The sequence below is a fragment of the Stenotrophomonas sp. HMSC10F06 genome, from assembly GCF_001807865.1.
In the GTDB taxonomy this organism is placed as follows: domain Bacteria; phylum Pseudomonadota; class Gammaproteobacteria; order Xanthomonadales; family Xanthomonadaceae; genus Stenotrophomonas; species Stenotrophomonas bentonitica_A.
In genome coordinates this window covers 140,050-249,851 of the sequence record NZ_KV791291.1, presented here as the reverse complement: position 1 = coordinate 249,851, position 109,802 = coordinate 140,050, and the positions used below count along the sequence as shown (strand labels likewise).

Here is a 109,802-nt window from a genome sequence, read left to right as displayed (position 1 = left end):
CAAGAGATAAGAGCCACGCCATGCGTGGCTGCTCTACGTCCGCAGCGACCCTGTGTCGGGCAGGGGCCGGTGAGGGCAGGGCGGGACCGTCACCCGCATGGATGCGGGTGTCGAGCCTCCACGGACGGATTCACGGCGCGTCCCGACCTGCCCTCACCGGTCCCAGGCCACGAGGAACATACACCCCCGTCGGTTGTACTCAGCGGCGCTGCGCACTACGATCCCTTGCGTTCCGCGCAGCCGCCCAGGTGGCGCGCGACCTCCCTTTTCATCGCGCCGGTCCGCCCTGCGCCAGTCCCCTCGAGGTTTACATGGTCATCAAACCGCGTGTGCGCGGCTTCATCTGCGTCACCACCCATCCCGTCGGCTGCGATGCGGCCGTCAAGCAGCAGATCGAGTACATCCAGTCCAAGCCGAAGATCACCAACGGCCCGAAGAAGGTGCTGGTGCTCGGTGCCTCCACCGGCTACGGCCTGGCTGCGCGCATCACGGCAGCGTTCGGCAGTGATGCTGCCACGCTGGGTGTGTTCTTCGAGCGCCCGGGCACCGAGACCAAGCCCGGCACCGCCGGCTGGTACAACACCGCCGCGTTCCACAAGTACGCCGAGCAGGCCGGTCTGTACGCCAAGAGCGTCAACGGCGATGCCTTCTCCGACGAGGTCAAGGCCAAGGTCATCGAGCTGATCAAGCAGGATCTCGGCCAGGTCGACCAGGTGGTGTACAGCCTGGCCGCGCCGCGCCGCAAGCATCCCAGGACCGGTGAAGTGATCAGCTCCACGCTCAAGCCGATCGGCGCACCGATCACGCTGCGCGGCCTGGATACCGACAAGGAAGTGATCACCGAAACCACGATCGAGCCGGCCACGCCGGAAGAGATCGCCGGTACCGTCGCCGTCATGGGCGGCGAAGACTGGCAGATGTGGATCGATGCGCTGCTCGAGGCCGGTGTGCTGGCCGAAGGCGCGACCACCACGGCCTTCACCTACGTCGGTGAGGAAATCACCCAGGCGATCTACTGGAACGGTTCCATCGGCGCGGCCAAGAAGGATCTGGACGAGAAGGTCGTCGGCCTGCGTCAGAAGCTGGCACCGATCGGTGGCGATGCGCGCGTATCGGTGCTCAAGGCCGTGGTCACCCAGGCCAGCTCGGCGATCCCGACCATGCCGCTGTACCTGTCGCTGCTGTTCAAGGTGATGAAGGCCAAGGGCACCCACGAGGGCTGCATCGAACAGCTCGATACCCTGTACGACATCCTCTATGGCGGCAAGGACGCGGGCACCGCGACCGAGCGCCTGCGCCACGACCTGGTCACCGATGGCGGCCGCAAGGTCGAGTTGATCGATGACGCCGGCCGTCTGCGCGCGGACTACAAGGAAATGGCGCCGGAGGTGCAGGGCGAAGTGGTCGCGCTGTGGCCGCAGGTGACCAACGAGAACCTCTACGAGATCAGCGATCTGGCCGGCTACAAGGCCGATTTCCTGCGTCTGTTCGGGTTCGGTGTGGAAGGCGTGGATTACGACGCCGACGTCGCGACCGATGTGAAGATCCCGAACCTGGTCGAGATGGCCTGACCGGAAGGAATGATGCCGACCAACGGTCGGCATCTACCCGCGCGGCCACAGATGCACGCGCGGTGACCCCATCGATGCACGTGCGGTGGGCCCAATGATGCCCGCGCGCTGCGCCCATTGATGCGCGGAAGAGGGTAGGTCACGACCGTTGGTCGTGACGCTCCCAATCAGCTGAAATCGAAATCCATCACCGGGCCGGCCGGGCCGACGAAGTCGCCCTGCACGTAGTCCACCCCGGCACTGAAAAGCAGGCTCATCGAGTTGGCATCGGCGACGAACTCGGCGATGGTGCGGATGTTGGCGGCCTGCGCCCGCGCGGTGATCTCGCTGATCTTCCCGCTGTGTTCGCGGGTGCTGGCGAGGTCGCAGGTGAAGTCGCGGTCCAGCTTGAGGAACTGCGGCTGGAAATGGGCCAGCAGCTGGAACGAGTCCAGCCCCGAGCCGAACTGCTCCAGGCCGATCCGGCAGCCGAGCGGCGCGATCGCCGCCAGGAACTGCTGCGCATTGCGCAGGTGGGTGAATACCTTTGCCTCCGGGGCATGCAGCCACAGCTGTTCGCCCGGCACGCCCTGGGCCTGCAGCTCGCGGCGCAGGGTGACGATCATCTGCGGGTCGTTGAACGACTCCGGGGTGATCTTGACCATCAGGTGGGTGACGTGGCCCTCGCGCCTGCGTGCGGCGAGCATGCCGATCGCGTGGGTGACCACCCAGCGGTTGATGTCGGCCAGCAGGCCGTGTTCCTCGGCGATGCCCAGGAACGCGGTCGGGCTGAGCAGCTCGCCGTTGTGCTCCAGGCGCAGGTAGGCCTCGTACAACTCCAGCGCTTCGCCCTGCAGGTTGAGCACCGGCTGGTAATGCAGCTGGAAGCCATCGCCGTCCAGCGCCTGGCGGATGCGTGCGACCCAGTGCTGGATGCGCTCTTCTTCCACGCGGTCCACTGCCGCCGGGTCGAACACCCGGGTGGTGTTGCCCAGTTCCAGGGCTGCCTGCGTGCACTCGGTGGCGCGGGCCAGCACCTGGCCGATGCTGGCGATCTTTTCGCCGACCTGCACGCCGCCGACGCTGACGGTGACCGTGGCCGAGCGCTCGCCGATGCTGAACACCTGCGCGGCGAAGGCGGCCCGGATCTGGTCGGCCAAGGCGACGGTCTGCGCGTAGGGTGCTTCGGTCAGCACGGCGAAGCTGTGTTCACCGAAGCGGGCCACCTGGGCAGCGTCGCCAACGGATTGGGCCAGCACGCGGGCGAGGGCGCCGATCAGCGCGTCGGCCGAGTCCAGCCCGATCTCCGGCAGCAGGCGCGCATAGTGGTCGGGCTCGACCAGCAGCAGGCCGAACCGGCCCTCGCTGCGGCCGGCCTGGGCCACGGCATTTTCGACATGCAGCATGAAGGTCGGTCGGTTGAGCAGGCCGGTGACCTGGTCGCGCTGGCGCAGGTCCTCGACCTCGCGCGCCAGCTCCGGGTCGAACTCCATGCGGCGGCGGAACACCACCTGCAGGCAGGATTCGCCTTCGTAGCTGGCCTGGGTGAACTCCATCGTGGCCGGGAACACCGCCCCGTCCTGGTTGCGTGCGTCCACCTGGTACTGCGGCGGCGGTGCATCGCCCTTGCTCATCGACTTGAGCAGCTGCTTGAAGCCGTCCACGTGCTGCGGGGCGACCATGTCCAGCAGCGAGATGCCCTCCACATCCTCGAAGGTCTCGTAGCCGAACATCTCCAGGTAGGCCTCGTTGGCGCGGATGTGCATGCCTTCATGGACATAGGCGATCGGGTCGCGCGAGGAGGAGATCAGCGCGTCGCAGCGGCGCTCGGTCTCGCGCATCTGGGCCTCGATCCGGCGCAGCCCGCGGCGCGCGTGCAGATCGGTCCATTCATTGCGCACCACCGCCAGCAGGTGCTCGGGGCGGTGGCGCAGGGCGATGGCGCGGATGCCGTTGGCACCGGCCTCGACCCACTCGTTTTCATTGATCGACTCGGCCAGCAGGATCATGGGGATGTCCTTGCCACTGGCCGCGATCTGCTGGGTGACCTGCAGCAGCGGGATGCTCTGGGCGGCAGCGACCAGTACCAGGTCGATCGGCTGGGTGCCCAGGACGTGGGCCAGTTCCTCGCTGTGCTGCGGGCGCGTCGGGCGCACCGCGATGCCGCTGTTGCGCAGCGTGCTGACGATGGTCTCGGCGTTCTCGCCGCTGTCGTCCACGATCAGCAGGCGGACCGTCATGTCATTCGCGTTCTGCATTCAGTACTCCCCGGACTGCAAACTTGATACACGATGCGTGTGACTACGTCCATGCGGCAAACCGTAGCCGATCACGGAACGCGGGTCCCGGCTCAGGCCACGCTGCCCGCGGCATGGCCACAGGCCCAGGCCCACTGGAAGTTGTAGCCCCCCAGCCAGCCGGTCACGTCCAGCACCTCCCCGATGAAGTGCAGGCTGGGAACCAGTTGCGATTCAAAGGTACTGGAGGACACCTTGCGGGTGTCGACCCCGCCCAGCGTCACCTCGGCGGTACGGTAGCCCTCGGTGCCACTGGCCACCAGCGGGAAATTCTGCAGCAGATCGGCCGCCTCGCGCAGCTGCGGCTCATCGATCTGGCGCACCAGCCGGTCCGGCAGCCAGTGCTCGCACAGGCGCAGCGCGAGCCGCCGCGGCAGCACCTCGGACAGCACCGTGCGCAGCTCGGCGGCGCCGCGCTCGGCCTTCATCCGGCGCAGCCAGCCCAGCGCGTCCTGGCCCGGCAGCAGGTCCAGCCGCAGCTCATCGCCGGGCTGCCAGTACGAAGAGATCTGCAGGATCGCCGGGCCGCTGATGCCGCGGTGGGTGATCAGCATGGAATTGCGGAACTCGACCCCGTTGCAGCGTGCCTCGATCGGCAGGGCGACGCCGCTGAGCTCGTTGAAGCGCTCCTGGTGCTTGCCGCTCAAGGTCAGCGGCACCAGCCCGGCCCGGGTCGGCAGAACCTCGTGGCCAAACTGGCGGGCCAGCTCATAGCCGAAGCCGGTGGCGCCCATGCTCGGGATCGACAAGCCACCGGTGGCGACCACCAGCGAGGCGGCGTGGAAGTGACCCTGCGCGGTGTGTACGTGGAAACCGTCCGCGCCGCGCTCGACCTTCTGCACCCCGCAGTCGGTGCGGATCTGCACCCCGGCGGCCTGGCATTCGTCCACCAGCATCTTCACGATCTGCTTGGAGGAGATGTCGCAGAACAGCTGGCCCAGTTCTTTTTCGTGATATGCGATGCCGTGCCGCTCCACCATCTCGATGAAGTGCCAGGGGGTATAACGGGCCAGCGCGGATTTGCAGAAGTGCGGATTGGCCGACAGGAAGTTGGCGGCCGTGGTGCCGGTGTTGGTGAAGTTGCAGCGCCCGCCGCCGGACATCAGGATCTTCTTGCCGACCTTGTTGGCATGGTCGATCACCTGCACCATGCGCCCGCGTCTGCCAGCGGTCATCGCACACATCAGCCCGGCCGCGCCGGCGCCGATCACCAGTACATCGCATCGGATCACGGACATCTCAGCGCGCTCAGGCCTGCGGCTTCTGCTTGCGCCAGGTGGGGATGACGCTGAGCTGGGCCTTGTCGGAGGTCAACTGCACTTCGCCGTCCTGGATCTGCACGTCCCACTGCATCGTGCGTTCGATCTGCGCGCCCCATTCGGTGACGAACTCGCCCGGGAGGTCCATCACCTCCAGCGTGGCGAGCTTCTTCAGCGCGGAAGCGTTGCGGTCCCACCAGATGTCGGCGGCGCGGCCTCCGTAGGTGACCAGCTGCACCGCGCGCGCGCGGCCGGCGGCCTTGCGCAGGCGCGACTCGTCCGGCTGGCCCAGTTCGATCCACAGTTCGATGTCGCCGGTGTAATCGCGGCGCCACAGGTCCGGTTCGTCATCCACGCTCAGGCCGCGGCCGAATTCCAGCCGGTCGTCGGCGTTCAGCGCGAAGGTGAGCAGGCGCACCATCAGGCGGTCGTCGGTTTCGGACGGATGCTGGGCCAGCGTCAGCGTATGGCTGGCGTAGTAGCCGCGGTCCATGTCGCTGATCTGCAGTTCGGCCTTGCGGATGGTGGCGGTGAGGGCCATGGGGATACCTGAAACAAAGAGCGCCATGATAATGGTTCGCCATGAGTCCGTCCGATCCGATCCTTGCCACCCCCGCGCCCAGTCGCCTGCAGTTGCCCCCCGGCGACTGGCCGAGCCTGCTGGACGGGCTGTGTGCGCGCTTCCCGCGCATCGACCGCGCGCAGTGGGTGGGCCGCTTCGCCCGTGGGCGCGTGCAGGATGCGCAGGGCAGGGCGCTCGCTCCGGATCATCCCTGGCAGGTCGGGCTGGAGATCGTCTACTTCCGTGAAGTTGCGGATGAGCCGGTGATTCCCTTCGCCGAGGCCATCGTCCATCAGGACGCGGAGCTGCTGGTGGCCGACAAGCCGCACTTCCTGCCGGTCACCCCGGCGGGCGGCTACGTGCGCGAGACCCTGCTGGCGCGGCTGGTGGCGCGCACCGGCAACCCGGACCTGGTGCCGCTGCACCGCCTGGACCGCTTGACCGCCGGGCTGGTGCTGTTCTCGACCCGGCCAGCGAGCCGCGACGCCTACCAGCGCCTGTTCCGCGAACGCCGTATCGAGAAGGCTTACGAAGCCTTGGCGCCCGCACTGCCCAGCCTGGCGTTCCCGCTGGAGCGCCATACCCGTCTGCTCCCGGGCGAGCCGTTCTTCCGCATGGCCGAGGTGCCCGGTGAGCCCAATGCCCGGACCCGCATCGAGGTGATCGAGCGCACCGGGCCGGTCTGGCGCTACCGGCTGCACCCGGTGAGTGGCCGCAAGCACCAGTTGCGCGTGCACATGGCGGGGCTGGGCGCGCCGATCCTCGGGGACGATCTGTACCCGGAGCTGCTCGCGGATGCGCCGGCGGGGGTGCCGCTGCAGTTGCTGGCCAAGGAATTGGCGTTCGATGACCCGTTCACCGGAGAGCGGCGCACGTTCTCCAGCGGGCTGTCGCTCCACCTGTAGGGCCGGCCGCTGGCCGGCTGCCAGGGTCCATGGGTAGATCCTGTCGTCAGCAGGTGTTGAGGAGGAGCCGGCCAGCGGCCGGCACTACCGCTACCGGCCCTGGGCCACGTCGGACCTTCATCCAGTTGGCGGTTCATCACACTGAACGCTTGGCCAGCCAACGATCCAGCTGCGCGGCGAAGGCCTGTTTGTCGCGCGCGTGCAGGGGCGCCGGCCCGCCGGTCTGGATGCCCGAGCCGCGCAGTTCCTCCATGAAATTGCGCATCGACAGCCGCTCGGCCATGTTGTCGGGCGTGTACAGCTCGCCACGCGGGTTGAGCGCGACGGCCTTTTTATCCAAGACAAGGGCGGCCAAGGGGATGTCCTGCGTGACGACCAGGTCGCCCGGCTGGACCCGCTCGACGATCACGCTGTCAGCCACATCCAGGCCTGGCGGCACCTGTACCGATCGGATGAAACGGGACGGGGGAGTGCGCAGCCAGTGGTTCGCGACCAGGGTCATTTCGATCCTGGCCCGCTCGGCGGCGCGGAACAGGATCTCCTTGATGACGGCCGGGCAGGCATCGGCGTCCACCCAGATATGAACTTTAGGGGTCGGGGCATCGGTCATTTGGCTGATCTTAAGGTAGGAAAAATCTGAATAGGGGCTCCGGTTTCGTGTAGGATCGCCCGACCCCTTGTCCTGTCAGGCGGGAGGGGGAGGATGGCTGAATAAACCAGCTATCGCTTTTTCGGTAAAACACGAGTATCGTCACCCACACTGTGTTTGCTAGGGTCACCGTGAATCGTGGCCTGGTGCAGTTGATCTCACGATCTGCTCATCGATCCGCTTTACCAACGCCTGCAACTCAGTCTCGGCTCCGATACGCGGCGGCCGCGATTATTTCAACTATTGTTTCAGGAGTTAGTACATGTCTGATCGTCAGCAGGGCACCGTGAAGTGGTTCAACGACGCCAAGGGCTTCGGCTTCATCACCCCGGAAAGCGGCCCGGACCTCTTCGTGCATTTCCGCGCGATCCAGGGCACCGGCTTCAAGTCGCTGCAGGAAGGCCAGAAGGTGACCTTCGTCGCCGTGCAGGGCCAGAAGGGTATGCAGGCTGACCAGGTGCAGGCGGTCTAATCGACCCCCCGCAACCGTAAGGTCGCCTTGAACGCCGGAAGCGAAAGCTTCCGGCGTTTTTTATTGGGCGATGCCTGGCCCTGGTCGACGCGGCGCAGGTTGAAGACGTCACCGTGTCAGCCACCCGGTTACGATGCCGCTTTGCCCCTGCGGAACCGTCGATGATCAAGGTGCACCATCTGGACCACTCGCGCTCGCTGCGCGTGCTGTGGATGCTTGAAGAGCTGGGCCTGCCGTATCAGGTGGTCAACTACCAGCGCGATCCCAAGACCTGGCTGGCACCGCAGGCGCTGCGTGACGTGCACCCGCTGGGCAAGTCCCCGGTGCTGCAGGACGATGCACTGGTATTGGCTGAATCCGGCGCGATCCTGGAATACCTGGCCGACCGCTATGACAGCGGCCGCCAGCTCTCGCCCGAGCCGATGCCGGCCCAGGCGCCCGAACGCGTGCGTTATCGCTACTGGCTGCACTACGCCGAAGGCTCGGCGATGCCGCCGCTGGTGATGACGCTGGTGTTTTCGCGGCTGCGCAATGCGCCGATGCCGTTCTTCGCCAAGCCGATCGCACGCTCCATCGCCGACAAGGCGCTGAAGGGGTTCGTGGGGCCGCAGGTGAAGCTGCACATGGACTGGATGGAGCGCGAGCTGGGCCAGTCGCCGTGGTTTGCCGGTGAGCGCTTCACCGCAGCGGACATCCAGATGAGTTTCCCGATCCAGGCCGCCGCCGCGAGAGGGGGCGATATGGCCGCCTATCCGCGGCTGCAGTCCTACCTGACCCGGATCGAACAGCGCCCGGCCTACCAGCGTGCAGTGGAGCGAGGCGGTCCGTTGAACCTCGGCGGCGGTTCACGCTGAGCTTGCGGGGCAGCCCGGCTGCCCCCATTTCATGCGGATGAGCACCCAGCCCCTGCGTTTCGATAACCGCTTCATCCGTGACCTGCCCGGCGATCCGGAAACCGGCCCGCGCGTGCGCGAGGTGCGCCAGGCCGCGTGGTCCTCGGTGATGCCGACCCCGGTCGCCGCCCCACAGCTGCTGGCGTACTCGCCGGACGTGGCCGCGCTGCTGGGCATGGGCGAGGACCTGATCCAGAGCGAGGACTTCGCACGGGTGTTCGGCGGCAATGCGCTATATGCCGGGATGGCACCGTGGGCGGCCAACTACGGTGGGCATCAGTTCGGCCACTGGGCGGGGCAGCTCGGCGATGGCCGTGCGATCTCGCTGGGCGAACTGCTCACCCCGGAAGGGGCGCACTGGGAACTGCAGTTGAAGGGCGCCGGGCGCACGCCTTACTCGCGCGGTGCCGATGGGCGTGCGGTGCTGCGCTCGTCGATCCGCGAGTTCCTGTGCAGCGAGGCGATGCATCACCTCGGCGTGCCGACCACGCGCGCGTTAAGCCTGGTCGGCACCGGCGATGCGGTCGTGCGTGACATGTTCTATGACGGTCATCCGCAGGCCGAACCCGGCGCGATCGTCTGCCGCGTCGCGCCGTCCTTCATCCGTTTCGGCACGTTCGAACTGCCGGCCTCGCGCGGCGACACCCCGTTGTTGCGGCAACTGGCCGATGTCTGCATCGCGCGTGATTTCCCTGCGCTGGCCGACGCCGGCCAGGCGCGCCATGCACGCTGGTTCGCCGAGATCTGCGAACGCACCGCCGTCCTGGTCGCGCACTGGATGCGCGTAGGGTTCGTGCACGGCGTGATGAACACCGACAACCTGTCGATTCTGGGTCTCACCATCGATTACGGCCCGTATGGCTGGGTAGAGGACTACGATCCGGAGTGGACCCCCAACACCACCGATGCGCAGGGCCGGCGGTATCGCTTCGGCACGCAGCCGCAGGTGGCGTACTGGAATCTCACCCGGCTCGCGCAGGCATTGGCACCGCTGTTCGAGGATGTCACCCCGCTGCATGACGGGCTGGCGCGTTTCCAGCAGGTGCACGCCGAATGCGAGCGCGCCGACATCGCCGCCAAGCTGGGCCTGGACACCTGCCGCGATGACGATGTGGCGCTGATGGGCGCGTGGCTGGAGATCCTGCACGAGGGGGAGATGGACATGACCATCGCCTTCCGTGGCCTGATGGATCTCGATCCCGCCGCGCCGTCGGTGGCGGTGCTGGAAGACGCGTTCTACAGCCCGGCACGCCGGGAAGCGGTGCTGCCGTCATTGCAGGCGTGGCTGCAGCAGTACGCGGCGCGGCTGCGCGCCGATGGGCTGAGCGCGCAGGCGCGGGAGCAGCAGATGGGCCGCGCCAACCCGGTGTACGTGCTGCGCAACTGGCTGGCCCAGGAAGCGATCGAGCAGGCCGAGCAGGGCGATCCGAGCGGTGTGCACACGCTGCTGGAGGTGTTGCGACGCCCGTATGAGGTACAGCCCGGGCGGGAGCACTTCGCGGGCAAGCGGCCCGAGTGGGCCCGTGAGAAGGCCGGCTGCTCGATGCTGTCCTGCAGCTCATAGCGCAGTGCGGGCGATGCCCTGGTTGCTGCCCGCCATCGGACGTTTCCACCCGTGAATTCTGCCTTGATGCCGCCTGGCTGATGCTGGGCCGTGCGCGTCGCCGAGCCTGCGTCTACGACAATGGTCGTACGGGCGATGTTCGATAATCGCACACATAGTCGATAAACGCACTTGAATGGTGCAGTGCGATAAACCTACTTTCAATCCCGTTCCAAGCGATCCACCTCTGGCGGGCGAGGGCAGTACCGAACCGGTACTGAAGCCAGGTGCAGGGGAAGACCGCCGGAGTTCCTTTCCCTGTGCGGAGTATGCGCATGCGTTGCCGTCTGTCTGCTGTTTCCCTGTCCCTGCTTGCCGTGCTGCCGTCGCTGGCACAGGCCTTCCAGGCCGAGCCTGCGCGCACGGCGCTTGAGGTGCTGAAGGTGGAGCGCTATGCCGATGATGCCAACCCGGGCTCGTTGCGCTGGGCGATCAGCACCGCCAACCAGGCGCCGGGGCGCTACCGGATCGAGATTGCCGCGGTGGGCAATGCGCCGTACGTGATCCGTCCGGCCACGCCGCTGCCGGAGATCGTCGGGCCGGTGCAGATCGTCGGCACGCCGTGGGCACGCGATGGGCAGTACGTCGCCATCGACGGCTCGTCCTATGTCACCGGCAGCGGCACCGATGCCTGCCCGGGGACCGAACCGGGCCAGTCCGGCACCAACGTGCGTACCACCACGCTGCCGGGACTGGTGCTTCGTGATACCCGCGGCGTCGAACTGACCGGGCTGGAGATCCGCAATTTCTGCATCGGGGTGCTGATCAACCGCAGCAGCCACAGCGAGATCCACGACAACCGCATCGTCGCCAACAAGGGCGGCGCCGGCATCATGCTCACCGGCGACGACGGCAAGGGCCAGTCCACCGCCACCACCACGGTGCACAACCGGATCGTGCGCAACCAGTTCGTGGACAACGGCGATGGGCTGGAGCTGACCCGCGGTGCAGCCTGGAACCTGGTGGCCGACAACCTGTTCCAGTCCACCGCCGCCAATCCCGAACCGTCGCAGGGCATCGAGATCCTGTGGGGCAATGACAACACGGTGGTGCGCAACCGCTTCGTCGATTATTCCGACGGCCTGCAGATCAACTGGGGCAACCGCAACTACATCGCGGCCAATACCTTCACCGGCAATTCGATCGGCCTGAGCATCACCGGCAGCGGGAACGTGGTGGACGGCAACACCATCACCGGCAATGGCATCGGCATCGCGGTGCGGCCGCAACCGGTCAGCGCACCGAATCGCTTCAGCGCCAACCGTATCTTCGATAACGGGCTGAAGATCGAGCGTTGTGAAGCCGGTGGTGCGTGCGTCAAGGACCAGCCGCGCGGCGCCATCGTGTTCGGGGTGCCGGGGCTGGAGCACGCCAGCTTCATCGGTTCGCGCGGGCGCGGGGTGGACAACGATCCGGCCAAGCGTGCGCGTATCTGCACCGCGCCGGGGCAGGCCGAGTGCCAACCGGCCCCCAATCTCGGCCAGGCCGCCCCGACGCTGCAGGCCGTGCACGGCAAGGGTGCCGCGCGCACGGTGCAGGGGGTCTTCCAGGGCATGCCAGCGCAGCGCTATCAGCTGGAGCTCTTCGGCAACCGCGCCGCGCACGGTCGCGAAGCCGAACGCCTGCTCGGCAACGTCGAGGCGATCACCGATGCACAGGGGCAGGGCCGCTTCACGCTGGCGCTGCCGACCACCGGCGAGACGGCCGAGATCGCCACCGTGACCGCCACCGCGACTTCCGCGCTGGGCGCGACCTCGCCCCTCAGCGCGCCGCTGTCGCTGCGCTGACTCCCTCTTCGAGACACACCCATGGCTGCTCTGATCCGAACCTCTCTATCCACGCTGGTCGCCACGGCGCTGCTGTGCCCGGCGTTGGCCGCCGCACAGTCCGCCAACCGCTACGACGGCGCCACCCTCACCGGCGATTGGGGTGGCACCCGCACCGCGCTGGACGAACGTGGCATCCGCTTCCGCGGCGACTATGTCGGCGAGGCGATGGGCGTGGTCGACGGCGGTTATGGCCGAACCGGCGCGCGCTATGCCCAGCAGGTGCGCGTGGGCGTGGATCTGGACATGGGCACACTGGCCGGCTGGAGCGGCGGCGCGTTCCACGTCACCCTCAACGACCGTCGCGGCAACAGCACCTCGGCCGATCTGGTCGGCAACCGCTTCCCGATCCAGGAGGCCTACGGTGGCCAGTACACCCGCCTCACCGAAGCCAGCTACGACCAGACCTTCAACGCCGGCCAGTCGTATTTCAAGCTGGGCTACTACGCGATGGGCAACCAGTTCGGCCTGCACAGCCTGCTGACCCACTTCGTCAATGCGGCGTTCTGTGCGCATCCGCTGGCGATGTCCGGCAACAGCGGCTGGTACAACTACCCCACGGCGCGCTGGGGGGGTGAAGTGGCCCAGCAGGTCAGCCCGGCGCTGAACGTGCGCACCGGGTGGTTCCAGGTCAACCCCAATCTGGGCGGCAACATCGAACGCAATGCCTTCCGTCCGTTCGTCTCGGGTACCACCGGCTCGCTGTTCCCGGTGGAGGTGACCTGGACGCCGGACAAGGGCGGCGCCCATCCGGGCGTGTACAAGTTCGGTGGCTACTACGACACCTCACGGGTCAACCAGCGTGGCCTGGATACCTCGCCGACCACGGGGCGCCACGGTGCCTACGTGCTGGCCGAGCAGCGCCTGACCCGCGAAGCAGGGGATCCGCAGCGCGGGCTGACCGCGTTCGCGCAGTACATGGTGTCCGACACCGATACCGCGCAGATCAGGCGCTGGTATGCGCTGGGCGGTGTCTACCAAGGCATCGGCTCGCGCGCGCAGGACAGCATCGCGCTGGGCTATGTCGGTGCGGACATCAACCGCCGCCTGGTCGATGCGCGCCGCGCCGATCTCGTCGGCATGGGCGTGCCGGGCGATTCGCCGCTGTACCAGCTCAGCCAGGCAGAAGAACTGTTCGAGCTGTCCTACAGCATCCAGGTCACGCCCTGGCTGATGATCCGCCCGGACGTGCAGTACATCGTCAATCCCGGCACGTTCGCCTATACCCGCACCGACAACGCCTGGGCGTTGGGTGTACAGACCAAGGTCACCTTCTGATGCGCGTGCTCACTCCCTATCTGTTGGCCGCCGTGCTGGGCGGCGTGGCATCCGTTGCGCAGGCCGCCCCACCGGCGGTGACGCCGTTGCAGGTCGGTGCGCTGCGCATCGGTGAAGGCGCGCCGCGCACCATCGTGCCGATCACCGGCGCCACCGCCGAACTGGCGCTGCAGCAGGCGGCGGCGATCGCGGCCAGCCCGGCCACCGACCTGGCCGAATGGCGCATCGATTACCTGGACATCGCCACCGACGGCAAGGCGCTGGTCGCGCTCGGCAAGCGCATCGCGCGCACGCTGGACGGCAAGCCGATGATCGTCACCTTCCGCACCCAGGCCGAAGGCGGAAGCAAGCCGATCAGCGATGCAGACTATGCCGCGCTGTACACCACGCTGCTGCGTGGCCAGTTCGCCCAGTTGATCGACGTGGAGATGTTCCGCGACCCGGCCCGGGTCGCGGCCCTGGTCGAGCAGGCACACAAGGCCGGGGTGAAGGTGGTGATGTCCAGCCACGACTTCCACGCCACGCCCGCCCGCGAGGAAATCATCGCGCGGCTGCTGCGGCAGGATGCGATGGGTGCGGACGTGCTCAAGATCGCGGTGATGCCGCACGACGCGGGTGATGTGCTCACCCTGCTGGATGCCACCTGGCAGGTCCGCCAGCGCAGCAGCAAGCCGCTGCTGACCATGTCCATGGGCGGGACCGGCGTGGTCTCCCGGCTGGCCGGTGAGACCTTCGGCCAGGCACTGACCTTCGGCATGATCGGCACGCCTTCGGCCCCGGGCCAGGTCGAGGTCGACCAGCTGCAGTCGGTGCTCCAGGTCATCCATGCCTCCAGCCAGGCCGGTCGTTGAGACCTCCCCGCCGGACACCCTCCGCATTACGTTGTCGCAGGATCCTTGTATGAGCCATGCCGCCGCCTCCGCTTCCCCGCTCGTGCTCGAGCGGATGAGCCCCTTCCAGTGGACCGCCATCGCGATCTGCGTGCTGTTGAACATGCTCGATGGCTTCGATGTGATGGTGATGGCCTTCACCGCGCCGCACGTATCGGCCGACTGGGGGCTGTCGGGCAAGGTGCTGGGCATCATGCTCAGTGCGGGCCTGGTCGGGATGGCACTGGGCTCGTTCCTGCTCGCGCCGCTGGCCGACCGCTGGGGCCGCCGGCCGATGATCATGCTCTGCCTGGTCATCCTGACGGTGGGCATGGCCGCATCGGCGCTGGCCGCCAATGCCTGGCAGCTTGCGGCACTGCGTGTGTTCACCGGCATCGGCATCGGCGGCATGCTGGCCGGGGTAGGGGTGATCACGGCCGAGTATGCCAACGCTAAATGGCGCAGCACGGCGGTGGCGATGCAGGCCACCGGGTATCCCATCGGGGCCACCCTCGGCGGCCTGCTGGCGGCGTGGATGCTGGAGCATTTCAGCTGGCACAGCGTGTTCCTGATCGGCGCCGGTGCGTCGCTGCTGTGCATTCCGCTGGTGCTGGCCTGCCTGCCCGAATCGCTGGACTTCCTGGTCGCGCGGCGGCCGAAAGATGCCTTGCCGCGGCTCAATGCGTTGCTGGTGCGCATGCGCATGCCGGCGCTGCAGGCACTGCCGCCGGCACCGGTGCGTGCCGATGGACGCAAAGGCTATGCCGCACTGTTCGTGGGCGACCTGCGCCGGGTGGCGGTACTGATCGCGCTGGCCTTCTTCCTGCACATGTTCGCGTTCTACTTCGTCCTGAGCTGGACCCCGAAACTGCTGGTCTCGGCCGGCGTCTCGGCGCAGCAGGGCATCACCGGCGGCGTGCTGCTCAATCTCGGGGGCATCGTGGGTGGCAGCCTGTTCGGCTGGCTCGCCTCGCGCTGGGCACTGTCGCGGCTGACCGCAGCCAGCCTGGTACTGGCCATGCTGGCGATGCTGCTGTTCGCCGCCTTCAACACCCGCCTGGAGATCGCCTTCCCGATCGCGTTCGTCATCGGCGCAGCGCTGTTCGGTGCGATGGCCGGGCTGTACGCGGCCGCGCCGGTGGTGTTCGCGGCGGACGTGCGCACCACCGGCCTTGGCTGGGCGATCGGCATCGGGCGTGTCGGCGCGATTCTCTCGCCGCTGAGTGTTGGCCTGCTCGTCGATGCGGGGTGGTCGCCGGCAGCGCTGTACGTGCTGTGCGCGCTGCCGCTGGCACTGGCTGCGTGGGCCTGCCTGGGCCTGCGCGTCGGCGTTGGCCAGACGCGTACCTGAGCGCCGCGGCGCATGACGATGATGTGCGATTATCGAATCAAGTGGCCGAATATCGGATTGACCGTGCGGAGTGCGCTGCGCACCATGGTCACCTCCAGAGTCTTCCCGCAGGTGGCCGCGCATCGCAGCGCGTGGCAAGGAGCAATGCAGTGATCGACAAGACCGTGGCCAGCGCTGACGCAGCGGTGGCCGATATCCACGACGGCGCAACGGTGATGATCGGCGGCTTCGGTACCGCCGGCATGCCCGACGCGCTGATCGATGCCCTGATCGCGCAGGGCGCGCGCGGGCTGACCATCATCAACAACAACGCCGGCAACGGCGACAGCGGGCTGGCCGCACTGATCCAGCACAAGCGCGTGCGTCGCATCATCTGTTCGTTCCCACGCCAGTCCGATTCGCAGCATTTCGATGCGGCCTACCGCGCCGGCGAGATCGAGCTGGAGCTGGTGCCGCAGGGCAACCTGGCCGCGCGCATCCATGCGGCCGGCTCGGGGCTGGGCGCGATCTTCACCCCCACCGGTTACGGCACCGAGCTTGCACAAGGCAAGGAAACCCGCGAAATCGACGGCCGCCATTACGTGCTCGAGTATCCGCTGCATGCCGACTTCGCGTTGATCAAAGCGCACCATGGCGACCGCTGGGGCAACCTGGTCTACCGCAAGACCGCGCGCAATTTCGGCCCGCTGATGGCGATGGCCGCGCGCTGTGCGATCGTCCAGGTTGAATCGGTGGTGCCGCTGGGTGAACTCGATCCCGAGGCGGTGGTGACCCCGGGGATCTTCGTGCAGCGGGTGGTCGAACTTCCCGCGTCCACCGGTGCAGGAGCGCGCGCATGAACCGCCTCAGCCGCGAACAGATGGCCGCCCGCGTTGCGCGGGACATCCCCGAAGGTGCCTACGTGAATCTGGGCATCGGTCTGCCGACCACGGTGGCCAACTTCCTGCCGGCCGACAAGGAGATCTTCCTGCAGTCGGAGAACGGGCTGCTGGGCATGGGCCCGGCACCGGCCGCCGGTGATGAGGACCCGGACCTGATCAACGCCGGCAAGCAGCCGGTCACCCTGCTCACCGGTGGCTGCTATTTCCACCATGCCGATTCGTTCGCGATGATGCGCGGCGGCCACCTGGATATCTGCGTGCTCGGTGCGTTCCAGGTCTCGGCGCAGGGCGACCTGGCCAACTGGAGCACCGGTGCGGCCGATGCGATTCCGGCGGTAGGTGGTGCGATGGATCTGGCGATTGGCGCCAAGCAGGTCTTCGTGATGATGGACCTGCTCACCAAGCAGGGGCAGAGCAAGCTGGTGGCCGAATGCAGCTACCCGCTGACCGGGCTGCGCTGCGTCTCGCGGGTCTATACCGATGTCGCCGTGTTCGACCTGGGCAAGGACGGCGCGACGGTGCTGGAGATGGTCGACGGGGTGACGCTGGCGCAGCTGTGCGAGCTGACCGGCCTGCCGCTGCAGATGCGTGAAGGAGCCTGACATGAGCCTGCACGAAACCTATATCGTCGATGGTATCCGCACCCCGATCGGCCGTTATGCCGGTGCGCTGTCCGGCATCCGTGCCGACGACCTGGGCGCGCTTCCGATCAAGGCGCTGCTGGCACGTCACCCGCAGCTGGACCCGGCGCTGATCGAAGAGGTGTACCTGGGCTGTGCCAACCAGGCCGGCGAGGACAACCGCAACGTGGCACGGATGAGCCTGTTGTTGGCCGGTCTGCCGGTCAGCGTGCCGGGCAGCACCGTCAACCGGTTGTGCGGCTCGGGCCTGGATGCGATCGGCACGGTGGCCCGCGGCATCGCCGCTGGCGAACTCGGGTTGGCCATCGCCGGGGGGGGCGAATCGATGTCGCGTGCGCCGCTGGTGATGGGCAAGCCGGGTGCCGCGTTCGCGCGTGACCAGACCCTGGAAGACACCACCATGGGCTGGCGCTTCATCAACCCGCGCCTGCGCGAGCTGCACGGCGTGGAAACCATGGGCCAGACCGCGGAAAATGTCGCCGAGCGCTACGCGATCTCGCGCGAGGACCAGGATGCCTTTGCGCTGCGCAGCCAGCAGCGCACCGCTGCGGCCCAGCAGCGCGGATTCTTCGAGGGCGAGATCGTCGCGGTTGATGCGCCGGGCCGCAAGCGCGGCGAAAGCGTGCGCGTGGCGCACGACGAACACCCGCGTGCCGATACCACGATCGAGGCGCTGGCCAGGCTCAAGCCGCTGTTCCGCCAGCCGGGCACCGTCACGGCCGGCAATGCCTCGGGCATCAACGATGGTGCGGCCGCATTGCTGCTGGCCTCCGGTGCGCAGGTACAGGCGCTGGGGCTGACGCCGCGCGCGCGCATCCTCGGGTTTGCCAGCGCCGGCGTGGAGCCGGCGATCATGGGCATGGGTCCGGTGCCGGCCACCCGGCGCCTGCTGGCCCGGTTGGGCCTGGGCATCGGCGATTTCGATGCGATCGAGCTCAATGAGGCCTTCGCCTCGCAGGGGCTGGCCTGCCTGCGCGAGCTTGGGCTCGCCGACGATGCCGCGCACGTCAATGCCAACGGCGGCGCCATCGCGCTCGGTCATCCGCTGGGCATGAGCGGCGCGCGGCTGGCACTCACACTGCTGCGCCAGCTGGAGGCCAGCGGTGGCCGACGCGGCCTGGCCACCATGTGCATCGGTGTCGGCCAGGGCGTGGCGCTGGCGATCGAGCGCGTCTGAATCCGTTTTCCACTTTTCCGCTTCACGGCCGCTGTCGCCTCGGCGTGGCAGCGTGCCGTAGCACCACAGCCGCGGTCTTCCGGCCGCCCGCCAACTGGAGTACGCCATGAGCGATCCCACTGACCTGCGCGGTTACCGCAGGCCGTATCCCGGCACCCAGCCGGACCGCATCCATCTGCCGTATGCCTCCACGCGCCTGCGCGGCCCGGGGCGCGATCCGATCCGGATTCCGGCCACGTTGTCCGAAGTGACCGGGCCCGCCCTGGACCGCATCACCCTGGGCAAGCACGCGGCCGACCTGACCGCCGGCTTCAAGGGCCAGCCGCTGGGCGAGCGCATCGTGGTCAGTGGCCGGGTGCTGGATGAGAACGGGCGCCCGGTCCGCAACCGCGTGGTCGAGGTGTGGCAGTGCAACGCCGCCGGCCGCTACCTGCACAAGGGCGACCAGCACGACGCACCGCTGGACCCCAACTTCACCGGTACCGGCCAGGTGCTCACCGATGATCACGGTCGCTACCGCTTCACCACCATCAAGCCGGGCGCGTATCCGTGGCGCAACCACTTCAACGCGTGGCGGCCGGCGCACATCCATTTCTCGCTGCATGGCGAGGGCATCGGGCAGCGTCTGGTCACCCAGATGTACTTCCCCGGCGATCCGCTGCTGGCGTTCGATCCGATCTACAACTGCGTGGACGATGACAAGGCCCGCGCGCGCATGGTGTCTTCGTTCGATTGGGAAAACACCGAGAACGAATTCGCGCTGGGCTATCGTTTCGATATCGTCCTGCGCGGCCGCAAAATGACCGTGTGGGAGTAAGCAGATGAGTTTCCAATCCACTCCGTGGCAAACCGTGGGCCCGTACTACCGCCTGGGCCTGGAACCGCTGTACCGCACCGATATCGCACCGGCACAGGCGCAGGGTGAGCGCGTGCAGGTGCAGGGGCAGGTGTTCGATGGCCTGGGCGTTCCCGTGTCCGATGCCGTGCTGGAAATCTGGCAGGCCGATGCGCAGGGCATCTATGCGCACCCGGAAGACCCGCGGCATGCCGATCACGATCCAGCGTTCGACGGCTGGGGCCGAGTGCCGACCGATGAGCAGGGGCGCTTTGCCTTCACCACGGTGCGCCCGGGCAGCGTCGCAGGGCCAAAGGGCCAGGCGCAGGCGCCGCACCTGATGGTGCTGGTGTTCATGCGCGGCCTGCTGCGGGCGGCCAGTGCGCGCCTGTATTTCAGCGACGCCCCCGGCACTGCCGAGGATCCGATCCTGGCCCTGGTGCCGGCCGAGCGCCGCGCCACCCTCATCGCACAGGCCCAGGGCAATGGCCTGTACCACTGGGACGTGCGCATGCAGGGTGAGCTGGAAACGGTCTTCTTTGATTACTGAGCCCGCCCTGCACGTCGCGCCGACCGCGCGCGGGTAAGCTGGTTCCTACTGTGAATGGATGGCGCGTGATGAGCGATTCCTACTCCCTGCTCGGTGGCCTGTTCGGTGCGCCGGAGGTCGATGCGGTGTTCACCGACACCGCGCGGTTGCAGGCGATGCTCGATGTTGAAGCCGCGCTCGCACGGGCGCAGGTGCGCTGTGCGGTGATCCCCGCCGCGGCGTTGGGGCCGATCGAAGCGGCGTGCCAGGCCGCGCTGTATGACGTGTCAGCGCTGGGCCGTGCAACGGCGCTGGCCGGCAATCCCGCCATTCCGCTGGTCAAGGCGTTGACCGCGCAGGTGGCACGCGACAGCGCCGAGGCAGCGCGGTGGGTGCATTGGGGCGCGACCAGCCAGGACATCATCGACACCGGCGCGGTGCTGCAGTTGCGCGCCGCACTGGGCTGGGTGCAGGACCGCCTGCAGCTGCTCTGCGATGCCGTGGCGGGATTGGCCGATGCCGAACGCGGTACCGGTTTGCCCGGCCGCACGCTGCTGCAGCAGGCGGTGCCGGTGACCTTCGGCCTGAAGGCCGCCGGCTGGCTCGATGCACTGCAGCGCAGCCGGCGTCGCCTGCAGGCCCTGCATGCCGATACGCTGGTGCTGCAGTTCGGCGGTGCCGCGGGCACGTTGGCATCGCTGCAGACGCGCGGCCTGGACGTGGCCCAGGCGCTGGGCGAGGAGCTTGGGTTGCCGGTGCCTTCCTTGCCCTGGCACACCGCACGCGATCGCGTGGCCGAGTTCGGCAGCGCGTTCGCCTTATTGACCGGCACGCTGGGCAAGATCGCCACCGATATCGTGCTGCTGATGCAGTCCGAAGTGGCCGAGGCGTTCGAGCCGGCCGGCGAGGGCAAGGGCGGTTCTTCGGCCATGCCGCACAAGCGCAACCCGGTCGGCTGCGTGGCGGCGATCGCGGCGGCCAGCCGGGTGCCGGGTCTGCTGTCCACGCTGTTCGTGGCGATGCCGCAGCCGCACGAGCGCGCCGCTGGGCAGTGGCATGCCGAGTGGGAAACCGTGCCCGAGATCGTGCGCCTGTGCGCTGGCAGCCTGGCCCAGGTAACGGTAGTGCTGCAGGGCCTGCAGCTTGACCGCGCACGCATGCAGCAGCACCTGGACAGCCACGGCGGCCTGCTCTATGCCGAGGCGGTGGCGGTGACGCTGTCCGAAGTAATGGGAAAGTCTGCTGCACACGCGCTGGTGGAACACGCCGCGCGCCAGGCTCTTGCGCAGCACCAGCACCTGCGTGACGTGCTCGCGCAGATCCCCGAGGTCACCGCGCAGTTGTCGCCCACGCAACTGGACGCTTTGTTCGCACCCGACAGCTGGCGCGGCATGGCCGATACCTGGATCGACCGCGTACTGGCGCAGCGTTGATCCAATCATTTTCTGGAGTGTTGCATGCCGTTTCTTGAGCTGGAATCGCACCGCCTGCATTACCGCATCGATGGGGCGGTCGATGCGCCGTGGTTGACGTTCTGCAACTCGCTGGGCACCGACCTGCACATGTGGGACCGGCAGGTCGATGCGCTGTCGGCACGGTTCCGTATCCTGCGCTATGACCGCCGCGGGCATGGCCAGTCCAGCGCCGCCCCGGGCCTGTACAGCGTCGCCGGGCTGGGCGCGGACGTGGTTGCGCTGTGGGACCACCTGGGTGTGGAGCGCAGCCATTTCTGCGGGCTTTCCATCGGCGGCCTGACCGGGCAATGGCTGGGCGTGCATGCCGGCGAGCGCCTGCACACGCTGACCGTAGCCGCCACGGCCGCGAAGATCGGCACGCCGGAAAGCTGGAACACACGCATTGCCCAGGTGCAACGCGACGGCCTGCTGCCGCTGCGCGAGGGAACGGCCGAGCGCTGGTTCACCCCGGCCTTCGCGCAGGCGGAGCCGGCCGTGGTGGAGGACATCCTGCAGCGCTTCGTTGCCACGGACGTGGGCGGTTACATCGGCTGCTGCCATGCCGTGGCCACGGCCGACTTCCGCGATCAGCTGGGGCGCATCCAGGTGCCGACACTGGCGATCGCCGGCGACGATGATCCGGTGTGCCCGCCGGCGGATCTGGACGCCATCGCGCAGGGTGTGGCCGATGGCCACGCCATCACTGTGCCCGGGCGCCACATCTGCAACATCGAATCCGCCGTGGCGTTCACAGCAGCGCTCGCCGCCCATCTTCGCTGACCGGCCACCGATGGTCGGCACGCCCCCACCTCACAACGAGCAGCCCACAATGGACGAACAGGAACGATACGAAGCCGGCCTCGCCGTACGCCGCGCCGTGCTCGGTGACGCGCACGTAGAGCGCTCGCTGCAGGCACGCACCGATTTCACCGAGGAGTTCCAGGCCTTCATCACGCGCACGGCGTGGGGCACGGTCTGGACGCGCGAGGGCCTGCCGCGGCATACCCGCTCGCTGTTGACCATCGTGATGATGGTGGCGCTGGGTCACGACGAAGAGTTCAAGCTGCACATCCGCGCCGCCCGCAACAACGGCGTCACCCCGGACGAGATCAAGGAAGCCTTGCTGCAGGCTGCGATCTACTGTGGCGTACCTGCCGCCAATCACGCCTTCGCGCTGGCCAGGCCGATCCTCGAAGAGCAGGCGGGCGAACAGACCGGGTGACGGCATCGCCGGCCACCGACGCCATCGTCGGCTACCGACGCACCGGTAGTGCCGGCCGCTGGCCGGCAACCCCACAACGCCAGACAACCCCGCCTCAGTGCAGCAGGTTGCCCAGCCGCTGGGCCGCTTCGCGCAGCCGCGGCAGCAGCTGCGATTGCATGACGCCCAAGCTGATGCGCCCGGCCTGGGTGCCGATGTTGAGGGCGCCCACCACGGTGCCATTGCGTGCATGCACCGGTACGGCGATCGAGCGCAGGCCGATCTCCAGTTCCTGGTCCACCAGGGAAACACCATCGCGGCGCACGCGATCGAGCATCTCCAGGAAGTCCTCCATGCGCGTGACGGTGCGCTCGGTGCGGGGCCGCAACGGATTGCGCTCCAGGTAGCTTTCCAGCGTGTCGCGCGGCAATGCCGCGAGCAGCACGCGGCCCATCGAGGTGCAGTACGCCGGCAGGCGGCTGCCGGCGCGCAGGCCGATCGACATGATCCGAACTGTTTCAGCGCGGGCCACGTAAAGCACATCATCACCGTCGAGCACGCCCAGCGAGCACGACTCATGCAGGTCGTCGCGAAGCGCATCCAGCACGGGCTGGGCAGCAGCGGTCATCGACGAAGAGGCCACGTAGGCGCCGCCAATGCCGAGCACGCGCGGCAGCAGCACGAAGCCACGGCCCTGCTCACCCACGTAGCCCAGCTTCTCCAGTGTGTACAGCACGCGCCGCACGGCCGCGCGCGAAATACCGGTTTCGGTGCTGATCTGCGACATCGTCACTTCGCGCGGGTGCTGCGAAAACACACTCAGCACGACCAGGCCACGGCCAAGGGACGTCATGAAATCCGGATCGCCCTGGTTGTCCTGGATCTGCTGCATCAGCTCGTGGCTGAGCCCGCGATCCTGCGGTGGGGCAGGGGCGCGCTTGGGACGACGGCTGGGAGGTGCGGCAGACATGGCGGTGATTCGTGCTCGGTGATCGTGCATGGTAAGGGCTGCACGCGGCGAAGCGAAGCCGCCGCGCCACGGTCGGTGGACCGTGGCGCGCGCGAATCAGCGCGTGGCCGGCAACGCGTAGGCGATCACGTAGTCACCACGATCCGGCGACTGGCGTGCGCCACCGGCCGAGATCACCACGTACTGGCGGCCGGTCTTCGGCGATACATACGTGATCGGCGTGCCTTGGCTGCCTACCGGCATGCGGGCTTTCCACACTTCTTCGCCGGTGCGGCTGTCGTAGGCGCGCAGGTAGTAATCCTGGGTGCCCGCGAAGAACAGCAGACCCGATTGCGTGGCCAGCGAGCCGCCCAGGGTCGGCATGCCGATCGGAATCGGCAGGCGCATCTTGATGCCCATCGGCCCGGTGTCCTTGACCGTGCCGACCGGCACCTGCCAGACCAGCTCGTGCGTGGCCAGGTTGATCGCCGACATCGTGCCGAACGGCGGTTGCTGGCACGGGATGCCCAGCTTGGACAGGAAGCGATCGCGCAGCGAGCCATACGGCGTGCCGGTCTGCGAGGCGGCGCCCATTTCCACGCCGCCGGCGCCTTCGGTCATCTGCGCGCGCGGAATGAGCTTGGTCCACAGGCCCAGGCGCATGTCGTTGACGAACAGGTAGCCGGTGGTCGGATCCACCGATGCGCTGCCCCAGTTCATGCCGCCCAGCGAACCGGGCCACTGCAGCGCGAGGTCTTCGCCCGGCGGGGTGAACATGCCCTCGTAGCGGAAGCCCTTGAACTGGATGCGGCACAGCATCTGATCGATCGGCGTGGCGCCCCACATGTCCGATTCGGCCAGGGTCTGCGCACCGATCTGCGGCAGGCCGACCGACAGCCGCTGGGTCGGGGAATAACGCTCACCATCGGCCTTGCCCTGCGGCGCCTTGATGTCGCGCACCTCGGTGATCGGCTGGCCGGTGGCGCGGTTGAGCATGAACACCTGCCCGGCCTTGGTAACCTGCAGCAGGGCGGGCAGGGTGCCGCCCTTGCCATCGGGCACGTCGGTCAGGGTCGGCTGTGCGGGCAGATCGTAATCCCACAGATCGTGATGCACGGTCTGGTACACCCAGCGCTCTTTACCGGTGGCTACATCCAGCGCCACCACCGCCGAGCTGTACTTGTCATCCTGCGGGGTGCGCTCGCCGGCCCACTGGTCCGGCGTGGTGTTGCCGGTGGGCAGATAGACCAGGCCCAGCTGCGGGTCATAGGCCATCGAGGTCCACACATTCGGGGTGGCCCGGGTGTAATGGATCGAGGGATCCAGCGGCACTTCCGGGGTTTCCCTGGAAAGGTCCCAGACCCATGCCAGCGCACCGGTACGCACGTTGTAGGCGCGCACCACGCCGGACGGCTCGCCGACCTCGATGTTGTCGGCCACGCGGCCGCCCACGATCACCAGCTCACCGGCCACCAGCGGTGCGGCGGTGAGGGTGTAGAAGCCGGGCTTGATCTCGCCCATGCCCTGCTTGTGGTCGACCACGCCGTTGTCGCCGAAATCGGTGCACGGCGCGCCGGTGGCCGCATCCAGCGCGAACAGGCGCGCATCGATGGAGGTCATCAGGATCCGCTTTTCGCAGATCGCCGGCGCGCTACCGGCGACGGCGGCCGCCGGTGATTGCGGGGCTTCGGGCGCAGGCGCCGCCGGGGCAGCAGCCGCCACGGTGGGTACGCCACTCAAGGGCAGGCTGGCATCGAAGTAGCCCAGTCCGCGGCAGCGCTGCCAGTTCGGTGCGGTGGCCTTGGGATCGAACGCCCAGCGTTGCTGGCCGCTGTCCACATCCATCGCGATCACCCGGTTGTGCGGCGTGCACAGGTACAGGGTCTGCCCGATCTGCAGCGGCGTGAGCTGGTCTTCGGCGCCGAAGCCATCGCTCTGCGGCACATCGCCGGTGTGTGCGGTCCAGGCGACCTGCAGCTGGGCCACGTTGGCCGGTGTGATCTGGTCCAGCGCGGCGAAGCGGGTGCCGGCGGTGGTGTTGCCCCAGTGCATCCAGTCGCGCTGTTCGCTGCCCTTGGCGACCGGCACGACGGCCGGGCGCGCGCCCTGCGCGGTAACGACCGGACGCGGCTGGAAGGCGGAGACCGCTGTGCCCAGCAGGCCGACCAGCAGCAGGGCAGCGACGGCATAGGCCCCGCGCCCGGCGGGCTGCCCGCGGCTGCGCTTGAGCGCCGGCCAGGCCAGCGCCACCAGCATCGCCAGTACGGCAGGCATCACCAGCCGCGAGACCAGCGGCCAGAACGCCAGCCCGGCATCGGCCAGGGCCCACACCACGGTGGCGATGAAGGCCACCGCATACAGTGCCGCGCCGAGCGGACGTCGCAGGACCAGCAGCAGGCCGGCCAGCAGCGAACCGCCGCCCATCAGCAGGAAGTACCAGCTGCCGCCGAGCTGGACCAGGCGGATGCCGCCTACCAGCAGGGCAAGCCCGAACAGCATCACCACGATGCCAAGAATGACCACCAGAGTGCGGCCCAGGGCCGACGGTTTCGTGTTCTCGTCCACGTTGCATGAACCTCTACAGGAAATCCGGTGCCGACCGGCACCGGTCAGGCCCGCGCGCGCCGTGCGTGGCGGGGACCATGGGTCGCTTCGCTGCTTATCGCGGAAGCGAGGTGAACAACCAGTTAGGGCGATTATCGCACGTGTGTGCGAATTCGAGGTGAGCGGACGATGTCATTGCTGGAACGCAGCAATGCCCAGGCGCCGGCGACCGGCAGCCCCGCGCCGAAGCGTTTACCCTATGCCACCCTGTTCGTTTCCAACCCCATGACCGAGTCTTCCGCCACGCCCGCCTGGGCCGGCCGCCTGCGCGACATCGCCGATTTCCCCAAGCCGGGCATCCTGTTCAAGGACGTCATGCCGCTGCTCGCCGACGGCCCGGATTTCGCTGCCGCCATCGATGCGATGGTCGCGCCCTGGCGCGATGCCAACCTGCAGGCGGTGATGGGGATCGAGTCGCGCGGCTTCATCCTCGGCGCGGCCATGGCGCGGGTGCTGGGCGTGGGCTTCGTCCCGGTGCGCAAGCCGGGCAAGCTGCCGGGCAAGGTGCTGCGCCAGGATTACACCCTGGAATACCGCACCGACAGCATCGAAGTGCACGCCGATGCCTTGCCGGCCGGTGCACGCGTGCTGGTGATCGATGATGTGCTCGCCACGGGCGGCACCCTGCTGGCGGCGTTGTCGCTGGCCCGCCAGCTGCAGGTGGAGGTGGTCGGCGCGGCCGTGCTGGTGGAACTGGCCGGGCTTGGCGGCCGCGAGCGCTGGACGAGTGACGTGCCGCTGCTGGCGAACCTGGTGTACTGATTCCAGACGGCGCGCCGGCACTGGTAGTGCCGGCCGCTGGCCGGCACCTCAAACGCCCCAACGCAAGTGCAGCCGACCAACGGTCGGCTCTACCCAATGCGTGAAGCGATCAGCCGACCAACGGTCGGCTCTACCGCTCAGACATCCATCTTGCGTACGCGGAACCGGCGGCCCTTGATCTTGCCGGCCTCCAGCTGGGCGATCGCCCGGCCGGCCTGCTCGCGCGCAATGGCGACATACGAGCGCGTGGCGTAGATATCGATCTTGCCGATGTACTTGGCGGCCAGCCCGGCATCGCCGGTCAGCGCCCCCAGGATGTCGCCCGGGCGCAGTTTGTCGGTCTTGCCACCATCGATGCGCAGCGTGGTCATTGCCGCCTGCGGCAGCACCGGCGGGCGGGCCGTGGCCAGCGGCGTCTTCTGCCAGTCCAGCGGCTTGCGCTGTGCGGTTTCGAGCGCATCGGCGCGGTTGCGCTCGCGATGCGTCACCAGGCTGATCGCCAAGCCGGTCGCACCGGCGCGACCGGTACGGCCCACGCGATGCTCATAGGTTTCGATGTCGGTCGGCAGCTCGTAATTGATCACCGCCGCCAGGTCCTGCACATCCAGCCCGCGCGCGGCCACGTCGCTGGCGACCAGCACGTTGCAGCTGCGGTTGGCGAAGCGCACCAGCACTTCGTCGCGGTCGCGCTGTTCCATCTCGCCGTGCAGCGGCAGCGCGGAGAAGCCGAACTGCTGCAGCGAAATGGCGACATCGTCGACATCGCGGCGGGTGTTGCAGAACACCACGGCCGATTCGGGCGTGTACTTGAGCAGCAGGCCGGCCAGCGCCTTCTGCTTCAGTGCCAGCTCGGTCTCGCAGAACAGGTGGCGGATGGCCGGCGCATGGTCGGCGCCTTCCACGGTCACTTCCACCGGGTCGCGCAGCAGCACGCGGGCGATCTCGCGGATCTCATCCGGGAACGTCGCCGAGAACAACAGCGTCTGGCGGTCCTTGCTGGTGCGCCCGGCGATCTCGCGGATCGGCTCCTCAAAGCCCATGTCGAGCATGCGGTCGGCTTCATCCAGCACCAGGGTGGTGACGCCGCCCAGGTGCAGCACGCGCTTGCGGCCCAGTTCCTGGATGCGCCCGGGGGTGCCGACCACGACCTGCGGATCGTGCGCTTCCAGCGAGGCCAGCTGCGGGCCCAGCGGCATGCCGCCGGTCAGCACCAGCAGTTTGAGGTTCGGAATGCCGGTCGCCAGCTTGCGGATCTGCTTGCCGACCTGATCGGCCAGTTCGCGGGTCGGGCACAGCACCAGCGCCTGGGCGCGGGTCACCGACGGGTCCAGCGCCTGCAGCAGGCCCAGCCCGAAAGCCGCGGTCTTGCCGCTGCCGGTCGGGGCCTGTGCGATGACATCGCGGCGCTCAAGGATGGCCGGCAGGCTCTGGGCCTGCACGGGGGTGAGCGAGGTATAGCCCATGGCATCGATGCCGGGCAGCAGCGCTGGTTTCAGCGGCAGGGAGGAGAATTCAGACATGCGATAGTGTCGCAGAAGTCCGCCCGGCGTGCCTCAGCCCAGCAGTGCGCGCATGCCCAGGTTGATCCCCAGCCCGCCCGCCAGCAGCCAACCAAACAGCAGCAGCGCCAGCAGCAGCGGCTTCATACCGGCCTTGCGCAGGGCCGACACATGCGTGGTCAGGCCAAGCGCGGCCATGGCCATGGCCAGCAGCACGGTGTCCAGATCGATCGCCGCGCTGACGATGGCGGCCGGCAGCATCTGCAGCGAGTTGAGCCCGGCCACCGCGACGAAGCCGAACGCGAACCACGGCACCACGATCTTCGCGCGCTGGCCGCACGCACCCGGCACGCCACCGCGTGCGAGCAGCATCGACAGCCCGATCAGGAACGGGGCCAGCATCATCACCCGCACCATCTTGGCGATCACGGCCGTGTCGGCAGCCCCCTCGCTGACCGCGCGGCCGGCGGCGACCACCTGGGCGACTTCGTGCACGGTCGAGCCCGTGAACACGCCGTAGGCCTGGGTGTCCATCGGGATCCACCCGTGGGCAAGGTTGAGCTGGTACAGCGCCGGGTACAGGAACATCGCCAGCGTGCCGAACACCACCACGGTGGAGACCGCCACGGTCACCTGGTCCGCGCGCCCGCGCACCACCGGCTCGGCCGCCATCACCGCGGCCGCACCGCAGATCGAGCTGCCGGCACCGATCAGCAGGGCGCTCTCCCTGTCGAGGCCGAACCAGCGCGTGCCGGCCCACCACGCCAGCGCGAAGGTACTGGTCAGCACCAGCGCATCGGTCAGCACCCCGCCGACACCGACCTGGCCGATATCCTGGAAGGTCAGGCGCAGGCCGTACAGCACGATGCCCGCACGCAGCAGCCAGTGCTTGGAGAAGCCAACGCCGGCACCGGCCGAAGCCGCCAGCCGTGGGTAAAGCGTGTTGCCCAGCGCGATGCCGAGCACGATGGCCAGGGTCAGCGCGCTGATGCCGTGCCTCTGCAGCCACGGCAGCGGCGCCAGTCCCATGGCCGCTGCAGCCACGGCGCCGGTCAGCAGAAGCCCGGGAAGGCGGCCGCGCCAGCGCTGGGCGGTAGTGGGTGAGGGCAGGGCGGCTGCAGGGGTGTTCACGGGTAGCTCCAGTCAGATCACAGCGATAGCCTGCGCCCCGCGCATAAACCTGTAAAACGCATTGTTTCTGTTATTTCGACCTGTTTGGTGCGTTAATGGCCGTCATGCACCTCACCCTCCGCCAATGGCAGGTGTTCGTGGCGATCGCCGACGCCGGCACCACGGCTGCGGCAGGGGCGCAGCTGGCCTTGTCGCAATCGGCCACGAGCGCAGCGCTCAATGAACTGGAAAGCCAGCTGGCCAGCCCGCTGTTCGACCGCATCGGGCGCCGGCTGATCCTCAACCCGCAGGGTCGGGCGCTGCTGGATCCCGCCCGCGCGCTGCTGGTGGCCGCGGCCGATCTGGAGCGGCTGGCCGGGGTCGGGCAGGTCGCGTCCGGTGCGCAGCGCCTGCTGCTGCGCCTCGGGGCAAGCACCACGATCGGCAACTACCTGCTGCCGCCCCGCGTCGCCACGCTGCTGGCCGACAACCCCCAGGCCCAGGTGGACCTGCGGATCGGCAACAGCGCCGACGTCGTCGCGGCGGTCCAGCGCCTGGAGGTGGATCTGGGCCTGATTGAAGGGCCCTGCCACGAAAGTGGCCTGCAGGTGCTGCCGTGGCAACGCGACGACCTGGTCATCGTGGCCGCGACAGGGCCGGGGACCGCCCGCATGGATGTCGCGGCGCTGGCACAGGCCCGCTGGCTGCTGCGCGAGCCGGGCTCGGGCACCCGCGAGGCGGTCGAACAGGCGCTGTTGCCGCACCTGCACCACTTCGCCCGCGCCATGCAGCTGGGCAGCACCGAGGCGATCAAACAGGCGGCGGCAGCCGGGCTAGGTCTGGCGTGCCTGTCGCGGCATGCGGTCGCCGATCTGCTCGCGCTGGGGACGCTGACCGTGGTGAAAACGCCGCTGCCGCCCATGTCGCGCCAGCTGTGGCTGGTACGCCATCCCGGCAAGCGGGTGCCGCCGGTGCTGGGGGCGTTGCTGGGGCTGGCTGCGGACGCGTTCGGTCAGCAGTAAGCGACGCCGCGCATCGCCAGACCGTACAATGGTCGGATGCCTCTGATTACTCTGCAAAACGTCGACTTCAGCGTCGGCGGCCCCCTGTTGCTGGAAAAAGCCGAACTGTCGATCGAGCCGGGCGAGCGTATCGCCCTGATCGGCCGCAACGGCGCCGGCAAATCGACCCTGCTCAAACTGCTGTCCGGCGATCACAAGCCCGATGACGGCGAAGTCCGCGTGCAGCAGGGGGTGCGCATCACCCGCCTGGAACAGGAGGTCCCGCACGGTGCCGCCGGCAGCGTGTTCGATGTGGTTGCCGATGGCCTGGGCGAGCTGGGCCAGTGGCTGGCCGAGTTCCATCACCTGAGCATGGCCGAGGATTTCGACGGTGATGCGCTCTCGGCCGTGCAGGCCAAGATCGATGCCGCCAACGGCTGGGGCCTGGACCAGCGCGTCAGCGAAACCCTGACCAAGCTCGACCTGGACGGCGATGCCGAATTCGCGCGCCTGTCCGGCGGCATGAAGCGCCGCGTGCTGCTGGGCCGCGCGCTGGTGTCCTCGCCGGACCTGCTGCTGCTCGACGAGCCGACCAACCACCTGGACATCGAAGCCATCGACTGGCTCGAAATGTTCCTCAAGAACTGGAACGGCAGCGTGGTGTTCGTCACCCATGACCGTCGCTTCCTGCGTGCACTGGCCACCCGCATCGTCGAGATCGACCGCGGCCAGGTCACCAGCTGGCCGGGCGACTGGGCCAACTACGAGCGCCGCCGCGAAGAGCGCATGAACGCGCAGGCGCAGGAAAACGCGCGCTTCGACAAGCTGCTGGCCCAGGAAGAAATCTGGATCCGCCAGGGCATCAAGGCCCGGCGCACCCGCGACGAAGGCCGTGTGCGCCGCCTCAAGGCGATGCGCAACGATCGCTCGCAGCGCCGCGAACTGGGCGGCAACGTGCGCATGGAAGCGGCGCAGGCGGAGAACTCCGGCAAGAAGGTCATCGACGTCAAGGACATCTCGTTCGCCTTCGGCGAGCGTGTGATGGTCAAGGACTTCAGCACCGTGATCCTGCGCGGCGACCGTATCGGCCTGATCGGGCCGAACGGCAGCGGCAAGACCACGCTGCTCAAGCTGCTGCTGGGGGATCTGCAGCCGCAGAGCGGCGAAGTGCGTGCCGGCACCAACCTGCAGATCGCGTATTTCGACCAGTACCGTGCCGTGCTGCGCGAAGACTGGACCGCGATCGAGAACGTGGCCGAAGGCCGCGATTTCATCGAGTTCAACGGCAAGCGCAAGCATGTGCACGCCTACCTGCAGGACTTCCTGTTCTCGCCCGAGCGCGCCCGCGCACCGATCACCCGCCTGTCCGGTGGCGAGCGCAACCGCCTGCTGCTGGCCAAGCTGTTCGCGCAGCCGTCCAACCTGCTGGTGATGGATGAACCGACCAACGACCTGGACGTGGAAACGCTTGAGCTGCTGGAAGAGCTGCTGAGCGATTACACCGGCACGTTGCTGCTGGTCAGCCATGACCGTGACTTCCTGGACAACGTGGTCACTTCCACGATGGTGATGGAAGGGGACGGCGTGGTCGGCGAGTACGTGGGCGGCTATACCGATTGGCAGCGCCACGCTGCACGCGTGGCCGCCGCGGCCGCCGCTGCGCCCGTGGTGGCGGCCAAGCCGGTTGCTGCGGCGGCTGCCGCTGCCGCGCCGGCCGAGGCCAAGCGCAAGCTGAGCTACAAGGACGCGCGCGAGCTGGAACAGCTGCCGCTGAAGATCGAAACGCTGGAGAAGGACGTCGAAGGCCTCACCGCCGCGATGAACGACCCGGCGTTCTATCAGCGCAGCGCCGCGGACATGGCCGCGCACAACGCGAAGCTTGCCAAGGTCCAGGCTGAGCTGGACGCCGCGTACGCGCGCTGGGAAGAACTGGACGCCTGACCCGGTGATCGACGTAGAGCCGACCGTTGGTCGGCTTGACGGTACGGGACGTATGGCACCGACCGCTGGTCCGCCGCACGCGTAACGCCGACCGTTGGTCGCCTCACCTGTAGAGCCGACCGTTGGTCGGCTGGCGTCAGAGGTTCATGGCGCCCGAACGAAGCGCAGCCGACCAACGGTCGGCTCTGCCTGTCAGGGCTTCGTGGGGCCGGATGGAAGGCCGCCGACCAACGGTCGGCGCTACCGTCGTCATTTCAGGCCGTGCAGATCCCGCAACTGGGTTGGGCGTGAGCCGAAATACGCGGCCAGGTCGGCGATGTCCTGGTCGCTCAGGTCGGTCGCCTGCGGGGTCATCAGCGCGTGCTGGCGATCCCCCGCGCGGTAGGCCTGCAGGCTGTGCGCCAGGTAATCCCCGTACTGCCCACCCAGCTTCGGGTAGGTCGGGTCGATCGGCTTGTTGCCGTCGGCGCCGTGGCAATCGATGCAGCTCTGGCCGGTGGCTTTGCCCTTGACCTGGGCACGCGCCTCACCGGCGGCGATGCGGCCGGCCGGCAGGCCGGCGGAGGAGCCGGACCCGTGTTCACCACTGGCGTGGCCCGGATCGGCGGCGGAATCTGCGCTGTTCTCCACCTGAGACTGCGAACACGCAGTCATCAGCAGGGCAACGGACAGGGCGATGGCGTAACGCTGGAGTGGCGTGGCTTTCGACATGAGCGCGCTTATTTGACGGTGGACAGGTAAACAGCGAGATCGGCGATCTCCTGTTCGCTGAAACTCATCGACTGCGCCTGCATCGTCGGATGCTTGCGCTTGCCGTGGCGGTACTCGGTCAGCGCCTGGCTGAGGTACTCACGGGTCTGCCCGCCGATCTTGGGCACTTTGTAGCTGGGATAGGCGTTCTTGTACCCGGTGATGCCGTGGCACCCCTGGCACGTATAGGCCAGGACCCGGCCATTGTCGAACCGGCCGGTGACGGCGGCAGGCGCCGGCGCGGTGGCGGCCGGAGCGGGGGTGGCAGGGACTGCAGGAGCGGGTGTTGCGGCCTGTGCGGCGGCCCCGAGGGGCAGGAGGACGGCCAGAACGAGACAAGCGGCGAGCGGCTGCGGGCGCATGATGTCCTTTTCCGATAAACGGGTCTGGTCGTTCCGGCGTGGGGTACGGAACTGGGCCGAGTATAGCCTGCCATTTCATCTAGCTGAAACCGGGCCGGGGGAGGCCATCGCCGCAGGTCACCATGACCTTTGGGATATGGTGTGGTCGTGACGTGGTGAATTACTTTGCTACCACACCTGCCCACGCATCCTTAGGGACACGACGATGTCGCGACAATCATTCCTGCTCGGCCGCACCGGACGCTGTGCCGCTGCACTGCTGATCACCTCCACCCTGCTGCTCAGCGGCTGCGGTGGCGCCGGCCCGGCCGAAGCCAACGCGGCCGAGAAGGACGGCAAGGCCGAGAAGAAGGTCGATGCGGTCCCCGTCGAAGCCGTCGCGGCCAGCCGTCGCGCCGTCGCTGCCAGCTACACCGGTACGGCCGCACTGGAGCCGCGTGGCGAATCGCAGGTGGTCGCCAAGACCTCCGGCGTCGCGCTGGCGGTGCTGGTCGAAGAGGGGCAGCAGGTGCGTGCCGGGCAGCCGCTGGTGCGGCTGGATCCGGACCGTGCGCGCCTGGCCGTGGCGCAGAGCGAAGCGCAGATGCGCAAGCTGGAGAACAACTACCAGCGCGCCCAGAAACTGGTGGGCCAGCAGATGGTCAGCGCCGCCGATGTCGACCAGATCAAGTACGACCTGGAGAACGTCCGCGCGCAGTACCGGCTGGCCACGCTGGAACTGTCCTACACCACGGTGATCGCGCCGATCTCGGGCGTGATCGCCTCGCGCTCGATCAAGACCGGCAACTTCGTGCAGATCAACACGCCGATCTTCCGCATCGTCGACAACTCGCGCCTGGAAGCTACGCTCAACGTGCCCGAGCGCGAGCTGGCCACGCTGCGTCCGGGCCAGCCGGTGACGCTGCTCGCCGATGCGCTGCCGGGCAAGACCTTCCCGGGCACGGTGGACCGCATCTCGCCGGTGGTCGATGCCGGCAGCGGCACGTTCCGCGTGGTCAGCGGCTTTGGCGAAGATGCTGAAGGCCTGCAGCCGGGCATGTTCGGCCGCATCCGGATCGACTATGACCAGCGCGCCGATGCCTTGGTGGTGCCGCGCCTGGCGCTGCTCGACGATGGTGAGCCGGCGGTGTTCCGCGTTCGCGATGGCAAGGCCGCGCGCGTGCCGGTCAAGCTCGGCTATGCCGAAGGCCCGTGGGTGGAGATCCGCGAGGGTCTGGCCGCAGGCGATCAGGTGGTCACTGCAGGCAAGGTTGCCCTGCGCGACGGCACCGCGGTGCAGGTGATCGGCGCCAAGCCGGCCGCCACCGCTGCTGCCAAGCCGGCACCGGCCAAGGCGGAGAGCCGTCAATGACAGCGGCCGGCAACGACCACGGCAACGATCCGCACCAGGGCGAACGCCCCGGTGCCCACGGCGGCGGCCTGGTGGAATTCGCCACCCGCCGCCGCGTCACCATCGCGATGTTCACCGTCACCCTGATGCTGTTCGGCTTCATCGCGCTGGGCAATCTCAAGGTCAACCTGCTGCCCGACCTGAGCTACCCGACCCTGACCGTGCGCACCGAGTACACCGGTGCGGCCCCGGCGGAAATCGAAACGCTGATCACCGAGCCGGTCGAAGAGGCCGTGGGTGTGGTCAAGAACCTGCGCAAGCTCAAATCGATTTCGCGTACCGGGCAGAGCGATGTCGTGCTCGAATTCGCCTGGGGCACCAACATGGACCAGGCCAGCCTGGAGGTGCGCGACAAGATGGAAGCGCTGAACCTGCCGCTGGAGGCGAAGTCTCCGGTGCTGCTGCGCTTCAATCCGTCTACCGAGCCGATCATGCGCCTGGTCATCTCGGCCAAAACCGATCCTTCCAGCGATGCCGAGGCCGTGCGCCAGCTCACCGAGCTGCGCCGCTATGCCGATGAAGACCTGAAGAAGAAGCTGGAGCCGGTGACCGGCGTGGCTGCGGTGAAGGTGGGCGGCGGTCTGGAGGATGAAATCCAGGTCGACATCGACCAGCAGAAGCTGGCCCAGCTCAATCTGCCGATCGACAACGTCATCAAGCGGCTCAAGGAAGAGAACATCAACATCTCCGGCGGCCGCCTGGAGGAAGGCTCGCAGCGCTACCTGGTGCGCACGGTCAACCAGTTCGCCGATCTGGAGGACATCCGCAACCTGCTGGTGACCACGCAGAGCAGCAACGGCAGCGCTGCCGATGCAGCGATGCAGCAGATGTTCGCGATCGCCGCCTCGACCGGCTCGGATGCCGCCGTTGCCGCTGCCTCTGCCGCGCAGAGCGCATCCAGCAGCAGTTCCACCAACATCGCCAACGGCGTGCCGGTGCGGCTGAAGGATGTCGCCACCGTGCGCCAGGGCTACAAGGAACGCGAAGCGATCATCCGCCTGGGCGGCAAGGAAGCGGTCGAGCTGGCGATCTACAAAGAGGGCGATGCCAACACGGTCTCGACCGCCGAAGCGCTGCGCGCGCGCCTGGAGCAGATCAAGGGCCAGGTGCCCGGCGATGCCGAACTGACCACGATTGAAGACCAGTCACGCTTCATCGAACACGCCATCAGCGACGTCAAGAAGGACGCGGTGATCGGCGGCATCCTCGCCATCCTGATCATCTTCCTGTTCCTGCGCGACGGCTGGAGCACGTTCGTGATCAGCCTGTCGCTGCCGGTCTCGATCATCACCACGTTCTTCTTCATGGGCCAGCTCGGCCTGAGCTTGAACGTGATGTCGCTGGGCGGTCTGGCCCTGGCCACCGGCCTGGTGGTGGATGACTCCATCGTGGTGCTGGAGAGCATCGCCAAGGCGCGCGAACGTGGCCTGAGCATCCTGCAGGCGGCCATCGCCGGCACCCGTGAAGTGAGCATGGCCGTGGTCGCCTCGACCCTGACCACCATCGCGGTGTTCCTGCCGCTGGTGTTCGTCGATGGCATCGCCGGCCAGCTGTTCCGCGACCAGGCGCTGACCGTGGCGATCGCGATTGCGATCTCGCTGCTGGTGTCGATGACCCTGATCCCGATGCTGAGCTCGCTCAAGGGCCGCCCGCCGCTGGCCTTCCCCGAAGAACCGGCGCACCAGCCCTGGCAGCCGGACAGCCGCTGGCTGAAGCCGGTCGCCGGCAGCCGCCGGGGCGTGGGCACGCTGGTGCGCTGGATCTGTTTCGGTATCGCGTGGTCGGTGATCCGCGTCTGGCGCGGCCTGGTGGCCGTGGTCGGGCCGGTGATGCGCAAGGCCAGCGATGTGGCGATGAAGCCCTACGCCGGTGCCGAGCGCGGTTACCTCAAGCTGCTGCCGGGCGCGCTGCACCACCCGGGCAAGGTGCTGGGCCTGGCCGCGCTGGCCTTCGTCGGCACGATGGCGCTGGTGCCGATGCTGGGTGCGGATCTCATCCCGCAGTTAGCCCAGGACCGCTTCGAAATGACCGCCAAGCTGCCCGCCGGCACGCCGCTGAAACAGACCGATGCGCTGGTCCGTGAGATGCAGCTGGCCCACGCCAAGGACGCCAGCATCGCCTCGTTGTACGGCGTCAGTGGCAGCGGCACCCGTCTGGATGCCAGCCCGACCGAAAGCGGCGAGAACATCGGCAAGTTGACCGTCGTGATGGCCGGGGGCGGCAACGCGCGCACCGAAGCGGCGATCACCGAGCGGCTGCGCGAATCGATGCAGCAGCACCCTGGCGTGCAGGTCGATTTCGCCCGCCCGGCGCTGTTCAGCTTCTCCACACCGCTGGAAGTGGAACTGCGTGGTCAGGACATGGCCACGCTGGAAACGGCCGGCAAGGCACTGGCCGCGATGCTGCGTAACAACCCGCACTACGCCGACGTCAAATCCACGGTGGAAGAGGGCTTCCCGGAGATCCAGATCCGCTTCGACCAGGAGCGCGCCGGTGCCCTGGGCCTGACCACGCGGCAGATCGCCGATGTGGTGGTCAAGAAGGTGCGCGGTGACGTGGCTACGCGCTACAGCTTCCGCGACCGCAAGATCGACGTCCTGGTGCGGGCCCAGGAAGGTGACCGGGCCAGCGTGGACAGTATCCGCCGCCTGATCGTCAATCCGGGCAGCAACCGGCCGGTGACGCTGGATTCGGTGGCCGAGGTGATCGCCACCAACGGCCCGAGCGAGATCCATCGCGCCGACCAGACCCGCGTGGCGGTGGTGTCGGCCAACCTGCGCGACATCGACCTGGGCGGCGCCGTGCGCGAAGTGCAGGACATGGTGGCCAAGCAGCCGTTGGGGGCCGGTGTCGGCATGCACATCGGCGGGCAGGGTGAGGAGCTGGCCGACTCGGCGCGCTCGCTGATCTTCGCCTTCGGCCTGGCCATCTTCCTGGTGTACCTGGTGATGGCCTCGCAGTTCGAATCGCTGCTGCATCCGTTCGTCATCCTGTTCACCATTCCGCTGGCGCTGGTCGGCGCGATCCTGGCCCTGATGCTGACCGGCAAGCCGATCTCGGTGGTGGTGTTCATCGGCTTGATCCTGCTGGTGGGCCTGGTGACCAAGAACGCGATCATCCTGATCGACAAGGTCAACCAGCTGCGCGAGGCGGGCGTGCCCAAGCGTGAGGCACTGGTGGAAGGGGCGCGTTCGCGCCTGCGGCCGATCATCATGACCACGCTGTGCACGCTGTTCGGCTTCCTGCCGCTGGCGGTGGCGATGGGCGAGGGCGCCGAAGTGCGCGCGCCGATGGCGATCACCGTGATCGGCGGGTTGCTGGTCTCCACCCTGCTGACGCTGGTGGTGATCCCGGTGGTGTACGACCTGCTCGACCGTCGCGGCGATGCCTACTACCGCGAGCGCGGCCGCCACCTCAAGCCGCCGCTTGCCGATACCGGCCATGGCACTGCACAGGAGCCGGCATGAGCATTGCCGAGTTCTCCATCCGCCGGCCCATCACCACGATCATGTGTTTCGTGTCGTTGGCGGTGGTGGGCCTGATCGCCTCGTTCCGGCTGCCGCTGGAAGCGCTGCCGGACATCTCCGCACCGTTCCTGTTCGTGCAGGTGCCGTACACCGGTTCCACGCCAGAGGAGGTCGAGCGCAACATCATCCGGCCGACCGAAGAAGCACTGGCTACGATGACCGGGATCAAGCGCATGCGCTCCTCGGCCACCTCCGAAGGCGCCAGCATCTTCATCGAGTTCACCGACTGGGACCGCGACATCGCCATCGCGGCCTCTGATGCCCGTGAGCGCATCGATGCGATCCGCAGCGACCTGCCTGACGACCTGCAGCGCTACAACGTGTTCAAGTGGTCCAGCAGTGACGACCCGGTGCTGAAGGTGCGCCTGGCCAGTGCCATCGACCTGACCGGCGCGTACGACATGCTCGACCGCGAGTTCAAGCGGCGGATCGAACGCATCCCCGGCGTGGCGCGGGTCAACATCTCCGGCGCCCCGCCGAATGAGGTCGAGATCGCGATCAGCCCGGACCGGCTGACCGCGCATAACCTGAGCATCAACGAACTCAGCGACCGCCTGCGTACGCTGAACTTCTCGATCTCGGCCGGACAGATCGACGACAACGGCCAGCGCGTGCGCATCCAGCCGGTGGGTGAAATCACCGACCTGCAGGAACTGCGCGACCTGGTCATCGACAACAAGGGCCTGCGCCTGGGCGACATCGCCGAGATCCGGCTCAAGCCCACCCGCATGAACTATGGCCGTCGCCTGGATGGCAACCCGGCCGTGGGCCTGGACATCTTCAAGGAGCGCAGCGCCAACCTGGTGGAGGTTTCGCGCGCGGCCCTGGCCGAGGTCGAGGCGATCCGCAAGCAGCCCTCCATGCGCGATGTGCAGATCAAGGTCATCGACAACCAGGGCAAGATGGTGACGTCCTCGCTGCTGGAGCTGGCCGAGGCCGGCGCGGTGGGGCTGCTGCTGTCGATCACGGTGCTGTTCTTCTTCCTGCGCCACTGGCCCTCCACGCTGATGGTGACCCTGGCGATCCCGATCTGTTTCGTGATCACCCTGGGCTTCATGTACTTCGCCGGCGTGACCCTCAACATCCTGACCATGATGGGCCTGCTGCTGGCGGTCGGCATGCTGGTGGACAACGCCGTGGTGGTGGTGGAGAGCATCTACCAGGAACGCGAACGGATGCCGGACCAGCCGCGTCTGGCCTCGATCATCGGTACCCGCAACGTGGCCATCGCGCTGAGCGCCGGCACCCTGTGCCACTGCATCGTGTTCGTGCCGAACCTGTTCGGCGAGACCAACAACATCAGCATCTTCATGTCGCAGATCGCGATCACGATCTCGGTCTCGCTGCTGGCCTCCTGGCTGGTCGCGGTGAGCCTGATCCCGATGCTGTCCGCGCGCATGCAGACCCCCAAACTGGTGCATTCGGACAGTGGCGTGATCGCCCGCCTGCAGCGCCGCTACGCCACCTTGCTGCAGTGGACGCTGGAACACCGTGGCTGGAGTGTGTTCGGCATCGTGATGGTGATCCTGATCAGCCTGGTGCCGATGAAGCTGACCAAGATCGACATGTTCGGTGGCGAGGGTGGCCACGAGGTGTTCATCGGCTACAACTGGAAGGGCGCCTATACCTTCGGCCAGATGTCCGAGGAAGTCGCCCGCGTGGAGCGCTACCTGGACGATCACCGCGAGGAGCTGCACATCACCCAGGTGTACTCCTGGTACAGCGAGCAGGAAGGCAGCAGCACGATCGTGACCTTCGATACCGAGCACGCCAAGAACATGCCCGCCGTGCAGGAAGCCCTGCGCAAGGGCCTGCCGCGTTCGGCGCGTGCCGATTACGTGGTCGGCAACTCCGGCGACGGCGGTGGCGGCGGCAACAACCAGGTGCAGGTGCAGCTGGTGGGTGACTCGACCAAGATGCTGCAGGAGATCGGCGAGGAAGTGGTGCCGCTGCTGGCCCAGCGCAAGGAGCTGCGTGACGTGCGCATCGACAACGGCGAGAAGGGCAGCGAGTTGTCCATCCACGTTGACCGCGAGCGCGCGGCCGCGTTCGGCTTCAATGCCGAGCAGGTGGCCAGCTTCGTCGGCCTGGCCCTGCGGGGCGCGCCGCTGCGCGAGTTCCGCCGCGGTGACAGTGAAGTGCCGGTCTGGGTGCGCTTTGCCGGTGCCGAGCAGAGCAGCCCGGAAGACCTGGCCAGCTATACGGTGCGTACCGGCGACGGTCGCTCCGTGCCGCTGCTGAGCCTGGTGGATGTGGCGATCAAGCCGTCGGCCACGCAGATCGGCCGCACCAACCGGCAGACCACGTTGACCATCAAGGCCAACCTGGCTGAGAAGGTCACCGTGCCGGATGGGCGCAAGGCGATGGAGGAAACGCTCAAGCCGATGAGCTTCCCGGCCGGCTACACCTTCAGCTTCGACGGCGGCGACTACGGCGATGACAACGAAGCGATGGCGCAGATGATGTTCAATCTGGTGATCGCGCTGGTGATGATCTACGTGGTGATGGCGGCGGTGTTCGAGTCGCTGCTGTTCCCGGCGGCGATCATGAGCGGCGTGCTGTTCTCGATCTTCGGGGTGTTCTGGCTGTTCTGGATCACCGGCACCGCGTTCGGGATCATGTCCTTCATCGGCATCCTGGTGTTGATGGGCGTGGTGGTGAACAACGGGATCGTGATGATCGAGCACATCAACAACCTGCGCCGCCGCGGGATGGGCCGGACCCAGGCGCTGGTGGAAGGCTCGCGCGAACGCCTGCGCCCGATCATGATGACGATGGGGACCGCGATCCTGGCGATGATTCCGATCTCCATGACCGACACCCAGCTGCTCGGCAACGGCCCGCCGTACTACCCGATGGCCCGCGCCATCGCCGGCGGCCTGGCGTTCTCCACGGTGGTCAGCCTGCTGTTCCTGCCGACCATCTACGCGATGCTTGATGACATGAGCACGGCGGTGTCGCGGATCATCCGGCGTGCGCGTGGCCGCGGCGTCGAGGCCCCGGTGGTCGAGCCCGGCGCAGAATCGGTTTGAGGGTGCATGGAGGCCCGTTGGGCGGGCCTCCTTTTTTTTCGGAACGCACCCACGTATGGCGTCCATATACGAATGGAAACGGCGGCCATCACCCTGGTACGTAGCCCGGCACTACCTGCGGTTCCCCATTCGTGCACAAAAAAGGCCACGCATTGCGTGGCCTTTCGATTCACAGCCGGCGCGGGAATCACCCCGCGACTTTGCCCCACACCTGGAACCCGGTCAGCCACAACCCGAGCATGCTGCCCAGGTTGGTCAGCATGAAGGTCAGCACCACGCGGGTCACCCGGTTGCGGTACCAGCCCTTGACGCTCTGCGCGTCGTCGCGCAGCTTCAGGAAATCCTCGTAGGCCGGCTTGCGCAGGCGCGCTTCCACCAGGGCCGAGAACGCGCCGGTCGGGATGCTCAAGCGGAACGGCTTGAACGGTGCCACCACGATCGCGGTCAGGATGCTCAACGGGTGGCTGCCGGCCAACAGGCAGCCCAGTCCGGCCAGGCCGCCGGTATACATCGCCCAGACCGCCAGCAGTTCACTGCCGACCCCCAGGCCACCACGGTAGAAGCCCACGCCGATGCCGGTCAGCACGATGGCCAGGATTGCCAGCGTGATCCACGGAATGTTGCGCTTCTTCGGCACGTCTTCCAGCGACTCGCGCAGCGGGCCCGGCGCATCGGTGTCGGTTTCCAGGTATCTGGCCAGACCGGCCAGATGACCGGCGCCGACCACCGCCAGCACTTCGCGCTGGGCCGGGTCATGCACTTCACGCAGGCGCGTAGCCATGTAGCGGTCGCGCTCGCCGATGATGGTTTCGTACAGGGCCGGGCTCTCGCTGGCGAACTCGCCGAAGCTGGCTTCGAGCATGTCGCCCTGCTTGAGCTTCTCGATCTCGTCCTCGCCGACTTCCTCGGAGGCGAACAGCCCTGCGCCCAGGCCCATCACCAGCTTGATCTTGCCGAAGAAGCCCAGCCGCTGCGAGGCGCGCTTGAAGGTCAGGCCGACCTCGCGGTCGATCAGGTGCACCGGCAGGTTGCGTTCGTTGGCCATCACCACCGCGCGCTTGAGTTCGGCACCGGGCTCGATCTCCAGCTGCTCGGCCAGGCGGCGCTGGTAGGCGGCCAGGGCGAGGTTGGCCGCGAACAGGGCGACGCGCCCCTTGCGGATCACCTCCACCAGGTCCAGCTTGGCCAGGGCGTCCGGGTTGGTCAGTGCCTGCAGGCGCTGCGCGTCCAGTTCGACCGCGACCGCATCGAAGCGGCCACTTTCAATTGCACGTTCCACCGCTTCCACGCTGGCCTGCGAGACGTGCGCGGTGCCCAGCAGGGTGTAGCGCACGCCATCGCGCTCGACCACGCGCACGGGTTGACCGGCGAACAGGGTGTCGCCGGCCTCGATCAGGGTATCTGTCATTGCATCATTCATTCGAAGGGGCGCTGTCGGCACCATCGCCGAGCGCGCGCTGCATCTGGACGGTATCCAGCCAGCGGCCATGCTTGCGGCCGAGGCCGCGGAAAACGCCGACGGTATGGAAACCGAAACGCTCGTGCAGTTTGATGGAGGCGGTGTTGGTCGGCTCGCCGATGACGGCCACCATCTGCCGGTAACCGCGTGCGACGCAGGCATCGATCAGGCCCTGCATCAGCGCGGTGCCGACGCCGCGGCCCTGGAAGGCGGCATCCACGTAGACCGAGTTCTCCACGGTCCACTGGTAGGCGATCCGGCCGCGGTAGGTATTGGCGTAGGCATAACCGGCCACCTGGCCATCGACCTCGGCCACGATGTACGGAAAACCGCGGCCGACGATGTCCTGCATGCGGCGAAGCATCTCCGCCGCCTCCGGGATGTCGTACTCGTAGGTGTTGACGAAGTCGGTCACTTCCACCGCATAGATCGCGGTGATGGCCGCGATATCGGCATCGGTGGCGTCGCGCAGCTGCACGGTCACGGTGGGGTGTCCTGGTCGGTCAGTCGATGTAGCGCTTGAGCAGATCGCCGTAGGCATCGATGCGGCGATCACGCAGGAACGGCCAGATGCGGCGGACGTGTTCGCTGCGCTGCAGGTCCACATCGCAGACCAGGACGGTCGGCTCGCCACCGGCTTCGGCGATGAACTCACCCTGCGGGCCGAGCACATGGCTGTTGCCCCAGAACTGGATGCCCGACGCGCCCAGCGGCGACGCTTCATGGCCGACGCGGTTGCAGCTCAGCACCGGCACGCCATTGGCCACGGCATGGCCGCGGTGACTGAGCACCCACGCATCTCGCTGGCGGCCCTGTTCGTCGCGCTGGTCATCCGGGTCCCAACCGATCGCGGTGGGGTAGAGCAGCAGCTCGGCACCGGCCAGCGCCATCAGGCGGGCCGCTTCCGGATACCACTGGTCCCAGCACACGAGCACGCCCAGGCGACCCACCGACGTGTCGATCGGGGTGAAGCCCAGATCGCCCGGGGTGAAGTAGAACTTCTCGTAGAAGCCCGGATCATCCGGGATGTGCATCTTGCGGTACTTGCCCAGCAGCGTGCCGTCTTTTTCAAAGACCACGGCGGTGTTGTGATACAGCCCGGCCGCGCGCCGCTCGAACAGCGAGCCGACGATCACCACGCTGTGCTTCCTGGCCAATGCGCCCAGGCGCTCGGTGCTCGGGCCGGGGATCGGCTCGGCCAGATCGAACTCCTCGACCGACTCGTGCTGGCAGAAGTACGCACCGTTGTGCAGTTCCTGCAGCAGGATCAGCTTGGCACCCTGCGCGGCCGCTTCAGCCACGCGCGCTTCGATGACGGCCAGATTGGCCTCGGCATCGCCGTGGTTGCGCTCCTGGATCAGGGCGACGGAAAGGGTGTGGCGTGAGCTCATCCGGAGACGGTCCTGCAAGGGGAAAAACGCAGTTTATCGCGGATGGGTGCACGCAGCGTGCTGGCTGCTAAATGGCTGACACCCACGCGTCGGGTAGTGCCGGCCGCTGGCCGGCTCCGCAGCAGCATCGGGACAAGCCCAAGCGCGTGGCTGCGGCGGCTGGGCTGGCGGGTGCGGAGGTGCGGGACGCGCCGTAAACCCTTCCCTGGGAGCTCGTGGGCGCCATCCATGGCGCCCGGACGGTCCCGCACCTCCACACCCGCCATCCCTTCGACAGTGCGTCGGTGGTCTGGCAAACAGCGGTAGCCCACGACCGTTGGTCGTGGCGCTTAAGCCAGCAACCCCGCCGACAGCTGCATCGTGATGCAGTGCAGGCTGCCGTTCTGCCAGATCAGCGAGCGGCACGGCACCGGCACGATCTCGCGGTCCGGATAGGCCTGGGCCAGTACCGCACGCGCGGCCTCGTCGGCAACATCCCCGTAGGCCGGCACCAGCACCGCACCGTTGAGGATCAGGTAATTCGCGTAGGACGCCGCCAGGCGGCGACCTTCGTCGATCACCGGCTGCGCCCACGGCAGCGGGAACAGGCGGTACGGCTGGCCGTCGGCGGTACGCAGCGCCGCCAGTTCGGCGCCCATCGCCTGCAGTTCGGCGTAATGCGAATCGCTGGCGTCATCGCAGGCCTGGTAGACGATGCTGTCGGTCGAAGCGAAGCGCGCCAGGGTATCGATGTGGGCGTCGGTGTCGTCGCCTTCCAGATAGCCATGGTCCAGCCACAGCACACGCTCCTGGGCCAGCCAGGTGGCCAGGTCGGCGCTGAGCGATTCGCGGCTGCGGTCCGGATGACGCTCGTGCAGGCACTGCCAGGTGGTCAGCAGGGTGCCGGCGCCGTCGGTCTCGATGCCGCCGCCTTCCAGGGCGAACGGAATGCTCTGCAGCTCGGCATTGTTGAACAGGCCTGCGGCATGCAGCACGCCGACCAGCTGGTCATCCAGGCTGGCGTCGAACTTGCCGCCCCAGCCGGTGAAGCGGAAGTCCAGCAGGCGGAAGCCACCATCGGCGCGCTTGAGCGTGATCGGGCCGGAATCGCGCAGCCAGGTGTCGTCGTACTGGGCGGTCACGAACCGCACGCGGTCCGTATCGATCCGGTTCGAGCGCAGGCGCGCATCGGCGTACGCCTCCAGGTCGTCATCGGCAACGATGATCACCACCGGCTGGAAGCGGGTGATGGCCGCGACGAGCGCGATGTAGGTGTCCTCGACGTCACCCAGGCGGTCGGCCCAGTCGGTGTCGGCGTGGGGCCAGGCGATCAGGATGGCGGACTGGGATTCCCATTCGGCCGGAAAGCGGAGCGTGTCGTTCATGATCTCGATGCGATGGCCCGCCGTCTGGCGGGCAAAGGGAAAGGGGTCAGCGGATCGGCGGTTTCGGCCCGATCTCGTTGGCGTCGGCGCGGTTGGCCACCACGTCGATCACCTTCTGCTTCTCGAAGTAGACGGTGAACTGCGGGTAGACCCAGCGGTTGATCGTCGGCCACTGTCGCTTCTGCCCGCCGCGCGGTTCCAGGCGCTCGCCCGGGTCGCCGAACCGGGCCTGGACCTGCTGCATGCTCTGGCCGCGGACGGGCAGGGCGATGGCGGGCTTTTCACGGCTGCGGTCGATCAGCAGGGTGTCGGCGTGGGCGCTGGAGATGGCCAGTACGGCCAGCAACGGCAGGGTGGTCAGGTAACGCTTCATCTCGATCTACTCCCCAGTGGTCAAGAAGGTGGAAGGTCCCGCGGCGACAGGTCTGACACCGGCGGTCGTGGCTACCCGGCGATTACAACAAAAATGGCAGCAAAAAGCCGCCCGGAGGCGGCTTTTTGTTCATCACCCGGCCCGGTGAGGGGCCGGTGGCGGCCGTGAGGCCAGCCGGCTCAGCGCTGGCGAGCCTTGAAACGCGGGTTCGACTTGCAGATCACGAAGATCTTGCCACGGCGACGGACGACCTTGCAGTCGCGGTGACGGGACTTGGCCGACTTCAGGGAAGAAAGGACTTTCATTGCATACCTCGGCGTAAACGTTGGATTCGGTTGGAGCGCGGCCGCGATATGCAGATGACAATCGGCAGGTGACGCCCGTTCAAGCCCGCCATTCTACCGGGCTTTTTTCCATCCTTTCAAGTGGTTGCACCAAAAAGGTCTCGGGAGGCCCCGGGCAGGGGCTAGAATGGGCGGTCAATTTTACAGGGAAACCCATGAATCAGCTTCCTTCCGTGCTCACCATCGACGGTCCCTCCGGGGCCGGCAAAGGGACTGTCAGCCGCATTGTCGCACGCCGGTTGGGCTGGCATTACCTGGATTCGGGCGCCCTGTACCGGGCGGTGGGCGTGGCCGCCAGCTGGGCTGATATCGATACCTCCGACGCCTCGGCGCTGGTCCGCTGCACCTTCGACACCCACGTGCGCTTCGTGGAATCGGCCGATGGCGGGCTGCGGGTGCTGGTCAACGAGACCGACGCCACCGACGAGCTGCGCCTGGAGACCACCGGCGCCCTGGCCTCGGCCATCGCGGCCATCCCGGAGGTCCGGGCGGCGCTGAAAGAGCGCCAGCGCGCATTCAGGATGGAGCCGGGGCTGGTGGCCGACGGTCGGGACATGGGGACGGTGATCTTCCCGGACGCCCCATTCAAGGTGTTTTTGACCGCCAGCGCCGAAGAACGGGCCGAGCGGCGGCATAAGCAGTTGAAAGACAAGGGTGTTTCGGTTAACTTTGACGACCTCCTGCGCGAGATCATGGCCCGCGACGCCCGTGATGCACAGCGCACAGTGGCGCCCCTGAAGCCGGCAGACGATGCCGTCGTCATCGACACCAGTGGTATTGGCATCGACGCCGTCGTTGCCAAGGTATTGGATCTGCTTCCGGTTTCGGGTGCCTGATCCGTTGTAAAGGAGGGCCGTCAGTCCATTGACGGTGTCGCACCATCGCAAGGCAACAAAAGCTCCGTCCCGCAATGATGCGTGGCGGTTTTCCTACTTAACACACGACCTGCGTTACCGGGGTCGACCAACAGGCGGGCATCAAGCGGTTCCCTTCGGGGGCCAATGCCCATGTGTCCAACAGAGTAAATCTAATGACCGAATCATTTGCAGAGCTGTTCGAAGCCAGTCAGGCCAATCTGGCCAAGCTGAAGCCGGGCTCGATCGTCAGCGGTGTCGTTGTTGAAGTCCGCGGCGATGTCGTGGTGATCAACGCCGGCCTGAAGTCCGAAGGCATCGTGCCGATCGAACAGTTCCGTAACGACGCTGGCGAGATCGATGTCGCTGAAGGCGACGTCGTCAAGGTTGCCCTCGATTCCATCGAGAACGGCTTCGGTGAAACCGTTCTGTCGCGTGAGAAAGCCAAGCGCGCGATGGTGTGGGACGAGCTGGAAGAAGCGTTGGAAAAGAACGAAACCATCACCGGCCGCATCAGCGGCAAGGTCAAGGGTGGTTTCACCGTGGACATCAAGGATGTCCGCGCGTTCCTGCCCGGTTCGCTGGTGGATGTGCGCCCCGTGCGCGACCCGGCCTACCTGGAAGGCAAGGAGCTGGAATTCAAGCTCATCAAGCTGGACCGCAAGCGTAACAACGTCGTTGTGTCCCGTCGTGCAGTCGTCGAGAGCGAGCACTCGGAAGAGCGCGAGCAGCTGATGGACAAGCTGCAGGAAGGCGCGATCCTGAAGGGTGTCGTCAAGAACCTGACCGATTACGGCGCGTTCGTGGACCTGGGCGGTATCGACGGCCTGCTGCACATCACCGACATGGCCTGGAAGCGCGTGCGCCATCCGTCCGAAGTCGTGAACGTCGGCGACGAGCTGGACGTGCGCGTGCTGAAGTTCGACCGCGAGCGCAACCGCGTTTCGCTGGGTCTGAAGCAGCTGGGCGAGGATCCGTGGGACAACATCGCCCGTCGTTACCCGGCCAACAGCCGCGTCTTCGGCAAGGTCTCCAACGTCACCGATTACGGCGCATTCGTCGAGATCGAGCCGGGCGTCGAAGGTCTGGTGCACGTGTCCGAAATGGATTGGACCAACAAGAACGTCAACCCGTCCAAGGTTGTGCAGGTCGGTGACGAAGTTGAAGTCATGGTCCTGGACGTCGACGAGGAGCGTCGCCGCATCTCGCTGGGCATGAAGCAGGTTGCCGCCAATCCGTGGGAAACCTTCGCTGCCATCCACAAGAAGGGCGACAAGGTGTCGGGCCAGATCAAGTCGATCACCGACTTCGGCATCTTCATCGGCCTGGACGGCGGTATCGATGGCCTGGTGCACCTGTCCGACATCAGCTGGAACACCACCGGCGAAGACGTGGTCCGCAACTTCAAGAAGGGCGACAACCTGGACGCCGTCGTCCTGGCCGTCGATCCGGAGCGCGAGCGCATCAGCCTGGGCGTCAAGCAGCTGGAGCAGGATCCGTTCGGTCAGTACATGGCTGCCAACCCGAAGGGTTCCAAGGTCGAAGGCGTGGTCAAGGAAGTGGACGCCAAGGGCGCTACCATCGAACTGGCTGACGGCATCGAAGGCTACGTGGCCGCTCGCGATGTTGCGAACGAGCGCGTGGACGACGCGACCCAGTTCCTGAAGGTCGGCGACAAGGTGGAAGCCAAGTTCGTGGGCATGGATCGCAAGGGTCGTACCCTGCAGCTGTCGATCAAGGCCAAGGACGACGCGGAAATGCGCGAAGTGCTGGAGGAATACCAGTCCTCTTCGGCTTCCAGCGGCACCACCCAGCTCGGCGCGCTGCTGCGTGCACAGCTGAACGGCAACAAGTCCGAGTAATCGGTCTGTCGCTGTCGTAGTTTCCTGGACGGCCCGGACATCAGTCCGGGCCGTTTCAGGGTCTGAGTTCCTCCCCAAGAGCCCGTAATGACCAAATCCGAGCTGATCGAAATCCTGGCGCGCCGACAGGCGCATTTGAAGTCGGACGATGTCGATCTGGCGGTGAAGTCGTTGCTGGAAATGATGGGTGGGGCGCTGGCCGGCGGGGATCGCATCGAGATCCGCGGGTTCGGCAGTTTTTCGTTGCACTACCGGCCGGCACGGCTGGGGCGCAATCCCAAGACCGGGGAATCGGTCGCATTGCCGGGCAAGCATGTCCCGCACTTCAAGCCGGGCAAGGAACTGCGTGAGCGCGTCAGCGCCGTGGTGCCGCTGGAAAGCGATCCTGCCTGACGGGTCATCCGCCACGGGGCGGATGCATGATTTCCATGGAGTCGGCTGGCAGAGCGGAGTGTTAGTCCGCTACTCTTGAGCCCTACGGAACTGGAGCTGCTGCATGAACGTCGTACGTCTGCTGATCCTGCTGGCGGTTCTGGTGGTGGGTCTCATCATCGGTGCGCTCAACTCGCAGCCGATCATCATCAGCCTGGGCTTTACCCAGATCAATTCCACCACCGGCGTGGCGATCATCATCGCCCTGCTGTCCGGTGCCCTCATCGGCGGCGGCCTCGTGCTCGCCAGCATGGTGATCCCGCTGTACGCCAAACTGCGCCGTGCGCAGAAGGCCGCGCCTGCCGTGGTCGTGGCACCCCCTTCTTCTTCTACATTCGACGGACGCTGAGCGCCGATGGAATTTGTCTCCGAGTGGTTCTGGTTTTTCCTGTTCCTGCCCCTGGCCGCGTTGTCGGGCTGGGTGATCGGGCGTCGTGGCGGTCAGCGCCATGGCGACAACCAGGTCAGCCATCTGTCCAGCACGTACTTCCGCGGCCTGAACTATCTGCTCAACGAGCAGCCGGACAAGGCGATTGAGCTGTTCCTGCACATCGCCGAGCTGGACAAGGAAACCTTCGAGACCCAGGTCGCGCTGGGCCATCTGTTCCGCCGCCGTGGCGAGGTCGATCGTGCGATCCGCCTGCACCAGGGCCTGGTGAACCGCGCCGATCTCAGCGATCAGCAGCGCGTACAGGCCTTGCTGGCCCTGGGCGAGGACTACATGAAGTCCGGCCTGCTCGATCGTGCTGAAACGGTGTTCACCGAGCTGGCCCAGATCGACCAGCGCGCCCCGCAGGCACTCAAGCACCTGATCGGCATCTACCAGGCCGAACGCGACTGGGAAAAGGCGATCGACAACGCCAGCCGTTTCGAAGAAGTCACCGGCGAGCCGATGGGCAAGCTGATCGGGCAGTTCGAATGCGAACTGGCCGAGCGCTACCGTGGCGCCGGCAAGATCGACGAAGCGCGCGCTGCGATCGCACGCGCCTACCAGGCCGATGCGATGTCGGTCCGTGCCGGCATCATCGAAGGGCGCCTGGAGAACGATGCGGGCAATGCCGAAGCCGCCGTGCGCGCCTTCGAGCGAGCCGCGCGCAATGATCCGGAGTACCTGCCCGAAGTGCTGCAGGCGCTGATGCAGAACTACCGCAAGGTCGGTGACCTCGGTGGTGCCCGTGCGTTCCTGTCGGAGATGACCGAGCACTATCGCGGCATCGCCCCGGTGCTGGCGCTGACCCAGCTGATGGAAGAGCAGGAGGGTGTCGCCCCCGCGCGCGCCTATCTCGGTCGCCAGCTCAAGGACCGCCCGTCGGTGCGTGGCGAGTCGGCGCTGATCGACCTGACCCTGGCCGAGGGCGCGGATTCCACCGCCACCCTGCACGATCTCAAGCACATCACCGACCAGTTGCTGGTCCGCAACCCGGCCTACCGCTGCACCCGCTGTGGCTTCGGCGCGCGCACGCATCACTGGCAGTGCCCGAGCTGCAAGGAATGGGGCACCGTCAAGCCGCTGCTCAACTACGCGGTGCTCTGAACCATGATGGTGGGCTGGATGGCAGGGCTGCTGGCGGTGCTGGCGGTATCGGCGGGGCTGACCTGGGCCGCACGGGCGTACGCGCTCCGTCGCAATCTGTTGGATCAGCCGGGCGAGCGCCGCAGCCATGGGGTGGCGACGCCCCGCGGCGGTGGTATCGCGATCGTCCTGACCCTGCTGCTGGCCTGCGCGGTCGCCGCCGTGATCTGGCCCAAGGCCGGAATCTCGCTGGCGGTGTTCGCGCTCGGCCTGGTACTGGTGGCCGGGATCGGCTGGTGGGACGACCATCGGCCGCTGCCGGCGGTCCGCCGCCTGCTGGTCCATGTGCTGGCCTCCGCGCTGCTGGCTGGGCTGGTCTGGCATGCCAGCGGCAACCCCTGGCAGGCGCTGCTGGCCCTGTTGTTCGCCACCTCGCTGATCAACATCTGGAACTTCATGGATGGGATCAACGGCATCGCCACCACCCAGGCGATCCTGGCCGGTCTCGCCTTTGCGCTGGTGCTGCCGCCGCCCTACGGCCTGGCCGGTGTGGTGCTGGGGCTGGCCTGCCTGGGGTTCCTGCCGTTCAACTACCCACGGGCACGCATCTTCATGGGCGATGTCGGCAGCGGGGCGCTGGGCTATGCCATCGCGGCGCTGGTCTGCCTGGCCAGTGTGCACACGGATATCCACTGGTTGCTGTTGCTGGTGCCGCTTTCGGCCTTTCTTGTGGACGCAGGCTTCACATTGCTTTCGCGCATCCTGTCCGGACAGCGCTGGATGGAACCCCACACGCAGCATCTCTATCAGCGCGCGGTGAAAAGTGGTGCAAGCCACACTTTCGTCACCGGGGTGTATCTTGTTTTTGGAATATTCAGTGCGGCAGTGTTTAATGCATGCACGAATTTGCAGCCGAGGTGGGAGGCTGCCGTGGCCGTCGCGTGGTTGATCTTCGCGTACGGCCTTTGGCTGCTCCTGCGCAAGGGAATGCGCAACTAGAAGGAATACGTTGTTTATGACCCCTTGGCAGGACCGACTTACCGGCTTGATGCCGCGCGCGGCCATCGTGGCCCACGACCTGTTCATGGTCTGGGCGTGCTGGCAGCTGCTGCATGCCGGACGCTACTCGATGCTGGCCGACGCGCCGGCATTGCCGCTCTGGAACATCGACACCTCGCTGGTGCTGGTCATCCAGGCAGTGGTGTTCTGGCGGGTGGGTCTGTACCGCGGCCTGTGGCGCTTTGCCAGCGTTGCCGATCTGCTCAACATTTTCAAAGCCAGCTTCATTGGCCTGCTCGCCATCGTGGTGGCCCTGGCGTACAAGCGCTTTGAAGGCGTACCGATGTCCGTGCTGGTCATCTACCCGTTCGCGCTGTCGGCGCTGCTGGGCGCGCCGCGCCTGCTGTACCGCGCATGGAAGGACTATCAGGCGCTGCAGTCCGACGTCACCGCGCGCCGTGTGCTGATCCTGGGTGCCGGCCAGGCGGCCGAGGCCCTGGTCCGCGACCTGCGCCGCTCCGGTGATTTCGAGCCGGTCGGCCTGCTCGACGACGCCCCGCATCTGCAGGGCGCCAAGCTGCAGGGCCTGCCGATCCTGGGCACCCTGGAAGATGCCCCGGCCGTGGTCCGCGAGACCGCCGCCAAGCTGCTGGTGATCGCCATCCCGTCGCTGGATGCCGTGGGCATGCAGCGGGTGGTGGCCATCTGCGAAAGCACCGGCGTGCCGTTCCGGATGGTGCCCAAGCTCAACGACATCCTGCTGGGCCATTCCTTGCCGGGTGAGCTCAAGGAAGTGGCGATCGAGGACCTGCTCGGCCGCAAGCCGATCCTGCCGGACTGGGCGCTGATCCGCGGCTGGCTGGGTGGGCGCACCGTGCTGGTCACCGGCGCGGGCGGCTCGATCGGTTCGGAGCTGTGCCGCCAGTGCGCGCGCCACGGGGCAGGGCGCATCGTCCTGGTGGAGATGAGTGAACTGCTTCTGCTGACCATCGAAGCCGAGCTGCAGCGCAGCTTCCCGGATCTGGTGGTGGAAGCGGTGCTGGGCGACTGCGGTGACCCCGCGGTGATCCGCCATGCGCTGTCGCTGTCGCGGGTGGACTCGGTCTTCCATGCCGCCGCCTACAAGCAGGTGCCGGTGCTGGAGCGCCAGCTGCGCGAAGCGGTGCGCAACAACATCCTTTCCACAGAAACGGTGGCGCGCGCCTGCGTCGAAGCGCGCATCGAGCATTTCGTCTTCATCTCCACCGACAAGGCGGTCGATCCGGTCAACGCGCTGGGCGCCAGCAAGCGCTACGCGGAGATGATCTGCCAGAGCCTGGACCAGAAGACCAGCCACACCCGTTTCGTGACCGTGCGCTTCGGCAACGTGCTGGCCTCGGCCGGCAGCGTGGTGCCGGTGTTCCGCGAGCAGATCCTCAAGGGCGGTCCGGTCACCGTGACCGACCCGGAAGTCACCCGTTACTTCATGACCATTCCCGAGGCCTGCCAGCTGATCCTGCAGGCGGCCGCGTCGGCCTCGCACGGGGCGATCTATACGCTGGACATGGGCGAGCCGGTGCCGATCCGCGTGCTGGCCGAGCAGATGATCCGACTGGCCGGCAAACAGCCCTACAAGGACATCGCCATCGTTTACACGGGCCTGCGGCCGGGCGAGAAACTGCACGAAACGCTGTTCTATTCCGACGAAGATTATCGTCCGACCGCGCATCCGAAGATTCTCGAAGCCGGCGTACGCACGTTCGCGCGTGAGCAGGTATTGGCCAATGTGCCGAAACTGCGCGAGGCGATTGCCAGCTACGATACTGATGCGATCAACAGCATTCTGTTTGCGACCATGCCCGAATTTTCTCCTTTGCAACAGGACGATCACGTCAGCTCTGCTAAAGTGCTCGCCTTTCCGGCGCGTGAGGCCACTAGGTTCTGATGAGCAAGCGTATTCGTAAGGCGGTATTTCCTGTCGCAGGGTTGGGAACGCGATTCCTGCCGGCCACCAAAACCGTTCCGAAGGAAATGCTGCCGATCATTGATCGGCCGTTGATCCAATATGCCGTGGATGAGGCGATCGAGGCGGGCTGTGACACGCTGATCTTCATCACCAACCGTTACAAGCACGCGGTCGCGGATTATTTCGACAAGGCCTACGAGCTGGAGCAGAAACTCGAGCGCGCCGGCAAGCAGGAACAGCTCGAACTGGTTCGCCATGTGCTGCCCAATGGCGTGCGCGCCGTGTTCGTGACCCAGGCCGAAGCGCTGGGCCTGGGCCATGCGGTGCTGTGTGCCAAGGCGATTGTGGGCGACGAGCCGTTCGCGGTGCTGCTGCCCGACGATCTGATCTGGAACCGTGGCAACGGTGCGCTCAAGCAGATGGCCGACGCCAACGAAGCCAGCGGCGCCAGCATCATTGCCGTTGAAGACGTGCCGCATGACAAGACCGGCAGCTACGGCATTGTGGCCACCGAGGCCTTCGACGGCCGCCAGGGCAAGATCAGCGCCATCGTTGAAAAGCCCAAGCCCGAGGACGCCCCGAGCGACCTGGCCGTGGTCGGCCGTTACGTGCTGAGCCCGAAGATCTTCGAGCTGCTCGAAGCGACCGGGACCGGTGCAGGTGGCGAGATCCAGCTGACCGACGCCATCGCCGAACTGCTCAAGAGCGAGCGCGTCGACGCGTACCGCTTCGAGGGCCGCCGCTTCGACTGCGGTACCCACCTGGGTCTGGTCGAAGCCACGATCCGCTTCGCCCTCGACAACGAGAAGCTGGCCGGTCCGGCACGCGAAGTGCTGCAGAAGATGCTGGCAGAGGGCTGAGAACGAGCTGCCCCCGCGCGATGCAGCGGTGGTAGTGCCGGCCGCTGGCCGGCTCTCAAGCAGCAACGGTAGTGCCGGCCGCTGGCCGGCTCCCGTCACAACAGAAAAGGGCAGCCGCGAGGCTGCCCTTTTCGTTTCCCGCCCTGCACCGACCAACGGTCGGCGGCGACCCGTTGCAATGTTGCCGCCGGTCACGCCGGTCATACCCGTTGCATCGGTGCCGACCCGCAGGCCGGCACCGATCAATCCTTACAGCGATTCGAAGATGCCCGCCGCACCCATGCCGGTGCCGATGCACATGGTCACCATGCCGTACTTCTGCTGGCGACGGCGCAGGCCGTGCAGCAGGGTGGCGGTACGGATCGCGCCGGTTGCGCCCAGCGGATGGCCCAGGGCGATCGCGCCGCCCAGCGGGTTGACCTTGGACGGGTCCAGGCCACAATCGCGGATGACGGCCAGCGACTGTGCGGCGAAGGCTTCGTTGAGCTCGATCCAGTCCAGCTGGTCCTGGGTCAGGCCAGCCTGCTTGAGTGCCTTCGGGATCGCGGCGATCGGGCCGATGCCCATCACTTCCGGGCGCACGCCGGCCACCGAGAAGCTGACGAAGCGGGCCAGCGGGGTCAGGCCGTAGTCCTTGATCGCCTGCTCGGAGGCCAGCAGCACCGCACCGGCGCCATCGCTCATCTGCGAGGAGTTGCCGGCGGTGACCGTGCCGCCGAACTGGCCGTTGCGGAACACCGGGCGCAGCTTGGCCAGGCCTTCGGCGGACGAATCCAGGCGCGGGCCTTCGTCGGTATCCACGATCTTGTCGCGGGTGATGATGCGGCGGCCGTCGGCCAGGTCCGGCTGGCGGGTGCGCACGTCGTAAGGGCTGATCTCGTCCTTGAACTCGCCGTTCTGGATCGCGGCGATGGCCTTCTGGTGCGAGGCCAGCGCAAAGGCGTCCTGGTCCTCACGCAAGACCTTCCATTCTTCGGCGACCTTCTCGGCGGTGATGCCCATGCCGTAGGCGATGGCGACGTGGTCATTGTCGAACACGCTCGGGGCCATCGCGATCTTGTTGCCCATCATCGGCACCATCGACATCGACTCGGTACCACCGGCCAGCATCAGGTCCGAATTGCCGAGGCGGATCTGGTCGGCAGCCATGGCCACGGCCTGCAGGCCCGAGGAGCAGAAGCGGTTGACGGTCTGTGCGGCGATGGTGTCCGGCAGGCCGGCCAGCAGCACGCCGATGCGTGCCACGTTCATACCCTGCTCGGCTTCGGGCATCGCGCAGCCGATGATCGCGTCATCGATGCGGTTGACGTCCACGCCCGGCGCCTGCGCGACCACGGAGCGGAGCACGTGGGCGAGCATGTCGTCGGGGCGGGTATTGCGGAACACGCCCTTGGGCGCCTTGCCCACCGGGGTGCGGGTGGCGGCGACGATGTAGGCGTCCTGGATTTGCTTGGTCATTGCAGTGATCTCTCGAATAGGGGTTGGAAGAGGTTGCCGGCCAGCGGCCGGCACTACCGATGTCTTCCGTCAGTTCCGCAGCGGCTTGCCGGTCTTGAGCATGTGCGCGATGCGGGCCTGGGTCTTTTCCTGCTGGGCCAGTTCGACGAAGTGCTTGCGCTCCAGGGTCAGCAGCCACTCCTCGTCCACCAGCGTGCCGCGATCCACTTCGCCACCGCACAGCACGGTGGCGATGCGCACGGCGATCTCGTAGTCGTACGGGCTGATGAAGCGGCCTTCCAGCATGTTGACCAGCATCATCTTGAACGTGGCGATGCCGACGTCACCGGCGACCTGGATGCGGCGGGCCGGCATCGGCGGGCGGTAGCCGCCTTCGGCCAGCGCCAGCACTTCGGCCTTGGCGATGTGCAGCGTCTCGAAGCTGTTGAACACCACCTTGTCGGTGGCGCGCATCAGGCCCAGTTCCTTGGCGTTGACCGCGGAGTTGGAAACCTTGGCCATCGCGACGGTTTCAAAAGTCTTCTTCAGCTCGGCGAACACATCACCGCCCGGACCGGCCGCCTGCGAGGCGCGCACGGCCAGTTCCTTCAGGCCACCGCCGGCCGGCAGCAGGCCGACGCCGGCCTCGACCAGACCGATGTAGCTTTCCAGCGCGGCCACGCTCTTGGCGCTGTGCATCTGGAACTCGCAGCCACCGCCCAGGGCCAGGCCGCGCACCGCGGTCACCACCGGCACCAGCGAATACTTGATCGCCTGGCTGGTGCGCTGGAAGTTGTGCACCATCTCTTCGAACTGATCGACCTTGCCGGCCTGCAGCAGGCCGAGCGCGCCGGCCAGATCGGCACCGGCGGAGAAGGGTTCCTTCTGCTGCCAGATCACCAGGCCCTTGTAGTCCTGCTCGGCGCGCTTGATCGCTTCCTGCAGGCCGTTGAGCACGTGGTCGGACACGGTGTTCATCTTGGTTTTGAAGCTGACCACCGCGATGCCGTCACCGTCGTGCCACATGCGCACGCCGTCGTTTTCAAACACGGTTTCGCCCGGGCTGAAGTTCTCGCCCAGCAGCGGATCCGGGAAGCGCTGGCGCTGGTACACCGGCAGCGCCGAGCGCGGCAGCTTGGCATTGCGCGACGGGCTGTAGCTGCCCTCGGCGGCGTGCACGCCATCGCGGCCATCGAACACCCAATCCGGCAGCGGCGCATTGCTCATGCTCTTGCCAGCGACGATGTCGTCGGCGATCCACTGTGCGACCTGCTTCCAGCCGGCGGCCTGCCAGGTTTCGAACGGGCCCAGCGACCAGCCGTAGCCCCAGCGGATGGCCAGGTCCACGTCGCGCGCGGTCTCGGCGATGTCGGCCAGGTGGTAGGCGCTGTAGTGGAACAGGTCGCGGAAGGTCGCCCACAGGAACTGCGCCTGCGGATGCTGGCTTTCGCGCAGCTTGGCGAACTTCTCGGCCGGGTTCTTGATCTTCAGGATCTCGACCACTTCCGGCGCGGCGGCTCGGTCGGCCGGACGGTAGTCCTGCTTCTCCAGGTCCAGCACCATGATGTCCTTGCCGACCTTGCGGAAGATGCCGGCACCGGTCTTCTGGCCCAGCGCGCCCTTGGCGATCAGTGCGTCCAGCCACTTGGGCGATTTGAAGAATTCATGCCACGGATCGTTGGGCAGGGTGTCGCCCATGGTCTTGATCACGTGCGCCATGGTGTCCAGGCCGACCACGTCGGAGGTGCGGTAGGTCGCCGACTTCGGGCGGCCGACCAGCGGGCCGGTCAGGCCGTCCACTTCATCGAAGCCCAGGCCGAATTCCTGCGTGTGGTGGATGGTGGACAGGATCGAGAACACGCCGATGCGGTTGCCGATGAAGTTCGGGGTGTCCTTGGCATACACCACGCCCTTGCCCAGGGTGGTGACCAGGAACGCTTCCAGGCCTTCCAGCACGGCCGCGTCGGTGGTGGTGGCCGGGATCAGCTCGGCCAGGTGCATGTAGCGCGGCGGATTGAAGAAGTGCACGCCGCAGAAGCGGTGGCGCAGCTGCTCGGGCAGCACGTCGGCGAGCTTGTTGATGCCAAGGCCGGAGGTGTTGGAGGCCAGCACCGCGTGATCGGCCACGAACGGGGCGATCTTCTTGTACAGGTCCTGCTTCCAGTCCATCCGTTCGGCGATGGCTTCGATGATCAGGTCGCAGTCCTTCAACTGCTCCAGGCCGGTCTCATAGTTGGCCGGCGTGATCGCCTCGGCGTAGGACTTGCTGGCAAGCGGGGCAGGGCTGAGCTTGCCAAGGTTGGCAATCGCCTTGAGCACGATGCCATCGGCCGGACCTTCCTTGGCGGGCAGGTCGAACAGCACCGTGTCGACGCCGGCGTTGGTCAGGTGGGCGGCGATCTGGGCGCCCATGACACCGGCACCCAGCACGGCGGCACGGCGGACTAGCAGGGAATTGGACATGTCGATAAGCCTTTGTTGTCTGGAAGCCGGTCAGCGCCCGGCTCTACGGGGTGGAAAGGGAGGACGTCGAAGCGCTCGAGGCCGCGCTGGCGCGGAATCCGGCTTCGGCGAAATGAATCAGTTCCTGGGCGGCATGGGCACGATGCGCCGCTTCGGTGACACCGGCGGGTCGCTTGATCAGGCCGAAGTCGGCCATGGCATAGGTCAGCGAGCCGGCGAGGAAATCCAGGCGCCAGTACAGCTCCTCCTTGCTGAGCTCCGGCACGCAGGCGGAGATCGCCTTGCCGAAGTCGCGCAGGACGTGGCCGTAGTGATCGGAAAGGAACTTGCGCAGGTTGTCGTTCTTCTCCGCGTAGGCGCGGGCGATGACGCGCACGAAGGCGCCGCCGGTCTGGCGGTCCTGGGCCATGGCCAGGGCCGGCTCCACGAAGGCGGCCAGCACCGGGCGCAGTTCACCGGGGTGCTCGCGGCGGGCGCTGTCCAGCTGGCTCAGCCGGGCCGAGGTCATTTCATCCATGCGGCGACGGAACACCTCGTTGACCAGGTTCTCCTTGGACCCGAAGTGATAGTTGACCGCGGCGATGTTCACATCGGCCTGGCTGGTGACCTGGCGCAGCGAGGTGCCCGCGAACCCGTGCAGGGCGAACAGTTCCTCGGCGGCGCCGAGAATGCGGTCCTTGGTGGAGAAGTGGGCAGGTTTGGCCATGGGGCAGGGCAGTTCAATCAAACGATTGTTTGATATTAGACCCGTGGCTGCGCGTCCGCATTGTGCGGCGCAGCAGGAAGAGGGATTCGTTCATCCGCCGCTGTGTCGTGCCGGCCCGTGGCTGCCAAGCCCCGGAACTGCCTGAACGGGGCGCGCTACCCCGTCCGGTCCACGCCTGCCACGCATGGCGTGGCACTACCGGAGATGGGGAGGACACGTTAGAATTGGCGCACGTATATCAGGCTAAGCCCGCGTTTTGACGCGGGTTTTTTTCATGTTAACCTCGGGCCGATCAAGTGGCCCGCCCTACGGAGTATTCCCATGGCGCTGGAGCGCACCCTTTCCATCATCAAGCCGGACGCCGTCGCCAAGAACGTCATCGGTGAAATCTACGCCCGCTTCGAAAAGGCCGGCCTGAAGGTCGTCGCCGCCAAGTACAAGCAGCTGTCGCGCCGTGAAGCCGAAGGCTTCTACGCCGTGCACCGCGAGCGTCCGTTCTTCAACGCGCTGGTCGAGTTCATGATCTCCGGCCCGGTGATGATCCAGGCGCTGGAAGGCGAGAACGCCGTGCTGGCCCACCGCGACCTGCTGGGCGCCACCAACCCGAAGGAAGCCGCCGCAGGCACCATCCGCGCCGACTTCGCTGAATCCATCGATGCCAATGCCGCCCACGGCTCGGACTCGGTTGAGAATGCCGCGATCGAAATCGCTTATTTCTTCGCCGCGACTGAAGTCGTCTCGCGCTGAGAGTGATGCCGTGAACGAGGTCGTACAGCCAACCGCCATCCCATCCGTGCTCGTTCCGGGCCCGGCTGTGGCCAAGCAGAACCTGCTCGACCTCGATCGCGAGGGTCTGGAGCGCTTCTTCGCCGAGACACTCGGCGAAGCGCGCTACCGTGCCCATCAGGTGATGAAGTGGATCCACCATCACTACGTCACCGATTTCGATGAAATGACCGACCTCGGCAAGGCGCTGCGCGCCAAGCTCAAGCAGCATGCCGAGGTGCTGGTTCCGAACATCGTGTTCGACAAGCCCTCCGCCGACGGCACCCACAAGTGGCTGCTGGCGATGGGTACCGATGGCAAGAACGCCATCGAGGCCGTATACATCCCGGACAAGAACCGCGGCACGCTGTGCGTGTCTTCACAGGTCGGCTGCGCGCTGAACTGCACGTTCTGTTCGACCGCTACCCAGGGCTTCAACCGCAACCTCTCCACCGCCGAGATCATCGGCCAGGTGTGGGTCGCGGCGCGCCATCTGGGCAACATCCCGCACAAGCAGCGTCGTCTCACCAACGTGGTGATGATGGGCATGGGCGAGCCGTTGATGAATTTCGACAACGTCGTGCGCGCCATGAGCGTGATGCGCGACGATCTGGGCTACGGCCTGGCCAACAAGCGCGTGACGCTGTCCACCTCCGGCCTGGTGCCGCAGATCGACCGCCTGTCCACCGAGAGCGACGTGTCGCTGGCGGTATCGCTGCATGCGCCCAACGATGCACTGCGCGAGACCCTGGTCCCGCTCAACAAGAAGTACCCGATCGTCGAGCTGATGGCCTCGTGCGCACGTTACCTGCGCGCCAACAAGCGCCGCGAATCGGTCACCTTCGAATACACCCTGATGAAGGGCATCAATGACCAGCCCGAGCACGCCCGCCAGCTGGCGCGGTTGATGCGCCAGTTCGACAACGCCGTGCAGGCCTCGAACTCGGGCAAGGTCAACCTGATCCCCTTCAATCCGTTCCCGGGCACGCGTTACGAGCGTTCCGGCGAAACCGAAATCCGCGCCTTCCAGAAGATCCTGCTCGATTCGCAGGTGCTGACGATGGTGCGGCGTACCCGTGGCGACGATATCGATGCCGCCTGTGGCCAGCTCAAGGGCCAGGTGATGGACCGTACGCGCCGCCAGGCCGAGTTCAACAAAACGCTGCAGGACGGGAAAAACCGGGATGCCGCTGCCTGATCGCCGATTGCCAGCCGTTGTTTTCTTCGCGCTGGCATTGGCCGGCTGTGGCAAACAGCAGGGGATCAAGCCGCCGTCCGGTCCACTCGAGGTCGCGCCGACCTACGAGGCCCGCGACAACCCCGAGATCCGCAAGCGGGTGAACTACCAGGACCAGATGGTCCTGGCTGGCGAATCGCTGCGCGCGGGCGCCCCGGATGCCGCCGAGAAGCGGGTGCGGGCCGCGATGAAGATCGATGCGCGCCGCCCCGAGGCCTACATGCTGCTGGCGGCGATTGCCACCCAGCGCGGCAACGAGGCCGAAGCCGGGCGCCTGTACGGCAAGGCGGCCGAGCTGGGCCCCGAGCGCGGCGACGTTCTCAACAATTATGGTGCCTGGCTATGTGCTCATGGCCAGCCGGCCGAGTCGCTGGCCTGGTTCGACCGGGCGCTGCAGGCCCCGGGCTATACCACCCCGGCCTCCGCCCTGGCCAATGCCGGGGGCTGTGCACTGGACGCAGGCCAGCCCGCGCGGGCGGTTCGGGACCTCCGGCGGGCGCTTGAGATAGATCCCGTCAATGCCTACGCGCTGGAGTCGATGGCCCGCAATGAGTACGCCGAAGGGCGTTATTTCGAGGCCCGCGCCTTTTCGCAACGGCGTTTGACGGCTGCACCGGCCACACGTTCCGTGTTACAACTTGCCTCTCAAATCGAGGCGCGGCTTGGCGACAGCGTGGCATCCGGTCGCTATCTGCAGCGAATTCATGACGAATTTCCGCAGGATGCGGCACCTAATCCCCGGGGTTGAAGCATTGTGATTGATGACCAGACTGTGAACGCTTTTGATACTGCGGCCGGTTGCGGAGCTCGTCTTCGCCAGGCCCGGGAAGCGGCCGGACTGACCCTGGAGGCCGTGGGGCAGCAGCTGCGCATGCCGGTCCAGGTAGTGAAGTCCCTTGAAGAAGAGCAGTGGCAGCGCCTTGGCGCGCCGGTCTTCGTCCGTGGCCAGCTGCGCAGTTATGCCCGCCTGCTGAAGGTGGACATCGACGACATCCTCGAGCAGGCCCATATCGGGCCGATCGTGCCGCCACAGCTGGTCAGCCATACCCATACCCCGCGCGCCCGCCGCATTGCCGAGAGCCTGGGCCGTCGCGTCCTGTATGTCGGCATCACCGCGGTGCTGGCCGTGCCGGTCTGGTTCGCCACCCGGGGTCATTTCGATGGCACCGCCACCACCCCGAACACCGCGTCGCTGGATGTGATCCCGGCGGCGGTCCCGGTGGCCGGCGGTGACGCCCCGCAGGCGGCTGCACCGGCCACGGCCGAGACGGCCAAGCCGTCGGCCCCGGCAGCGCCGTACCTGGCGTCGCTGACCCCGGTCCCGCGTCCGGCCGCCGCGCCGGCAGCGCCGGCTGGTGCACTGAGCCTGCAGTTCAAAGGCGACAGCTGGGTGGATATTTCCGGGCCCGACGGCACCACCGTCGAAAAGGCCCTGATCAAGTCGGGCGAGACCCGCAGCTTCGCGCCAGGCCAGGTAGCCCGCATGGTGCTGGGCAATGCATCGGCGGTCGAGGTTCAGCAGGCCGGCACTATCGTCGACCTTTCGCCGTACCAGCGAGCCAACGTGGCACGCTTTACGGTATCCTCTGACGGCTCCGTGGTCCCAGTTTCGCACTGAGCCGCGTTTCCCCAATCCAATTCAAATAGCTCCTCCTCATGGGCGGGGCGAGAGTACGCATGGCGATCGACGACCTGCTCGACGAGCACGAACAAAGTGAACGCGTCCGCGGCTGGCTGCGGAAGAACGGTGTCAGCATCCTCGCTGGCGTAGCCATCGCGATCGGTGGCATCTGGGGCTGGAAAGAGTGGCAGACCCGGCACAGCAACAGCCTGGCCGGCGCCAACGTCCAGTACCAGATCGTCCTCAAGAGCCTGGAAGAAAAGGATCTGGAGCAGGCCGCCAAGGGTGTGAAGGACCTGGAAAGCGGCAAGGCCAACATCTACGCTGATCTGGCTGCCCTGCAGCTGGCCAAGGCCCAGGTCGATGCCGGCAAGAACGAAGACGCGCTGGCGACCCTGCGCGCGATCAAGGCCGACCCCGAATTCAAGCCGGTGATCGAGCAGCGCGTTGCGCGCCTGCTGGTGGCCACCGGCAAGACCGAAGATGCGATCAAGCAGCTCGGTACCGCGACCGACAGCGCCAGCCTGGAAATCCATGGCGATGCACTGATGGCGCAGGGCAAGCGTGATGCCGCCCGCGAGCAGTATGAGAAGGCGCTCAAGACGCTGGACGTGGCAGCGCCCCAGCGGCGCCTGCTGGAAACCAAGTTGACGGATGCCGGTGGCACCGTCACCGATCCTGCGGAGTCGGTGTAATGAATCAGATGGTCATGATCAAGCGCGTTGCCACGGTTGCCCTGTTGGGCATGGCCCTGACCGGCTGCAGCACGATGAAGGGCTGGTTCGCCGGCAAAGATGCTGCGGCCAAGAAGGCACTGGAACCGGCCGAGCTGGTGAAATTCGATGCCACCGCCAAGGTCGACAAGATCTGGACGGCCAACGTCGGCAAGGGTGAGAAGCGCATCGGCGTTCGTCAGGGCCCGGTGGTCGCCGATGGTCGCGTCTACGCGGCCGCCATCTACGGTGGCGTGCATGCCATCGACCTGCAGACCGGCAAGAAGATCTGGACCTACGAACCGGCCAAGGTCAAGAAGCAGCCCAAGCTGCGTCTGTCCGGTGGCCCGGGCGTGGGTGACGGCCTGGTCGTCATCGGCACCCTGGATGGTGAAGTCATCGCGTTGAACGCGGCCGACGGCACCGAGAAGTGGCGTGCCAAGGTGCCGGGTGAAGTCATCTCCGCCCCGGCCGTGGGCCAGGGCATGGTCTTCGTGCGCAGCAACGACGGTCGCGTGACCGGTCTGGATGCCGAGAACGGCACCCAGCGCTGGTTCAACCCGCGTGAGCTGCCGGCGCTGACCGTGCGTGGCAACGCGCCGGTCGTCACCGGCCCGGGCGTGCTGTTCATCGGCAACGACGACGGCTCCATCGCCGCGCTGGCCATGCAGGACGGCCGCACGCTGTGGGACCAGATGGTCGGCACCGGCGAAGGCCGTACCGAGCTGGAGCGCATGGCCGATATCGACGGCGCCCCGGTGCTGGAAGGCAATACGCTGTTCGTCAGCAGTTTCAAGAACCAGACCATGGCGATCGAAGGCCCGACCGGCCGTCCGCTGTGGGCACGTGATCATGGCGGCGCCGGTGGCGTGGCCCTGACCTCGGGCAATGTGTTCGTCACCGACAACAAGGGCGGCGTGTTCGGCCTGGACAAGGCCAGCGGTTCGGCCATGTGGTCGCAGATGGGCCTGGCCCGTCGTTCGCTGACCGGTCCGGTCATCCACGGCGATTACGTTGTGGTCGGTGATTACAAGGGGTATCTGCACTGGTTGCGGACCGATAACGGTGAGTTCGCGGCGCGCGCCAAGAGTGGCGGCGACGCCCTCCTGGCCCAGCCGGTAGCTGCCGATGGGGTGCTGCTGGTGCAGAACGTTGATGGAAAGCTGACCGCGTTCCGGTTGGCACAATAAGGAGTTACCGCGATGCTGCCCTTGGTCGCCCTGGTTGGACGGCCGAATGTCGGCAAGTCCACGCTGTTCAATGCGTTTACCCGTACGCGCGACGCGCTGGTCCATGACCAGCCCGGCGTGACCCGGGACCGTAATTACGGTGTTTGTCGTCTTGATGAAGACCACCCGTTCCTGGTGGTCGATACCGGCGGTATCGCCGGTGAAGAAGAAGGTCTGGCCGGAGCTACCGCCCGCCAGGCCCGCGCTGCCGCCGCCGAGGCGGACCTGATCCTGTTCGTGGTCGATGCCCGTGAGGGCCCGATGGACGACGAGATCCTGTCCTGGCTGCGCAAGCTGGCCCGTCCGACCCTGCTGCTGATCAACAAGATCGACGGCATGAACGAAGACACCGTGCGTTCGGAATTTGCCCGTTACGGCTTCGGCGAAATGCTGACCGTCTCGGCCGCGCACCGTCAGGGCCTGGATGATCTGCTGGACGAGGTCGTGGAACGGTTGCCGGAAGAGGGCACCACCGAGACCCTGGACACCGATCCGAACCGCATCCGCATTGCCTTCGTCGGCCGCCCCAACGTGGGCAAGTCGACGCTGGTCAATCGTCTGCTCGGCGAGGAGCGCATGATCGCCTCCGAAGTGCCCGGTACCACCCGTGATTCGATCGCGGTGGACATGGAGCGCGACGGGCGTGAGTACCGCCTGATCGATACCGCCGGCCTGCGTCGCAAGGCGCGTGTCGAGGAAGTGGTCGAGAAGTTCAGCGTCATCAAGACCCTGCAGGCCATCGAGCAGTGCCAGGTCGCGGTGCTGATGCTCGATGCCTCCGAAGGCGTGACCGATCAGGACGCCAGCGTGCTCGGCGCGGTGCTTGATGCCGGCCGTGCGTTGGTGGTGGCGATCAACAAGTGGGATGGCCTGACCGATTACCAGCGCGAGCAGGCTGAAGCGCTGGTGTCGCGCAAGCTCGGCTTCGTGCCGTGGGCCGAAGTGGTGCGCATCTCGGCCAAGCACGGCTCGGGCCTGCGTGAGCTGTTCCGCTGCATCCACGCCGCGCATGCCTCGGCGACGCATGAGTTCAGCACCAGCGAAGTCAACAAGGCGCTGGAAACGGCCTACGAGACCAACCCGCCGCCGGCGATCCGTGGTCACGTGTCCAAGCTGCGCTACGTGCATCCGGGCGGTTCCAACCCGCCGACCTTCATCGTCCACGGCACCCGTCTGAAAGACCTGCCGGAGTCGTACAAGCGCTATCTGGAAAACTTCTTCCGCAAGCGCTTCAAGCTGGTCGGCACGCCCGTGCAGTTCATCTTCCGCGAGGGTGTGAACCCGTACGAAGGCAAGAAGAACGTGCTCACCGAACGTCAGCTCAAGCGCAAGCGGCGCTTGATCAAGCACGTCAAGGGCAAGTGATGCAGAAAAGAGCCGGCGCAAGCCGGCTCTTTTCATTGGGGCGGCCGGCGCGCCCGTGCGCGATAATCCCCGCATGAGCACGATCCCCGAACTCACCCCGGCCCAGGCCCGTGAACGCCTCGCCCATGGCGCGCTGCTGATCGACATCCGCGAGGCGCACGAACGCGCCACCGGCATGGCCGAAGGCGCCCTCGGCATCGCCAAGGGCGATCTCCAGGCCGAGCCAGACGCCCACCTGCCGGCCGCCGACCGCGAGGTCGTCCTGATCTGTCAGAGCGGCAGGCGTTCGATGGAGGCCGCGGTTTTCCTGTCGGACCTGGGCTACCCGAATGTCGCCTCCGTCCACGGCGGCACCACCGCCTGGCGCGGTGACGGTCTGCCCCTGGTGCAGCCGATGCAGAGTGATGCCGAGCGCGACTTCAACGAGCGTTACTCGCGTCATCTGCTGTTGCCGCAGGTCGGTATCGAAGGCCAGAAGACGCTGCTCGCTTCGCGCGTGCTGGTGCTCGGCGCGGGCGGCTTGGGTGCACCGGCGAGCTTCTACCTGGCCGCGGCCGGGGTAGGGCACCTGCGCATCGCCGATGACGACGTGGTGGACCGCAGCAACCTGCATCGGCAGATCATCCACACCGATGCCAGCGTCGGCGAGCCCAAGGTGCTCTCCGCGCGCGCACGCCTGCTCGCGCTCAATTCCTCGCTGGACGTGGAGGCCGTGCAGGCGCGGGTCACCTCGGGCAACATCGATGCGCTGCTCGAGGGGGTCGACGTGGTGCTGGATGGTTCGGACAATTTCCCGCTGCGCTACCTGCTCAACGATGCCTGCCTGCAGCACGGCATCCCGCTGGTGTATGGCGCGGTGGAGCGGTTCACCGGCCAGGTCAGCGTGTTCGATGCTGGTCGCCAGCGCGGCACCGCGCCGTGCTACCGCTGCCTGTTCCCCGAGCCGCCGCCGCCGGAGTTTGCGCCCAACTGCTCGGAGGCGGGTGTGCTCGGCGTGTTGCCGGGCATGGTCGGCCTGCTGCAGGCCACCGAAGTGCTCAAGCTGCTGCTCGGCATCGGCGAGCCGCTGATCGGCCGCCTGCTCACCTTTGACGCGCTGGGCATGCGCTTCCGCGAGACGCGGCTGCGGCCCGACCCGGGTTGCCCGTTGTGCGCGCCCGGGCGCGACTTCCCCGGGTACATCGATTACGCCGCCTTCTGCAGCGGCGGAGGGGCCGCGTAGATCCACGCCATGCGTGGATGTGGTTCGCCAGGGTCCACGTAGATCCGCGCCCTGCGTGGATGCGTTGGCGAGGGGCCGCCAGGTCAGCGCAGCCACGCATGGCGTGGCTCTACCCCTGGGTTCGGTCGCGATTTCGGGACGATCTGGCATCCAGGTTCAATATCGTTCTGAATTCAGTACGATTAAACGCATCATCTGCGCTATTGCCCTTCCGCGCTTTGCCCTATCGTTGACCCATCTTGTGTAGTCCGGGGAAGCAACCGCATGGCGGTGGAAGCAGGTGCCAGTGAACTGGTGAAAGTAGTGGCGCTGCTGGGGGCGGCCGTGGTCATGGTGCCGTTGTTCCGCCGGCTTGGGCTGGGCTCGGTGCTGGGCTATTTCGCCGCCGGGCTGGCCATCGGCCCGTTCGGGTTCGGGTGGTTCTCCGATCCGCAGGCCATCCTGCATACCGCCGAGCTTGGCGTGGTGATGTTCCTGTTCGTGATCGGCCTGGAGATGCGGCCCTCGCATCTGTGGAGCCTGCGCAACGAGATCTTCGGACTGGGCACGCTGCAGATCGTGGTCTGCGGCACCGTGTTGACCGGCGTGTGCATGCTGCTCGGTTTCCCGTTGCCGGTGGCTTTCATCGGCGCGGCCGGTTTCGTGCTGACCTCCACCGCAGTGGTGATGCAGCTGCTGGCCGAGCGCGGCGACATCGCGCTGCCCACCGGCCAGAAGATCGTCTCGATCCTGCTGTTCGAAGATCTGCTGATCGTGCCACTGCTGGCCGTGGTCGCGTTCATGGCGCCGGTGCACAGCGATGCGGGCGAGAGCTCGCGCTGGGTCACCGTAGGTATCGCCGCCGGTGCGATCGTCGGCCTGGTGCTGGTCGGCCGCTTCCTGCTCAATCCGCTGTTCCGCATCCTTGCTGCCGCCAAGGCGCGCGAAGTGATGACGGCGGCCGCGCTGCTGGTCGTGCTCGGCGCCGCGCTGCTGATGCAGCTGGGTGGCTTGTCGATGGCGATGGGCGCGTTCCTTGCGGGCGTGCTGCTCAGCGAATCCACCTTCCGCCACCAGATCGAAGCGGATATCGAGCCGTTCCGCGGCATCCTGCTCGGTCTGTTCTTCCTCAGCGTGGGCATGGCGCTGGACCTCACCGTGGTCGCCAACAACTGGCCGCTGATCGTCTCCGGCGTGTTCGCGCTGATGCTGGCCAAGGCGGTCTGCATCTACGTGGTCGCGCGCATCCTCGGGAGTGATCATCGGCAGGCGCTGGATCGCGGCGTGGTGATGGCGCAGGGGGGGGAGTTCGCGTTCGTGCTGTTCTCGGCCGCGGCGGTAGCCGGCGTGATTGACGTGCAGGTCAACGCCAACCTCACCGCGATCGTCGTGCTCTCGATGGCGCTGACGCCGCTGTTCGTGCTGCTGCACGACAAGCTCATGCCGGATCGCGAAGTCTCGCTCGACGGCGTCGAAGAAGCCGACGGCCTGTCCGGCAGCGTGCTGCTGATCGGCTTCGGTCGTTTCGGCCAGGTGGCGAGTCAGTCGCTGCTGGCGCGCGATGTGGATGTCACCGTCATCGACAACGACGTGGACATGATCCATAACGCCGAGCGCTTCGGATTCAAGATCTACTACGGCGACGGCACCCGCCTGGATGTGCTGCATGCGTCTGGCGCAGGGACAGCGCGTGCGATCGCGGTGTGCGTCAACAACGACCAGGATGCCGATCGCATCGTCGAACTGGTCACCCACGAGTTCCCCCAGGCCAAGCTGCTGGTGCGCTCGTTCGATCGCGAACATTCGCTGCGCCTGATCCATGCCGGCGTGGACTTCCAGATCCGCGAGACCTTCGAATCGGCCCTGCAGTTTGGCCAGGCTGCGCTGATGGAGCTGGGTGCCGATCCGGATGATGCGCGCGAGATCGCCGAGCAGATCCGCGAGCGGGATGCCGAACGCTTCGAGCTGGAGATGGCGGGCGGCGACCTGCGCGCCGGCGCGCACATGGTGTTCGGCAGCGCGTTGCCGGGCGTGCCGACGCCCACGCCGTTCACCGCGCCCAAGCGCAAGGCGCGCACGCTCAACGCGGACCAGGTGCCCGAAGAAGAATGAGGCGCCGGCACTGCCGGTGGGCGGGGCGGGCCGAATCAGGGACAATAGCCGACCGTCGCCCCCACGCCTGCCGCCCTCGATGAGCTCACCGACCCCCGACACCGTCTCTTCCGCCCGCATTCTCGACGGCCGCCGCATCGCCGAAGACCTGCTGGACAGCCTCAAGGTCCGGGTCGACGCCCGCCTGGCTGCCGGTGGCAGCCGTCCGGGCCTGGCCGTGGTGCTGGTGGGTGGCGACCCGGCCTCGACCGTGTACGTGCGCAACAAGCGCCGTGCGGCCGAGAAAGTGGGCATCGAAGCCTTCGATTACGACCTGCCGGCCGGCACCACCGAGGCCGAACTGCTGACCCTGATCGACCAGCTCAACGCCGATCCCAAGATCCACGGCATCCTGGTCCAGCTGCCGCTGCCGGGCATCCCGGACGCCAACCGCCTGATCCACCGGATCGACCCGCGCAAGGACGTGGACGGCTTCCACCCGGAAAACGTCGGCCATCTGGCCCTGCGTGAGTTCGGCCTGCGCCCGTGCACCCCGCGCGGCATCGTGACCCTGCTCGGCCATACCGACCAGCCGGTGCGTGGCCGCAATGCCACCATCGTCGGCGTCAGCAACCATGTCGGCCGCCCGATGGGGCTGGAGCTGCTGATTGCCGGCTGCACCGTCACCAGCTGCCACAAGTTCACCCCCAAGGACGTGCTGGAGCAGTCGGTGCGCAATGCCGACATCCTGGTGGTCGCGGTGGGCCGCCCGGGCATCGTCCCGGGTGAATGGGTCAAGCCGGGCGCCGTGGTGATCGACGTGGGCATCAACCGCCTGGATGACGGCCGCCTGGTCGGCGATGTCGGCTTCGAGGCCGCCGCCCAGCGCGCCAGCTGGATCACCCCGGTCCCGGGCGGGGTAGGGCCGATGACCGTGGCGACGCTGATGCAGAACACGATCGAGGCGGCAGAAGCGTTTTGAGCGGCCTGGGCCGACTGGCACCCGCCGTCCTCCGGTCCTGACCTGCTGCCCTTGGTAGAGCCGACCGTTGGTCGGCTGCTCTTGGCGCGGTGGCAGGTCGATCCAGAGGCAGCCGACCAACGGTCGGCTCTACCGTGTTCAGGCGGTGCCGACGGAGGTAGCCGACCAACGGTCGGCTCTACCCCCCGACCGTCGGCGCGACACAGCGTCGCATCTGACCCCTGCCAAAGACGCCCGAATCAGGGTAAAATGTCGCGCTTCCCCACATCTCGGGTATGCCGATGCTGCGCATCCAGGCTGAAGCTCTCACCTACGACGACGTCTCCCTCGTCCCCGCTCATTCCATCATCCTGCCCAAGGATGTCAGTCTGGAAACGCGCCTGACGCGCGACCTGCGGCTGAAGCTTCCGATCCTCTCGGCTGCCATGGATACCGTCACCGAAGCCCGCCTGGCCATCGCCATGGCCCAGCTCGGCGGCATGGGCATCATCCACAAGAATCTGAGCGTCGAGCAGCAGGCTGCCGAAGTCGCCAAGGTCAAGAAGTTCGAGGCCGGCGTCATCCGCGACCCGATCACCGTCGGCCCGGAAACCACCATCCGCGACGTGCTGGCCCTGACCCAGGCGCGCAACATCTCCGGCGTGCCGGTGGTGGACGGCGGCGGCCAGTTGGTCGGCATCGTCACTCACCGTGACATGCGCTTCGAGACCGAGCTGGACGATCCGGTCCGCCACATCATGACCAAGAAGGATCGCCTGATCACGGTCAAGGAAGGCGCGGCCTCCGATGAAGTGCTGCAGCTGCTGCACCGCAACCGCATCGAGAAGATCCTGGTCGTCAACGATGATTTCGCCCTGCGCGGCCTGATCACCGTCAAGGACATCCAGAAGAACACCGACTACCCGAACGCCGCCAAGGACACCGCCACCCGCCTGCTGGTCGGCGCGGCCGTCGGCGTCGGTGGTGATACCGACCGCCGGGTCGAGGCGCTGGTCGCCGCCGGGGTGGACGTGCTGGTGGTCGACACCGCGCACGGCCACTCGCAGGGCGTGCTGGACCGCGTCAGCTGGGTCAAGAAGCACTTCCCGCAGGTGCAGGTCGTCGGTGGCAACATCTGCACCGGTGAAGCCGCACTGGCGCTGCTGGACAGCGGTGCGGACGCGGTCAAGGTCGGCATCGGCCCGGGCTCGATCTGCACCACGCGTGTCGTCGCCGGTGTCGGCGTGCCGCAGATCACCGCGATCGACCTGGTCGCCGAAGCGCTGCAGGATCGCATCCCGCTGATCGCCGACGGTGGCATCCGTTACTCCGGTGATATCGGCAAGGCGCTCGCCGCCGGTGCCTCCACCATCATGATCGGTGGCCTGCTGGCCGGTACCGAGGAATCGCCGGGCGAGACCGAGCTGTTCCAGGGCCGCTCCTACAAGAGCTACCGCGGCATGGGCTCGCTGGCCGCGATGGAGAAGGGGTCCAAGGACCGCTACTTCCAGGACGCCTCCAGCGCCGACAAGCTGGTGCCCGAAGGCATCGAAGGCCGCGTGCCGTATCGCGGCCCGGTTGGCGGCATCATCCACCAGCTGATGGGCGGCCTGCGCGCCACCATGGGCTACGTGGGCTGCGGCACTGTCGATGACATGCGCACCAAGCCGAAGTTCGTCAAGATCAGCGGCGCCGGCCAACGTGAGAGCCACGTCCACGACGTGCAGATCACCAAAGAGCCGCCGAACTACCGCGCCTGATGCGGCATGAGCAAAGAGGAACGAGGAAGCTGATTCCCGTTCCTCTTTCTCTATCCGCCGCTGGTAACGACGCTGTGTTTCCCGTATTTACTCCTGCATTGCCCGGGCACCATGACCAACATCCATAACGACAAGATCCTCATCCTCGATTTCGGCGCCCAGTACACCCAGCTGATCGCGCGCCGCATCCGCGAGCTCGGCGTGTACTGCGAGATCTGGGCATGGGACCACAACCCGGCCGACATCGCCGCGTTCGGCGCCAAGGGCATCATCCTGTCCGGTGGCCCGGAATCGACCACGCTGCCGGGCGCGCCTGCCGCACCGCAGGAAGTGTTCGACAGCGGCCTGCCGATCTTCGGCATCTGCTACGGCATGCAGACCCTGGCCGCCCAGCTCGGTGGCGCCACCGAAGCGGCCGACCAGCGTGAGTTCGGCCATGCCGAAGTCAACGTCGTCGCCCCGGATGCACTGTTCAAGGGCCTGAGCGATCACGGTGGCGAGCCGAAGTTGAATGTCTGGATGAGCCACGGCGACCACGTCTCCGTCGCGCCCCCGGGCTTCACCGTGACGGCCGTGACCGATCGCATCCCGGTGGCCGCGATGGCCAACGAAGAGAAGCGCTGGTACGGCGTGCAGTTCCACCCGGAAGTGACCCACACCCTGCAGGGCCAGGCGCTGCTGCGCCGCTTCGTGGTGGACGTGTGCGGCTGCGAAACCCTGTGGACCGCCGCCAACATCATCGACGACCAGATCGCCCGCGTGCGCGAGCAGGTCGGCGACGACGAAGTGATCCTGGGCCTGTCCGGCGGCGTCGATTCGTCGGTCGTGGCCGCGCTGCTGCACAAGGCAATCGGCGACAAGCTGACCTGCGTGTTCGTCGATACCGGCCTGCTGCGCTGGCAGGAAGGCGACCAGGTGATGGCGATGTTCGCCGAGCACATGGGCGTCAAGGTGATCCGCGTCAACGCGGCCGACCGCTACTTCGCCAAGCTCGAAGGCGTGAGCGACCCGGAAGCCAAGCGCAAGATCATCGGCAACCTGTTCGTGGACATCTTCGATGAAGAGTCCAACAAGCTGAAGAACGCCAAGTGGCTGGCGCAGGGCACCATCTACCCGGACGTGATCGAGTCGGCTGGCAGCAAGACCGGCAAGGCGCATGTGATCAAGAGCCACCACAACGTCGGCGGCCTGCCGGAGCACATGAAGCTGGGCCTGGTCGAGCCGCTGCGCGAGCTGTTCAAGGACGAAGTGCGTCGCCTCGGCGTCGAGCTCGGCCTGCCGCGCAGCATGGTCTACCGCCACCCGTTCCCGGGCCCTGGCCTGGGCGTGCGTATCCTGGGTGAAGTGAAGCGTGAGTACGCCGAACTGCTGGCCAAGGCCGATGCCATCTTCATTGATGAACTGCGCAAGGCCGACCTGTACGACAAGACCAGCCAGGCGTTTGCGGTGTTCTTGCCGGTGAAGTCGGTGGGCGTGGTGGGTGATGCGCGGGCTTATGAGTGGGTGATTGCGCTGAGGGCCGTGGAGACGATCGACTTCATGACGGCGCACTGGGCGCATCTGCCGTATGAGTTCCTGGGGACGGTGAGCAACCGGATCATCAATGAGTTGCGGGGGGTGTCGCGGGTTGTTTATGACATCTCGGGGAAGCCGCCAGCGACTATTGAGTGGGAGTGAGTTGAAAGAACGAGGGCGCCGAGAGGCGCCCTTGTTGTTTGGTGAGTTGGAACTAGCGACGCTGCTATGAGCTTGGGTCTAAGCCGTGGACTATGGAAGCCCTGCCACATGATGTCTTGCATGTTTGAGTGGGACCGCGGCCTTTGGAATAATGTTGCACAACACGTTTGGTTTATTTGTTGAAGTCAACTGCTGTGTCAAGTGCTACGTCAGCCGCGCCGCCGCGGTGATCCGCTGTTCCGCTGTTCCGCTGTTCCGCTGGAGCGATCTTGATTTTTCGATTTTCTCGAGCGAAGAAGAAATTCTCACGGAGTTAAAGGATGCCCGAGTCGTCGCTAAAGTACAGCATCATCGTTGCAGTTGTATCCTCGCTACTTAGTGCAGCGCTGACCCTGATAGGCGCGTTGGCGCTGCAATCGCGTGAAGCTGAGTGGAGCGAGAAGGATCAATTTTCGAAAGAGGCGGTGCAGACTTTCCACGAAACCATTTCGATTGTTGATGAAGGCTATTTGGCTCTAAAAAATCTGCAGGGAGCTGCAGATGCAAGAGGCTGGGATGAAGTCTCACTCGGCCCGTGGACCGACTACATGGACTTCAATCGTGGCTGGAATCAACGATTGATCGCGCACTACTTCAAAGTTGAGAGATACTTCGGAACGGCGATGGCCAGGCAATTGATCGAACTTCAGATTGATACGGATGCAAATTCAGGTCCGTATCCGGAAGGGAAGAAGCTTTACAACTTCAGAGCACTGGCTGATGACGTCGAGGCTTCGATTCGGTTCGCCGCTGTAGAGAGGAGCATTGTAGATAGTGGTGAACTTGGTGAGGCTTCTACGGATTGGATTGGCGCGATCGAGAGTCATAGAAGGCGCCAAGCTGACACCTCGTTAATGCTTCTGGAATATAAGAAGGGGTCCATGCGCTTTGCCCGCAGCTTAAATGACACGCTGACTCAATTAGGTGTCAAGCAAGTAACTGTCCATCCGACGCAGGTGCAGCGTTAGCAGGCACAGCACTAATGCAATTTCTGCACGTGCACCTGTGAGGCTACGACGCACCCGTGCGGGACGAGGCCGACCGTTGGTCGCGCGTGCTTTGGCAGACACATGGCCTTGGCGGAATCGTGCTGCGCTGGCCGGCGAATGGTGCCTTGGTCGAGGATAGGCCACGGCCAGTATCCATGGCTGCCCGTTGCGACGTATCGGAAGCAGCAAACAGAAACGGCCCGCAATGCGGGCCGTTTCTATTCCTGCCTGGACATCCAGCGCTGCCGATGTCTCAGCAGCGCCGTGCAGACGCCTCAGATATGCAACGCATGCCCCAACGCACGCAGCGCGGCTTCCTGCACGGCCTCACCCAGTGTCGGGTGCGGGTGAATCGTCCCGGCGATATCCTCCAGCGTGGCGCCCATCTCAATCGACTGCACGAAAGCGATCGACAGTTCCGAGACCTGCACGCCTACGGCCTGCCAGCCGAGGATGCGGTGGTCGCTGCTGCGCGCGACAACGCGCACGAAGCCATCGGTGGATTCCAGCGACATCGCACGGCCATTGGCGGCAAACGGGAACAGTGCGACCTTGGTCTCGATGCCCTGCGCCTTGGCTTCGTCCGGCGACAGCCCGACCACCACGATTTCCGGATCGGTGAAGCACACCGCCGGAATCGCGGCCGGCACGAAGTGCCGCTTCTTGCCGCTGACGATCTCGGCCACCAGTTCGCCCTGCGCCATCGCCCGGTGCGCGAGCATCGGCTCGCCGGCGACATCGCCGATCGCCCACACGTTGCGCATCGAGGTCTTGCACTGGTCGTCGATCTTGATCGCCTTGCCGGTCAGATCCAGCTGCAGCGATTCGAGATTGAAGCCGTCGGTCTTCGGGCGACGACCCACCGCGACCAGGATCTGGTCGGCGTCCAGCGCGATTTCGTTACCGTCCTTGTCACGCACGCGCAGCTGGCCGTTGTCGGCCAGGCCGAGCACGCTGTGGCCGGTCAGCAGCTTCACGCCGGACTTCTCCAGGTGCGTGACCACCGGCTTGGTCAGCTCGGCGTCGTAGGCCGGCAGGATGCGTTCCTGGGCCTCGACTACCGTGACCTCGCAGCCGAGCTTGCGATACACCGTGCCCAGTTCCAGGCCGATGTAACCGCCACCGACGACGATCAGCTGCTTGGGCAGCGAGGTCGGCGAGAGGGCTTCGGTGGAGGAGATGACCTTGCCACCGAACGGCAGGAACGGCAGTTCCACCGGCACCGAGCCGGTGGCCAGCAGCAGGTGCTCGCAGCTGATGCGCAGCGTGCCGCCATCTTCGGCGGCACCGGCGATCTCGACGGTCTTGCCGTCGACGATCGTGGCCCAGCCCTTGATCAGCTGCGCGCCGTTCTTCTTCAGCAGTGCACTGACGCCACCGGTCAGCTTCTTGACGATGCCGGCCTTCCACGCGACGGTCTTGGCGAGATCCAGCGACGGTGCCTGCACGCTGATGCCCAGCGGCGAGGTGCCTGCCGCGTACGCGGTGACCTTGGCGAGTTCCTCTGCGGCATGGATCAGCGCCTTGGACGGAATGCAGCCGATGTTGAGGCAGGTGCCACCCGGATTGACGCCCTCGACCACGATGGTCTTGACGCCGAGCTGGCCGGCGCGGATGCCGGCGATGTAACCGCCGGGACCGCCGCCGATGATCAGCAACTGGGTTTGAAGGGTATTGGACATCGCTTACTCCACGAACAGCAGGGCCGGGGTTTCCAGGCGCGTACGGATCGCCTGCACGAACTCGGCCGCATCCATGCCATCGACGATGCGATGGTCGAACGAGGACGACAGATTCATCAGCTTGCGCGCCACCACCTGGCCCTCGCGGAACATCGGGCGTTCGATGATGCGGTTCACGCCGACGATCGCCACTTCCGGGTGGTTGATGATCGGGGTCGACACCACACCGCCAACGGCACCGAGGCTGCTGATGGTGATGGTCGAGCCGGACAGCTCCTCACGCGTTGCCTTGCCCACGCGCACGGCATTGGCCAGGCGCGCGATCTCGGTGGCGGTCTGCCACAGGTCCAGCGACTCGGCATGCGCGACCACCGGCACCGACAGGCCGACCTCGCTCTGGGTCGCGATGCCCAGCTGCACGCCCTCATAGCGGGTCACGATGTTGGCCTGGTCATCGAAGCGGGCATTCATCTGCGGGAAGTCGCGTGCGGCCAGCACCACGGCGCGTGCCAGCAGCGGCAGCAGGGTCAGCTTGCCGCGCTCCTTGGCCCAGCGTTCGTTGAGCTTGGCGCGCAGGGCTTCCACTTCCGTGACGTCGATTTCTTCCACATAGGTGATATGCGGAATGGTCGACCAGGACTGCTGCATCTTCTGCGCGATCTTGCGGCGCAGGCCCATGATCGGCACCTGCTGCTCGCCGGTACGGCGCGCGTAGCTGCTGCCACCGGCACTGCTGCCACCGACCGGCTGTGCCTTGCCACCGGCGGCGGCGTAGGCGTCCAGATCGGCCTGCAGGATGCGACCGCCCGGGCCGGTCGCCGGCACATAGCGCAGCTCGATCCCCAGGTCCCAGGCGCGGCGGCGCACGGCCGGGGAGGCGAGCGGCGCTTCACCGGCGTTGAGCACGCCGTTGGTGACCGCACCGCGCTCGTCGCGCTTGGCAGCGCAGGCGGGTGCGGATGCAGAGGCAGCCTTGGTGGGCGTCGCGGCTGGTGCAGCCTCGGTGGCGGCCGCAGGTGCAGCAGCAGGCGCATCAGCCTTGGGCGCAGCAACCGGTTCGGCCGGCGCACTGGCGGCGCTGGCGTTGCCAGCACCGTCCACTTCCAGGCGGATCAGCTCGCTGCCGACGGCCATCATCTGGCCGGGCTTGCCGCCCAGCGAGACCACGGTACCGGCGACCGGCGAGGGGATCTCGACCATGGCCTTGTCGGTCATGACCTCGGCCACGACCTGGTCTTCGGCGACCGGGCCACCGACCTCGACCTTCCAGGTGATCAGTTCGACTTCGGCGATACCTTCACCGATGTCCGGCATCTTGATGACGTGATGTCCCATGGTTCAGTCCTCCAGCACGCGCTGCATTGCATCGATGACCCGGGACGGACCCGGGAAGTAGTCCCATTCCTGCGCGTGCGGATACGGGGTGTCCCAGCCGGTAACGCGTTCCACCGGGGCCTGCAGGTGGTAGAAGCAATGCTCCTGCACCAGCGCGACCAGTTCGGCGCCGAAGCCGCAGGTGCGGGTGGCTTCGTGCAGCACGATGCAGCGGCCGGTCTTCTTGACCGAGGTGACGATGGCCTCCAGATCCAGCGGCCACAGGCTGCGCAGGTCGATCACTTCGGCATCGATCCCGGCATCTTCGGCGGCGGCCTTGGCCACCCACACAGTGGTGCCGTAGGTGATGATCGTCAGTGCCTTGCCTTCGCGGGCGATGGCGGCCTTGTCCAGCGGCACGTTGTAGTAACCCTCCGGCACCAGGTTGTCCGGGTACTTGGACCACGCGGTGACCGGGCGGTCGTGGTGACCATCGAACGGGCCGTTGTACAGGCGCTTGGGCTCCAGGAAGATCACCGGATCGTCGTTCTCGATCGAGGCGATCAGCAGTCCCTTGGCGTCGTACGGGTTGGAGGGCATGACGGTGCGCAGGCCGGTGGCATGGGCGAAGATCGCCTCCGGGCTCTGGCTGTGGGTCTGGCCACCGTAGATGCCACCGCCGCACGGGGTGCGGAACACCAGCGAGGAGGTGAAGCTGCCGCCGGAGCGATAGCGCATGCGCGCCGCTTCGGACACGATCTGGTCGTAGGCCGGGTAGATGTAATCGGCGAACTGGATTTCAGCGACCGGGCGCAGGCCGTAGGCGGCCATGCCGATCGCCGCGCCGGCGATGCCGTTTTCGGAAATCGGCGCATCGAACACGCGCTGCTTGCCGTACTTGGTCTGCAGGCCGTCGGTGCAGCGGAACACGCCGCCGAAGTAGCCCACGTCCTGGCCGAAGACCACCACGTTGTCGTCGCGTTCCAGCATCACGTCCATCGCCGAGCGCAGCGCCTGGATCATGGTCATCGGCGTGCCGCCGGTGTTGTTCTGTTCAATCCCGCTCATGTGTTCAGACTCCCAACTGCTGACGCTGGCGACGGAGGTGTTCGGGCATGTCCTTGTAGACGTCTTCGAACATGAGGGCCGCGCCGGGACGGTTGTCGCTGCCGAGCAACCCGTGGGTCTCGGCTTCCTTGAGGGCACGCAGGATCTCGGCATCCAGTTCGGTGCGCAGTTCGTCGTGCTGCTGCTCGCTCCACAGGCCGCGCTTGATCAGGTGCTGCTTCAGGCGGTCGATCGGATCGCCGAGCGGGAACTGCTGCGCATCGTCGGCGGGGCGGTACTTGGACGGATCATCCGAGGTCGAATGCGGGCCGGCGCGGTAGGTGACCCACTCGATCAGAGTCGGCCCCAGGTTGCTGCGGGCGCGTTCGGCGGCCCAGCGCGAGGCGGCGTACACGGCCAGCAGATCGTTGCCGTCCACGCGCAGCGACGGAATGCCGTAGCCCACGCCGCGCGCGGCGAAGGTGGTGTTCTCACCGCCGGCGATGGCCTGGAAGGTGGAGATCGCCCACTGGTTGTTGACCACGTTGAGCACGACCGGGGCGCGGTACACGTGCGCGAAGGTCAGCGCGGCGTGGAAATCGCCTTCGGCGGTGGCGCCATCACCCACCCATGCGGTGGCGATGCGGGTGTCGCCCTTGATCGCCGAGGCCATCGCCCAGCCCACCGCCTGGATGTACTGGGTGGTCAGGTTGCCGGAGATCGAGAAGAAGCCGTAATCCTTGTAGGAGTACATGATCGGCAGCTGGCGGCCCTTCAGCGGGTCGGCCGCGTTGGACAGCACCTGGCACATCATGTCCACCATCGGCACTTCCTTGGTGACCAGGATGCCCTGCTGGCGATAGGTCGGGAACTGCATGTCGTCATCGCGCAGCGCCAGGGTCTGGCCGACGGCGATGGCTTCCTCGCCCAGGCACTGGATGTAGAACGAGGTCTTCTTCTGGCGCTGGGCGATCAGCATGCGCGCGTCATAGGCGCGCGTCTTGAGCATGGCGTGCATGGCACGCAGCAGCACGGCGTCGTCGATATCGGCGGCCCACGGGCCCACGGCGTCGCCGTTGTCGTCCAGTACGCGGATCAGCTGGCTGGTCAGCGGTGCGGTCTGGCTGGCGCTCACGTCCACGGGCGGCTTGTCGACCGCGCCGGCGGGGCTCAGCTTCAGATAGGAAAAGTCGGTGGCCTCGCCGGGACGGGCGCTGGGCTCGGGCACGTGCAGACGCAACGGCTCGCTCGTGGCGGGGATCTGGGGTGATGACATGTCAGGGGCCTCGCTGGGCTTGGGTCATGGAGCTACAGGCATACCGCAGGCGGGGGGCAACGGTAATGGCGATGTTGGCGCGCCGACATCCGGTCAGGATCTCGTCGCGAAGCGGGTAAGGACCAGCGCTTGCAAGGCGGCTGGGGCCATGGCGCATTGCACCCGATGTGAAGTCTAGAGGCACAGCGGCTTATCGTAAATTTGTTTAATTGCGTATGAGGTATTGTTTATTCAGATATCTTCATTCCGCGGGAGCTCGTGCATGCAAATCCCAGCCAACATGACCCTGCGCCAGCTGCGGTACTTTGCCGAAGCTGCCGAGTTGGGGCAGTTCTCACAGGCCGCACGCAAGCTGCACGTCTCCCAGTCGGTGATCACCACGGCGGTCGCCCAGCTGGAAACCTCGCTGGGGCTGAAACTGTTCGACCGCATGCCGCACGGGGTCGGACTGACCGCCGAGGGCCATCGGTTCCACCAGCATGTGCGGCACATCCTGGACACGCTGCAGGACGCCCTCAGCGAGCCGATGTTCCTGGCCAACACCCTGCCGGGCCGGGTCCGGATCGGCGCGTCCTACACCGTGCTCGGTTACTTCCTGCCGAGCCTGCTGGCGCGCTTCAAGCGCTCCTACCCGCAGGTGGAGGTGGATCTGGTCGATATGGACCGTGCTGCGATCGAGCAGGGCGTCGGCAGCGGTGACCTGGATTTCGGGCTGTGCATCATTTCCAACATGGCCGAGCCCTATGTGCTGCGGCGGCAGGTATTGATCCGCTCGCGCCGCCAGCTGTGGCTGTCCGAGTCGCACCCGCTGCTGCAGCTGCCGGTGATCAGCCCGGCCGACGTCGAGCCGTATCCCTACATCATGCTGATGGTGGACGAAGGGCAGGAGTCGGCGATGCGCTACTGGCGCTCGGTCGGGCGCGAACCCAACGTGGTGTTCCGCACCTCGTCGCTGGAAGCGCTGCGCGGCATGGTTGCCTACGGCTTCGGGGTCAGCATCCTGTCGGACATGGTCTACCGCCCGTGGTCGCTGGAGGGGCGCCGGATCGACGTGCGCACCCTCACCGATGCGGTGCCGCCGATGGAGGTCGGCCTGGTCTGGCGCCCGGACGAAGACCTGTCCGCGCCGGCACGCGCACTGCATCAGTTCCTGGTCTTTGCCTGTGGCGGCTGAGCGCCGAGCGCATCGACCAGCGCAGGCCGCGGATCGGGCAGCTCGCCCACGGGCGCGGTGAAGGCCTGCCCATGGCGTGTCCAGATCTGCCACGCCGAGTACGCCAGCAGCGGCACCACGTAGGTGGCCAGGATGGCGTAGGCCAGCAGCCGGTAGCCCTTCGCGATCAGCGCGACCAGTCCGATGCCATCGGCCAGGAATACGGCCATCAGCAGGATGGCGGCAATGATCGCCACCCGCATGCCGCGGCCGGGGGCAGCGCCGGTGCGCTCTTTCCAGTTGACGCTGATGCGGCCGTCCACCGAGGCCATCAGCGTGACTCCGGTTTCGACCAGCGCGACCATGATCATCAGCCGGAACAACCACTGGAACCACGGCAGGCCGAGCTGGCCGAGCATCAGGTCCGAGGGCAGGGGCGCATCGGCGATGTCCGGCAGGAAGGCGATCATGCAGACGTAGAACACGATGGCCGGCAGGATCGCCAACGGGCCGGCCAGGGCGCCGGCGATCACCGCATCGCGCCGGCACAGCAGGTGGCGCACCACCAGCAGGATCGAGACCGCCGCGAACATGTTGTAGCCGGCGTAGGTGACGCCGTTGAGCACCCAGTCCTGGCCGAGCTCATGGGTGTTGGACAGCTGCGCCATCGCGCCGCCGCCGAAGCGATAGAGGATCAGGCACGCGGCAATGGCGTAGACCAGGTACATGAAGGCCGACATCAGCTTGAACATGCGTTCGACGGCGTTGGTCCCGGCCTGCACTACGCCGGTGATGATCGCCACCAGCACCAGCGTGCCGACGATCCGTGGCCAACCGAACATGGTCGCGGCCAGTTCGCCGGCGGCCGCGCCGAACACCGCCAGCACCACCACGATCAACGCCAGGTAGGCCACTTCGAAGGTCCACCAGCCACGGCCCAGCAGATGCCGGAAGAAGGTGCGGTAATCGTTGGCCCGGATCGCCCGGGCCAACAGGAACGTCAGGATGCAGATCACGCTCCAGATCAGCATCGACAACACCATCGCGGCCAGGCCACCCCACGGGCCCGATGGCAGGAAAAACTCCGCCAGCTCACGGCCGGTCGCGTATCCGCCGCCGATCACGGCCGACTTGAACGCCAGGCCGGGCAACAGATACCGCTGGAACCGGCTGGCGGCGGCGGTCACTTGCGGGCGGCCGCAGGCTGCAGCAGGTAGAAGTCGCGCACGGTGCGCGCGATCTCGGCGATCACCCGCTCACGTTCGCTGCGCGGGGCGTTGCTGGCTTTGACGAACACGGAGATCGCGAACCGGCTGCCGTCGGGCAGGGTGATCACGCCGACATCATTGACGGTGCCGGCCACGGTGCCGCTCTTGTCGGCCACCTTGGTGCCCGGCGGCAGGCTGCCACGCAGGCGCGCGCTGCAGGTCCGGCAACGCTCCATGATCTGCACCAGCACCTCGGTGCTGGCCGGGCTCAGGGCCTTGCCGGTGAACAGCCTGGTCAACAGGGTGGACATCGCGCGCGGCGTGGAGGTGTCGCGCGGGTCCTTGTCGAAGGCTTCGTTGCCGGCTTTGGTGCGCTTGACCACCTCCGGATCGAGGGTCAGTTCGGCGACGCGTTCCTTGGTCAACGGCTCATCGCCGAGGCCGAAGATATCGCTCAGCAGCTGGCGGGTGTTGCGGTCCAGGCGCTGGCCTTCGATGCCCTGCGCGCGCAACCAGGCGGTGACCGCGGCCGGTCCGCCGGCCTGCGCCACCAGCACGTCGGTGGCGGTGTTGTCGCTCTGGGTCAGCATGACCTCCAGCAGGTTGTGCACCGACAGGCTCACACCGTCATGGATGAAGCGGTCCGCGATCACTTCCGAATCGACATAGAACGATTTCGGCACCGGCACCATCGTGGTCAACGCCAGTTCGCCGGCATCCACCTTGGTCAGGATCACCGCCGCGACTGCCACCTTGAACGTGCTGGCCATCGGGAACCCTTCATCGGGGTTCAGATGGACCTGCTCGCCCTTGCCATCCAGTCGCCACGCCGAGACACCGACCTTGCCGTCGATCAGGGTGGCCAGCCGCGCGACTTCGGTTTCCACCGGGCTGGTCTTGCCGGCGCTGAACGCGGCGAGCGGGCTGAGGCCGAGCAACGCCGCCACGCACAGGCTCAAGGTACGGGATGTCATCTTCATGCGATGCAGGCCTCCAGCAGGCGGTTGAATTCCCCATCTTGCCGCATCGGATCGGCCACCGGCAGACCAAGACGCGCGCTGACTTCGGCGCAGGCGGCCGCTGCCGCGGCGTCGGTCATGCCATGGGTATTGAGACTGACGCCGACACAGCGGATATCCGGATTGGTCCGGCGGCCCAGCTGCACGGTCAACGCGATCACGTCTTCGATGGAGGGCAGCGGGTAGTCCGGATAGCCGAGCACGTGCTTGCGCCCCGGCTGGTGGCAGACTACGAACACGTCCGGCTGGCTGCCATGCAGCAGGCCGAGGCTGACACCGGCGTAGGCAGGATGGAACAGCGAGCCCTGGCCTTCGATGACATCCCAGTGATCGTCGGCCGCGTTCGGGCTGAGCAGTTCGGCGGCGCCGGCGGAGAAGTCGGCCACCACGGCGTCCATCGGAATGCCGCTGCCGGCGATCAGAATGCCGGTCTGGCCGCTGGCGCGGAAGTCGGCATCCACGCCGAGGCCACGCAGGCCACGCGCCAGTGCCAGGGCGGTGTACTTCTTGCCCAGCGCGCAGTCGGTGCCGACGGTCAGCACGCGCTTGCCGGTGCGCTTGCGGCCGTTGCCGACCGGAATGCCACGCGGCGGCACGCGCACGTTGATCAGTTCGCGCCCGTGGCGTTCGGCTGCGGCCGCCAGTTCCGGAATGTCACCCAGCTTCTGGTGCATGCCGCTGACCAGGTCCAGCCCGTTTTCCAACGCATCGACCAGGGCCGGCAGCCACTGCGGCGGAATCACGCCACCGCCGTTGGCCACGCCGATCACCATCGCACGTGCACCGGCCGCGCGCGCCTGGGCCGGCGTCATGCTCGGCAGGCCGGTGCTGATCGGGCAGCCCGGCAGGCTCCACTCGGCCACGCACACTTCCGGGGCCCAGTCGTGCAGGCCGATCGCGGTCTTGGCGAAGCCGGCTTCGGTGGTGTCGCCCAGGAACAGCAGGTACGGCTGGGGGAGGGCGGCAAGGGCCTGCACGGTGGCAGTGGGCGTCGAGCTCATGGCGGATCCAGTGGTCGGGGGAGAGAAGAGAGCAGGGGAAGCATTCACGAGGGGCTCGCTGTTGTTTGACCTGGTTGGATCTGTATAAGTCCTAATCAGAGAATATGCAACCTAATTAGGATTATTCCCTTTCTCTTCCGACGGGTGGTCCGGCGGCAGCTCGGGGCGCCGCCATGGCAGGTGGCTGGACTCAGTAGCGATAGTCGATGGACATGCCGATCGTGCGCGGCTGCAGCGGTACGCCGGTCACCGCGACATAGCGGTTGAGCGCGTCCCGCACCGAGCCGGTGGAGACGTACGCGCGCTCGTCGGTGGCGTTGCGCGCGTACAGGCGGACCGTCCACGTCATGTTGGTCAGCTCGGCATGCAGGTCCAGCGCGTTGTAGCTGTCGATGTCGTACGCCCCGGCCACGCGCTCGCCGGTAACCCGATAGCCGGCACCGACCCGGCCCCGCCACTGGTCGCTCACATCGACGTCGTAGTCGATCGTGCCCGACCAGCTCAGCCGCGGCGTCATCGGCATGCGGCTGCCCGAGACCAGGCCGCTGGAGGGCGGTACGTCGCCGATCGTCGAATCGATGTAGGCCGCGTTGAGGCCGAGTGTGAGGCGCTCGGCCGGCCGCACCATCAGGCTCAGTTCCGCGCCCTGGCTGCGCGCGCTGCCGGCGTTGCCCATCCAGCTCAGGCCGTTCTCGGACACGCGCACCTGGATGTCGTCCCAGTCGATCCGGAACAGCGCCAGATCGATCATCGCGCGGCGGTCCCAGAAGTGCGATTTGAAGCCGAGTTCGACGTTGTCCAGCGTGTCGGCCTTGGTCATCGGCACCACGCCGGAGGTCGATACGTTGGGACCACCCGGGCGGTAGCCGGTGGCGTAACGGGCGTAGATCATCGAGCTGTCGTTGAGGTGCCAGCGCGAGGCCAGCTTCCACGTCGTCACGTTGTCGTCGGCGGAATCGGCCAGATCGATCGGCCGCGGGCCGTACAGCAGGCCGGTGCTGTGCTGCTCGAAATCCTGCTGGTTGCGCGCGTGCCGCACACCGGCGGAGACATCGAAGCGCGGGCTGAACGTGTACGTGACGTCGGCGAAGATCGCCTGCTCGTCATAGGTGCCGGGCAGGCTGGCGGTGCCGGGATTGAACGGCAGCGGGATGCCGTTGGTATCGTACGCGCTCACCTGCTGGCGGTTGGCGTTCTTCTCGCCGGTGAAGAAGGTGCCCAGCAACCATTCAAAGCGCTCACTCTCATTGGAGCTGAGGCGGAACTCCTGGGTCCATTTGCGGGTGCCGAGGAATACATCGAACTGCGCCTGGCCGGCCGGGTACGGGGTCAGCAGCGGCCATGCCACGCCGTAGACCAGCGTGGAGTCCTGCACCTCATCCATGCGGGTTTCGGAGAAGCTGGTCGCGGAGACGAAATCAACGTTGCCCAGGTCCCAATCCAGGATCGCCGAGTAGTAGTCGGTCTCCATCCGGTATGGGGTCGCGCGCTGCAGGATGCCTTCGAGCGGGCCGCGGATCGGCTCCAGCGTGGGATAGGTCAGGCCCACCGCGCTGGAGTTGTCGGCATCCACGATCTGCGACAACGCCTGCACACGCAGGTTGGCCGTGTCGCTGATGCGCCAGGTCAGCGCCAGCCGGGAGGCGAGCTGGTAATAGCCGTTGCTGTCCTTGGCGTCCTCGCCGGTGAGGTCGGGCTGGTCCACATAGCCGGGCGTGCCCTGGCGCGACAGGCTGGCACGCAGGCCCAGCTTGCCTTCGATCAGCGGCACGTTGAACGAGGTGCGCACGCCGGTGCCCACGTCGCCCGCTTCCTTGGTGGCGTTGACGTCCATGCCGGCGCGGAACTCGAAGCTATCCGGATCGGCGGCCTTGGTGATGTACTTGAACAGGCCGCCCATCGAGCTGGCGCCATACAGCGTGCCCTGCGGGCCGCGCAGCACTTCCACGCTCTGGATGTCATACGGCAGCAGATCCAGCGCGTAGGTGGTCGCGCGCTGCTTGTTGCTGCTGGGGCCGATCGGGGTGTCATCGATGTAGGTACCGATGATCGAGCCGCCGCCGAGGGGCGCGACACCGCGCAGCGCCATCGTGGTCTGGCCCGGTGCGCCGCCACTGTCGACCTGGAAGCCGGGCACGTAGGCGGCGAAGTCGTTCAAGCGGGTCGCACCGAACGCTTCCAGGCGTTCTTCGCTGATTACGCTGACGCCGGCCGCCACCTCCATGACGTTCTCGCTGCGCTTCTGCGCGGTGGCCACCACGCGATCCAGCTCCACGACATCGGGGGTGCTGCGGCTGTCATCGGCGTCGGCATCCTGCGCCATCGCGGTGGTGGCAAGGCCCATGCAGCACAGGGTGATGGTGGAGGCGAGGATCGAGCGGTTGATCGGCTTGCGCATGTGGCGGTCTCTCCGGAATCAGGGACGGGGTCAGGCAGAAAACACGGTCGCCAGCCACGGCTGATATAGCCGCGTGGCGTCAGTCCGCAGAGGATTGGGTGGGGGCTGCGTTGTTGGCGAGCAGTGGCCGTGCCCGACGCTCCAGGCGCAGCAGCAGGAACGCAACGAACATGCAGGTGCCCGCCATCAGCGCGAAAAACACCGTGCTGGAAAGCGTCGACCACAGCGTGCCGACCGCGCCGGCCAGCAGGTTGCCGCCAAACGAGGCCAGGAACCAGAACGCGATGATGGTGGCACCGAAGCCCACCGGCGCCAGGCGGGCGAACAGGCCCAGTCCCACCGGCAGGATGAAGAGCTCGCCGAAGGTGAAGATCGCGAAGAACAGCGCGGCCCACAGCCAGCCGACCTTGGCCGACGGTTCACCGCCGAGCACCGCCACCAGCGCGAACGACAGGCCGACCACCGCGGCACCGATGGCCATCTTGGTCAGTGCGGCCGGCTCGCGGCCATCGCGTGCCTGGCGCGTCCAGCGACGCACCAGCAGTGGCGTGATCAGAAACACCAGCAGCGGGTTGAGCGAGAAGAACCAGGTCATTGGCAGGGTGAAGTCTGCGGTGAGCACGCGGTCCACCCCGGTGTCGAGCCAGATCGCGATCGTGTTGCCGATCTGCTCGTAGGCCAGGCGGAAGATCACGATCAACCCGGCGATCATCGTCATCAGCTGCAGCAAGGGCCGGTAGGCCGGCTGCCACAGCGCCGAGAACGGCAGCGTGGCGCGCTCGCTGCGCGGCGGATCCGGTGGCAGGTGGCGGCGGCCGGTGATGTAGATCACCAGCCCGAGCAGCATGCCGATGCCGGCGGCGGAAAAGCCCACGTGCCAGCCATACACCTCGCCCAGCGTGCCGCAGACCAGCGGCGCCAGAAACGCGCCGAGGTTGATGCCCACGTAGTACACGTTGAACGCCGAGCCACGGCGCGGGTCATCGCGCGTGTACAGATCGCCGACCTGGCCGGGAAGGGTGGGCAGGAACAGCCCGTTGCCCAGGATGATCGCCAGCAGCGCTGGATACAGCAGTGCATCGAAGGCCATCAGGAAATGGCCGAACGCCATGATCGCCCCGCCCAGGATCACCGCACGCCGTTTGCCCAGCCAGCGGTCGGCGAGCATGCCGCCGAACACCGGGCTGAGGTAGGCCAGCGCGGTGTACAGGCCATAGACCAGTGAGGCCTGTTCCTGCGAAAACAGCAGCTGCTTGGTCATGTAATAGACCAGCAGGGCCCGCATGCCGTAGTAGGAGAATTTCTCCCACATCTCGGTGAGGAACAGGATGGTCAGGCCTGGCGGTTGCCCGAACCAGGCCGTGCGCGGTGCTTGGAGGCTCATCGGGCGGGGCGTCCGGCGGTCAGAGTTGCAGGCCGGTACTGATCAGGCGCTGGGTGATGGCGACGAACGCGACCACCAGGCCTGCCAGTGCGACCACCCAGGCGCCGTAACGACGCACGCGCGGCCAGCTGGCCGGCGCGCGGACCGCCACCCAGACCAGTGCGATGGCGGCGATGACGCTGAGCCACGACAGCGCCTGGACCAGGATCAACGGCCCGTTGGTGTACGAGGAGATCGCGCCCGGGCCAGCGATCGATTTCACGTACAGCGCCCAGGCGATCACGGTGCCCAGCTGCGTGGTGAGCGCCAGCGTCTGCAACCAGCGCAGGCCACGGCCTTCGACCGGTGCGATGGCGCGGTAGTAACGGCGCACGAACACGCCGCCGATGCGCAGGACGGCCGACAGTGTCAGCAACCCCAGTGCGACGAACAGCGCAGGGCGCAGCCACGCCGGCGAACGCCAGCCCGGAATCGGCTCGAAGCCGAACACCGAGGCGAACGGACCGCCGGAGAAGTACACCGGGCGGCCATCCTTGACCTTCACTTCCAGCAGGCCACGCCCGTTTTCCTGCTGCCACAGCCACGGTGACACCTCGCGCCAGCGCAGCAGCTGGCCGTTCAGGCCCTTCTGGCCGTCAACGGTGATCGTGCCGTCCTCCTGCAGGTGCACGCGGGTCGGTGCGAACAGCGACAGCATGCGCAGATAGGAACTGTCCGAACGGCGCGTGCTCTGCCAGTTCACCCCGGCCAGCGCAGCGGCATGCTCGCGGGCAGTGGCGGCATCCACGCCCGGGCCGGCGCGTTCGATCGGCAGGGTCGGCAGGAAGTTCTCGACGAAGCGCTCCCACACCTGGGCGCGCAGGGCAGAACCGGCGGCATCACGGCCCACACTGTTGGTGGAAACGAAGACGCCGATGTTGCGTTCCGGAATCATCCACAGCCACGAGTAGAAGAACAGCATCGTGCCGCCGTGCGAGCGCGTGTCGTAGCCCCCGGTGTCCGAGGCCATCCAGCCCAGGGTCATGCGCGGCAGGTGCGGCAGGATCGCGGCCTGCGGGGTCAGCATCTGTGCGTTGGTCTCGGCCCGCATGATGCGCTGGCCGTCGAGTTCGCCGTGGTTGAGCGTGGCCATCATGAAACGTGACATCGCCGAACCGGAGGCGTACAGACCGCCCACGCCCGGCGCGGTGTTCTTCTCGGCCGGGTAGGTTTTGCCCGAACCCAGCAGATACCCCTTGGCGGCGTGCGGCAGCAGCTCGGCCGGCAGCTTCTGTTCGAAGCTTGCGTACTGCATGTCCAGCGGCTGCAGGATGTGCTGCCTGGCGTAATCCTCGAAGCGCTGGCCGCTGACGCGCTCGACGATGTACGAGGCGATACCCGTGGCGTAGTTCGAGTACGCCGGTGTGGTGCCGGGTGCGGAGATCTGGTTGGGCACCCAGTCCTTGAGGTAGTTGTCGCGGTTGGCCGGATGGTCCGGACCCAGCACGATCAGGTAGCGCATGCGCTCTTCCAGACCGCTGGTGTGGGTCATGATCTGGCGCAGCGTGATCGGCTCACCCTTGGCCGGGACCTTGATGTCCAGGTAGGTGTTGATGTCGGCATCCAGGTCCAGTTTGCCCTGTTCAACCAGCTGCATCACCGAGGTCCAGACGAACAGCTTGGAGATCGAGCCCGGGCGGATCAGCGTGGTTTTGGGATCCACCGGCGTGCGTTTTTCGACATCGGAGAAACCGAAGCCGCGCTCGGTGACGACCCTGCCGTTCTCGACCACGGTGACCACGGCGCCGGCGAGGTCGCCCTGGGCCATCAGGTAGGGCACCAGGCCATCGAGGAAGGTATCGACCCGGGCCGCATCCAGCGTGCCGGTCGGCGCCGACGCGGGCGTGATGGTGTCAGGCGATTCGGTGGTCGCGGGCACCGGTGCAGCAGCAGGCGTCGGCGCCTGCGCATGCAGCGGCGAGAACGCTGCGGTCGATGCCAGCAGCATGCCGGAGATCAACGTGCGCCATTGGGTCGCGCGCGGACGATGCGATGTCGTGTTCATGCGTGCACTCCCTTGCCCCATACGGCGTCGTCGCAGTGCACCAGGCCCTCGTCGTAGCGCAGGCCCGGCACCCGGTCATCGCTCAGGAACAACGGACCATCCAGATCGACCACGTCGCAGTGCTGGCCCACGATGAAGGCCGGGCCCATCGCCCAGCTGCTGCCGATCATGTTGCCGACCATCACCTGCATGCCCAGGGCACGCGCCTTGCCGACCATCGCCAGGCCTTCGGTCAGTCCGCCGGCCTTGTCGAGCTTGATGTTGATCACGTCGAACAGACCCGCCAGCGCCTCGATTTCCGATGCGTCCTGCACGCTCTCATCGGCCGCGAACGGCAGCGGCCGCGCAAAGCCCTTGAGTTCGGCCTCGCGCCCGCGCTGCAGCGGCTGTTCCAGCAGCTTGATGTCGTTCTCCAGCAGCACCGGGATCAGGGCATCGAGCGCATCCACGGTATAGCCCTGGTTGGCATCCACGCCCATCCAGACATCCGGGCGCACCTTGCGCACCGCGCGCACGCGTTCGACATCGATATCCAGATCGCCGCTGAGCTTGAGCTTGAGCGCCTTGGCGGGTGCATAGCGGCCGGTGGCGATCGATTGCATCGTCGCCGGGTCATCGGCGCCCAGGGTCCACGTGGTCAGCAATGGACGCGTCTGCGAAAGACCGGCCAGGGCCCAGGCAGGTTTGCCGGTGCGGCTCGCTTCCAGGTCCCACAGTGCGCAGTCCAGTGCATTGCGCGCGCCGCCGCGCGGCAGCAGCTGCTGCAGCTCGGCACGGGTGATGCCGGCTTCGATCCGCGCACGCAGCAGCTCCAGCGTGGCCAGCATCTGCTCGGGGGTGTCATCGAAGTAGTACACGCCGCTGGCTTCGCCACGGCCGCGATGGCCGCCGTCTTCCAGTTCCACGCGCAGTACCGGCGCGTGCTCGAACACGTAGCCGCTGATCCGGAACGGGGCCAGCAACGCAAGCGAGTCGATCTGCAGGGTCAATTTCACAGGATGTCTCCAGCCCCGTGGTCGGGGCTACGGGTCAGTAGTTGAGTGCGAAGTCGGCCAGGCCCATCAGGACCAGGGCATAGGCGAGCACGCAGGCCGAGATCAGCAGCAGCGCCGCCCACAGGCGCGCCAGCCAGCCGCGTCCGGCGCGGAAGGTCTGCACCAGGTTCCAGGCGGTGGATCCGATCCCGCCGATGATCGCGATCACCGAGGCGATGCCGAGCCCGATCACCGCCGGATCGAGACGATCATCCAGTCGCGCGAAGTCCGCCGAAGCCCAGGCCATTACCGCCATCGCCACGGCGGGTACCAGCAGCATGAACCAGCACGCTGCGCGGCTGAGGCGGTAGGCCAGCAGCGTCCTGCGCGGCCAGCCCAGCCCGCGGCCGTGGCGACGCCGCACCCACGCGGCGATCGGCCATGCCAGCGCGGAGAGTGCCAACACCGCGACGGCCGCGGTCAGCACCGGCTTGAGCCACACGGCGGAGCGATAGCCTTCCGCGCGCAGGAACACGTTGAACGGGGAGGACGAGTCCACCGCGAAGCCGACCGGCTTGCCGTCCTTGAGGATGGCGGCAAGGCGAAGCTCGCTGTTGTTCGCCTGCCACAGCCACGGTGCGATCGGCTTGAAGGTGGTGGGCTGGCCATTTGGCTGCTTCATGCGCGGCAGGCGCAGGCTGCCATCGTCGAGGGCCTCCAGGCGCGTCTGGGTAAGGATGCCGGTACGGCCGATACCGGTTTCGGCGCGGCGTGAATCGAGGTAGCTCGGCCCGGCCAGCTGGCGCGCCTGGTCCCTGGCGAGCGCGGCGTCGACCACCGGTGCCGCGGCCACGGCGGGCGCCGGGAAGTAACGGTCGGCGAAGTTCTCCAGCAGCTCCCGCCGGATCTGGCCGGTGATGCCATTGGCGCCGGCGCTGTTGAGGGTGATGAACAGGCCGACATCGTGGTCGCGGAACAGGAACAGCTGCGAGTGGAACGAGTACGTGTCGCCGGCATGGGAGACCACGCGCTGGCCGTTGACATCGATCTCGTAGAACCCGAGCGCCATGGTGTTCAGCGGCGGTGCGAAGCGCGTCTGCGGGGTCAGCATCAGCTGGCTGGTGGCCGCTTTCAGAATGGCCGTGTCGTGCCCGCCCGCCGCGTTCAGATGCGCGATCATGAAACGCGCCATGTCGCTGGCGGTGGCCGACAGCGCACCGGCCGGGGCCGACGGGGTGACTTCGAACTCGCGCGGCTTGCCCGATCCCAGTGCGTAGCCCTTGCTGACCAGCGCACGCAGCGCCGGCGGCAGGGGCTGGCGGAAGCTGGCGTGCTGCATCTGCAGCGGGGCGAAGATGTGCTGTTGAACGTATTCGGCGAACGGCTGGCCGGACACGCGCTCGACGATGTAGCCGGCCAGGCTGGTGCCGTAGTTCGAATACGCCGGCACGGTGCCCGGCGCGAAGATCTGCGCCGGGATGCGGCGCTTGAGATACGGCCCCAGTTCGACGCCCCCGGCCTCGGCCACCGCCTCGGTGGTCCACATGTACTTGATGTTGGCTTCGAAGCCGCCGGTGTGCGTCATCAGCTGCCGCAGCGTGATCGGCAGGCCGCGTTCGGGCACCTTGAAATCCAGGTACCGGTTGATGTCCGCGTCCAGGTCCAGCTTGCCGGCTTCCACCAGCTGCATGACCGCGGTCCAGGTCATCAGCTTGGAGACCGATGCCATCCGGAACAGCGTGCGGTCCGGATCCACCGGGGTCTGCTTCTCCACGTCGGAGACGCCGTAACCGCGACGGACCAGGATCCGTCCGTCCTTGACCACCGTCACCGCGGCGCCGGCGATATCGCCACGCGCGATGGCGTAGGGCACGAAGCCGTCCAGCCAGGTGGTCGCATCATCGGCAGTCAGCCCGGGAACGGAATCCACGCCGGGCGCGGGGGCGTCCTGGGGTGGGGAGGGTGGCCGCTGTGCCTCGGCCTGGAACGACAGCAACAGCCCACAACACAACGCGACAAGTCCTGACAACGCACGCATGTGACGATCCCCTCTGGAACTGGAAGACGCGGCACCCCGGAGCGAATCATCGGAGGGCCAAAAACCATCTCAATCAGACAACAATATTCCTGATTAGAGAATTGTCAAATGCGCGTGATCGTCGCCGGATCATGCGCGACGGGGCAAATGTGACGTCTGGGTGTCCTGAACGCGCTATTCCGCGCTAATTGGGAACGTTTTCAGGTCAGTGGAGGCGGCGATCGGAGACGAACGCGACAAGAAACCATCCTGATCAGGATGGCATTCATCTGTACGTAGTATCGTATCCACAACTTCACCAGCAATAGCCCAAAGGTCCTGTCGATGAGCCCGAAAAGCCCGACGCTCGGAACCCTGCTGCGCGGCCTGCGCACGCGCCAGGGGTGGACGCTCAAGGAAATGAGCGAACACACCGAAATCCCCCTGTCCACGTTGTCGAAGATCGAACACGACCGCCTGACGTTGACCTACGACAAGCTGCAGCATCTGGCGCAGCGTTTGAACCTGCGCATGTCCGAGCTGTTCTCCGAGCCGGATTTGGACAGCGCGCCCAAGCCGGTCACCGCCCGCCGCAGCCTCGGCTCGCTGGACAAGGCGCTGCGCGTGCAGACCGACAACTACGATTACTACTATCTGTGCACGGAACTGCGCCGCAAGCGGATGATCCCGATCCTCACCAAGGTGCGCGCCAAGACCACAGCCGAGTTCGGCGAACTGGTCCGCCACCCGGGCGAGGAGTACGTGCACGTGATGGAAGGCCGCATCCAGGTCCACACCGAGTTCTACGATCCGGTGGTGCTGGAGACTGGGCAGGGCATCTACATCGACAGCCAGATGGGCCACGCCTACATCGTCGATACCGGCTGCGAGGAAGCGGTGCTGCTGGCCGTCTGTGCCAGCGCGGATGAGGATCTGATGGAATCGCTGATCACCCTGCATGAGCAGGAGGGCGGGGTCTGACCCGTCCCCAGCCTCACCAGGTCGCCTCCAGGCGGCGGAACGGCTGGTTGAGCCGTACCCCGCGTGCGTCGTAGTCAGTGAGCGTGCGGCCATCCACCCGTACGGTGGCGGGGCGCGTGCGGCTCGGCCACCAGACCCGCACCGCGGTGTCCTTGCGCAGTCCCGTGCCCAGCGTGACCTGAAGCGTTCCCTGATGCTGCCGTGCCTGCAGGGCCAGGGTGCCATGGGCGGTCGGCAGCCGGTCCACGGCCAGCCCGTCACCGGCCAGCCACGAGGGCGGGGTGCCCGGCAGCAGGGACAGCGCGTCATCGTCCTCGCGCATCAGCATCCCGAACAGGGTGCGGCCGTACTCGGCGCCGATCCAGGTGTGTGGCATGTCGCCGAGGTAGCGCGGGAAACGAAGCCGCGAGTGCACCACCTCGGCCAGCACCTGCCACTCCAGCGGCCGGCGGTCGTGCAGCAGCCCCTGCAGCAGTTCATCGGCGGCCTCGGGCTGGTCCAGGTGCACGTAGCTCAGCACGTTGCGGATTTCATACGGCGTGTAGGCGTATAGCGCGCCCGGTTCGCTGCGCTTGCGCACGTCCTGCAGATACCGTGCGAACGTCGTGCGCAGTGCGTCCGCCGGCAGGACATCCTGGGCGCCGGTGGGATCCAGCGCGATCGACACGCCGGTGGGGTCGCCATCACCCAGGTCGGCCGAGGAGGGAATGAAGTCGATACCCTTCCACGCCATCGTCGCGCGGATCGACGCGGCCAGTGCGTCGTGCAGGGCGGTGTACTGCTGGCGCGCCCATGCTGCGGTTTCGTGATCGCCCAGCGACTCGGCCAACCACGCACCGTCATGCCAGCCCTTCAGGCCCCAGTAGTCATCCCAGTAGCTGTGCGTGGGCGACGGGTAGCCTTCGTGGCTGATCGACGGCGCCAGGATCCCGGCGAAGCGTTCGGGCGAGGGCTGGTTGGCCATGTAGCCCGGCACCAGCGTGCGCTCGCGCAGTTCCTGCAGGAAGCGCATCGCCGCTTTCACCTTGGGCAGGTAGGCACGCACCGATTCCGGGCCGCCATCGAGCCGGGCCACGTCGGCGACCAGGGCGATGTACTGGCCCTGGCTGTCGTACTCGATATCCGAACCGAAGCCGGTGTTGACGCTGCCATCGTCATTGAGGATCGGCGAGACCAGCCCGTTGGCGTGCACGCCATGCTCGCTGTACCAGGCCAGGTAATCGCGCGCCACCTTGGACTCGCCCATGCGCAGCAGCACCGCGGAGGTCGCCATGCCGTCGCGGATGAAGGAGCGGTTGTAGTTGCGCGGGCCAGGCTGCATCGCCGGGCCGGTCTGGTTGATCAACATGTAGGCGGCCTGCGCGCGCAGCATGTCCACCAGCGAGGGGTCGGGCAGGCGCAGGCCGACCTGGCCCAGGCGCGCCTGCCAGTCATCCGAAGCACGTTTGGCCAGGGCGTCGTAGGCGGCATCGGGTGCAGGCGGCAGGCCAGCCAGATCCAGCGCCGGGGCGTCAGGCAGGGCGCCGTCCTTCGCAGAAGGCGCCGTGCCCAGCGGGAACGCGACCACCACCGAACGGCTGTCGCCCGGCGCCAGCTGCATGCGGTAGGTCAGCGCGGCGGCGGCCAGGCCCTCGGCATCGCGTGCCTGCGTAGTGGCAGGCAGCGTGCTGAGGGCGATCGCTGTGGTGATTTCCGTGCGGCCATCCGCGCCGAACGGTGCCGCACCGGCAGCGTCAACGGGCGTCAATGACTGCAGCAGGGCGCGGCCATTGACGCGCACGCGCTGACCCTCGATGGCGACCTCGCGGATCGCCGACAGGCCACCGTTCTGCCACGGTGGATTCATCTGCATCGGCCGCACCGCCAGCGTCAGGGTGCCGCTGACAGGCGCAGTGCCGGTGTTGCGCAGGCGGTGGCGCACGAAGGTCACCGGCTGTCCGTCGAGCTCGACCGCGAACGCTTCGCTCTGCAGTTCAAGCCCCGGTTGTGGCGACCAGGTTGCCGACGGCATCGGCTTCCAGCCATCGCGCAGCGCGTGCCGCACCGGCGCCCCGGCGGCACCTGCGGCGACACCGTCCGCACTGCGCCAGATCGGCTGCACCAGCGGTGCGCCCTTGAAGGCCTCGATGTTGCCGTACTCGTCGAAGATCGATTTCTGCCGGCCGGCATGGATGCCGACCGCGGTCCAATAGGTCTGCTGCAGGTGCAGCGACGCAGGGAACAACGCGCGCTGCGCACCGCTGGCGGCGATCTGATAGCGCTTCATCGGCGTCATCACTGCCTTCGGACCCAGCAGGCGCAGGCGGGCGACCTGCGGCGCGCCGCCGTCCACCGTCAAGCGCAGCGCCGTGGCGGTCACGGCAGCCGGCGCGGCCAACCAGCTTTGCTGCCGGGTACCCGCCTGCGGGTCGTTCGCAAGCTCGACCCAGCGCCCCTGCGCATCACGCGCCTGCAGCCGCGCGGCGCCGTGCGCGCCGGCCCAGTCCACGGCCAGGCCGGTGGTGGAGACCGCACGCGGCAATGCGATGTCAAGCGCGTGCGCACCGTCCTTGCCAGGTGGAACGGCCACCGCACTGCCGCCTTGCCACAGCGCCGCGGCCCGGGTTGCATCCACGCCGGCCACGCGCGCGCTGGTGGTGCTGTCCAGCGGCTCCAGTTCGAAGATCGACACGCCCCAGTCCGAGGTGCGCTCCGGACTGGCCAGGCGCAGGTAACGCGCCTGGCGCGGCGCGAAGTAGAGCGTCTCGATACCGCCGAGTGAATCGCGCATGGTGTAGGCCGGCTGCCACTGCTGCCCATCCAGCGAGGTCTGCAGGGTGTAGCCCTCGGGATTGGACACATCCCAGGTGATCTGCGCGCCGCTGAGCGTGCTCGGTTGGCCCAGGTCCACCTGGAACCAGTGGCCGGGGCTGAAGGCGCCGCCGGTAACCGTGGTCGGGTCGCCGTCGATCAGGTGGCTGACCGCCATCGCCGGCACCTGCTGCGAGGAACTGCTGGCCTGCCAATGGCTGCGCGGCGGCACGGGCTGGGCAGCCGCGGGCAGGCTCAGGGCGAGGGCGGCGAAGAGCAGGGCGCGGGCCATGACGCGGCGCGGCCGGTGCACGGCAATCGAACGGTCAGCATGCAGCCCCATCAACGCGCTCCTGATCTCAAACGACCGCCGACGGCGGGGTGGGGCACACGCTAGCAGGGCCTGTAATCGTTTACATGACGCGTCGCAATATGGCCGGGGCCGTCGCCCTGCCGCCGTCGCGATCCGGTCGCGCAGCCACCGGCGCGCCGGATCGTGGTGGACGCATTCGTGCCTGCTGCATGCGTTGCCGCTTTCGTGATGCACTGCGCTGGGCGATGCATGACGCTTCTGCGATAGTCGCGACATATAAATCACGCGCGTTGGATTGATGCTTCATCCACAAGAGTTGTCCGCAGCGCAGATCAGCCAGGTGCTGGATGAGGTGTTCGGCGTGCGTGCCACCGCGGTGCTGCAACGCGCCGGCGGGGCGGACGCGGGGGCGACGGTGTACCAGGTGGCTGGCCCGGACGGCGCGCGCTGGTGGTTGAAATGCCGCCGCTATGCGGTGGCCCCGGTGGTGTGGACAGTGCTGCACCACCTGCGCGAGCACGCCGGCCTTCGTGAAGTGATCGCGCCGCTGCCCACGCGCGATGGTGCGGCGGCGGCGAGCTGGGCCGGGCTGCAGTGGACGCTGTTTCCGTATGTCGAGGCGTTCTCCGGTTTTGAAGAGGCGCTCTCGCGGGGGCATTGGGAACGGCTCGGACGGGTGCTGCGCCAGGTGCATGAGGCGCGGCTGCCGACCGAGCTCTCCGATCACCTGCGTCGACCGGTGTTCGACGACGACACTGCAGTGGAACGCGTCGGCGCGTGGCTGCAGCGGGCCGATGCGCGGATACCCGTACGCGATGCCCTGGGCGAGGAGTACCTGGCACTGTGGTGCCGCCATCGCCAGCGGATCGAGGCGATCTGGCAGCGCTGTGGCGAGCTGCGGGCGCGGATCGGTGAGGGACGATGTCCGCGCGTGCTGTGTCACGCGGATCTGCACGCGGGCAATGTGCTGGTAGGCCCGGGCGCCAGCGTCTTTCTGATCGACTGGGACGACATGGTGCTGGCGCCGCGCGAGCGTGATCTGATGTTCATCGGCGCAGGCATCGGCGGGCGCTGGGGGCGTGAACAGCCGCCGGGCTTCGCCGAGGGCTACGGTCCGGTCACGGTCGACCCGCTGCGGGTGGCCTACTACCGCCACTGGCGGATCCTGCAGGACCTGCAGGAATTCCATGATCTGCTGCTCGAGCCCGGCGCCACGGCGCGTCCACCTGCACAGCGACGCCAGGCCCTGCGTTACATGGCCGAGCAGTTCGCACCCGGCAACGTCGCCGATTGCGCGGCCCGTGCATGGCAGGCCACACAGGGCTGAGGCCGCCGCTCAGCGGATGTCGGTACGCAGGCTGCCGCGGATCTGATCGCGCCAGACCCCGGCCACGCCGGCGTCGTCGGCAAAGTGTGGCCAACGCAGCACGCTGTGCCGGACCTGTTCAATGATGTCGCGGGCGCGGCGGGCATTGATCGAGGCGGTGGCGGCACATGCGGCCAGGTCGGCCAGGTCGAAACCCTCGCGCTTGCCGTTGATCGACATCTGGTGCCGGGCCGTCCAGTCGCCGTCCGGGTTGTAGGCCCAGGTGATGTCGAAGGCAGGCGACAGCGACCACTGGCCCTGCCGGTCCATCAGGTAGGCGATGTTCTTGACGTGGTCATCCTGGTTGCGGGCGATCACGTTGAACACCATCCGCCGGAACTGTTCCTCCAGCTGCGCCATGGGCAGGCGCAGCTGGCGCATGACCAGCAACGCCTGCTCATAGGAGTACGCATCGGGATCGTTGAAGTCGAAGTGGGCCATCGCCGCCAGCGACTGCATATGGTGCTTGCCACCGGCCTCGGTGCGGTCGAAGCGTTGGGTCATGAAGTGGCGGCGGCCACCTTCCTCCAGCAGCCGGCACTCGCTGATCTGGATGCCCGCATCCCGTGCCATCAGCGCGTACGCGTACTCGACCACGCCGTAACCTTTGGGGTCAGCCAGCTCCTTGTCGCGGTTGTTCTGTACGCCATCGAATTTGAGCAGCCAGTAGCTGAAGCCTGGCGCGGCCGCGGCCTGGCCCGATCGGACTTCACCGGTGCTTTCGTTCCAGGCGATCACGGCTTTGGCCCGTGCGCCACCGGCCGAGGTGCCCACGCGCAGAATGTCGCGCAGCGAATCGGCGCGTTCTTCATCGCCGAAGGAGGCGCGCAGATTGTCGCGGTTGCTCAGGACCTCGGTGGCCAGCGCGACCAGGGCATCGATCTGGATCTTGTGCGCCGTGCGCACGCGCGGACCATGCACGGGCGAGAACTCCAGCGCGCCCATGCCGCGCGTGCCGGTGTAGCACAGCCGCTCCACCGCGTTGAAGCTGTCCGGGGTGCGGCCCTGCGTGGCCAGCCACGCGTTGATCAGGGTATTGCCGTACTTGTCCGGCAAGGCGTCGGCGAGCAGGCCGGGCAGGCCATGGAAGGCTGCGGGGTTGAGCGAGGGGAAGCTGAAGACCCGCTCCGCCGCCAACGGCATGGTCAGAGGGGCGACTTCGATGCTGGAGCGTGCAAACGCCGGGTCGTAGGCAAACTGCGCGATCCGCTCGCCGTCGGCCAGTGTCACCGCGCCGATCCGGCTGCCCCACAAGCGCACCTCGGCCGTGGTACTCATTGCTCATCGCCCCAGGTCCACGGCTTGGCCGGTGCCGACGCGGCCACCCCCGGTCGGGCACGCTGGCGCGGCTGGCCGCGGCGTTCCAGCAGGTCGATCGGATTGGGGCTGTCGCTGGGCAGCAGGGCGTCCAGCGCCTCCAGCCTGCCGAGGGCGCGCAGGTACCGGATCAGGTTGGCCAGTTGCGCGGGCGTACCGTCTTCGAGCCGCTGCACGGTGCGCTTGGAGACGCCGGCCGCATCCGCCAGCTGTTCCTGGGTGAGTCCCTGCGAAAGGCGCATGCGCGCAAGGCGTAGCCCAAGCTCCAGCAGCACCGCCTCGTCGGTCATCAGATGTGTGATCGTCATAAAGTGACCCTCCTGACGCGTTATCATCCTCTATTTGGCTAAGACGTCAAGTATGGCGCTTTGCGGAGCTTAAATGGTGTTTATATAAAGCGCCAAGTATGGCGTTTTATACAGAGATATGCACATAAAGCGTCATAAATGACGCTTAAAGCCAGATATATACACGCGCGTAAGTGGGCCCCGAACCCGTGGCCGGCACGATGAGCATCGGCCAAGCAGCAACATCGCCGCGATCCTGTCGAAATGCGGCCTACCTGCACCGGCGTTCAGTGCACGGCGTTTGCTAAAATTCGCAGTTCACTCTGGACGCTGCAAAAGAAGGACCTTGAATGAAGATTGCCGTCGCCGGTACCGGGTACGTGGGCCTCTCCAACGCGGTGCTGCTCGCACAGCATCACGAGGTGGTGGCGCTGGACATCGATCCGGCCAAAGTGGCGATGATCAATGCCCGCCAGTCGCCCATCGAAGATGTCGAGATCGAAGACTTCCTCGCCAACCGCGCGCTGAACCTGACCGCGACGCTGGATCCGGCGCAGGCCTATGAGGGTGCGGATTTCGTCATCGTCGCCACGCCGACGGATTACGATCCCAAATCGAATTACTTCAACACCGGCTCCGTGGAGGCGGTGATCGGCGATGTGCTGCGGATCAACCCATCTGCCGTCATCGTCATCAAGTCGACCGTGCCGGTCGGCTGCACGAACGCGCTGCGGGCCCGGTTCGGGACCGACACCATCCTGTTCTCGCCGGAATTCCTCCGCGAGGGACGCGCGCTGCATGACAACCTGCACCCGAGCCGGATCATCGTCGGCGAGCGCTCCGAGCGTGCCGCGGTGTTCGCCGAACTGCTGAAGGAAGGCGCGATCAAGAAGGACGTGCCGGTGCTGTTCGCCGACGCCACGGAAGCGGAGGCGATCAAGCTGTTCTCCAACACGTACCTGGCGATGCGGGTGGCCTACTTCAACGAACTGGACACCTACGCCAGTTCGCACGGGCTGGACACCCGCCAGATGATCGAAGGGGTGAGCCTGGATCCGCGCATCGGCGGCCATTACAACAACCCGTCCTTCGGCTACGGCGGCTACTGCCTGCCCAAGGACACGAAGCAGCTGCTGGCCAACTACAGCAAGGTGCCGCAGAACCTGATCCACGCCATCGTCGAGTCCAATCGCACGCGCAAGGATTTCATCGCCGATGACATCGTGGCGCGCAACCCGAAGGTGGTGGGCATCTACCGGCTGGTCATGAAGGCCGGCTCGGACAACTTCCGTGCCTCGGCGGTGCAGGGCGTGATGAAGCGGATCAAGGCGAAGGGCATCGAGGTCATCGTGCACGAGCCGGTGCTCACCGAGCCGACGTTCTACCGCTCGCGCGTGGTGAACGATTTCGCCGCGTTCCTTGCCGAGGCGGACATCATCGTCGCCAACCGGCTGACGCCGGAACTGGCGGACGTCGCGCATAAGGTCTACACCCGCGATCTGTTCGGCTCGGATTGATTCCCGGGGGCTATTCCCCCGGTTTGACGGCCGCCGTGGCGGCCTGCGATTTCGCCCGCCGTGCCAGCACCGCTTCACGGTGGGCGATATAGGCATTCGCGCCGAGGATGATGGCGGCGCCGATCACGGTCCAGCGGTCCAGCGTTTCATTGAACAGCAGCCAGCCCAGCAGGCTCACCAGCGGCAGCTGCATGAAGCTGATCGGGGTCAGCGCGGAGACCTCGCCCAGACGCAGGGCGCGGGTCCACAGCAGCTGGCCCAGCGTGCCGAGCACCCCGGTGGCGACCAGCCAGACCCATGCCAGGCCGGTCGGCCAGACCCACACGAACAAGGCCGGCACCAGCGACAGCGGCACCCAGAACACATAGGTGTAGAACACCACCGTATCGGCGCTGTCCACCCGGGTCAGCTGTTTGATCTGGATCGCCACCAGCGAGCTGAGTACCGCCGCGCCTACTGCCACCAGAGTGCCCGGGGTGAAGCTGGTCGAGCCGGGGCGCACGATGATCAGCACGCCGATGAAGCCGATGATCACCGCCGCCCAGCGGCGCAGGCGAACGGTTTCACCCAGCCACAGCACCGCGGCGATGGTGACGAACAGCGGGGTGGAGTAGGAGAGCGAGATCGCCTGGGAGATCGGTAGGTGCCCGATCGCCCAGAACGCGCACAGCATAGAGGCCAGCCCGATCGCGCTGCGCAGGAAGTAGCGCGGCAGCTGCTGCGTTCTCAGCGGCGCGCTGCCCGGGCGGATCAGCATCGGCAGCAGCGCCAGCAGGCCGAACGCGTTGCGGAAGAACGCCACTTCCTGGGTCGGCACGTAGCGGGTGGCGTAGCGGATCGCAATCGCCATCAGGCCGAAGGCCAGCGTACTGCCGAGCATCAGCAGGGCAGCCCGCAACGGCGTGGCCACCGGCAAGGCGGGGGCGGGATTCACCACTGTGCGCCGATCAGCCTCGGTTCCGGTTCGATCGGCACCCCGAACTTCTCCAGGACCGAGGCGGAAATCCGCCGCGCCAGCGCGAGCAGTTCTTCGCCGGTGGCCTGGCCATGGTTGACCAGCACCAGTGCATGGCTCGGCGCCACGCCGGCATCGCCATCGCGGTAGCCCTTCCAGCCGCAGCTTTCGATCATCCAGGCAGCGGAGATCTTGCGGCGGCTGTCCTCATCGGCCGGGAACACCGGCAACTCGGGGAAGTGCTGCAGCAACACCTCGACCTGCTCCAGCGGCAGGATCGGGTTCTTGAAGAAGCTGCCCGCGTTGCCGAGCACGTCCGGGTCGGGCAGTTTGCGGCGACGGAGGTTGATCACCGCATTGGCCACATCGGCAGCCACCGGCAGCTCCACGCCCATCGCCTCCATTTCCTCGGCGATCCCGGCATAGCCCAGGCGCAGGCCATGCAGCAGCGGCAGGCGCAGCTCGATCGCGGTGATCAGGTAGCGGTCCGGGTCGTGCTTGAAGATGCTGTCGCGGTACGCGAACTGGCAGCCTTCGGCATCGAAGCGCACCCAGTCGTTCTCCTGCCGGTCCCACGCATCCACGGCCTGGATGAATTCGCCGACCTGCGCGCCATAGGCACCGATGTTCTGGATCGGCGAGGCGCCTGCGGTGCCGGGGATCAGCGCCAGGTTTTCAAGACCGGACAGGCCGTTCTGCAGCGACCACATCACCAACCCATGCCAGTTCACACCGGCGCCGGCACGCACGATGGTGTGGTCGGCGCGGTGTTCCAGGATCTCGATGCCGCGGTTGGCGAACACCAGCACGGTGCCTTCCACGTTGCCGGCGATCAGCACATTGCTGCCGCTGCCCAGCACCAGCAACGGTTGGTCGGCAACGCGCGGCAGGGCCAGCACCTCCGGCAGTACGGACGGGTCGAACACCTCCAGCAGCTGTGCGGCGGTGGCCTCGACGTGGAAGGTGTTGAGCGCCTTCAGCGAGGCGTTTTCAGTGATGGCCCAGGCCGTCATGGCGTCGTTCATAGCGGTGCCACCGCGCCGCGGCTGGGTGCCTCTCTGCGGCGGCGGATCGCCTCCACGCACTCGTGCACCAGTTCCGGGCCACGGAAGATCAGGCCGCTGTAGCACTGCACCAGTGCGGCGCCGGCGGCCATCTTGGCCACCGCGTCCGCACCGGATTGGATGCCGCCCACGCCGATCAACGGCATCGACTCGGGCAGGCGCGCACGCAGGCGGCGCAGCACCAGGGTCGACTGGCCCAGCAGTGGCGCACCGGACAGGCCGCCGGCTTCGTTCGCCCGCGGGTCACCGGCCACCGCACTGCGGTCGATGGTGGTGTTGGTGGCGATCACGCCGTCCACCTTGAGCTCACCGAGCACGCGCGCGGCGGCATCGATGTCGCGGTCGCTCAGGTCCGGGGCCACCTTGACCAGCATCGGCACGCGCTTGCCGTGCTTGGCGGCCAGGCGTTCCTGGCTTTCGCGCAGCTGCGAGATCAACTGGCGCAGCGCGGTCTCTTCCTGAAGCTCGCGCAGGCCGGCGGTGTTGGGCGAAGAGATGTTGACGGTGATGTAGTCGGCCAGCGGATACACCTTTTCCAGGCAGTGCTGGTAATCGTCGAACGCCTGCTCGTTGGGGGTGTCCTTGTTCTTGCCGATGTTGATGCCGAGCAGGCCGGTGCGGCGCTTGGCGCGCTCCACATTGCGCACCAGTGCATCCACGCCCAGGTTGTTGAAGCCCATGCGGTTGATGATCGCCTGGTGGTCCGGCAGCCGGAACAGGCGCGGCTTCGGGTTGCCGGCCTGCGGGCGCGGGGTGATCGTGCCGATCTCCACGAAGCCGAAGCCCAGCGCCAGCAGCGCATCGATGTGCTCGCCGTTCTTGTCCAGGCCGGCGGCCAGGCCCACCGGATTCGGGAAATTCACTCCGAACGCGGTGGTCGGCAGCGGGTCGATGCGGCGTCCCATCAGCGGCGTGGTGCCGGTGCGGTAGGCCAGGTCCAGCGCATTCAGGCCAAGGCCGTGGGCGCGTTCTGCATCAAGGGCGAACAGGAAGGGGCGGGCAAGCGAGTACATGGCGTTCAATCAGTCCAGCGTGCCGACAAAGGCACGGGTTTGGTATTCAAAGGCAATCTGGCCGTCCACCGCATGGGCGTCGAACAGCTGTTGCAGCGCATCGAGCATCGGCGCGTGGCGCGGGTGGCCGGCCTGCGGTGCATAGGAAGAAGAGAGCAGGCGCCCGCGCAGGCCATCGAAGTCCATGCGCTGCACGTTCGGCAGGCGGGCCATGCCGCGCAGGCCCTCGCCGAACCACGCGCGCATGGTGTCATCGTCCTGGTAGCGCTCGGCCACTTCCACGTAGTCGGTGCCGAACTCCTGCAGCAGCTGCTCGTAGCCGATCAGGAAGGGCGAGGCATCGAGCAGGCGCGAGTTCCAGAACACCAGCGCCATGCCTTCGGGCTGCAGGATGCGGGCCCATTCGCGGCGCACTGCCGTGGTATCGAACCAGTGGAAGGCCTGCGCGGCGGCGACCAGGCCAACGCTGTTGTCGGCCAGGCCGGTGGCCTCGGCGGTGCCGTCGGCCACCTTCAGGCGCAGATAGTCAGGCGCAAGCAACTGTTCGGCGGCCTCGCGCATGGCCGCGTTCGGCTCTACCGCGATGACCGGGTGGCCGGTGGCCAGGAACAGCCGGGTGGAAATGCCGGTGCCGGCGCCGATGTCGGCGACCAGGGTCTCGGCAGGTACACCGATGTCCTGGTGCAGCCAGTCCAGCAATGCCGGGGGATAGTCGGGACGGTAGCGGACGTAGTCGGCAACCCGACTGCTGAAGCGTTCGGTCGAATCCGAGCGGCTCATGTGCACCTCACGATTGGGTAGCGGCAAACCAGGCCAGTCCGCCGAAGAACAACAGAATCACCACCAGGGCGAGCAGGCTGCCGATCACGATGATCCAGCCCAGGATCAGGCCGGCCAGTGCCATGCCGTCGCCTTCCAGCTCCAGCGGGCGACGGCGGATCTCGGCGCGGGCCAGGTGGCCGGTGATGATGGCCGCGACGCTGCCGATGAAGGGCAGGGCGGTCCAGCCGAGGATGCCCATGATCAGGCTGACCACGGCCATGGCACTCGTTTGTCGGGGCGGAAGGCTCATGCAGGTCCTGGTCGCGGTGGGGTGGTTCGATGATAGGGCCAGCGGCGGGTTTATCCCATCAGGACCTGGCCACCATCGACATTCAAGGTGTGCCCGGTGATCCAGCGCGCCAGGGGCGAGCACAGGAACAGCGCGGCGTTGGCGATGGCGGCCGGCTCGCCGAAGCGGCCGAACGGAATCTTCGCCAGGGTGTTTCGATACAGCTCCGGGTCCTGTTCGCGCCGGCGCGCCCACAGCCCATCCTCGAACTCGATCGAGCCCGGGGCGATGGCGTTGACGCGGATCCGTTGCGGCGCAAGGGCCAGGGCCTGCGAGGTGGTGTAGTGCATCAGCGCGGCCTTGGCTGCCGCATACGGCGCGCCACCCGGGCGCGGCTGCTGGGCCGCGATCGAGGCCAGGTTGAGAATGCAGGCATCGCTGGATTGCTGCAGCCAGGGCAGTGCCAGCCGCGAGGCCCGCACCGCCGACATCAGGTCGACGTTCAAACTGGCTTCCCAGCCCGCCTCATCGTCGGCCATGCCGTAACCGGTCGCATTGTTGACCAGCACATCGATACCGCCCAAGGCCTGGGCGGCATCGTCCAGCCAGCGGCCGATGTCGTCCAGCCGGGAGAGGTCTGCACTGGCCGTATGCACGGCCAGGCCGAGTGCCCCGGCATCCGCACGCAGCGCAGCCAGACCGGCCTCGCCACGTGCGCAGACCGAGACGTGGGCGCCTGCCGAAGCAAACGCCAGCGCCATGGCGCGCCCGATGCCCTTGCTGCCACCGGCAATCAGTACCTGGCGCCCGGTGAAATCCAGGCGCGGGCCAGCCGGCAGCTGGGGCACGGCATCCATCACAGGTCGAACTTGATGCCCTGGGCCAGCGGCAGCGAGTCGGAGTAGTTGATGGTGTTGGTCTGGCGGCGCATGTAGACCTTCCAGGCATCCGAGCCGGACTCGCGGCCACCGCCGGTATCCTTCTCGCCACCGAACGCACCGCCGATCTCCGCACCCGAGGTGCCGATGTTGACGTTGGCGATGCCGCAATCCGAACCCGCGGCCGAGAGGAAGCGCTCGGCGGTCTTCAGATTGGTGGTGAAGATCGAGGACGACAGGCCCTGCGGCACGCCGTTCTGCATGTCGATCGCCTCGTCCAGCGTGCTGTACTTCATCACGTACAGGATCGGGGCGAAGGTCTCGTGCTGGACGACCTCGTCGCTGTTCTTCAGGCCGGTCACGATGGCCGGCAGCACGAAGTTGCCGGCGCGGTCGATGCGGGTACCGCCGGTCTGCACGGTGCCGCCGCTGGCCTTGGCCTTCTCGATCGAGGCCAGGAACTGCTGCACGGCGCCGTCGCTGTTGAGCGGGCCCATCAGGTTGGCCGGGTCGGTCGGATCGCCGATCTTGCCTTCCACCTGCTTGTACGCCTTGATCAGCGTGGCCAGCACGTCGTCATGGATGGATTCGTGCACGATCAGCCGGCGCGTGGTGGTGCAGCGCTGGCCGGCGGTGCCGACCGCGCCGAACACGATGCCCGGGATCGCCAGCTTCAGATCGGCGGTTTCGTCCAGGATGATGGCGTTGTTGCCGCCCAGCTCCAGCAGGCAGCGACCCAGGCGGTGGGCGACCTTTTCGGCGACTTGGCGGCCCACCTGGGTGGAGCCGGTGAAGCTGATCAGCGGCACGCGCTTGTCGGCCACCATCTTCTGCGACAGCTCGGTGCCGGCATCGTTGATCAGGAAGAACAGGTCCGGGAAGCCACCTTCGCGCAGCGCTTCATTGCAGATGCGCATCGAAGCGATCGCGGTCAGCGGCGTCTTGTTGGAGGGCTTCCACAGGCAGATGTCGCCGCAGATCGTGGCCAGGAACGAGTTCCAGGCCCACACCGCGACCGGGAAATTGAACGCACTGATGATGCCGACCAGGCCCAGCGGCTGGTACTGCTCATACATGCGGTGGCCGGGGCGCTCGGAATGCATCGTGTAGCCATAGAGCATGCGGCTCTGGCCCACGGCGAAGTCGGCGATGTCGATCATCTCCTGCACTTCGCCATCGCCCTCGGGCTTGCTCTTGCCCATTTCCAGCGCGACCAGGGAGCCCAGGGCGTCCTTGTTGGCGCGCAGGGCTTCGCCACACAGGCGCACGGCTTCGCCACGGCGCGGTGCCGGGGTCGCGCGCCAGACCTTGAAGGCTTCCTGGGCGCGGGCCACGATGGTTTCGTAGTCGGCGTCGGTGGTCGCGTAGACCTTGGCGATGGCTTCGCCGGTGGTCGGGTTCACCGGGGTAATCACACCGGCATCGGTGGCCGAGGACCACTCGCCGTTGCCAAGGTAGGTGCCAGCGTTGGTCGCGTCGAGGCCGAGGGCCTTGAGCAGGTCAGAGGACATGCAAACTCCTGTTGCGTTGCGTTTGTAAGGCGCTGGCCGCTGGCAGGGTGGGGGGCGGGCAGCTCAGCCGGGAATGGTAGCAGAGGGGCCCGGCAGGCCTTTTGCGCGGTGCGGCGGACGCTGATCTGCGCCATCGTTACGTGAGCTGGAACCTCATCTCTCCGTGACGTCCGTCAACTATTTGACGAAATTCCGCTCATTTGGGGAAATGTGTGCGCTGTCTCACGCTTTCGTTGCGACCGAGTACTCATCATTTCTGGTACATTTACGCGGTGAATCGACGTTTTTGACGTATACATCGATCACGTAGCGCCGGCTGGGGGAGCCCGGGATAAGTCGATGCCGAGTCCAGGAGAGGTAGAGTGTTACAAGGATCCGTAGGTGATTTGCCCAAGAGGGGCGCTCGACCCCGTGCTCGAGTAGAGGCGCGTGCTGCGCTTGAGCTTGCGTTACGGCTCGCAGACATGCTGGTGGTGCCAAGTGCCGCGGTGCTCACCCATGTCCTGCGCAACGGCCTTGAGGTTCCCTCGCAACCGCAGCGGGTGGTGTTTGGTGCGGTGGTGATGAGCGCCATCATCTGCTTTGGCGTAGCGCCGATCTATCGCAAGTGGCGCGCGCGCGGGTTGCTGGCCGACCTGTGGGTCATGCTGCTTGCCTGGACCGCAGCATTCGGTGTGTTCTCAACGTACGCCGTGTTGGTGGATATGGCCGACGCGGTGCCGACCTTCTGGCTGGTGGGGTGGTACGCGAGCGGCCTGATCGGAATGGCTGCCGCCCGCATCGGGATGCGCATCCAGCTGCACCGTCTTCGTGCGAGAGGGCTCGACCGTCAGCGGGTTCTGCTGGTCGGGCTGCGGGCGCCCGCGCTGAAGCTGCATCGCCTGCTGCGTGGCAAGCCGGAACTGGGCCAGGAAGTGGTGGGGTATTTCTCCACGGCGGGCGATATCGCCAGCCGTCGCGGCGGTGATGCGCCCGACTGCCTGGGCAGTATCGATGCGTTGCCTGCGTACATGGATCGGCATCGGGGCGAATTCGACCAGATATGGGTGTCCCTGCAGATGGGCAGTGGCGCACAGATCAAGGACATGCTCAAGAAGATCGAGCGCTACCCCGTGCCAGTGCGCATCATTCCGGACATCAGCGGCTACGGCACGCTGAACCCGGGGGTGTACCAGGTCGGCGGCGTGCCGATGATCGGGGTGCGCCAAGGCCTTCCCGATCAGGATTTCCGGCTGATCAAACGCATCGAAGACCTTGTCGTTGCAGGACTGGCGGTCCTGATGCTGGCGCCTGTTTTCCTGATCCTGGCTGCGGGTGTGAAGCTGAGTTCGCCGGGACCTGTGTTGTTCCGCCAGCGCCGTCATGGCCTGGGGGGGAAGGAATTCTGGATGCTCAAGTTCCGCTCGATGCGGGTGCATGCCGAAACCCCCGAC

Annotated in this window: 90 protein-coding genes (1 of these 90 running past the window's edge); 49 read left to right on the top strand and 41 right to left on the bottom strand. The window is 66.7% G+C overall.

The window, feature by feature from the left end; translation table 11 throughout:
• The first annotated feature begins 311 nt into the window (after positions 1-311).
• Entirely contained in the window at positions 312-1,571 is a 1,260-nt protein-coding gene (gene fabV / locus HMPREF3113_RS13060) for an enoyl-ACP reductase FabV (RefSeq protein ID WP_070473193.1), read from the top strand.
• Between the two features lie 167 nt (positions 1,572-1,738).
• Here fabV and HMPREF3113_RS13055 read toward each other — a convergent pair whose 3' ends face one another.
• The 3 genes from HMPREF3113_RS13055 to HMPREF3113_RS13045 form a co-directional block, all read right to left on the bottom strand.
• The gene (locus HMPREF3113_RS13055) at positions 1,739-3,808 is read right to left on the bottom strand and encodes an EAL domain-containing response regulator (RefSeq protein WP_019183137.1); all 2,070 of its coding nucleotides are present in this window, start codon (positions 3,806-3,808) and stop codon (positions 1,739-1,741) included.
• Between the two features lie 92 nt (positions 3,809-3,900).
• Positions 3,901-5,085 (bottom strand): BaiN/RdsA family NAD(P)/FAD-dependent oxidoreductase, encoded by a 1,185-nt coding sequence (locus HMPREF3113_RS13050; RefSeq protein WP_070473190.1) that lies wholly within the window; start codon positions 5,083-5,085, stop codon positions 3,901-3,903.
• A gap of 10 nt (positions 5,086-5,095) precedes the next feature.
• On the bottom strand, positions 5,096-5,647 hold the full coding sequence (locus tag HMPREF3113_RS13045) for a YaeQ family protein (RefSeq protein WP_019183135.1): 552 nt from the start codon (positions 5,645-5,647) through the stop codon (positions 5,096-5,098).
• A gap of 41 nt (positions 5,648-5,688) precedes the next feature.
• Between HMPREF3113_RS13045 and HMPREF3113_RS13040 the strand changes: the two genes are divergently transcribed.
• A complete protein-coding gene (locus tag HMPREF3113_RS13040; protein ID WP_070473187.1) occupies positions 5,689-6,573 on the top strand; it encodes a pseudouridine synthase in 885 nt (294 codons plus the stop codon).
• A 136-nt stretch (positions 6,574-6,709) separates the two neighbouring features.
• On the opposite strand, the gene HMPREF3113_RS13035 is transcribed toward HMPREF3113_RS13040, so the two are convergent.
• Complete coding sequence (locus HMPREF3113_RS13035; protein WP_070473184.1) at positions 6,710-7,183, bottom strand: YaiI/YqxD family protein; 474 nt, start codon at positions 7,181-7,183, stop codon at positions 6,710-6,712.
• Positions 7,184-7,484: 301 nt separating this feature from the next.
• On the opposite strand from HMPREF3113_RS13035, the gene HMPREF3113_RS13030 reads away from it, so the two are divergent.
• The 15 genes from HMPREF3113_RS13030 to pcaC all read left to right on the top strand — a co-directional run bounded on the left by HMPREF3113_RS13030 (position 7,485) and on the right by pcaC (position 22,253).
• Positions 7,485-7,694 (top strand): cold-shock protein, encoded by a 210-nt coding sequence (locus tag HMPREF3113_RS13030; RefSeq protein WP_017356920.1) that lies wholly within the window; start codon positions 7,485-7,487, stop codon positions 7,692-7,694.
• 161 nt (positions 7,695-7,855) lie between these two features.
• The gene (locus HMPREF3113_RS13025) at positions 7,856-8,548 is read left to right on the top strand and encodes a glutathione S-transferase family protein (RefSeq protein WP_019183132.1); all 693 of its coding nucleotides are present in this window, start codon (positions 7,856-7,858) and stop codon (positions 8,546-8,548) included.
• A 37-nt stretch (positions 8,549-8,585) separates the two neighbouring features.
• The gene (locus HMPREF3113_RS13020; protein ID WP_070473181.1) at positions 8,586-10,151 is read left to right on the top strand and encodes a protein adenylyltransferase SelO; all 1,566 of its coding nucleotides are present in this window, start codon (positions 8,586-8,588) and stop codon (positions 10,149-10,151) included.
• Positions 10,152-10,465: 314 nt separating this feature from the next.
• On the top strand, positions 10,466-11,977 hold the full coding sequence (locus tag HMPREF3113_RS13015; RefSeq protein ID WP_070473242.1) for a right-handed parallel beta-helix repeat-containing protein: 1,512 nt from the start codon (positions 10,466-10,468) through the stop codon (positions 11,975-11,977).
• A gap of 21 nt (positions 11,978-11,998) precedes the next feature.
• The gene (locus HMPREF3113_RS13010; protein ID WP_070427184.1) at positions 11,999-13,294 is read left to right on the top strand and encodes a carbohydrate porin; all 1,296 of its coding nucleotides are present in this window, start codon (positions 11,999-12,001) and stop codon (positions 13,292-13,294) included.
• Entirely contained in the window at positions 13,294-14,145 is an 852-nt protein-coding gene (aroD, locus tag HMPREF3113_RS13005; protein WP_070473178.1) for a type I 3-dehydroquinate dehydratase, read from the top strand. The genes HMPREF3113_RS13010 and aroD overlap by 1 nt, the downstream gene beginning before the upstream one ends.
• Positions 14,146-14,194: 49 nt before the next feature.
• A complete protein-coding gene (locus HMPREF3113_RS13000) occupies positions 14,195-15,514 on the top strand; it encodes an MFS transporter (RefSeq protein WP_019183127.1) in 1,320 nt (439 codons plus the stop codon).
• Positions 15,515-15,663: 149 nt separating this feature from the next.
• The gene (locus tag HMPREF3113_RS12995) at positions 15,664-16,353 is read left to right on the top strand and encodes a 3-oxoacid CoA-transferase subunit A (RefSeq protein ID WP_019183125.1); all 690 of its coding nucleotides are present in this window, start codon (positions 15,664-15,666) and stop codon (positions 16,351-16,353) included.
• Positions 16,350-16,997 (top strand): 3-oxoacid CoA-transferase subunit B, encoded by a 648-nt coding sequence (locus HMPREF3113_RS12990; protein ID WP_046274345.1) that lies wholly within the window; start codon positions 16,350-16,352, stop codon positions 16,995-16,997. The genes HMPREF3113_RS12995 and HMPREF3113_RS12990 overlap by 4 nt, the downstream gene beginning before the upstream one ends.
• Before the next feature lie 7 nt (positions 16,998-17,004).
• On the top strand, positions 17,005-18,213 hold the full coding sequence (pcaF, locus tag HMPREF3113_RS12985) for a 3-oxoadipyl-CoA thiolase (protein WP_070473239.1): 1,209 nt from the start codon (positions 17,005-17,007) through the stop codon (positions 18,211-18,213).
• A gap of 106 nt (positions 18,214-18,319) precedes the next feature.
• Positions 18,320-19,030, top strand: a complete 711-nt coding sequence (gene pcaH, locus HMPREF3113_RS12980) for a protocatechuate 3,4-dioxygenase subunit beta (RefSeq protein WP_019183122.1) — start codon at positions 18,320-18,322, stop codon at positions 19,028-19,030.
• A 4-nt stretch (positions 19,031-19,034) separates the two neighbouring features.
• The gene (gene pcaG, locus HMPREF3113_RS12975) at positions 19,035-19,598 is read left to right on the top strand and encodes a protocatechuate 3,4-dioxygenase subunit alpha (protein WP_070473175.1); all 564 of its coding nucleotides are present in this window, start codon (positions 19,035-19,037) and stop codon (positions 19,596-19,598) included.
• A gap of 68 nt (positions 19,599-19,666) precedes the next feature.
• Positions 19,667-21,010 carry a 3-carboxy-cis,cis-muconate cycloisomerase gene (locus HMPREF3113_RS12970; RefSeq protein ID WP_070473172.1) on the top strand — a complete coding sequence of 448 codons (1,344 nt, stop codon included), beginning with the start codon at positions 19,667-19,669 and terminating at the stop codon, positions 21,008-21,010.
• A 24-nt stretch (positions 21,011-21,034) separates the two neighbouring features.
• Entirely contained in the window at positions 21,035-21,811 is a 777-nt protein-coding gene (gene pcaD / locus HMPREF3113_RS12965) for a 3-oxoadipate enol-lactonase (RefSeq protein ID WP_070473169.1), read from the top strand.
• 49 nt (positions 21,812-21,860) lie between these two features.
• Positions 21,861-22,253, top strand: a complete 393-nt coding sequence (gene pcaC / locus HMPREF3113_RS12960; protein ID WP_019183118.1) for a 4-carboxymuconolactone decarboxylase — start codon at positions 21,861-21,863, stop codon at positions 22,251-22,253.
• A gap of 94 nt (positions 22,254-22,347) precedes the next feature.
• Here pcaC and HMPREF3113_RS12955 read toward each other — a convergent pair whose 3' ends face one another.
• Both HMPREF3113_RS12955 and HMPREF3113_RS12950 read right to left on the bottom strand, forming a co-directional pair.
• Entirely contained in the window at positions 22,348-23,202 is an 855-nt protein-coding gene (locus tag HMPREF3113_RS12955; protein WP_026069769.1) for an IclR family transcriptional regulator domain-containing protein, read from the bottom strand.
• A 96-nt stretch (positions 23,203-23,298) separates the two neighbouring features.
• Positions 23,299-25,746 carry a membrane-bound PQQ-dependent dehydrogenase, glucose/quinate/shikimate family gene (locus tag HMPREF3113_RS12950; RefSeq protein ID WP_083298802.1) on the bottom strand — a complete coding sequence of 816 codons (2,448 nt, stop codon included), beginning with the start codon at positions 25,744-25,746 and terminating at the stop codon, positions 23,299-23,301.
• A gap of 264 nt (positions 25,747-26,010) precedes the next feature.
• Here HMPREF3113_RS12950 and HMPREF3113_RS12945 point away from each other — a divergent pair, with 264 nt between their 5' ends.
• Entirely contained in the window at positions 26,011-26,547 is a 537-nt protein-coding gene (locus HMPREF3113_RS12945; RefSeq protein WP_070473232.1) for an adenine phosphoribosyltransferase, read from the top strand.
• Between the two features lie 137 nt (positions 26,548-26,684).
• Here the strand turns inward: HMPREF3113_RS12945 and dbpA are convergent, their stop codons facing one another.
• Together dbpA and HMPREF3113_RS12935 are read right to left on the bottom strand one after the other, a co-directional pair.
• Positions 26,685-28,067, bottom strand: coding sequence for an ATP-dependent RNA helicase DbpA (gene dbpA / locus HMPREF3113_RS12940; RefSeq protein WP_070473167.1), 1,383 nt, complete (start codon positions 28,065-28,067; stop codon positions 26,685-26,687).
• A 33-nt stretch (positions 28,068-28,100) separates the two neighbouring features.
• Complete coding sequence (locus HMPREF3113_RS12935) at positions 28,101-29,177, bottom strand: YeiH family protein (protein WP_070473164.1); 1,077 nt, start codon at positions 29,175-29,177, stop codon at positions 28,101-28,103.
• A 104-nt stretch (positions 29,178-29,281) separates the two neighbouring features.
• Here HMPREF3113_RS12935 and HMPREF3113_RS12930 point away from each other — a divergent pair, with 104 nt between their 5' ends.
• Together HMPREF3113_RS12930 and HMPREF3113_RS12925 are read left to right on the top strand one after the other, a co-directional pair.
• Positions 29,282-30,178, top strand: a complete 897-nt coding sequence (locus HMPREF3113_RS12930) for a LysR family transcriptional regulator (RefSeq protein ID WP_070473228.1) — start codon at positions 29,282-29,284, stop codon at positions 30,176-30,178.
• 36 nt (positions 30,179-30,214) lie between these two features.
• The gene (locus HMPREF3113_RS12925; RefSeq protein ID WP_070473161.1) at positions 30,215-32,098 is read left to right on the top strand and encodes an ATP-binding cassette domain-containing protein; all 1,884 of its coding nucleotides are present in this window, start codon (positions 30,215-30,217) and stop codon (positions 32,096-32,098) included.
• Positions 32,099-32,347: 249 nt separating this feature from the next.
• Here HMPREF3113_RS12925 and HMPREF3113_RS12920 read toward each other — a convergent pair whose 3' ends face one another.
• Both HMPREF3113_RS12920 and HMPREF3113_RS12915 read right to left on the bottom strand, forming a co-directional pair.
• Entirely contained in the window at positions 32,348-32,809 is a 462-nt protein-coding gene (locus HMPREF3113_RS12920) for a c-type cytochrome (protein WP_019183110.1), read from the bottom strand.
• 8 nt (positions 32,810-32,817) lie between these two features.
• Positions 32,818-33,210 carry a c-type cytochrome gene (locus HMPREF3113_RS12915; protein WP_019183109.1) on the bottom strand — a complete coding sequence of 131 codons (393 nt, stop codon included), beginning with the start codon at positions 33,208-33,210 and terminating at the stop codon, positions 32,818-32,820.
• Between the two features lie 205 nt (positions 33,211-33,415).
• On the opposite strand from HMPREF3113_RS12915, the gene HMPREF3113_RS12910 reads away from it, so the two are divergent.
• The 3 genes from HMPREF3113_RS12910 to HMPREF3113_RS12900 are packed head-to-tail and all read left to right on the top strand — an operon-like array spanning position 33,416 to position 41,159.
• Positions 33,416-34,561: an efflux RND transporter periplasmic adaptor subunit gene (locus HMPREF3113_RS12910; RefSeq protein ID WP_046273773.1), complete on the top strand. Its 1,146-nt coding sequence runs from the start codon at positions 33,416-33,418 to the stop codon at positions 34,559-34,561.
• Positions 34,558-38,067: an efflux RND transporter permease subunit gene (locus HMPREF3113_RS12905; protein ID WP_070473159.1), complete on the top strand. Its 3,510-nt coding sequence runs from the start codon at positions 34,558-34,560 to the stop codon at positions 38,065-38,067. The genes HMPREF3113_RS12910 and HMPREF3113_RS12905 overlap by 4 nt, the downstream gene beginning before the upstream one ends.
• Positions 38,064-41,159 (top strand): efflux RND transporter permease subunit, encoded by a 3,096-nt coding sequence (locus HMPREF3113_RS12900; RefSeq protein ID WP_070473156.1) that lies wholly within the window; start codon positions 38,064-38,066, stop codon positions 41,157-41,159. Before HMPREF3113_RS12905 ends, HMPREF3113_RS12900 begins: the two co-directional genes overlap by 4 nt.
• 187 nt (positions 41,160-41,346) lie before the next feature.
• On the opposite strand, the gene HMPREF3113_RS12895 is transcribed toward HMPREF3113_RS12900, so the two are convergent.
• From HMPREF3113_RS12895 to ykgO, 6 genes are all read right to left on the bottom strand, one after another.
• Positions 41,347-42,567, bottom strand: coding sequence for a TraB/GumN family protein (locus HMPREF3113_RS12895; RefSeq protein WP_102788351.1), 1,221 nt, complete (start codon positions 42,565-42,567; stop codon positions 41,347-41,349).
• A 4-nt stretch (positions 42,568-42,571) separates the two neighbouring features.
• Entirely contained in the window at positions 42,572-43,102 is a 531-nt protein-coding gene (locus tag HMPREF3113_RS12890) for a GNAT family N-acetyltransferase (protein WP_070473153.1), read from the bottom strand.
• A 19-nt stretch (positions 43,103-43,121) separates the two neighbouring features.
• Complete coding sequence (locus tag HMPREF3113_RS12885) at positions 43,122-44,009, bottom strand: carbon-nitrogen hydrolase (RefSeq protein WP_070473150.1); 888 nt, start codon at positions 44,007-44,009, stop codon at positions 43,122-43,124.
• Between the two features lie 329 nt (positions 44,010-44,338).
• Entirely contained in the window at positions 44,339-45,373 is a 1,035-nt protein-coding gene (locus HMPREF3113_RS12880) for an agmatine deiminase family protein (RefSeq protein WP_070473147.1), read from the bottom strand.
• Positions 45,374-45,419: 46 nt separating this feature from the next.
• Entirely contained in the window at positions 45,420-45,746 is a 327-nt protein-coding gene (locus HMPREF3113_RS12875) for a hypothetical protein (protein WP_019183101.1), read from the bottom strand.
• Between the two features lie 179 nt (positions 45,747-45,925).
• Entirely contained in the window at positions 45,926-46,051 is a 126-nt protein-coding gene (gene ykgO, locus HMPREF3113_RS12870) for a type B 50S ribosomal protein L36 (RefSeq protein ID WP_017355593.1), read from the bottom strand.
• A 194-nt stretch (positions 46,052-46,245) separates the two neighbouring features.
• On the opposite strand from ykgO, the gene cmk reads away from it, so the two are divergent.
• The 8 genes from cmk (at position 46,246) to galU (ending at position 54,555) form a co-directional block, all read left to right on the top strand.
• On the top strand, positions 46,246-46,926 hold the full coding sequence (cmk, locus tag HMPREF3113_RS12865) for a (d)CMP kinase (RefSeq protein ID WP_046273768.1): 681 nt from the start codon (positions 46,246-46,248) through the stop codon (positions 46,924-46,926).
• Positions 46,927-47,120: 194 nt separating this feature from the next.
• Complete coding sequence (rpsA, locus tag HMPREF3113_RS12860) at positions 47,121-48,806, top strand: 30S ribosomal protein S1 (RefSeq protein WP_019183099.1); 1,686 nt, start codon at positions 47,121-47,123, stop codon at positions 48,804-48,806.
• 87 nt (positions 48,807-48,893) lie between these two features.
• Positions 48,894-49,199: an integration host factor subunit beta gene (locus HMPREF3113_RS12855; RefSeq protein WP_019183098.1), complete on the top strand. Its 306-nt coding sequence runs from the start codon at positions 48,894-48,896 to the stop codon at positions 49,197-49,199.
• Between the two features lie 103 nt (positions 49,200-49,302).
• Positions 49,303-49,587, top strand: a complete 285-nt coding sequence (locus HMPREF3113_RS12850) for a LapA family protein (protein ID WP_019183097.1) — start codon at positions 49,303-49,305, stop codon at positions 49,585-49,587.
• Positions 49,588-49,593: 6 nt separating this feature from the next.
• Positions 49,594-50,772: a lipopolysaccharide assembly protein LapB gene (lapB, locus tag HMPREF3113_RS12845; protein ID WP_019183096.1), complete on the top strand. Its 1,179-nt coding sequence runs from the start codon at positions 49,594-49,596 to the stop codon at positions 50,770-50,772.
• Between the two features lie 18 nt (positions 50,773-50,790).
• Positions 50,791-51,750, top strand: coding sequence for an MraY family glycosyltransferase (locus HMPREF3113_RS12840; RefSeq protein WP_070473225.1), 960 nt, complete (start codon positions 50,791-50,793; stop codon positions 51,748-51,750).
• A 16-nt stretch (positions 51,751-51,766) separates the two neighbouring features.
• Positions 51,767-53,674 carry a polysaccharide biosynthesis protein gene (locus tag HMPREF3113_RS12835; protein ID WP_046273767.1) on the top strand — a complete coding sequence of 636 codons (1,908 nt, stop codon included), beginning with the start codon at positions 51,767-51,769 and terminating at the stop codon, positions 53,672-53,674.
• Positions 53,674-54,555, top strand: coding sequence for a UTP--glucose-1-phosphate uridylyltransferase GalU (gene galU, locus HMPREF3113_RS12830; protein WP_019183093.1), 882 nt, complete (start codon positions 53,674-53,676; stop codon positions 54,553-54,555). Before HMPREF3113_RS12835 ends, galU begins: the two co-directional genes overlap by 1 nt.
• Positions 54,556-54,804: 249 nt before the next feature.
• Here galU and HMPREF3113_RS12825 read toward each other — a convergent pair whose 3' ends face one another.
• The 3 genes from HMPREF3113_RS12825 to HMPREF3113_RS12815 form a co-directional block, all read right to left on the bottom strand.
• Positions 54,805-56,013, bottom strand: a complete 1,209-nt coding sequence (locus HMPREF3113_RS12825) for an acetyl-CoA C-acyltransferase (protein ID WP_070473144.1) — start codon at positions 56,011-56,013, stop codon at positions 54,805-54,807.
• 69 nt (positions 56,014-56,082) lie between these two features.
• Positions 56,083-58,455: a 3-hydroxyacyl-CoA dehydrogenase/enoyl-CoA hydratase family protein gene (locus HMPREF3113_RS12820; RefSeq protein ID WP_070473140.1), complete on the bottom strand. Its 2,373-nt coding sequence runs from the start codon at positions 58,453-58,455 to the stop codon at positions 56,083-56,085.
• 43 nt (positions 58,456-58,498) lie between these two features.
• The gene (locus tag HMPREF3113_RS12815; protein ID WP_019183090.1) at positions 58,499-59,161 is read right to left on the bottom strand and encodes a TetR/AcrR family transcriptional regulator; all 663 of its coding nucleotides are present in this window, start codon (positions 59,159-59,161) and stop codon (positions 58,499-58,501) included.
• A gap of 321 nt (positions 59,162-59,482) precedes the next feature.
• On the opposite strand from HMPREF3113_RS12815, the gene ndk reads away from it, so the two are divergent.
• The 13 genes from ndk to HMPREF3113_RS12750 all read left to right on the top strand — a co-directional run bounded on the left by ndk (position 59,483) and on the right by HMPREF3113_RS12750 (position 74,788).
• A complete protein-coding gene (gene ndk / locus HMPREF3113_RS12810; RefSeq protein WP_008265389.1) occupies positions 59,483-59,908 on the top strand; it encodes a nucleoside-diphosphate kinase in 426 nt (141 codons plus the stop codon).
• A gap of 67 nt (positions 59,909-59,975) precedes the next feature.
• Positions 59,976-61,124, top strand: a complete 1,149-nt coding sequence (rlmN, locus tag HMPREF3113_RS12805; RefSeq protein WP_172838060.1) for a dual-specificity RNA methyltransferase RlmN — start codon at positions 59,976-59,978, stop codon at positions 61,122-61,124.
• Entirely contained in the window at positions 61,111-61,911 is an 801-nt protein-coding gene (gene pilW / locus HMPREF3113_RS12800) for a type IV pilus biogenesis/stability protein PilW (protein ID WP_070427200.1), read from the top strand. The genes rlmN and pilW overlap by 14 nt, the downstream gene beginning before the upstream one ends.
• Before the next feature lie 6 nt (positions 61,912-61,917).
• Entirely contained in the window at positions 61,918-62,781 is an 864-nt protein-coding gene (locus tag HMPREF3113_RS12795; RefSeq protein WP_070473137.1) for a RodZ domain-containing protein, read from the top strand.
• A gap of 59 nt (positions 62,782-62,840) precedes the next feature.
• Entirely contained in the window at positions 62,841-63,479 is a 639-nt protein-coding gene (locus HMPREF3113_RS12790; RefSeq protein WP_019183086.1) for a YfgM family protein, read from the top strand.
• Positions 63,479-64,687: an outer membrane protein assembly factor BamB gene (gene bamB / locus HMPREF3113_RS12785; RefSeq protein ID WP_070473134.1), complete on the top strand. Its 1,209-nt coding sequence runs from the start codon at positions 63,479-63,481 to the stop codon at positions 64,685-64,687. The genes HMPREF3113_RS12790 and bamB overlap by 1 nt, the downstream gene beginning before the upstream one ends.
• Before the next feature lie 12 nt (positions 64,688-64,699).
• Positions 64,700-66,091, top strand: a complete 1,392-nt coding sequence (der, locus tag HMPREF3113_RS12780) for a ribosome biogenesis GTPase Der (protein WP_019183084.1) — start codon at positions 64,700-64,702, stop codon at positions 66,089-66,091.
• A gap of 73 nt (positions 66,092-66,164) precedes the next feature.
• A complete protein-coding gene (gene moeB / locus HMPREF3113_RS12775; RefSeq protein ID WP_070473131.1) occupies positions 66,165-67,313 on the top strand; it encodes a molybdopterin-synthase adenylyltransferase MoeB in 1,149 nt (382 codons plus the stop codon).
• 264 nt (positions 67,314-67,577) lie between these two features.
• The gene (locus HMPREF3113_RS12770; protein WP_070473128.1) at positions 67,578-69,404 is read left to right on the top strand and encodes a monovalent cation:proton antiporter-2 (CPA2) family protein; all 1,827 of its coding nucleotides are present in this window, start codon (positions 67,578-67,580) and stop codon (positions 69,402-69,404) included.
• Between the two features lie 79 nt (positions 69,405-69,483).
• Positions 69,484-70,365: a bifunctional methylenetetrahydrofolate dehydrogenase/methenyltetrahydrofolate cyclohydrolase FolD gene (gene folD, locus HMPREF3113_RS12765; RefSeq protein ID WP_019183081.1), complete on the top strand. Its 882-nt coding sequence runs from the start codon at positions 69,484-69,486 to the stop codon at positions 70,363-70,365.
• A gap of 281 nt (positions 70,366-70,646) precedes the next feature.
• Entirely contained in the window at positions 70,647-72,104 is a 1,458-nt protein-coding gene (guaB, locus tag HMPREF3113_RS12760; RefSeq protein WP_046273777.1) for an IMP dehydrogenase, read from the top strand.
• A gap of 111 nt (positions 72,105-72,215) precedes the next feature.
• Entirely contained in the window at positions 72,216-73,781 is a 1,566-nt protein-coding gene (guaA, locus tag HMPREF3113_RS12755) for a glutamine-hydrolyzing GMP synthase (protein ID WP_070427206.1), read from the top strand.
• Positions 73,782-74,101: 320 nt separating this feature from the next.
• A complete protein-coding gene (locus tag HMPREF3113_RS12750) occupies positions 74,102-74,788 on the top strand; it encodes a hypothetical protein (protein ID WP_019183078.1) in 687 nt (228 codons plus the stop codon).
• Between the two features lie 296 nt (positions 74,789-75,084).
• On the opposite strand, the gene lpdA is transcribed toward HMPREF3113_RS12750, so the two are convergent.
• The 4 genes from lpdA to HMPREF3113_RS12730 are packed head-to-tail and all read right to left on the bottom strand — an operon-like array spanning position 75,085 to position 80,128.
• On the bottom strand, positions 75,085-76,491 hold the full coding sequence (gene lpdA / locus HMPREF3113_RS12745) for a dihydrolipoyl dehydrogenase (protein WP_070473126.1): 1,407 nt from the start codon (positions 76,489-76,491) through the stop codon (positions 75,085-75,087).
• Between the two features lie 3 nt (positions 76,492-76,494).
• A complete protein-coding gene (locus HMPREF3113_RS12740) occupies positions 76,495-77,826 on the bottom strand; it encodes a dihydrolipoamide acetyltransferase family protein (protein ID WP_070473123.1) in 1,332 nt (443 codons plus the stop codon).
• A 3-nt stretch (positions 77,827-77,829) separates the two neighbouring features.
• Positions 77,830-78,873 carry an alpha-ketoacid dehydrogenase subunit beta gene (locus HMPREF3113_RS12735; protein ID WP_070473120.1) on the bottom strand — a complete coding sequence of 348 codons (1,044 nt, stop codon included), beginning with the start codon at positions 78,871-78,873 and terminating at the stop codon, positions 77,830-77,832.
• A gap of 4 nt (positions 78,874-78,877) precedes the next feature.
• Positions 78,878-80,128, bottom strand: coding sequence for a 3-methyl-2-oxobutanoate dehydrogenase (2-methylpropanoyl-transferring) subunit alpha (locus HMPREF3113_RS12730; protein ID WP_070473116.1), 1,251 nt, complete (start codon positions 80,126-80,128; stop codon positions 78,878-78,880).
• A 262-nt stretch (positions 80,129-80,390) separates the two neighbouring features.
• Here HMPREF3113_RS12730 and HMPREF3113_RS12725 point away from each other — a divergent pair, with 262 nt between their 5' ends.
• The gene (locus HMPREF3113_RS12725) at positions 80,391-81,302 is read left to right on the top strand and encodes a LysR substrate-binding domain-containing protein (RefSeq protein WP_046273747.1); all 912 of its coding nucleotides are present in this window, start codon (positions 80,391-80,393) and stop codon (positions 81,300-81,302) included.
• Here HMPREF3113_RS12725 and HMPREF3113_RS12720 read toward each other — a convergent pair.
• The 8 genes from HMPREF3113_RS12720 to HMPREF3113_RS12685 all read right to left on the bottom strand — a co-directional run bounded on the left by HMPREF3113_RS12720 (position 81,272) and on the right by HMPREF3113_RS12685 (position 93,239).
• Positions 81,272-82,468, bottom strand: a complete 1,197-nt coding sequence (locus tag HMPREF3113_RS12720; protein WP_070473113.1) for a YkvI family membrane protein — start codon at positions 82,466-82,468, stop codon at positions 81,272-81,274. The two genes, HMPREF3113_RS12725 and HMPREF3113_RS12720, sit on opposite strands and share 31 nt — an antisense overlap.
• Positions 82,465-83,469 (bottom strand): class A beta-lactamase, encoded by a 1,005-nt coding sequence (bla, locus tag HMPREF3113_RS12715; RefSeq protein ID WP_070473110.1) that lies wholly within the window; start codon positions 83,467-83,469, stop codon positions 82,465-82,467. Before bla ends, HMPREF3113_RS12720 begins: the two co-directional genes overlap by 4 nt.
• Positions 83,466-84,509, bottom strand: a complete 1,044-nt coding sequence (locus HMPREF3113_RS12710; protein WP_070473107.1) for an N-acetyltransferase DgcN family protein — start codon at positions 84,507-84,509, stop codon at positions 83,466-83,468. Before HMPREF3113_RS12710 ends, bla begins: the two co-directional genes overlap by 4 nt.
• 190 nt (positions 84,510-84,699) lie before the next feature.
• The gene (locus HMPREF3113_RS12705; protein WP_070473104.1) at positions 84,700-86,907 is read right to left on the bottom strand and encodes a TonB-dependent receptor; all 2,208 of its coding nucleotides are present in this window, start codon (positions 86,905-86,907) and stop codon (positions 84,700-84,702) included.
• Positions 86,908-86,986: 79 nt separating this feature from the next.
• Positions 86,987-88,291, bottom strand: coding sequence for a peptide MFS transporter (locus HMPREF3113_RS12700; RefSeq protein WP_070473100.1), 1,305 nt, complete (start codon positions 88,289-88,291; stop codon positions 86,987-86,989).
• Positions 88,292-88,310: 19 nt separating this feature from the next.
• Complete coding sequence (locus HMPREF3113_RS12695; RefSeq protein WP_175440358.1) at positions 88,311-90,335, bottom strand: serine hydrolase domain-containing protein; 2,025 nt, start codon at positions 90,333-90,335, stop codon at positions 88,311-88,313.
• On the bottom strand, positions 90,332-91,330 hold the full coding sequence (locus HMPREF3113_RS12690; RefSeq protein ID WP_070473097.1) for a dipeptide epimerase: 999 nt from the start codon (positions 91,328-91,330) through the stop codon (positions 90,332-90,334). Before HMPREF3113_RS12690 ends, HMPREF3113_RS12695 begins: the two co-directional genes overlap by 4 nt.
• 34 nt (positions 91,331-91,364) lie before the next feature.
• Positions 91,365-93,239, bottom strand: a complete 1,875-nt coding sequence (locus tag HMPREF3113_RS12685) for a serine hydrolase domain-containing protein (RefSeq protein ID WP_175440357.1) — start codon at positions 93,237-93,239, stop codon at positions 91,365-91,367.
• Positions 93,240-93,671: 432 nt separating this feature from the next.
• Between HMPREF3113_RS12685 and HMPREF3113_RS12680 the strand changes: the two genes are divergently transcribed.
• Complete coding sequence (locus HMPREF3113_RS12680; RefSeq protein WP_070473091.1) at positions 93,672-94,307, top strand: helix-turn-helix domain-containing protein; 636 nt, start codon at positions 93,672-93,674, stop codon at positions 94,305-94,307.
• Between the two features lie 13 nt (positions 94,308-94,320).
• Here the strand turns inward: HMPREF3113_RS12680 and HMPREF3113_RS12675 are convergent, their stop codons facing one another.
• Entirely contained in the window at positions 94,321-97,440 is a 3,120-nt protein-coding gene (locus HMPREF3113_RS12675) for a discoidin domain-containing protein (RefSeq protein ID WP_070473088.1), read from the bottom strand.
• 268 nt (positions 97,441-97,708) lie between these two features.
• Here HMPREF3113_RS12675 and HMPREF3113_RS12670 point away from each other — a divergent pair, with 268 nt between their 5' ends.
• Complete coding sequence (locus HMPREF3113_RS12670; RefSeq protein ID WP_070473085.1) at positions 97,709-98,737, top strand: phosphotransferase enzyme family protein; 1,029 nt, start codon at positions 97,709-97,711, stop codon at positions 98,735-98,737.
• Between the two features lie 9 nt (positions 98,738-98,746).
• Here HMPREF3113_RS12670 and HMPREF3113_RS12665 read toward each other — a convergent pair whose 3' ends face one another.
• The gene (locus tag HMPREF3113_RS12665) at positions 98,747-100,054 is read right to left on the bottom strand and encodes a type II toxin-antitoxin system HipA family toxin (RefSeq protein WP_070473080.1); all 1,308 of its coding nucleotides are present in this window, start codon (positions 100,052-100,054) and stop codon (positions 98,747-98,749) included.
• Complete coding sequence (locus tag HMPREF3113_RS12660; RefSeq protein ID WP_070473076.1) at positions 100,051-100,401, bottom strand: helix-turn-helix domain-containing protein; 351 nt, start codon at positions 100,399-100,401, stop codon at positions 100,051-100,053. Before HMPREF3113_RS12660 ends, HMPREF3113_RS12665 begins: the two co-directional genes overlap by 4 nt.
• 329 nt (positions 100,402-100,730) lie before the next feature.
• Here HMPREF3113_RS12660 and HMPREF3113_RS12655 point away from each other — a divergent pair, with 329 nt between their 5' ends.
• Positions 100,731-101,897: a nucleotide sugar dehydrogenase gene (locus HMPREF3113_RS12655; protein WP_070473073.1), complete on the top strand. Its 1,167-nt coding sequence runs from the start codon at positions 100,731-100,733 to the stop codon at positions 101,895-101,897.
• Positions 101,898-101,907: 10 nt separating this feature from the next.
• On the opposite strand, the gene HMPREF3113_RS12650 is transcribed toward HMPREF3113_RS12655, so the two are convergent.
• The 7 genes from HMPREF3113_RS12650 to HMPREF3113_RS12620 are packed head-to-tail and all read right to left on the bottom strand — an operon-like array spanning position 101,908 to position 108,369.
• Entirely contained in the window at positions 101,908-102,795 is an 888-nt protein-coding gene (locus HMPREF3113_RS12650; RefSeq protein WP_026069760.1) for a DMT family transporter, read from the bottom strand.
• 32 nt (positions 102,796-102,827) lie between these two features.
• Positions 102,828-103,877 (bottom strand): UDP-N-acetylmuramate dehydrogenase, encoded by a 1,050-nt coding sequence (murB, locus tag HMPREF3113_RS12645; RefSeq protein WP_070473070.1) that lies wholly within the window; start codon positions 103,875-103,877, stop codon positions 102,828-102,830.
• Entirely contained in the window at positions 103,874-104,929 is a 1,056-nt protein-coding gene (locus HMPREF3113_RS12640; RefSeq protein WP_070473067.1) for a quinone-dependent dihydroorotate dehydrogenase, read from the bottom strand. Before HMPREF3113_RS12640 ends, murB begins: the two co-directional genes overlap by 4 nt.
• 9 nt (positions 104,930-104,938) lie before the next feature.
• Entirely contained in the window at positions 104,939-105,709 is a 771-nt protein-coding gene (locus tag HMPREF3113_RS12635; protein ID WP_070427234.1) for a class I SAM-dependent methyltransferase, read from the bottom strand.
• 7 nt (positions 105,710-105,716) lie between these two features.
• On the bottom strand, positions 105,717-106,001 hold the full coding sequence (locus HMPREF3113_RS12630) for a DUF4190 domain-containing protein (RefSeq protein WP_019183054.1): 285 nt from the start codon (positions 105,999-106,001) through the stop codon (positions 105,717-105,719).
• 50 nt (positions 106,002-106,051) lie between these two features.
• The gene (locus HMPREF3113_RS12625; RefSeq protein WP_070473062.1) at positions 106,052-106,837 is read right to left on the bottom strand and encodes an SDR family NAD(P)-dependent oxidoreductase; all 786 of its coding nucleotides are present in this window, start codon (positions 106,835-106,837) and stop codon (positions 106,052-106,054) included.
• Positions 106,837-108,369 carry an L-piperidine-6-carboxylate dehydrogenase gene (locus HMPREF3113_RS12620; RefSeq protein WP_070473059.1) on the bottom strand — a complete coding sequence of 511 codons (1,533 nt, stop codon included), beginning with the start codon at positions 108,367-108,369 and terminating at the stop codon, positions 106,837-106,839. The genes HMPREF3113_RS12625 and HMPREF3113_RS12620 overlap by 1 nt, the downstream gene beginning before the upstream one ends.
• Positions 108,370-108,833: 464 nt before the next feature.
• Between HMPREF3113_RS12620 and HMPREF3113_RS12615 the strand changes: the two genes are divergently transcribed.
• Positions 108,834-109,802, top strand: partial view of an undecaprenyl-phosphate glucose phosphotransferase gene (locus tag HMPREF3113_RS12615; protein WP_083298800.1) — the 5' portion only. Its footprint extends 384 nt past the window's final position; 969 of the gene's 1,353 nt are visible here — the first part of the coding sequence; its start codon is at positions 108,834-108,836; its stop codon lies beyond the right edge, outside the window.

Coding starts and splice junctions, on each gene's coding strand:
- fabV (WP_070473193.1), top strand. CDS start 312: ATGGTCATCAAACCGCGTGTGCGCGGCTTCATCTGCGTCACCACCCAT.
- HMPREF3113_RS13055 (WP_019183137.1), bottom strand. CDS start 3,808: ATGCAGAACGCGAATGACATGACGGTCCGCCTGCTGATCGTGGACGAC.
- HMPREF3113_RS13050 (WP_070473190.1), bottom strand. CDS start 5,085: ATGTCCGTGATCCGATGCGATGTACTGGTGATCGGCGCCGGCGCGGCC.
- HMPREF3113_RS13045 (WP_019183135.1), bottom strand. CDS start 5,647: ATGGCCCTCACCGCCACCATCCGCAAGGCCGAACTGCAGATCAGCGAC.
- HMPREF3113_RS13040 (WP_070473187.1), top strand. CDS start 5,689: ATGAGTCCGTCCGATCCGATCCTTGCCACCCCCGCGCCCAGTCGCCTG.
- HMPREF3113_RS13035 (WP_070473184.1), bottom strand. CDS start 7,183: ATGACCGATGCCCCGACCCCTAAAGTTCATATCTGGGTGGACGCCGAT.
- HMPREF3113_RS13030 (WP_017356920.1), top strand. CDS start 7,485: ATGTCTGATCGTCAGCAGGGCACCGTGAAGTGGTTCAACGACGCCAAG.
- HMPREF3113_RS13025 (WP_019183132.1), top strand. CDS start 7,856: ATGATCAAGGTGCACCATCTGGACCACTCGCGCTCGCTGCGCGTGCTG.
- HMPREF3113_RS13020 (WP_070473181.1), top strand. CDS start 8,586: ATGAGCACCCAGCCCCTGCGTTTCGATAACCGCTTCATCCGTGACCTG.
- HMPREF3113_RS13015 (WP_070473242.1), top strand. CDS start 10,466: ATGCGTTGCCGTCTGTCTGCTGTTTCCCTGTCCCTGCTTGCCGTGCTG.
- HMPREF3113_RS13010 (WP_070427184.1), top strand. CDS start 11,999: ATGGCTGCTCTGATCCGAACCTCTCTATCCACGCTGGTCGCCACGGCG.
- aroD (WP_070473178.1), top strand. CDS start 13,294: ATGCGCGTGCTCACTCCCTATCTGTTGGCCGCCGTGCTGGGCGGCGTG.
- HMPREF3113_RS13000 (WP_019183127.1), top strand. CDS start 14,195: ATGAGCCATGCCGCCGCCTCCGCTTCCCCGCTCGTGCTCGAGCGGATG.
- HMPREF3113_RS12990 (WP_046274345.1), top strand. CDS start 16,350: ATGAACCGCCTCAGCCGCGAACAGATGGCCGCCCGCGTTGCGCGGGAC.
- pcaH (WP_019183122.1), top strand. CDS start 18,320: ATGAGCGATCCCACTGACCTGCGCGGTTACCGCAGGCCGTATCCCGGC.
- pcaG (WP_070473175.1), top strand. CDS start 19,035: ATGAGTTTCCAATCCACTCCGTGGCAAACCGTGGGCCCGTACTACCGC.
- HMPREF3113_RS12970 (WP_070473172.1), top strand. CDS start 19,667: ATGAGCGATTCCTACTCCCTGCTCGGTGGCCTGTTCGGTGCGCCGGAG.
- pcaD (WP_070473169.1), top strand. CDS start 21,035: ATGCCGTTTCTTGAGCTGGAATCGCACCGCCTGCATTACCGCATCGAT.
- pcaC (WP_019183118.1), top strand. CDS start 21,861: ATGGACGAACAGGAACGATACGAAGCCGGCCTCGCCGTACGCCGCGCC.
- HMPREF3113_RS12955 (WP_026069769.1), bottom strand. CDS start 23,202: ATGTCTGCCGCACCTCCCAGCCGTCGTCCCAAGCGCGCCCCTGCCCCA.
- HMPREF3113_RS12945 (WP_070473232.1), top strand. CDS start 26,011: ATGACCGAGTCTTCCGCCACGCCCGCCTGGGCCGGCCGCCTGCGCGAC.
- dbpA (WP_070473167.1), bottom strand. CDS start 28,067: ATGTCTGAATTCTCCTCCCTGCCGCTGAAACCAGCGCTGCTGCCCGGC.
- HMPREF3113_RS12930 (WP_070473228.1), top strand. CDS start 29,282: ATGCACCTCACCCTCCGCCAATGGCAGGTGTTCGTGGCGATCGCCGAC.
- HMPREF3113_RS12925 (WP_070473161.1), top strand. CDS start 30,215: ATGCCTCTGATTACTCTGCAAAACGTCGACTTCAGCGTCGGCGGCCCC.
- HMPREF3113_RS12920 (WP_019183110.1), bottom strand. CDS start 32,809: ATGTCGAAAGCCACGCCACTCCAGCGTTACGCCATCGCCCTGTCCGTT.
- HMPREF3113_RS12915 (WP_019183109.1), bottom strand. CDS start 33,210: ATGCGCCCGCAGCCGCTCGCCGCTTGTCTCGTTCTGGCCGTCCTCCTG.
- HMPREF3113_RS12910 (WP_046273773.1), top strand. CDS start 33,416: ATGTCGCGACAATCATTCCTGCTCGGCCGCACCGGACGCTGTGCCGCT.
- HMPREF3113_RS12905 (WP_070473159.1), top strand. CDS start 34,558: ATGACAGCGGCCGGCAACGACCACGGCAACGATCCGCACCAGGGCGAA.
- HMPREF3113_RS12900 (WP_070473156.1), top strand. CDS start 38,064: ATGAGCATTGCCGAGTTCTCCATCCGCCGGCCCATCACCACGATCATG.
- HMPREF3113_RS12895 (WP_102788351.1), bottom strand. CDS start 42,567: ATGACAGATACCCTGATCGAGGCCGGCGACACCCTGTTCGCCGGTCAA.
- HMPREF3113_RS12885 (WP_070473150.1), bottom strand. CDS start 44,009: ATGAGCTCACGCCACACCCTTTCCGTCGCCCTGATCCAGGAGCGCAAC.
- HMPREF3113_RS12880 (WP_070473147.1), bottom strand. CDS start 45,373: ATGAACGACACGCTCCGCTTTCCGGCCGAATGGGAATCCCAGTCCGCC.
- HMPREF3113_RS12875 (WP_019183101.1), bottom strand. CDS start 45,746: ATGAAGCGTTACCTGACCACCCTGCCGTTGCTGGCCGTACTGGCCATC.
- ykgO (WP_017355593.1), bottom strand. CDS start 46,051: ATGAAAGTCCTTTCTTCCCTGAAGTCGGCCAAGTCCCGTCACCGCGAC.
- cmk (WP_046273768.1), top strand. CDS start 46,246: ATGAATCAGCTTCCTTCCGTGCTCACCATCGACGGTCCCTCCGGGGCC.
- rpsA (WP_019183099.1), top strand. CDS start 47,121: ATGACCGAATCATTTGCAGAGCTGTTCGAAGCCAGTCAGGCCAATCTG.
- HMPREF3113_RS12855 (WP_019183098.1), top strand. CDS start 48,894: ATGACCAAATCCGAGCTGATCGAAATCCTGGCGCGCCGACAGGCGCAT.
- HMPREF3113_RS12850 (WP_019183097.1), top strand. CDS start 49,303: ATGAACGTCGTACGTCTGCTGATCCTGCTGGCGGTTCTGGTGGTGGGT.
- lapB (WP_019183096.1), top strand. CDS start 49,594: ATGGAATTTGTCTCCGAGTGGTTCTGGTTTTTCCTGTTCCTGCCCCTG.
- HMPREF3113_RS12840 (WP_070473225.1), top strand. CDS start 50,791: ATGGCAGGGCTGCTGGCGGTGCTGGCGGTATCGGCGGGGCTGACCTGG.
- HMPREF3113_RS12835 (WP_046273767.1), top strand. CDS start 51,767: ATGACCCCTTGGCAGGACCGACTTACCGGCTTGATGCCGCGCGCGGCC.
- galU (WP_019183093.1), top strand. CDS start 53,674: ATGAGCAAGCGTATTCGTAAGGCGGTATTTCCTGTCGCAGGGTTGGGA.
- HMPREF3113_RS12825 (WP_070473144.1), bottom strand. CDS start 56,013: ATGACCAAGCAAATCCAGGACGCCTACATCGTCGCCGCCACCCGCACC.
- HMPREF3113_RS12820 (WP_070473140.1), bottom strand. CDS start 58,455: ATGTCCAATTCCCTGCTAGTCCGCCGTGCCGCCGTGCTGGGTGCCGGT.
- HMPREF3113_RS12815 (WP_019183090.1), bottom strand. CDS start 59,161: ATGGCCAAACCTGCCCACTTCTCCACCAAGGACCGCATTCTCGGCGCC.
- ndk (WP_008265389.1), top strand. CDS start 59,483: ATGGCGCTGGAGCGCACCCTTTCCATCATCAAGCCGGACGCCGTCGCC.
- pilW (WP_070427200.1), top strand. CDS start 61,111: ATGCCGCTGCCTGATCGCCGATTGCCAGCCGTTGTTTTCTTCGCGCTG.
- HMPREF3113_RS12790 (WP_019183086.1), top strand. CDS start 62,841: ATGGCGATCGACGACCTGCTCGACGAGCACGAACAAAGTGAACGCGTC.
- bamB (WP_070473134.1), top strand. CDS start 63,479: ATGAATCAGATGGTCATGATCAAGCGCGTTGCCACGGTTGCCCTGTTG.
- der (WP_019183084.1), top strand. CDS start 64,700: ATGCTGCCCTTGGTCGCCCTGGTTGGACGGCCGAATGTCGGCAAGTCC.
- moeB (WP_070473131.1), top strand. CDS start 66,165: ATGAGCACGATCCCCGAACTCACCCCGGCCCAGGCCCGTGAACGCCTC.
- HMPREF3113_RS12770 (WP_070473128.1), top strand. CDS start 67,578: ATGGCGGTGGAAGCAGGTGCCAGTGAACTGGTGAAAGTAGTGGCGCTG.
- folD (WP_019183081.1), top strand. CDS start 69,484: ATGAGCTCACCGACCCCCGACACCGTCTCTTCCGCCCGCATTCTCGAC.
- guaB (WP_046273777.1), top strand. CDS start 70,647: ATGCTGCGCATCCAGGCTGAAGCTCTCACCTACGACGACGTCTCCCTC.
- guaA (WP_070427206.1), top strand. CDS start 72,216: ATGACCAACATCCATAACGACAAGATCCTCATCCTCGATTTCGGCGCC.
- HMPREF3113_RS12750 (WP_019183078.1), top strand. CDS start 74,102: ATGCCCGAGTCGTCGCTAAAGTACAGCATCATCGTTGCAGTTGTATCC.
- lpdA (WP_070473126.1), bottom strand. CDS start 76,491: ATGTCCAATACCCTTCAAACCCAGTTGCTGATCATCGGCGGCGGTCCC.
- HMPREF3113_RS12740 (WP_070473123.1), bottom strand. CDS start 77,826: ATGGGACATCACGTCATCAAGATGCCGGACATCGGTGAAGGTATCGCC.
- HMPREF3113_RS12735 (WP_070473120.1), bottom strand. CDS start 78,873: ATGAGCGGGATTGAACAGAACAACACCGGCGGCACGCCGATGACCATG.
- HMPREF3113_RS12730 (WP_070473116.1), bottom strand. CDS start 80,128: ATGTCATCACCCCAGATCCCCGCCACGAGCGAGCCGTTGCGTCTGCAC.
- HMPREF3113_RS12725 (WP_046273747.1), top strand. CDS start 80,391: ATGCAAATCCCAGCCAACATGACCCTGCGCCAGCTGCGGTACTTTGCC.
- bla (WP_070473110.1), bottom strand. CDS start 83,469: ATGAAGATGACATCCCGTACCTTGAGCCTGTGCGTGGCGGCGTTGCTC.
- HMPREF3113_RS12710 (WP_070473107.1), bottom strand. CDS start 84,509: ATGAGCTCGACGCCCACTGCCACCGTGCAGGCCCTTGCCGCCCTCCCC.
- HMPREF3113_RS12705 (WP_070473104.1), bottom strand. CDS start 86,907: ATGCGCAAGCCGATCAACCGCTCGATCCTCGCCTCCACCATCACCCTG.
- HMPREF3113_RS12700 (WP_070473100.1), bottom strand. CDS start 88,291: ATGAGCCTCCAAGCACCGCGCACGGCCTGGTTCGGGCAACCGCCAGGC.
- HMPREF3113_RS12695 (WP_175440358.1), bottom strand. CDS start 90,335: ATGAACACGACATCGCATCGTCCGCGCGCGACCCAATGGCGCACGTTG.
- HMPREF3113_RS12680 (WP_070473091.1), top strand. CDS start 93,672: ATGAGCCCGAAAAGCCCGACGCTCGGAACCCTGCTGCGCGGCCTGCGC.
- HMPREF3113_RS12675 (WP_070473088.1), bottom strand. CDS start 97,440: ATGGGGCTGCATGCTGACCGTTCGATTGCCGTGCACCGGCCGCGCCGC.
- HMPREF3113_RS12670 (WP_070473085.1), top strand. CDS start 97,709: ATGCTTCATCCACAAGAGTTGTCCGCAGCGCAGATCAGCCAGGTGCTG.
- HMPREF3113_RS12665 (WP_070473080.1), bottom strand. CDS start 100,054: ATGAGTACCACGGCCGAGGTGCGCTTGTGGGGCAGCCGGATCGGCGCG.
- HMPREF3113_RS12660 (WP_070473076.1), bottom strand. CDS start 100,401: ATGACGATCACACATCTGATGACCGACGAGGCGGTGCTGCTGGAGCTT.
- HMPREF3113_RS12655 (WP_070473073.1), top strand. CDS start 100,731: ATGAAGATTGCCGTCGCCGGTACCGGGTACGTGGGCCTCTCCAACGCG.
- murB (WP_070473070.1), bottom strand. CDS start 103,877: ATGAACGACGCCATGACGGCCTGGGCCATCACTGAAAACGCCTCGCTG.
- HMPREF3113_RS12640 (WP_070473067.1), bottom strand. CDS start 104,929: ATGTACTCGCTTGCCCGCCCCTTCCTGTTCGCCCTTGATGCAGAACGC.
- HMPREF3113_RS12635 (WP_070427234.1), bottom strand. CDS start 105,709: ATGAGCCGCTCGGATTCGACCGAACGCTTCAGCAGTCGGGTTGCCGAC.
- HMPREF3113_RS12630 (WP_019183054.1), bottom strand. CDS start 106,001: ATGAGCCTTCCGCCCCGACAAACGAGTGCCATGGCCGTGGTCAGCCTG.
- HMPREF3113_RS12625 (WP_070473062.1), bottom strand. CDS start 106,837: ATGGATGCCGTGCCCCAGCTGCCGGCTGGCCCGCGCCTGGATTTCACC.
- HMPREF3113_RS12620 (WP_070473059.1), bottom strand. CDS start 108,369: ATGTCCTCTGACCTGCTCAAGGCCCTCGGCCTCGACGCGACCAACGCT.